The sequence below is a fragment of the Tessaracoccus massiliensis genome (assembly GCF_000826065.2).
Classification (GTDB): Bacteria; Actinomycetota; Actinomycetes; order Propionibacteriales; family Propionibacteriaceae; genus Arachnia; species Arachnia massiliensis_A.
Map to the genome: position 1 here is coordinate 343,800 of NZ_LN623543.1, position 113,672 is coordinate 457,471.

General features: G+C 67.6%; 106 protein-coding genes, 4 tRNA genes and 2 pseudogenes (2 of these 112 cut by a window edge). 47 read left to right on the top strand and 65 right to left on the bottom strand.

From position 1 onward, the window contains the following. Together BN1186_RS12075 and BN1186_RS12080 are read right to left on the bottom strand one after the other, a co-directional pair. Positions 1-323 carry the 5' portion of a formate--tetrahydrofolate ligase gene (locus BN1186_RS12075; RefSeq protein ID WP_082031376.1) on the bottom strand. Its footprint begins 40 nt before the window's first position, so 323 of the gene's 363 nt are visible here — the first part of the coding sequence; its start codon is at positions 321-323; its stop codon lies off the left edge, out of view. A 123-nt stretch (positions 324-446) separates the two neighbouring features. Beyond that, the gene (locus BN1186_RS12080) at positions 447-3,968 is read right to left on the bottom strand and encodes a family 20 glycosylhydrolase (protein ID WP_052460116.1); all 3,522 of its coding nucleotides are present in this window, start codon (positions 3,966-3,968) and stop codon (positions 447-449) included. Between the two features lie 183 nt (positions 3,969-4,151). On the opposite strand from BN1186_RS12080, the gene BN1186_RS12085 reads away from it, so the two are divergent. Next, positions 4,152-5,432, top strand: a complete 1,281-nt coding sequence (locus BN1186_RS12085; RefSeq protein WP_040284303.1) for an O-acetylhomoserine aminocarboxypropyltransferase/cysteine synthase family protein — start codon at positions 4,152-4,154, stop codon at positions 5,430-5,432. Between the two features lie 10 nt (positions 5,433-5,442). Here the strand turns inward: BN1186_RS12085 and BN1186_RS12090 are convergent, their stop codons facing one another. Beyond that, entirely contained in the window at positions 5,443-5,646 is a 204-nt protein-coding gene (locus tag BN1186_RS12090) for a hypothetical protein (protein WP_040284304.1), read from the bottom strand. Positions 5,647-5,711: 65 nt separating this feature from the next. On the opposite strand from BN1186_RS12090, the gene metX reads away from it, so the two are divergent. After that, the gene (gene metX / locus BN1186_RS12095; RefSeq protein ID WP_040284305.1) at positions 5,712-6,842 is read left to right on the top strand and encodes a homoserine O-acetyltransferase MetX; all 1,131 of its coding nucleotides are present in this window, start codon (positions 5,712-5,714) and stop codon (positions 6,840-6,842) included. After that, entirely contained in the window at positions 6,839-7,444 is a 606-nt protein-coding gene (gene metW, locus BN1186_RS12100; protein WP_040284306.1) for a methionine biosynthesis protein MetW, read from the top strand. Before metX ends, metW begins: the two co-directional genes overlap by 4 nt. An 8-nt stretch (positions 7,445-7,452) precedes the next feature. On the opposite strand, the gene BN1186_RS12105 is transcribed toward metW, so the two are convergent. Then, positions 7,453-8,343 (bottom strand): 5'-3' exonuclease, encoded by an 891-nt coding sequence (locus BN1186_RS12105; protein WP_246043310.1) that lies wholly within the window; start codon positions 8,341-8,343, stop codon positions 7,453-7,455. Between the two features lie 52 nt (positions 8,344-8,395). Here BN1186_RS12105 and lnt point away from each other — a divergent pair, with 52 nt between their 5' ends. From lnt to BN1186_RS12120, 3 genes are read left to right on the top strand one after another with little or no spacing between them, the layout of a single operon-like run. Continuing rightward, on the top strand, positions 8,396-9,949 hold the full coding sequence (gene lnt, locus BN1186_RS12110; protein WP_139651091.1) for an apolipoprotein N-acyltransferase: 1,554 nt from the start codon (positions 8,396-8,398) through the stop codon (positions 9,947-9,949). Further along, positions 9,946-10,731: a glycosyltransferase gene (locus tag BN1186_RS12115; protein WP_040284308.1), complete on the top strand. Its 786-nt coding sequence runs from the start codon at positions 9,946-9,948 to the stop codon at positions 10,729-10,731. The genes lnt and BN1186_RS12115 overlap by 4 nt, the downstream gene beginning before the upstream one ends. Continuing rightward, positions 10,731-11,267, top strand: coding sequence for an FxsA family protein (locus tag BN1186_RS12120; protein ID WP_052460118.1), 537 nt, complete (start codon positions 10,731-10,733; stop codon positions 11,265-11,267). The genes BN1186_RS12115 and BN1186_RS12120 overlap by 1 nt, the downstream gene beginning before the upstream one ends. Positions 11,268-11,275: 8 nt before the next feature. On the opposite strand, the gene BN1186_RS12125 is transcribed toward BN1186_RS12120, so the two are convergent. Next, complete coding sequence (locus BN1186_RS12125; protein ID WP_040284309.1) at positions 11,276-11,617, bottom strand: RNA polymerase-binding protein RbpA; 342 nt, start codon at positions 11,615-11,617, stop codon at positions 11,276-11,278. A gap of 52 nt (positions 11,618-11,669) precedes the next feature. Next, positions 11,670-12,440, bottom strand: a complete 771-nt coding sequence (locus BN1186_RS12130) for a glycerophosphodiester phosphodiesterase family protein (protein WP_040284310.1) — start codon at positions 12,438-12,440, stop codon at positions 11,670-11,672. Between the two features lie 67 nt (positions 12,441-12,507). On the opposite strand from BN1186_RS12130, the gene pdxY reads away from it, so the two are divergent. Further along, entirely contained in the window at positions 12,508-13,359 is an 852-nt protein-coding gene (gene pdxY, locus BN1186_RS12135; RefSeq protein WP_040284311.1) for a pyridoxal kinase PdxY, read from the top strand. Between the two features lie 19 nt (positions 13,360-13,378). On the opposite strand, the pseudogene BN1186_RS12140 reads toward pdxY, so the two are convergent. Continuing rightward, a pseudogene (locus BN1186_RS12140) lies at positions 13,379-13,732 on the bottom strand (UDP-N-acetylglucosamine 1-carboxyvinyltransferase); the annotation flags it as partial. Between the two features lie 333 nt (positions 13,733-14,065). Beyond that, on the bottom strand, positions 14,066-16,675 hold the full coding sequence (locus BN1186_RS12150; RefSeq protein WP_040284313.1) for a discoidin domain-containing protein: 2,610 nt from the start codon (positions 16,673-16,675) through the stop codon (positions 14,066-14,068). A gap of 395 nt (positions 16,676-17,070) precedes the next feature. Between BN1186_RS12150 and BN1186_RS12155 the strand changes: the two genes are divergently transcribed. After that, positions 17,071-17,469, top strand: a complete 399-nt coding sequence (locus tag BN1186_RS12155) for a carbohydrate kinase family protein (RefSeq protein WP_052460119.1) — start codon at positions 17,071-17,073, stop codon at positions 17,467-17,469. Between the two features lie 19 nt (positions 17,470-17,488). Here the strand turns inward: BN1186_RS12155 and BN1186_RS12160 are convergent, their stop codons facing one another. Beyond that, positions 17,489-19,030: a helix-turn-helix domain-containing protein gene (locus BN1186_RS12160; RefSeq protein ID WP_040284314.1), complete on the bottom strand. Its 1,542-nt coding sequence runs from the start codon at positions 19,028-19,030 to the stop codon at positions 17,489-17,491. A gap of 92 nt (positions 19,031-19,122) precedes the next feature. Here BN1186_RS12160 and lpdA point away from each other — a divergent pair, with 92 nt between their 5' ends. Then, positions 19,123-20,523, top strand: a complete 1,401-nt coding sequence (gene lpdA, locus BN1186_RS12165) for a dihydrolipoyl dehydrogenase (RefSeq protein ID WP_040284315.1) — start codon at positions 19,123-19,125, stop codon at positions 20,521-20,523. A 70-nt stretch (positions 20,524-20,593) separates the two neighbouring features. Here the strand turns inward: lpdA and BN1186_RS12170 are convergent, their stop codons facing one another. From BN1186_RS12170 to BN1186_RS12185, 4 genes and pseudogenes are all read right to left on the bottom strand, one after another. Continuing rightward, positions 20,594-21,043, bottom strand: coding sequence for a PTS sugar transporter subunit IIA (locus tag BN1186_RS12170; RefSeq protein ID WP_040284316.1), 450 nt, complete (start codon positions 21,041-21,043; stop codon positions 20,594-20,596). A 335-nt stretch (positions 21,044-21,378) separates the two neighbouring features. After that, a pseudogene (locus BN1186_RS12175) lies at positions 21,379-21,537 on the bottom strand (IS256 family transposase); the annotation flags it as partial. Positions 21,538-21,688: 151 nt separating this feature from the next. Continuing rightward, on the bottom strand, positions 21,689-22,468 hold the full coding sequence (locus tag BN1186_RS12180) for a hypothetical protein (protein ID WP_040284317.1): 780 nt from the start codon (positions 22,466-22,468) through the stop codon (positions 21,689-21,691). Next, on the bottom strand, positions 22,465-23,130 hold the full coding sequence (locus tag BN1186_RS12185) for a helix-turn-helix domain-containing protein (RefSeq protein ID WP_040284318.1): 666 nt from the start codon (positions 23,128-23,130) through the stop codon (positions 22,465-22,467). The genes BN1186_RS12180 and BN1186_RS12185 overlap by 4 nt, the downstream gene beginning before the upstream one ends. A gap of 1,076 nt (positions 23,131-24,206) precedes the next feature. Here BN1186_RS12185 and BN1186_RS12190 point away from each other — a divergent pair. Continuing rightward, positions 24,207-24,542: a TraR/DksA family transcriptional regulator gene (locus tag BN1186_RS12190; protein ID WP_040284319.1), complete on the top strand. Its 336-nt coding sequence runs from the start codon at positions 24,207-24,209 to the stop codon at positions 24,540-24,542. 93 nt (positions 24,543-24,635) lie between these two features. Here the strand turns inward: BN1186_RS12190 and BN1186_RS12195 are convergent, their stop codons facing one another. Genes BN1186_RS12195 through BN1186_RS12205 form a run of 3 tightly spaced genes read right to left on the bottom strand, consistent with a single transcriptional unit; the run spans position 24,636 to position 27,693 of the window. Then, positions 24,636-25,307, bottom strand: coding sequence for a DUF6320 domain-containing protein (locus tag BN1186_RS12195; protein WP_139651095.1), 672 nt, complete (start codon positions 25,305-25,307; stop codon positions 24,636-24,638). Beyond that, complete coding sequence (locus BN1186_RS12200; RefSeq protein ID WP_246043311.1) at positions 25,304-26,659, bottom strand: alcohol acetyltransferase; 1,356 nt, start codon at positions 26,657-26,659, stop codon at positions 25,304-25,306. Before BN1186_RS12200 ends, BN1186_RS12195 begins: the two co-directional genes overlap by 4 nt. Before the next feature lie 29 nt (positions 26,660-26,688). Continuing rightward, positions 26,689-27,693 carry an alpha/beta hydrolase gene (locus BN1186_RS12205; RefSeq protein WP_040284322.1) on the bottom strand — a complete coding sequence of 335 codons (1,005 nt, stop codon included), beginning with the start codon at positions 27,691-27,693 and terminating at the stop codon, positions 26,689-26,691. Positions 27,694-27,877: 184 nt separating this feature from the next. On the opposite strand from BN1186_RS12205, the gene BN1186_RS12210 reads away from it, so the two are divergent. The 7 genes from BN1186_RS12210 to BN1186_RS12235 all read left to right on the top strand — a co-directional run bounded on the left by BN1186_RS12210 (position 27,878) and on the right by BN1186_RS12235 (position 36,266). Then, a complete protein-coding gene (locus BN1186_RS12210; RefSeq protein ID WP_040284323.1) occupies positions 27,878-29,158 on the top strand; it encodes an ABC transporter substrate-binding protein in 1,281 nt (426 codons plus the stop codon). Further along, positions 29,158-30,072 carry a carbohydrate ABC transporter permease gene (locus BN1186_RS12215; RefSeq protein ID WP_052460120.1) on the top strand — a complete coding sequence of 305 codons (915 nt, stop codon included), beginning with the start codon at positions 29,158-29,160 and terminating at the stop codon, positions 30,070-30,072. The genes BN1186_RS12210 and BN1186_RS12215 overlap by 1 nt, the downstream gene beginning before the upstream one ends. Continuing rightward, positions 30,065-30,910 carry a carbohydrate ABC transporter permease gene (locus BN1186_RS12220; protein ID WP_040284324.1) on the top strand — a complete coding sequence of 282 codons (846 nt, stop codon included), beginning with the start codon at positions 30,065-30,067 and terminating at the stop codon, positions 30,908-30,910. Before BN1186_RS12215 ends, BN1186_RS12220 begins: the two co-directional genes overlap by 8 nt. Before the next feature lie 90 nt (positions 30,911-31,000). Further along, complete coding sequence (locus BN1186_RS12225; RefSeq protein WP_052460121.1) at positions 31,001-31,798, top strand: DUF937 domain-containing protein; 798 nt, start codon at positions 31,001-31,003, stop codon at positions 31,796-31,798. A gap of 34 nt (positions 31,799-31,832) precedes the next feature. Further along, complete coding sequence (locus tag BN1186_RS16290) at positions 31,833-34,721, top strand: putative mucin/carbohydrate-binding domain-containing protein (protein ID WP_040284325.1); 2,889 nt, start codon at positions 31,833-31,835, stop codon at positions 34,719-34,721. Positions 34,722-34,770: 49 nt separating this feature from the next. Beyond that, complete coding sequence (locus tag BN1186_RS15605; protein ID WP_180349077.1) at positions 34,771-34,929, top strand: hypothetical protein; 159 nt, start codon at positions 34,771-34,773, stop codon at positions 34,927-34,929. Between the two features lie 218 nt (positions 34,930-35,147). Then, positions 35,148-36,266, top strand: a complete 1,119-nt coding sequence (locus BN1186_RS12235) for a hypothetical protein (protein WP_147625369.1) — start codon at positions 35,148-35,150, stop codon at positions 36,264-36,266. A 4-nt stretch (positions 36,267-36,270) separates the two neighbouring features. On the opposite strand, the gene BN1186_RS12240 is transcribed toward BN1186_RS12235, so the two are convergent. From BN1186_RS12240 to BN1186_RS12250, 3 genes are read right to left on the bottom strand one after another with little or no spacing between them, the layout of a single operon-like run. Next, positions 36,271-36,894, bottom strand: coding sequence for an L-threonylcarbamoyladenylate synthase (locus tag BN1186_RS12240; RefSeq protein ID WP_040284327.1), 624 nt, complete (start codon positions 36,892-36,894; stop codon positions 36,271-36,273). Positions 36,895-36,903: 9 nt separating this feature from the next. Next, the gene (locus tag BN1186_RS12245; protein WP_040284328.1) at positions 36,904-37,335 is read right to left on the bottom strand and encodes a TadE/TadG family type IV pilus assembly protein; all 432 of its coding nucleotides are present in this window, start codon (positions 37,333-37,335) and stop codon (positions 36,904-36,906) included. Then, the gene (locus BN1186_RS12250) at positions 37,332-37,703 is read right to left on the bottom strand and encodes a TadE/TadG family type IV pilus assembly protein (protein ID WP_040284329.1); all 372 of its coding nucleotides are present in this window, start codon (positions 37,701-37,703) and stop codon (positions 37,332-37,334) included. The genes BN1186_RS12245 and BN1186_RS12250 overlap by 4 nt, the downstream gene beginning before the upstream one ends. Before the next feature lie 119 nt (positions 37,704-37,822). Here BN1186_RS12250 and BN1186_RS12255 point away from each other — a divergent pair, with 119 nt between their 5' ends. Then, a complete protein-coding gene (locus BN1186_RS12255) occupies positions 37,823-39,043 on the top strand; it encodes a pyrophosphate--fructose-6-phosphate 1-phosphotransferase (RefSeq protein WP_040284330.1) in 1,221 nt (406 codons plus the stop codon). Between the two features lie 66 nt (positions 39,044-39,109). Here the strand turns inward: BN1186_RS12255 and BN1186_RS12260 are convergent, their stop codons facing one another. From BN1186_RS12260 to BN1186_RS12340, 17 genes are all read right to left on the bottom strand, one after another. Further along, entirely contained in the window at positions 39,110-40,270 is a 1,161-nt protein-coding gene (locus BN1186_RS12260; RefSeq protein WP_040284331.1) for a YhjD/YihY/BrkB family envelope integrity protein, read from the bottom strand. A 40-nt stretch (positions 40,271-40,310) separates the two neighbouring features. Further along, the gene (locus BN1186_RS12265; protein WP_040284332.1) at positions 40,311-40,862 is read right to left on the bottom strand and encodes a MerR family transcriptional regulator; all 552 of its coding nucleotides are present in this window, start codon (positions 40,860-40,862) and stop codon (positions 40,311-40,313) included. A gap of 151 nt (positions 40,863-41,013) precedes the next feature. Continuing rightward, positions 41,014-41,487: a bifunctional nuclease family protein gene (locus BN1186_RS12270; protein WP_040284840.1), complete on the bottom strand. Its 474-nt coding sequence runs from the start codon at positions 41,485-41,487 to the stop codon at positions 41,014-41,016. A gap of 31 nt (positions 41,488-41,518) precedes the next feature. Continuing rightward, entirely contained in the window at positions 41,519-42,193 is a 675-nt protein-coding gene (gene ftsR, locus BN1186_RS12275) for a transcriptional regulator FtsR (protein WP_040284333.1), read from the bottom strand. Further along, the gene (locus BN1186_RS16380; RefSeq protein ID WP_040284334.1) at positions 42,193-42,684 is read right to left on the bottom strand and encodes an FHA domain-containing protein; all 492 of its coding nucleotides are present in this window, start codon (positions 42,682-42,684) and stop codon (positions 42,193-42,195) included. The genes ftsR and BN1186_RS16380 overlap by 1 nt, the downstream gene beginning before the upstream one ends. A 97-nt stretch (positions 42,685-42,781) precedes the next feature. Then, positions 42,782-43,567, bottom strand: a complete 786-nt coding sequence (locus BN1186_RS12285) for a DUF881 domain-containing protein (protein WP_052460122.1) — start codon at positions 43,565-43,567, stop codon at positions 42,782-42,784. Then, complete coding sequence (locus tag BN1186_RS12290) at positions 43,560-43,892, bottom strand: small basic family protein (protein ID WP_040284335.1); 333 nt, start codon at positions 43,890-43,892, stop codon at positions 43,560-43,562. Before BN1186_RS12290 ends, BN1186_RS12285 begins: the two co-directional genes overlap by 8 nt. A gap of 9 nt (positions 43,893-43,901) precedes the next feature. Beyond that, on the bottom strand, positions 43,902-44,648 hold the full coding sequence (locus BN1186_RS12295) for a DUF881 domain-containing protein (RefSeq protein ID WP_052460123.1): 747 nt from the start codon (positions 44,646-44,648) through the stop codon (positions 43,902-43,904). 23 nt (positions 44,649-44,671) lie between these two features. Then, positions 44,672-45,262: a CDP-alcohol phosphatidyltransferase family protein gene (locus tag BN1186_RS12300; protein WP_139651097.1), complete on the bottom strand. Its 591-nt coding sequence runs from the start codon at positions 45,260-45,262 to the stop codon at positions 44,672-44,674. Between the two features lie 9 nt (positions 45,263-45,271). After that, positions 45,272-46,297, bottom strand: coding sequence for a glycosyltransferase family 4 protein (locus tag BN1186_RS12305; RefSeq protein ID WP_052460124.1), 1,026 nt, complete (start codon positions 46,295-46,297; stop codon positions 45,272-45,274). Beyond that, positions 46,294-47,118, bottom strand: a complete 825-nt coding sequence (locus BN1186_RS12310; RefSeq protein ID WP_052460125.1) for an LpxL/LpxP family acyltransferase — start codon at positions 47,116-47,118, stop codon at positions 46,294-46,296. The genes BN1186_RS12305 and BN1186_RS12310 overlap by 4 nt, the downstream gene beginning before the upstream one ends. Position 47,119: 1 nt before the next feature. Next, a complete protein-coding gene (locus tag BN1186_RS12315) occupies positions 47,120-47,662 on the bottom strand; it encodes an HIT family protein (RefSeq protein ID WP_040284845.1) in 543 nt (180 codons plus the stop codon). A gap of 2 nt (positions 47,663-47,664) precedes the next feature. Then, positions 47,665-49,695, bottom strand: coding sequence for a threonine--tRNA ligase (thrS, locus tag BN1186_RS12320; protein ID WP_082031388.1), 2,031 nt, complete (start codon positions 49,693-49,695; stop codon positions 47,665-47,667). Positions 49,696-49,712: 17 nt separating this feature from the next. Next, positions 49,713-50,066 carry a GNAT family N-acetyltransferase gene (locus tag BN1186_RS12325; protein WP_052460126.1) on the bottom strand — a complete coding sequence of 118 codons (354 nt, stop codon included), beginning with the start codon at positions 50,064-50,066 and terminating at the stop codon, positions 49,713-49,715. A 9-nt stretch (positions 50,067-50,075) separates the two neighbouring features. After that, positions 50,076-50,900 carry an EamA family transporter gene (locus BN1186_RS12330; RefSeq protein ID WP_052460127.1) on the bottom strand — a complete coding sequence of 275 codons (825 nt, stop codon included), beginning with the start codon at positions 50,898-50,900 and terminating at the stop codon, positions 50,076-50,078. Positions 50,901-50,926: 26 nt separating this feature from the next. Then, positions 50,927-52,489 carry a pyruvate kinase gene (locus BN1186_RS12335; RefSeq protein ID WP_281278482.1) on the bottom strand — a complete coding sequence of 521 codons (1,563 nt, stop codon included), beginning with the start codon at positions 52,487-52,489 and terminating at the stop codon, positions 50,927-50,929. 92 nt (positions 52,490-52,581) lie between these two features. After that, on the bottom strand, positions 52,582-53,277 hold the full coding sequence (locus tag BN1186_RS12340) for an FMN-binding negative transcriptional regulator (RefSeq protein ID WP_052460129.1): 696 nt from the start codon (positions 53,275-53,277) through the stop codon (positions 52,582-52,584). A gap of 85 nt (positions 53,278-53,362) precedes the next feature. Here BN1186_RS12340 and BN1186_RS12345 point away from each other — a divergent pair, with 85 nt between their 5' ends. The 3 genes from BN1186_RS12345 to BN1186_RS12355 all read left to right on the top strand — a co-directional run bounded on the left by BN1186_RS12345 (position 53,363) and on the right by BN1186_RS12355 (position 55,418). Beyond that, on the top strand, positions 53,363-54,061 hold the full coding sequence (locus BN1186_RS12345; protein ID WP_246043313.1) for a trimeric intracellular cation channel family protein: 699 nt from the start codon (positions 53,363-53,365) through the stop codon (positions 54,059-54,061). Between the two features lie 60 nt (positions 54,062-54,121). Next, complete coding sequence (locus BN1186_RS12350; RefSeq protein ID WP_040284337.1) at positions 54,122-55,012, top strand: NAD(P)-dependent oxidoreductase; 891 nt, start codon at positions 54,122-54,124, stop codon at positions 55,010-55,012. A 67-nt stretch (positions 55,013-55,079) separates the two neighbouring features. Next, positions 55,080-55,418: a HipA domain-containing protein gene (locus tag BN1186_RS12355; protein ID WP_139651099.1), complete on the top strand. Its 339-nt coding sequence runs from the start codon at positions 55,080-55,082 to the stop codon at positions 55,416-55,418. A 180-nt stretch (positions 55,419-55,598) separates the two neighbouring features. Here the strand turns inward: BN1186_RS12355 and BN1186_RS12360 are convergent. From BN1186_RS12360 to BN1186_RS12370, 3 genes are all read right to left on the bottom strand, one after another. After that, positions 55,599-55,673 (bottom strand) — tRNA-Val (locus tag BN1186_RS12360). Position 55,674: 1 nt separating this feature from the next. Continuing rightward, positions 55,675-55,745 (bottom strand) — tRNA-Cys (locus BN1186_RS12365). A gap of 48 nt (positions 55,746-55,793) precedes the next feature. Beyond that, positions 55,794-55,866 (bottom strand) — tRNA-Gly (locus BN1186_RS12370). Positions 55,867-56,148: 282 nt separating this feature from the next. Here BN1186_RS12370 and BN1186_RS12375 point away from each other — a divergent pair. The 5 genes from BN1186_RS12375 (at position 56,149) to BN1186_RS12395 (ending at position 59,354) form a co-directional block, all read left to right on the top strand. Then, a tRNA-Val gene (locus tag BN1186_RS12375) sits at positions 56,149-56,220 on the top strand. A gap of 58 nt (positions 56,221-56,278) precedes the next feature. Beyond that, positions 56,279-57,052 carry a sirohydrochlorin chelatase gene (locus tag BN1186_RS12380; protein WP_074437034.1) on the top strand — a complete coding sequence of 258 codons (774 nt, stop codon included), beginning with the start codon at positions 56,279-56,281 and terminating at the stop codon, positions 57,050-57,052. A gap of 32 nt (positions 57,053-57,084) precedes the next feature. Further along, positions 57,085-57,501 carry a peptide-methionine (R)-S-oxide reductase MsrB gene (gene msrB / locus BN1186_RS12385; protein WP_040284338.1) on the top strand — a complete coding sequence of 139 codons (417 nt, stop codon included), beginning with the start codon at positions 57,085-57,087 and terminating at the stop codon, positions 57,499-57,501. A 60-nt stretch (positions 57,502-57,561) separates the two neighbouring features. Next, positions 57,562-58,146 (top strand): DUF3000 domain-containing protein, encoded by a 585-nt coding sequence (locus tag BN1186_RS12390; RefSeq protein ID WP_040284339.1) that lies wholly within the window; start codon positions 57,562-57,564, stop codon positions 58,144-58,146. Then, complete coding sequence (locus tag BN1186_RS12395; protein ID WP_052460131.1) at positions 58,143-59,354, top strand: HRDC domain-containing protein; 1,212 nt, start codon at positions 58,143-58,145, stop codon at positions 59,352-59,354. Before BN1186_RS12390 ends, BN1186_RS12395 begins: the two co-directional genes overlap by 4 nt. Here the strand turns inward: BN1186_RS12395 and dxs are convergent. Both dxs and BN1186_RS12405 read right to left on the bottom strand, forming a co-directional pair. Next, positions 59,345-61,267: a 1-deoxy-D-xylulose-5-phosphate synthase gene (gene dxs / locus BN1186_RS12400; protein ID WP_040284340.1), complete on the bottom strand. Its 1,923-nt coding sequence runs from the start codon at positions 61,265-61,267 to the stop codon at positions 59,345-59,347. The genes BN1186_RS12395 and dxs overlap by 10 nt on opposite strands. A gap of 55 nt (positions 61,268-61,322) precedes the next feature. Further along, positions 61,323-61,712 carry a hypothetical protein gene (locus tag BN1186_RS12405; RefSeq protein WP_040284341.1) on the bottom strand — a complete coding sequence of 130 codons (390 nt, stop codon included), beginning with the start codon at positions 61,710-61,712 and terminating at the stop codon, positions 61,323-61,325. Positions 61,713-61,968: 256 nt separating this feature from the next. Between BN1186_RS12405 and BN1186_RS12410 the strand changes: the two genes are divergently transcribed. After that, entirely contained in the window at positions 61,969-62,424 is a 456-nt protein-coding gene (locus BN1186_RS12410) for an acetyl-CoA hydrolase/transferase C-terminal domain-containing protein (RefSeq protein WP_218975476.1), read from the top strand. A gap of 59 nt (positions 62,425-62,483) precedes the next feature. On the opposite strand, the gene BN1186_RS12415 is transcribed toward BN1186_RS12410, so the two are convergent. The 4 genes from BN1186_RS12415 to BN1186_RS12430 all read right to left on the bottom strand — a co-directional run bounded on the left by BN1186_RS12415 (position 62,484) and on the right by BN1186_RS12430 (position 71,158). After that, positions 62,484-64,949: a LamG-like jellyroll fold domain-containing protein gene (locus tag BN1186_RS12415; RefSeq protein WP_052460132.1), complete on the bottom strand. Its 2,466-nt coding sequence runs from the start codon at positions 64,947-64,949 to the stop codon at positions 62,484-62,486. Positions 64,950-65,109: 160 nt separating this feature from the next. Next, positions 65,110-67,923 carry an aconitate hydratase gene (gene acnA, locus BN1186_RS12420; protein ID WP_040284343.1) on the bottom strand — a complete coding sequence of 938 codons (2,814 nt, stop codon included), beginning with the start codon at positions 67,921-67,923 and terminating at the stop codon, positions 65,110-65,112. A gap of 113 nt (positions 67,924-68,036) precedes the next feature. Next, positions 68,037-69,167: a class I SAM-dependent RNA methyltransferase gene (locus BN1186_RS12425; protein WP_040284344.1), complete on the bottom strand. Its 1,131-nt coding sequence runs from the start codon at positions 69,165-69,167 to the stop codon at positions 68,037-68,039. Continuing rightward, positions 69,164-71,158: an APC family permease gene (locus tag BN1186_RS12430; RefSeq protein WP_040284345.1), complete on the bottom strand. Its 1,995-nt coding sequence runs from the start codon at positions 71,156-71,158 to the stop codon at positions 69,164-69,166. The genes BN1186_RS12425 and BN1186_RS12430 overlap by 4 nt, the downstream gene beginning before the upstream one ends. A 106-nt stretch (positions 71,159-71,264) precedes the next feature. Here BN1186_RS12430 and BN1186_RS12435 point away from each other — a divergent pair, with 106 nt between their 5' ends. Beyond that, a complete protein-coding gene (locus tag BN1186_RS12435; protein ID WP_052460133.1) occupies positions 71,265-71,912 on the top strand; it encodes a potassium channel family protein in 648 nt (215 codons plus the stop codon). Between the two features lie 11 nt (positions 71,913-71,923). Further along, a complete protein-coding gene (locus BN1186_RS12440) occupies positions 71,924-72,640 on the top strand; it encodes a potassium channel family protein (RefSeq protein WP_052460134.1) in 717 nt (238 codons plus the stop codon). On the opposite strand, the gene BN1186_RS12445 is transcribed toward BN1186_RS12440, so the two are convergent. Genes BN1186_RS12445 through BN1186_RS12460 form a run of 4 tightly spaced genes read right to left on the bottom strand, consistent with a single transcriptional unit; the run spans position 72,630 to position 74,619 of the window. Next, positions 72,630-72,986, bottom strand: a complete 357-nt coding sequence (locus tag BN1186_RS12445; RefSeq protein ID WP_040284347.1) for an OB-fold nucleic acid binding domain-containing protein — start codon at positions 72,984-72,986, stop codon at positions 72,630-72,632. The genes BN1186_RS12440 and BN1186_RS12445 overlap by 11 nt on opposite strands. 3 nt (positions 72,987-72,989) lie before the next feature. Next, the gene (locus BN1186_RS12450; RefSeq protein WP_052460136.1) at positions 72,990-73,724 is read right to left on the bottom strand and encodes a DUF3710 domain-containing protein; all 735 of its coding nucleotides are present in this window, start codon (positions 73,722-73,724) and stop codon (positions 72,990-72,992) included. Positions 73,725-73,741: 17 nt separating this feature from the next. Further along, positions 73,742-74,179: a dUTP diphosphatase gene (gene dut, locus BN1186_RS12455; RefSeq protein ID WP_040284348.1), complete on the bottom strand. Its 438-nt coding sequence runs from the start codon at positions 74,177-74,179 to the stop codon at positions 73,742-73,744. Then, a complete protein-coding gene (locus BN1186_RS12460) occupies positions 74,176-74,619 on the bottom strand; it encodes a DUF3093 domain-containing protein (RefSeq protein WP_040284349.1) in 444 nt (147 codons plus the stop codon). Before BN1186_RS12460 ends, dut begins: the two co-directional genes overlap by 4 nt. 62 nt (positions 74,620-74,681) lie before the next feature. Between BN1186_RS12460 and BN1186_RS12465 the strand changes: the two genes are divergently transcribed. After that, a complete protein-coding gene (locus BN1186_RS12465; protein ID WP_040284350.1) occupies positions 74,682-74,972 on the top strand; it encodes a DUF4235 domain-containing protein in 291 nt (96 codons plus the stop codon). Between the two features lie 3 nt (positions 74,973-74,975). Here the strand turns inward: BN1186_RS12465 and BN1186_RS12470 are convergent, their stop codons facing one another. Next, complete coding sequence (locus BN1186_RS12470) at positions 74,976-75,272, bottom strand: DUF4193 domain-containing protein (protein ID WP_040284351.1); 297 nt, start codon at positions 75,270-75,272, stop codon at positions 74,976-74,978. A 182-nt stretch (positions 75,273-75,454) separates the two neighbouring features. Here BN1186_RS12470 and sepH point away from each other — a divergent pair, with 182 nt between their 5' ends. After that, complete coding sequence (gene sepH, locus BN1186_RS12475; RefSeq protein WP_040284352.1) at positions 75,455-76,435, top strand: septation protein SepH; 981 nt, start codon at positions 75,455-75,457, stop codon at positions 76,433-76,435. Positions 76,436-76,967: 532 nt separating this feature from the next. On the opposite strand, the gene BN1186_RS12480 is transcribed toward sepH, so the two are convergent. The 5 genes from BN1186_RS12480 to BN1186_RS12500 all read right to left on the bottom strand — a co-directional run bounded on the left by BN1186_RS12480 (position 76,968) and on the right by BN1186_RS12500 (position 84,932). Then, on the bottom strand, positions 76,968-81,206 hold the full coding sequence (locus tag BN1186_RS12480) for a family 20 glycosylhydrolase (protein ID WP_052460138.1): 4,239 nt from the start codon (positions 81,204-81,206) through the stop codon (positions 76,968-76,970). Between the two features lie 163 nt (positions 81,207-81,369). Further along, positions 81,370-82,029: a thymidine kinase gene (locus BN1186_RS12485; protein ID WP_040284353.1), complete on the bottom strand. Its 660-nt coding sequence runs from the start codon at positions 82,027-82,029 to the stop codon at positions 81,370-81,372. Then, positions 82,022-83,263 (bottom strand): glycosyltransferase, encoded by a 1,242-nt coding sequence (locus BN1186_RS12490; RefSeq protein ID WP_040284354.1) that lies wholly within the window; start codon positions 83,261-83,263, stop codon positions 82,022-82,024. The genes BN1186_RS12485 and BN1186_RS12490 overlap by 8 nt, the downstream gene beginning before the upstream one ends. After that, complete coding sequence (locus BN1186_RS12495) at positions 83,260-84,378, bottom strand: alkaline phosphatase family protein (protein WP_040284355.1); 1,119 nt, start codon at positions 84,376-84,378, stop codon at positions 83,260-83,262. Before BN1186_RS12495 ends, BN1186_RS12490 begins: the two co-directional genes overlap by 4 nt. After that, entirely contained in the window at positions 84,378-84,932 is a 555-nt protein-coding gene (locus BN1186_RS12500) for a DUF5998 family protein (protein WP_052460139.1), read from the bottom strand. Before BN1186_RS12500 ends, BN1186_RS12495 begins: the two co-directional genes overlap by 1 nt. A 37-nt stretch (positions 84,933-84,969) precedes the next feature. Between BN1186_RS12500 and BN1186_RS12505 the strand changes: the two genes are divergently transcribed. From BN1186_RS12505 to BN1186_RS12515, 3 genes are read left to right on the top strand one after another with little or no spacing between them, the layout of a single operon-like run. After that, positions 84,970-85,998 carry an App1 family protein phosphatidate phosphatase gene (locus tag BN1186_RS12505; RefSeq protein WP_040284356.1) on the top strand — a complete coding sequence of 343 codons (1,029 nt, stop codon included), beginning with the start codon at positions 84,970-84,972 and terminating at the stop codon, positions 85,996-85,998. Positions 85,999-86,027: 29 nt separating this feature from the next. Beyond that, on the top strand, positions 86,028-88,508 hold the full coding sequence (locus BN1186_RS12510) for a DNA gyrase/topoisomerase IV subunit A (RefSeq protein WP_052460140.1): 2,481 nt from the start codon (positions 86,028-86,030) through the stop codon (positions 88,506-88,508). Positions 88,509-88,535: 27 nt separating this feature from the next. Continuing rightward, positions 88,536-89,030: a beta-class carbonic anhydrase gene (locus BN1186_RS12515; protein WP_040284357.1), complete on the top strand. Its 495-nt coding sequence runs from the start codon at positions 88,536-88,538 to the stop codon at positions 89,028-89,030. Between the two features lie 19 nt (positions 89,031-89,049). Here BN1186_RS12515 and BN1186_RS12520 read toward each other — a convergent pair whose 3' ends face one another. Continuing rightward, the gene (locus tag BN1186_RS12520) at positions 89,050-89,721 is read right to left on the bottom strand and encodes a FadR/GntR family transcriptional regulator (protein ID WP_052460141.1); all 672 of its coding nucleotides are present in this window, start codon (positions 89,719-89,721) and stop codon (positions 89,050-89,052) included. A 117-nt stretch (positions 89,722-89,838) separates the two neighbouring features. On the opposite strand from BN1186_RS12520, the gene BN1186_RS12525 reads away from it, so the two are divergent. The 4 genes from BN1186_RS12525 to BN1186_RS12540 are packed head-to-tail and all read left to right on the top strand — an operon-like array spanning position 89,839 to position 94,432. Next, entirely contained in the window at positions 89,839-91,530 is a 1,692-nt protein-coding gene (locus BN1186_RS12525; RefSeq protein WP_040284358.1) for an L-lactate permease, read from the top strand. Positions 91,531-91,548: 18 nt separating this feature from the next. Further along, complete coding sequence (locus tag BN1186_RS12530) at positions 91,549-92,298, top strand: (Fe-S)-binding protein (RefSeq protein ID WP_052460142.1); 750 nt, start codon at positions 91,549-91,551, stop codon at positions 92,296-92,298. After that, on the top strand, positions 92,295-93,770 hold the full coding sequence (locus BN1186_RS12535; RefSeq protein WP_040284359.1) for a LutB/LldF family L-lactate oxidation iron-sulfur protein: 1,476 nt from the start codon (positions 92,295-92,297) through the stop codon (positions 93,768-93,770). The genes BN1186_RS12530 and BN1186_RS12535 overlap by 4 nt, the downstream gene beginning before the upstream one ends. Further along, positions 93,767-94,432: a LutC/YkgG family protein gene (locus BN1186_RS12540; RefSeq protein ID WP_040284360.1), complete on the top strand. Its 666-nt coding sequence runs from the start codon at positions 93,767-93,769 to the stop codon at positions 94,430-94,432. The genes BN1186_RS12535 and BN1186_RS12540 overlap by 4 nt, the downstream gene beginning before the upstream one ends. An 89-nt stretch (positions 94,433-94,521) precedes the next feature. Here BN1186_RS12540 and BN1186_RS12545 read toward each other — a convergent pair whose 3' ends face one another. Beyond that, positions 94,522-96,570: a DNA gyrase/topoisomerase IV subunit B gene (locus BN1186_RS12545; protein WP_040284361.1), complete on the bottom strand. Its 2,049-nt coding sequence runs from the start codon at positions 96,568-96,570 to the stop codon at positions 94,522-94,524. Between the two features lie 142 nt (positions 96,571-96,712). Between BN1186_RS12545 and BN1186_RS12550 the strand changes: the two genes are divergently transcribed. After that, positions 96,713-96,916 carry a DUF7455 domain-containing protein gene (locus BN1186_RS12550; protein WP_040284362.1) on the top strand — a complete coding sequence of 68 codons (204 nt, stop codon included), beginning with the start codon at positions 96,713-96,715 and terminating at the stop codon, positions 96,914-96,916. Here BN1186_RS12550 and nudC read toward each other — a convergent pair. The 3 genes from nudC to BN1186_RS12565 are packed head-to-tail and all read right to left on the bottom strand — an operon-like array spanning position 96,903 to position 103,992. Further along, positions 96,903-97,733, bottom strand: coding sequence for an NAD(+) diphosphatase (gene nudC / locus BN1186_RS12555; protein WP_052460143.1), 831 nt, complete (start codon positions 97,731-97,733; stop codon positions 96,903-96,905). The genes BN1186_RS12550 and nudC overlap by 14 nt on opposite strands. Continuing rightward, positions 97,733-100,897: an ATP-dependent DNA helicase gene (locus tag BN1186_RS12560; protein WP_180349079.1), complete on the bottom strand. Its 3,165-nt coding sequence runs from the start codon at positions 100,895-100,897 to the stop codon at positions 97,733-97,735. Before BN1186_RS12560 ends, nudC begins: the two co-directional genes overlap by 1 nt. Continuing rightward, positions 100,894-103,992: an ATP-dependent helicase gene (locus BN1186_RS12565; protein ID WP_180349080.1), complete on the bottom strand. Its 3,099-nt coding sequence runs from the start codon at positions 103,990-103,992 to the stop codon at positions 100,894-100,896. Before BN1186_RS12565 ends, BN1186_RS12560 begins: the two co-directional genes overlap by 4 nt. 72 nt (positions 103,993-104,064) lie before the next feature. On the opposite strand from BN1186_RS12565, the gene ligD reads away from it, so the two are divergent. The 4 genes from ligD (at position 104,065) to BN1186_RS12585 (ending at position 107,632) form a co-directional block, all read left to right on the top strand. After that, positions 104,065-105,000: a non-homologous end-joining DNA ligase gene (gene ligD / locus BN1186_RS12570; protein WP_040284363.1), complete on the top strand. Its 936-nt coding sequence runs from the start codon at positions 104,065-104,067 to the stop codon at positions 104,998-105,000. 13 nt (positions 105,001-105,013) lie between these two features. Beyond that, entirely contained in the window at positions 105,014-105,817 is an 804-nt protein-coding gene (locus BN1186_RS12575) for a PP2C family protein-serine/threonine phosphatase (protein ID WP_052460145.1), read from the top strand. A 36-nt stretch (positions 105,818-105,853) separates the two neighbouring features. Continuing rightward, positions 105,854-106,078 carry a DUF3107 domain-containing protein gene (locus BN1186_RS12580; RefSeq protein ID WP_040284364.1) on the top strand — a complete coding sequence of 75 codons (225 nt, stop codon included), beginning with the start codon at positions 105,854-105,856 and terminating at the stop codon, positions 106,076-106,078. Between the two features lie 69 nt (positions 106,079-106,147). Further along, on the top strand, positions 106,148-107,632 hold the full coding sequence (locus BN1186_RS12585) for a DEAD/DEAH box helicase (RefSeq protein WP_082031402.1): 1,485 nt from the start codon (positions 106,148-106,150) through the stop codon (positions 107,630-107,632). On the opposite strand, the gene trpS is transcribed toward BN1186_RS12585, so the two are convergent. After that, positions 107,633-108,727, bottom strand: a complete 1,095-nt coding sequence (gene trpS / locus BN1186_RS12590; RefSeq protein WP_040284365.1) for a tryptophan--tRNA ligase — start codon at positions 108,725-108,727, stop codon at positions 107,633-107,635. A 61-nt stretch (positions 108,728-108,788) separates the two neighbouring features. Beyond that, the gene (locus BN1186_RS12595; protein WP_040284366.1) at positions 108,789-109,643 is read right to left on the bottom strand and encodes a PHP domain-containing protein; all 855 of its coding nucleotides are present in this window, start codon (positions 109,641-109,643) and stop codon (positions 108,789-108,791) included. 73 nt (positions 109,644-109,716) lie between these two features. On the opposite strand from BN1186_RS12595, the gene BN1186_RS12600 reads away from it, so the two are divergent. Next, positions 109,717-110,190: a DUF2505 domain-containing protein gene (locus tag BN1186_RS12600; RefSeq protein ID WP_052460146.1), complete on the top strand. Its 474-nt coding sequence runs from the start codon at positions 109,717-109,719 to the stop codon at positions 110,188-110,190. Here BN1186_RS12600 and ku read toward each other — a convergent pair whose 3' ends face one another. Next, positions 110,191-111,000 carry a non-homologous end joining protein Ku gene (gene ku / locus BN1186_RS12605; RefSeq protein ID WP_040284367.1) on the bottom strand — a complete coding sequence of 270 codons (810 nt, stop codon included), beginning with the start codon at positions 110,998-111,000 and terminating at the stop codon, positions 110,191-110,193. A gap of 1 nt (position 111,001) precedes the next feature. Next, complete coding sequence (locus BN1186_RS12610) at positions 111,002-111,472, bottom strand: DUF6912 family protein (protein WP_040284368.1); 471 nt, start codon at positions 111,470-111,472, stop codon at positions 111,002-111,004. Positions 111,473-111,521: 49 nt separating this feature from the next. Between BN1186_RS12610 and BN1186_RS12615 the strand changes: the two genes are divergently transcribed. The 3 genes from BN1186_RS12615 to BN1186_RS12625 all read left to right on the top strand — a co-directional run bounded on the left by BN1186_RS12615 (position 111,522) and on the right by BN1186_RS12625 (position 113,632). Continuing rightward, positions 111,522-111,863 carry a cupredoxin domain-containing protein gene (locus BN1186_RS12615; RefSeq protein ID WP_040284369.1) on the top strand — a complete coding sequence of 114 codons (342 nt, stop codon included), beginning with the start codon at positions 111,522-111,524 and terminating at the stop codon, positions 111,861-111,863. Further along, positions 111,860-113,122 carry a hypothetical protein gene (locus BN1186_RS12620; RefSeq protein WP_040284370.1) on the top strand — a complete coding sequence of 421 codons (1,263 nt, stop codon included), beginning with the start codon at positions 111,860-111,862 and terminating at the stop codon, positions 113,120-113,122. The genes BN1186_RS12615 and BN1186_RS12620 overlap by 4 nt, the downstream gene beginning before the upstream one ends. A 135-nt stretch (positions 113,123-113,257) precedes the next feature. Then, positions 113,258-113,632: an Rv3235 family protein gene (locus BN1186_RS12625; protein WP_040284371.1), complete on the top strand. Its 375-nt coding sequence runs from the start codon at positions 113,258-113,260 to the stop codon at positions 113,630-113,632. Between the two features lie 4 nt (positions 113,633-113,636). Here BN1186_RS12625 and secA read toward each other — a convergent pair whose 3' ends face one another. Continuing rightward, a protein-coding gene (gene secA / locus BN1186_RS12630) for a preprotein translocase subunit SecA (protein WP_484421940.1) crosses the window boundary here: on the bottom strand, positions 113,637-113,672 show its end. Its footprint extends 2,796 nt past the window's final position; only the last 36 of its 2,832 coding nucleotides appear in the window; its start codon lies beyond the right edge, outside the window; it ends in the stop codon at positions 113,637-113,639.

The window sequence follows — 113,672 nt, forward strand, 5'->3', positions numbered from 1 at the left end:
TTCTCGGCCGCGGGGCGACGGGGGAGACCCGGCCTCGTCATTGTCTGGCCGCAGAGCGCCACGACGAAACCCGCTCCGGCTGACAGGCGCACCTCTCGGATGGGGATCTCATGCCCGGTGGGCACACGGACCAGCTCGGCGTCCGCATTGAACGAGTACTGGGTTGTGGCCAGGCATACCGGCAGGTGGGTGAGGGTGAGAGTCACGCTACGGGCGCCCTTCGACGTCGCCTGGCTCCGCAAGCTCGCAGGGCGACTCTCAGGGCCCAGGGCCCCGCAGCCGATCCGACACCTCAACCACAAGAAACGTCCCCAGCACCTCATTCAGGTGCTGGGGACGCCCCAGGGGTTTAGACACGACTGCGCTCCTCGTTGACTTCCACCATTCGTTCGTTCCTCACGAATGGCTCAGCACGTCGCCTCGGAAGCAGCCAGCTCAACCAGCGGTTATCGCAGTTCGGGGCCCCCGAACATCACGATGTTGTTGAACACCCACTCGTTGTTCTGCGAGAACACGTAACCACCCTCCGGCTTCGCAGTGGCCCGGTAGACCGTCACGAAGGCGTAGGAACGGCAACCATTGCGACCCGTGCGCTCCGTGTCACACTCGGTCGTCCACTTGCGCTGATCCGTGGTCGCGGTCCACTCGCCCTTGTTGGCCAGCGGGTTGGCACCCCAGGCTTCACGCGTCATGAACGGCAGGTAGGTGAGGTTGTTGAACGTCCAGCCATCCTTGCGGACGAACTGGCCGTCCTCGATCACGACGATCGTCGCCCAGATGTCGGTGCGGCAACGCTCGGTCTGCGAGTACGGCTCACACTTGGTGTTCCAGTCGCGACCGTTGAGGCCCTTGTGGAGGCCCGGCAGCGTGTACGGCGCGGTACGCACATATTTCTTCGCCGGAGGCGTCGTCGGATCGTCCGTGGGCTCCTGAGTAGGCTCCTGCGTCGGTTCGGGCTGAGGCTCGACCACCGTGACGGTGAACTCCACGGTGGTGCTCAGGCCACCGACATCGGTGACAGTCACGGTGACCTGGTACTCACCCGGAGCAGCGGTAGCGGTGCCCGAGATCAGGCCCGAAGCGCTCATCGTGAGGCCGGCAGGAAGACCCGTAGCCTCGAACGTCACGGCAGAGGCGTCCGCCGCCTGCACCTGGGCGGAGACAGACTCGCCCTGCACAGCGGTGAGGTCCTCGGCCACCACGACGGGCGTGGTGGTGTCTTCGGCGACGAGGTCGACGGAGAACTCACCCAGCGTGGTCCAGGGGTGATCGGGGTTCTGGGCGGACTTGGCCACCAGCAGCAGGTACTGCGCGGAGACCACCTCGTTGAGCGGGATCCACTGGGCACTCTGGCCGGTGGGCAGGGTGCCCTCAGCCACCAGGGTCCAGCCCTCCGGCACCGAACCGGGGGTGCCGGTGGTGTCGGCGGCCACGTCGGCGTCCGAGGTCGCGTAGATCTCGTAGTCCTTGATCTGGCCGTTGACCGCGCCCGAGGATGCGCCCTGCCGCGGGGTGAGCGTCACTGCGCACACCTCCGCCTCGGCTTCCAACCCCACGACGACCTGGTGCGGGTGGCTCGGCTCGACGGCGTTCCACTGGGTGTGCCAGAACGTGTTCGGGTTGCCGTCGATGATGTTGACGGCGGGGGCGCGCTCGGCGGTGTCGTCCTGTTCGCTGGAGACCCGCACCACCTCGGAGGGACTGGTGACGCCTGCCGCGCAGGACATGGCAACCGGCACGGAGACGGAGCGTTCCCGCTGCGTGTCACCCTCGGTCCAGGTGGTCAGGAAGTCGAGCACCATTTCGCCGGCGGGGCCTGCGTTCGGGGTCAGCTCGAACGTCACCTGCTGGCTGGCGAAGCCAGCTATGTCGCCCACTTCGCGGGAAGCGGGCTGGAGGATCCAGCCCTCCGGAGCCGCGGGGGTGACAACGACGTCCTTGGCCAATTCAGAGCCGAGGTTACGCACGTCGACGGTGATCGTCGTGGTCTCTCCGGCGAGCAGCCTGCCGAGGCTACCCACCGAGGTTGCCACGCCGTCGCCCTTGATCAGGAAGACAGTGGCCTCGTTGTGGTTGGGATCCTGCTGGGCGACCTCAGCACCGTCGACGACCAACGGCATGTTCGAGATCGCGTGCGAGATCGTGAACCCACCTTCAACCTGGCGGACCCACCACTTCTGCAGGTTGCCGGCCTCGCGGTCCGTGGTGCACGTGGTCATGATGGGCGTCTGACCGAAGTCGTTGGGCGAGCTCAGGTTGAGGTCGTCGCCGCGCGCCATGGCCAGGCACTGATCGCCCTGGGCGATCTTGTAGTAGCCGTCCGCGGTGGGGGTGAAGTTCCACACCCCATCGGTCTCGGACATCGTGGCGGGATTGCCGGCGGTCAGGAACGTGCCGTCCGATTCAATCCCGTACTGGCCGGCCATCAGCGGCGCGCGGTCAATCACCACGCTGCGCGGCCCGGCACCGAGGGTGTCACCGAGCGCCTTGAACTGGGCGTAGGTCTCCGTGGGGCGGACCGTGGACCAGGTGGCCTGCGCGAGGTAGCGCAGCGTGTCCGGGATCTCCGAGAACATCTGGTTCTCGGTCTTACCCGGGCCGTTGTCGGGCCACAGCACCATCTTGCCGCCCAGGATGTCTCCATCGGTGTCGGCGTCGCTGATGTCGCGGCTGATGTAGCGGGTGGGGGTCCAGCCCTCGTTCCAGCGCGCCTCGGCTGTGCCCCAGTTGTTGTTGCGGGTGAAGTAGAGGCGCTGGTCGGTGTTGACCACGTCATTGCCTGCCGCGAGCGTGTCTTCGAGCGAGCGGCCGGTGTTGTCCCAGAACTCGACGATGATGTCCTTGTCCAGGGTGTTCACGTTGCCCTGCCCGATGCCGTCGTTCCAGATGTGCAGCGTGGTGCCGCGTTCCTTCACGAAGTCGTTGACCTGGTTGATGAAGTCGATGAACAGGTCATACTCGTTGGCGTTGCTGCCGAACTTCCTGACCGCCTCCGCCTTGAGCTGCGGGAAGTCGCGCCACTGGCCGGAGCCGAGCAGGTACTCGTCGGCGCCCATGTGGTAGTGGCCGCTGTCGAACTTCTCGATGTACTCGGCCGCGAGCGTGGTGACCACCTCGAGGGCCTTGGGCTTCGAGATGTCCAGTGCCTTCGGAGCGCGGGTGCCGTCGGGCTTCTGCAGCTGCAGCTCAGGCAGGTTCTGGAGCCAGGGGCCCATGTGGCCGGGGGAGTTGACCTCCGGCACCAGGGTGATGTGGTGCTCGGCCGCCATCTGCTTGAGGTGGTCGACCTGCTCGTTGGTGTAGTAGGACCAGAACGTGGCCTGCGGGTACGCCTCGGATTCCACCTTCATCTCGAGCCAGAGCTCGTTGACCTTGTAGTAGGCCATCTCCTCGATGACCTGCTCGAAGCGTTCCATGGAGATGTTGACGATGCAGGCGCAGATGCCCAGCGAGCGCACCGGGTACGCCGGCACGTCGGTGCTGCTGCCTGCGGGGATCGTCGACGCGGTGCCGGCGAGCGTCGCCCACTGCGTTGCCGTCTGGCCGCCGTAGAACAGGCCGGCCTCGTTGGCGGCGGTGACCGCGATGGTCTCGCCCACCTCGATGCGGTAGCCCTCGGTGCCGAGATCGGTGGCAGCCGCGTCCAGCGTCAGGACAACGTCTCCTGCAGCTGGCGAACCGGCGGCCATTGCCACATCGGTGCCGAGTGCGGCGGTGAGATCGGTGGCCAGCGTCGCGGCCTCCGCCTCAGCACCGGCGCCGGCGATGACCCTGGTGCCCGTCGAGTACTGGAAACTGCCGGTCCCGGCGGTCCAGTTCGACAGGCCAGGGATGCTGGCGGGCGCACCGTTGGGTGCGAGTTGGATGGGATCGGCTGCGGCCGCGGGTGGGGCCACTGCGCTGACCGCCATGCCCATCACGAGGGCCATGGCGGCGAAGATCCCGAGGAATGGTCTGCGTTTCGTCATCGAACGTCGTCCTCTGGTGGGGGGAAAGTTACCAGCCGGAGGCTAGCAGATAGGCCCCTCGCCACCGGCGGCGGTCCGGTATACGACGACATCGGCGTCCGCTGACCGCGAAACGGGACGGGCGTGTGAACACGACAATGGGCACTAGGTTCACGGTGAGACACCATCATCGGAGGATTGACCATGACCTACCGCCCCGAAACCCTGGCCGTCCACGCGGGCCAGGAGACGCCGGATCCCGCCACCAACTCGCGCGCCGTCCCGATTTACCAGACCACCAGCTACGTGTTCGACGACACCGAGCACGCCGCAGACCTGTTCGCGCTGCGCAAGCCCGGCAACATTTACGCCCGCCTGATGAACCCCACCAGCAGCGTCCTGGAAGAACGCCTCACCGCGCTCGAGGGCGGGGCAGGCGCGCTGGTGACCGCCTCCGGCGCCTCGGCCATCACGTATGCGGTGCTGAACCTGACCTACTCGGGTGACAACATCGTCGCCCTCTCCACGCTGTACGGCGGCACTTACGCGCTGTTCGCGCACACGCTGGCCCAGTTCGGCATCGAGGCGCGCTTCGTCGACCCGGGCAAGCCCGAAGAGCTCGCGCAACACGTCGATGAGAAGACCAAGCTGGTCTTCGGAGAGACCGTGGGCAACCCGGCCCTCAACGTGATCGACCTCGACGCCTGGTCCGCGGCCGCGCACGAGCTCGGCCTGCCCTTCATCGTGGACAGCACCGTCCCCACCCCGCATCTGACCCGCGCGTTCGACCACGGCGTCGACGTGGTGGTGCATTCGCTGACCAAGTACCTGGGCGGCCACGGCAACTCGCTGGGTGGGGCCATCATCGATTCGGGCAACTTCGACTGGGCCGCCCATGCGGAGCGCTTCCCCGGGCTCACCGGCCCTGATCCCGCCTACCACGGCGTGGTCTGGACGGAGGCGGTGGGAAACCTCGCCTACATCATCCGCGCCCGCACCGTGCTGATCCGCAACACGGGAGCCACCATCTCGCCGTTCAACTCGTTCCTGATCCTCCAAGGCATCGAGACGCTGCACCTGCGGATGGAGCGCCACAGCGAGAATGCGCTGGCCGTGGCGGAGTTCCTGGAGGGCCACCCGAAGGTGGAGTGGGTCAACTATCCGGGTCTGCCGTCCAGCCCGACGCACGAGATCGCGCAGCGCATCCTGAAGGGCGGCTTCGGCGGATTGGTGTCGTTCGGCGTCGCCGGCGGCCGCGACGCAGGACAGAAATTCGTGGAGGCGCTGGAACTCTTCAGCCACCTGGCCAACATCGGCGATGCCAAGTCCCTGGTCATCCACAACGCCTCGACGACGCACTCCCAGCTAAGCGAGGAGGAACTCGTCTCAGCCGGGGTGCCCGCCGAAATGGTGCGCCTGTCCGTGGGGATCGAGCACATCGACGACATAGTCGCCGACCTCACGCAGGCACTGGATCAGCTGTAGAACGGAGCCGTCAGCCCCGCTCGACGCGCTCGTCGCCGGGCTCCTCGTGCGGGGAGGTCTCCTGGTGCACGCGGCTCGCTTCCACACGATCCGCGGGGATCGCGTCGTCGGTGGCGTGCGCGTGCTCCTCGGAGGTCTCCTCAACCTCGCCGGGGTGCGAATCCGCCTCGGGCATGGCCTCGGACTCGGGGCCTGGCACGGAATCTTGAGACATGGGTCCTCCTCAACTCTGATGGTCACGCCAGGCTACCGGGCGCGGGAAGCTGCAACAATGGCTGGGTGACAACACCTGGCAGTGTCGGAGTGGTCGAGACGATCACGGCAAGGATCTTCGACGACGGTTTCACCACCCGCAGCGGCACCACGCTGCCGGTGGTCGATGTCGCCTACGAGACCTACGGCAGCCTCAACGCCCAGCGCAGCAACGCGATCTACATCTGTCACGCCCTCACCGGAGACGCCCACGCCGCCGGCATGCACCCCGGCGACGACCGCCCGGGATGGTGGGACAACATCATCGGCCCGGGCAAGGCCATCGACACCAACCGCTGGTTCGTGGTGTGCTCGAACATCCTGGGCGGCTGCCAGGGCACCACGGGCCCGGCGTCGATCAATCCGGGCACGGGGGAGCCCTACGGAGTCGACTTCCCCCTGCTCGACATGACGGACTTCGTCGCCGTCCACCGCGGCTTGGCGGCTCATCTGGGGATCGAACGGTTCGCGGCAGTCATCGGCGGATCGCTCGGCGGCATGCAGGTGCTGCAGTGGGCCCTGGACCACCCGGAGGACATGGGCCGGGCGATGATCTTCGCCGCCTCGTCGCGCCTCACGGCACAGAACATCGCCTTCTCAGCCGTGGGTAGGCAGGCCATCATGCGTGACTCCGGCTTCAACGATGGCAAGTTCCTCTCCCGGGGGACCGCCCCCCGGAAAGGCCTGTCGGTGGCGCGCATGCTGGCGCACATCACCTACCTCTCCGAGGAGGCGTTCCAGGAGAAGTTCGGCCGCAGCGCCCAGCGCGGCGAGCTGACCCCCAACTTCGGCATCGACTTCGCGGTCGAGAGCTACCTCGAGTACCAGGGTGAGCGTTTCCTCAGCCGCTTCGACGCGTTGAGCTACCTGTACCTCACCCGCGTCATGGACTACTTCGATCCGTTCGAGGATCCAGCCTCACTCAACCGGCTCATCGCTGAGCCTGTCCGGTTCCTGCTCGTGAGCTTCACCAGCGACTGGCGGTTCTCCACCGAGCACACCCGACGGATCGTCCGCCACCTCGAGGGCGCGGGGCTGCCCACCTCCTTCCGGGAGATCAGATCCACCTGGGGACACGACTCCTTCCTCCTCGAACTGCCGGACTACCACGCGACGGTCCGCGCCTACCTCGAACGCGCCGCGGAGGAGATCGCATGACCGCCCACCTCGCCAGGCCGGACCTGGCCATCATCTCCTCCCTGATCCCCGAGGGCAGCCGGGTGCTGGACCTGGGCTGCGGCAACGGCGACCTGCTCGAGATGCTGAAGGCCAAGCGGTGCACCGGAACCGGCGTCGACGTCGATCCGCCGCAGGTATTGGCCTGCCTGCGGCGCGGGGTCGACGTGATCGAGCTAGATCTGGACTCCCAACTCGGCGAGTTCGCGGACGACTCCTACGATTTCGTCGTCCTCTCCCGTACGCTGCAGACCGTGCGGAGGCCCCGAGCGGTGCTCACCGAGATGAGCCGGATCGCTGTCCATTCGGTGGTGTCCATGCCCAACTTCGCGCACTGGCGCAACCGGCTCCGGCTGCTGCGCGGCAGGATGCCGATGTCGAAGGACCTGCCCTACCGCTGGTACGACACGCCCAACCTCCACCACACCTCGCTGCCCGACCTCGAGCCGTTGTTCAGCGAACTCGACATGGTCATCGACAAGCGGATCCCGCTGGACGCCGAGGGATACCGGCACCGCCTGGGAAACGTCGCGCCCAACCTGGTGGCCAGTTCCTCGCTGTACCTCCTCCACGCCCGCCGCTGAGGGGCGCGTCAGCCCAGTGCCTCGATGATCCGGGGCACGGACCCGCCCAGCCCCAGTTCCTCGCCGAGCGCGGTCAGGCGTTCGACTTCGACGGGGCCGCGGGCGATCGGTGGCAGGTCGAGCGAGTCGACGGCGGTGACGACCTCGCGGGCCCGTGCCAGGTAGTCGACGTCGGCCAGCAGCTGCGAACGCATCGACGGCGACATGGCCGACGACGCATCCACCGCGGCCGCCACCATCGCCTCGATGGTGGGGTAGGTGTTGACCAGCGAGGCGGCGCTCTTGTCCCCGATGCCCTTCACGCCGGGCAGCCCGTCGGACGGGTCCCCGCGCAGCACCGCAAAGTCCACATAACGATCCGGTGTCAGCCCGTACTTCTCCGCGAGCACAGCGGGCGTGACCAACTCGTGCTTCGCGACGCCGCGTGCCACGTACACCACGGAGGTGTCGTCGTCGGCCAACTGGAACAGGTCCCGGTCACCGGTCACCACGAGGCTGGTCCCAGCATGGCGGCGGGCGAGGCTGGCGAGCACGTCATCGGCCTCATGCTCCGCCGCGCCGACGATCGGGATGCCGGTGGCCTCGAGTACCTCACGGATGAGCGGGACCTGCACGGTGAGGTCGTCGTCGACCTGCTCGATCTGTTCCCCGTCGACCACCACCACGCGGTGCGCCTTGTAGGACTCGATGAGGTCGACGCGCCATCCGGGGCGCCAGTCGTCGTCCCAGGCGCAGGCCACCTCGTCGGGGGAGTACTGACTCACCAGGCGCGAGATGAAATCCAACGTGCCACGTACAGCGTTGACCGGGCGACCGTCGGGGGAGCGGAACGACGAGGGGACGCCGAAGAACGCACGGAAGTAGAGATACGACGTGTCGAAGATCATCAGCGTGCTCACCCGGCAATGGTGGCACACCGGGACGATGACGGGGTGGGGGTAGGCTTCCCCCGTGATTTACCGTCCCCAGCTCCCAGTGGTTGTTTCTCTGCTGGTGGCCTTCGGCATCGGCCTGCTCATCGGCACCGGGCAGGCCCCGATGGGCGTGTGGCCGGCCACGATGCTGGGGGTGGGGCTGTTCACCTGGTTCATGGCGCACCGCCGCCCGGGGCCGGCCTTCGGCTACGGCTACCTCACCGGCCTGGCCATGAACACCCTGACCGTCTCCTGGGTCTCGGTGCTGGGCGTCTGGGTGGGGGTGGCGCTGGTCGCGTTCCTGGCACTGTGGTGGGGACTCCTCGCCGTGGTGGTTTCCCGCCTGACGAGGCTGCGCTTCTGGCCGTTGCTGATCCCCGCCGCCTGGGTGGCGATGGAGTTCGCCTCCGGCAAGATCCCCTTCGGCGGCTTCTCCTGGACCCGCCTGGGCTACACCGCCATCGACCAACCCATGTCGGGATGGTTCGCCTACGTCGGTGTCACGGGCGTGAGCTACCTCGTGGCACTGGTGGCGAACGCGGGAGTGTTCGTCGTGACGGACCAGCGACGCCGCCTGCGGGTGCTTGCAGGGGCGCTCGCCATCTTCGTCCTCGGCGGCCTGCTCAACCTCACCCCCCACGCAGACCCCGAGACACGCGTGAGCATCGCCGTCGTTCAGCCCAATGTGAACCGCCACGAGCACGGCACGGCGTCCTATGCCCGCTCGGTGACCAACAACGCGCTCAGCGAGACGATCTTCGCGCTGGCCGAGGCCCGCACGGGGGAGCACCCACAGCTCGACTTCGTGCTCTGGCCCGAGAACGCCACGGATGTCGACCCCATCGAAGACCCTGAGACCCGCCGACTGGTGGAGGTCTCCGCACATCTGGCGCAGGTGCCCATCTTCGTCGGCGCCGTGATGAACGGTCCCGAACCTGACACGAGGCAGACCTCGAGCCTCTGGTGGCATCCGCTGGAGGGTCCGGGCGACATGTACCACAAGCGCGATCTGGTGCCCTTCGGCGAATGGATTCCCTTCCGCGAGGTACTGCTGCCGCGGCTGCCGATCCTGCGGCAGATCGGGCGCCAGTCGATCCCGGGGGAGGGGCCCGGCGTCGTCCACGCGCCCATCCAGGGCAACCCGCACCTGCAGGTGGGCACGATCATCTGCTTCGAGTTGGCCTACGACGACACGAGCTACGACGCGGTGCGGGGCGGTGGGGAGATCATCGTGTCGCAGTCCAACACCAACACCTACGGCGGCACCTTCCAGCCTCCTCAGCAGCTGGTGATCAACCGCGTGCGCGCCATGGAAACCGGCCGGGAGGTGGTGGTCTCCACCCTCAACTCCCTCACGGGCATCGTCGACACCAGAGGCCGGGTCGACGAGTTGACCGACGAGTTTGAAGCCGCCAGCCGTATCGTGACGGTGCCGCTGCGCTACAACACCAACCTCGCGGTCCACCTGGGGGCCTGGCCCGCCTGGGCTTCGCTGCTGACCACCCTGCTGGCTTTCGCCTACTCCTATCGGCGCGCCCCTCAGAGGGCGGGTAGCATTGAGCGGAACAATCGAACCCAAGGACAGCCATGACAAGCAATGACGCGCTCGACAAGGTGCTCGTGATCATCCCGACGTACAACGAGTCGCAGAACATTGAGAGCATCACCAACCGGCTGCGCAAGGCAGTGCCGCATGCGCACATCCTCATCGCGGATGACAACTCGCCGGACGGCACGGGGGACATCGCCGACCGGCTTGCGGAGGGTGATGACCACATCCACGTCATGCACCGCACCGGCAAGCAGGGCCTTGGCGCCGCCTACCTGGCGGGCTTCGAGTGGGGGATGGATCACGGCTACGGCGTGCTTGTCTCCCACGACGCGGACGGCTCGCACCAGCCCGAGGAACTGCCCCGGCTGCTGCAGGCCATCAACGAGGGCGCCGACATGGTCAAGGGCTCGCGCTGGGTCAAGGGTGGCTCCATCGTCAACTGGCCCGCCTCTCGCGTGGTGATCTCCAAGGCGGGCTCCCTGTGGACACGGATCTGGCTGGGCATCCCGGTCAAGGACGCCACCGGGGGGTTCAACGCCTACCGCGCCACCACGCTGCGCGGCATGAACCTCAACGAGGTCGCCTCGGCCGGCTACTGCTTCCAGATCGATCTGGTGTGGCGCGCCATCAAGCACGGCTTCAAGGTGGTCGAAGTGCCGATCGAGTTCGTGGAGCGCGAGTTCGGCGATTCCAAGATGAGCCGCAACATCGTCGTCGAGGCGCTGCTGCGCACGACGCTGTGGGGGATCGAGCACCGCTTCAACCAGCTCAAGAACGGCGTGCGCAAGGCCATCGGCCGCGGCCGCCGTCAGGACGCCTAGTGTCGCCTCGTCGCGGCACTGTGGCGCTCGGCCTCACCGTCGGAGCCCTGCTCCTGCTGCTGATCGCGGAGATCGCCGCCATCATCTGGGTCTCCGGCAAGATCGGGTGGTGGACGCTCGCCCTGCTGATGGCCACCTCCGTGCTGGGCCTGTTCCTGATGCAGCGGGAGTGGCGCAAGGCGTGGGCGGCGCTTTCCGACGCGTTGCGCTCGGGCCAACTGCCCACCGGCAGGATGGCCGACGCCAGCCTCGTGTTGGTGGGCGGCATCCTGTTGGCCGTACCGGGTCTGTTGACGGACATGGCCGGTCTCCTGCTGCTGCTGCCCTTCACGCGCCCGTTCGTCCGGTCCGCGGTCACGTGGTGGGCGTCGCGGGTCATCACGCCCAATGACGGGCAGACGGGTCCCACCATCATCAAGGGGGAGGCCACCACGGATCCGGGCCACGGCACGCTCATTCCCGGCCTCGGGCATGAAGAAGGCGAGGCCACCGGCGGAACTGTGATCCGCGGCGACCTCGCCGATGACGAGCGCTGAGCGCCCCGTCAGTAAAGCCTGTCAGACTCCCGCAGCTTCGTGAGCTGCTCCTCCAGGATGTCCTCCAACTCGGGGATGGAGCGACGCTCGCGCAGCATGTCCCAGTGGGTGCGCACAGGCTTCTCGGCCTTCTCTTCACCCACGACGCCGTCGGAACGGACCGCGGTGAGGCCGCACTGTTTGCACTCCCACTCCGTGGGGAGTTCCGCCTCTGCGGCGAAGGTCACCTCGAAGTGGTGCCCCTTGGGACAGTCGAACGCGAGGTTCTGTCGATCAGCGAACTCGATGCCCTGCTCGTCCTCGAAAGTCTTCGAGCCGAGCCCTACGCCGCGCAGTGCACGATCAGCCATTCTTCCCTCCTTCGTCTGCCAATTCCAACGAACCGGGAACCTCAAAGGTTCCCTACTGAGTAGACCACATCCCCCGAGCAGAGAGGACCTGTTTGAGGGAATCCGGCCTGTCGGTGACGATCCCGTCGACGCCCCAGTCGATCAGTCGGTGCATGGTGGTGGGGTCATCCACCGTCCAGACGTGGATCTTCTTGCCCGCCTGGTGGATGCGCTCGATGTTCTTCGGCGTGACGATGTCGACAGTCACGGGACCGACGGGGTGCTGCAGCGGAACCTGATACACCTGGCCGCCGGGGGAGATGCCACCCATGGTGAGCGCCGCGACGCCGGTGGGGGAGACCGCGGTGGGGACCCGGGGGAGTAGGCTGCGGAACCTGCGGATGCGGGTGCGGGTGAAAGAAGCGACACAGACGCGGCGCTCGGCGCCGTGCCGCTTGATGCAGTCTACCAGCCCCTGCACGGCGGTGGCGGATTTGATGTCGATGTTGAAGTTGACGTCTGGGAACGTCTCGAACAGCTCATCCATGGTGGGGATGGCCTCGCGGTCCCCGACGAGGCACTCGCCGATCTCTTCGAGCGTGTGGTCGCGTAGCGAGCCCTCCACGTCGGTGAGCCGGTCCAGGGTGTCATCGTGGAAGGCCACGAGGTGGCCGTCGCGGGTGGTATGGACGTCAGTCTCGAGGTAACGGAAACCCAGCTCGACGGCGTTGGCGAAGGCCCTGGTGGTGTTCTCGATGCCTAAATTGGCGGTCATGAATGACCCGCCTCGGTGAGCCATCGCCACGAATTCGGGAGAGAGATAGTCCGGGTAGACCTCCGCCATAATGATTTCATCCTAGTGGGAATGGGACAAGATTCCGCCACCGGTGCGGGAGTGCAAAGATGGGCCAATGACCACCGTGTTGTCCATCCAGTCGGCCGTCGCCTACGGCCACGCCGGAAACTCCGCCGCTGTGTTCCCGCTGCAACGCCTCGGCGTCGACGTGTGGCCGGTCTACACCGTCAACTTCTCCAACAACACCGACTACGGATCCTGGCGTGGACCGCTCATCCCGGCCGACGACGTCTGGGAGGTCGTCCAGGGCGTCAACGACCGCGGCGTATTGGGCTCCGTCGACGCGCTGCTGTGCGGATACCTCGGGACGCCGGAGGTGGGAAAGGTGATCCTCGACTCCTACCGGCTCGTCAGGCAGCACAACCCCGAGGCCATCTTCTGTGCAGACCCGGTGATGGGCGACATCGACCGCGGCTTCTACGCCCGCCCCGGCATCCCCGAGTTCTGGCGCGATCACGTCGTGGCCGAGGCCGACATCATGACTCCCAACCTCTTCGAATTGCAGTTCCTGACCGGACGCGTCACCCGGTCACTTGCCGAGGTGGTGGAGGCCGCACAGGAACTGCGCGCCCGCGGGCCGCGCGTCGTGGTGGTCACCTCCGTGGTGGGGGAGGACCTCACCGACAACGTGATGCGCATCGTCGGGGTCGACGACGCTGGAGCCTGGGTGGTCACCACGCCCGTGCTGGACCGCAAGTTCACCGGCTCCGGGGATCTCACCACCGCCATGTTCCTCGCACGGTGGCTCGAGAAGGGTGACCTGGGCGACGCACTGGGCCGCACCGCATCGATCGTCTACTCGGTGCTGGAGGCCACCGCTAGCGCCGACCACAAAGAACTACGCCTCGTGGATGCGCAGCTCGATCTCGTCGAGCCGCGCTTCCAGTTCGAGGCTAGCCGGCTGTAGCGAGCGGCTCCCCTCGCCGTCAGTTCTCGTCTGCGGGCTCGCCCCAGAACGTGTTGATGGAGGCGCCCAGTTTGTTGAGGCGCTGCGGGAGGTCCTCGTAGCCGCGGTTGATGACGTAGACGTCCATCAGCGTGGTGGTGCCCCTCGCGGCGAGGGCGGCCAGCAGCAGGCACACCGCCGGACGCAGCGCCGGCGGGGATTCGATGCGGCGTCCGCGCCACCTCGTCGGCCCGATGATCAGGAGGCGGTGCGCGTCCATGAGCTGGATGTTGGCGCCCAGCTCCGAGAGCTTCTTCAGGTGGATGGCGCGGTTGTCGTAGACCCAGTCGTAGATGACGCTCTGCCCGGTGGCGGTGGCGCAGATGACCGCGAAGAGCAGTCCGAGTCGGCCCTGCGCCACGTTGCGACGAGCCCCCCGTACGACTACGCAGGACCGGGGGAGGAGAGCCTCCGCGGTTCCACCGAACTGGTGACGCGGGAACTCGCGGACGAGGTCGCGGCGCGGATCGCCATCGCGGGGCTCGAGGTCGTCGAGACCCGCATCTCCTCACTCGCGTACGCACCCGAGATCGCGGACATCATCCTCATCCCCGGGTTGGCTGAGCGTAGGACCGAGAGCCCCCGGCCGCGAATCGCGACCGGGGGCTCTGGCTGTGCTGCCCTTCGATACACCCGCTCGTTCCTCGCGGGCGCTCAGGGCGCGGGGTTATCGCTGTGCGGGGGACCCGAACATCACGATGTTGTTGAACACCCACTGGTTGCTCTGCGAGAAGGCGTACCCACCTTCAGGCTTCGCAGTCGCGGCGTACACCGTCGTCATGGTGTACGAGCGGCAGGCGCCCCGACCGGTGGCAGCCGTGTCGCACTCAGTGCGCCACTGACGACCGGCCGACGTGAACTGACCGTTGTTCGTGGACCCGAGGTCGCCCAGCGGGTTGCCCTTCCACGATTCGCGGGTCATGTACGGCAGGTAGGTCAGGTTGTTGAACGCCCAACCGCTCTCACGGACGAACTGACCGTTCTCCACCTTCACCACGGTGGCCCAGATGTCGGTGCGGCACCGCTCGGTCTGCGAGTAGTCCTCGCACGTCGTCATCCACTGCCGACCGTTCAGCACATGGTTGCCCGGCAGCGTGTAGGGCGCCGAGCGGACGAACTTACCGGGGCCTGGCTGGGCCGGCGGAGTGGCCGGCGGAGGCGTCGGCGGAGTGGTCGGCGGCGTGGCCGGCGGCGTGGTGGGCGGCGTCGGCGTCGGCGTAGCCTTCGGCGTCACCGTGATCGTCACCTCCACCGTCGTGCTCAGACCGCCGGCGTCGGTCACCGTGACCAGGACACGGTGCGCCCCGGTGACCGTCGTCGTACCCGAGATGAGGCCGTCGTCGCTGATCGACAGCCCGGTGGGCAGCCCGGTCGCCGCGAAGGTGACCGCGGAGGCGTCGGCGGCGCGCACCTGCAGCGACAGCGCCGTGCCGGCCACGACGGAGGCGTTCTCTCCTCGGACGACCGGAGGAGTGGTGTCCTGGCCGGTGAGGTCGACGGAGAACTCACCCAGCGTGGTCCACGGGTGGGCCGGGTTCTGCGCCGACTTCGACACCAACAGCAGATACTGCGCCTCAACCGGCTGCGTGAACGGGATCCACTGCGGCGACTGCCCACCGGGCAGTTCACCCTCGGCGACCTTCGTCCAACCGGCAGGCACAGCACCCGGGGTGCCGGTGGTGTTCGTCGCGACGGCACGGTCGTTAGTCGCGTAGAGCTCGAAACCCTTGATCTGGCCGTTGACCGCACCAGACGACACACCCTGACGCGGCGTCAGCGTCACCGCGCAGATCTCAGCCGACTCGGCCAGACCCACCACGAGCTGATGAGGATGCGGCGGCTCGGCACCGTTCCAGCGTGTGTGCCAGAACGTTGTCGGGTTCCCGTCGATCACGTTGATCGCAGGCGCACGCTCGGCAGTGTCGTTCTGCTCGCTCGAGACCCGCACGACCTCACTGGGCGAGGTGACGTTGGCGGTGCACGAGAAGTTCAACGGCACGCTGGTGGTGCGCTCACGCGCCTCACCTGCCCCGTCGGTCCACGACGTCACGAACTCGAGCACCTCCGCACCGGCCGGGCCCGCGCTCGGGATGCGGAAGTTCAGATTCTCCTGGGCCTGGCCGGCGAGGTTTCCGACGTCAGCGGCGTCGACGTCGACCAGCCAGCCGTCAGGCAGGACAGGGGTGACGAGGACGCTGCTCACCGCAGCGTCCTCGAGGTTGCGGACGATGACGGGCACGCGAACCGTGACGCCGGCGATCACGCGCCCGAGGGAACCGGTCGTGGCGGCGACGCCGTCGCCGACCATGGCGAAAACCGTCCCGGCCTCTTCGATCGGGTCCTGCTGCGCCACATTGGCGCCGTCGACCACGAGGGGCATGTTCGAGATGGCGTTGGAAATGGTGTAGCCACCATCGACCTGTCGGATCCACCACTTCTGCAGGTTGCCCGCCTCACGCGGGGTCGACGTGCAGGTGGTCACGATCGGCTCCTGGCCGAACGTATTGGGTGCCCGCAGGTTGAGAGAGTCGCCCTCCGCCATGGCGAGGCACGGGAAGCGCAGCGTCTCGTGGATCTCGGAGAAGAGCTGGTTCTCAGTCTTCCCCGGGCCGTAGTCGGGCCACAGCACCATCTTGCCGCCGAGGATCTTGCCCGGCGTGGCGGAATCGTCGATGGGGCGGCCGTAGTGGGAGTGCGGCGTCCAGTTCTCGTTCCAGCGATCCTGCGCGGCGCCCCAGTTGTTGTTACGCGTGAAGTAGGGACGGTTGTCGGTGTTGACCACGTCGCTGCCGTCGCTCAGCGTCTTCTCCATGGTGCGACCCTGGCGGTACCAGTACTCGACCATGATGTCGTTGTCACGCTTGACGGTGTTGTCCTGGGCCGGGATGCCGTCGTTCCAGATGCGGAGGTTGGCGCCCTCAGACTTCACATGCTCGTTGATCTCGTTGATGAACCAGACCAACAGGTCGTGCTCCGTCGCGTCCGGACCGAACTTTTCACGGGCGGCCGCGATGATCTGCGGGTAGTTCTGGAAGGAACCGGAACCGAGCAGATACTCGTCGGTCCACAGCTCGTTCATCTTGTAGTAGGCCATCTCCTTGATGACCTGCTCGAACTTCTCCATCGAGATGTTCACGATGCACGCACAGATGCCGCCGGCACGGATCGTGTAGTCACGCTCGATCATCGGGGCGTAGTCGGTCGACAGCGTGTTGGGGCCGTTGCCGAGTCGCTGACCGGGTCGGGTGAAGACTGCGTAGGCCTCGGCGGGACGCACCGTGCTCCACGTCGCCTGGGCCAGCTAGCGCAGGGTCTCGTGGATTTCCGAGAAGAGCTGGTCAGTCTTCCCCGGGCCGTTGTCGGGCCACAGGCCATCCTGCCGCCGAGGATCGTGCCCTCGGCGGCGGCGTCAGAGATGTCGTCTCCCAGATAGCGGTGGGGCGTCCAGTTCTCGTTCCTACGATCAACCGGGTTGCCCCAGTTGTTGTTCCGGGTAAAGTAGAACGTGTTGTCGAGGTTGAGGACGTCGTGCCCGGCCGCGAGCGTGTCCTGGAAAGTGCGTCCGTGGTCGTTCCACACCTAGACGACAATGTCCCTGTCCAGCTGCACCTGGGTGGGGGCGGCGGGGATGCCGTCCTGGAAGATGCGCAGCCTCGCGCCCTGCGTCTTGACGTGGGCGTTGACCTCAGCGACGATCTCGACGTGGTGCCGCGCGACGCACAGGAACTGCGCGCCCGCGGGCCGCGCGTCGTGGTGGTCACCTCCGTGGTGGGGGAGGACCTCACCGACAACGTGATGCGCATCGTCGGGGTCGACGACGCTGGAGCCTGGGTGGTCACCACGCCCGTGCTGGACCGCAAGTTCACCGGCTCCGGGGATCTCACCACCGCCATGTTCCTCGCACGGTGGCTCGAGAAGGGTGACCTGGGCGACGCACTGGGCCGCACCGCATCGATCGTCTACTCGGTGCTGGAGGCCACCGCTAGCGCCGACCACAAAGAACTACGGCTCGTGGATGCGCAGCTCGATCTCGTCGAGCCGCGCTTCCAGTTCGAGGCCAGCCGGCTGTAGCGAGCGGCTCCCCTCGCCGTCAGTTCTCGTCTGCGGGCTCGCCCCAGAACGTGTTGATGGAGGCGCCCAGTTTGTTGAGGCGCTGCGGGAGGTCCTCGTAGCCGCGGTTGATGACGTAGACGTCCATCAGCGTGGTGGTGCCCCTCGCAGCGAGGGCGGCCAGCAGCAGGCACACCGCCGGACGCAGCGCCGGCGGGGATTCGATGCGGCGTCCGCGCCAACTCGTCGGCCCGATGATCAGGAGGCGGTGCGCGTCCATGAGCTGGATGTTGGCGCCCAGCTCCGAGAGCTTCTTCAGGTGGATGGCGCGGTTGTCGTAGACCCAGTCGTAGATGACGCTCTGCCCGGTGGCGGTGGCGCAGATGACCGCGAAGAACGGCAGATTGTCGATGTTCAGGCCGGGGAACGGCATGGGGTGGATCTTGTCGAGAGGCGCCTTGAGTTCCGAGGGGATCACCGTCACGTCCACGAGGCGGGTCTTGCCGTTGCGGCTGGCGTACTCCTCAGAGAACTTCAACTGCTGGCCCATCTCGTCGAGCACCGCGAACTCGACGTCGAGGAATTCGATGGGGCAGCGGCGCACCATGATCTCCGAGCGCGTGACGATGCCGGCGGTCAGGAGGCTCATCGCCTCGATGGGGTCCTCCGAGATGCTGTACTCGACGTCCTGCTCGATGTGTTCGACACCGGTGACTGTCAGGGTGGTCGTGCCCACGCCGTCGATCTGGACGCCCAGCAGCTGCAGGTAGAAGCAGAGGTCCTGCACCATGTAGTTGCCCGATGCGTTGCGCAGCGTGGTGACCCCGGGGGTGCGGGCGGCCGCCATGAGCGCGTTCTCCGTGACCGTGTCGCCGCGCTCGATCAGGGTGATGGAGCGATGCTCCTCGGAGCGTTCGCCGACGGCGGCGTGGTAGTTGCCGTCGGTGGCCTCGACGGTCAACCCCATGCGGCTCAGCGCCGACATGTGGGGGTGGACGGTGCGGGCGCCGAGGTCGCAGCCTCCGGAGAAGGGGAGACGGAAGTTGCAGAACTCATGCATGAGGGGGCCCAGCAGCATGAGGATCGAGCGGGTGCGCTTCGCGGCGCGCGCGTCGATGGTCTCGGGGGTGAGCTGCGCCGGGCGCCTGATCTCGAGATCGTTGTCCCCGATCCAGGTGAGGGTCACGCCGATGGAGGTGAGCACCTCCGAGATGCGGTCCACCTCCTCGATGCGGGCGATCCCACGCAGGACGGTGCGGCCGTGATTGAGGAGACTGGCACACAGGATGGCCATGGCCGCGTTCTTGGAGGTGCGCACGTCGATCTCGCCGGACAGGGTTCGCCCGCCCTCGATCTCGAAGTTGACCGTGCCCTCGGTGGCCGTCTGGATCAGCGGCATCTCCAGGGCTTCGGCGAGGCGCCCGATCATGGACAGGGAGAGGTTCTGCTGGCCGTTCTCGATCCTGTGCACTGCGCTCTGCACGGTGCCCAGTTCGGTGGCCAGTTTCTGCTGCGACCAGCCGCGGGCGGCGCGGGCGTCGCGGATCATCTGACCGATCGACTCACTCGTTGCACTCATCATCACATCAGGTTATCTCATGGATGAGATAACCGCTGCATCAAGCTGATGACGGAGTGTCCCGGCACGCCCGCATAGACACTAGAGTGGGGTCCATGAGCTCTGAATTTGACGTCGTTGTCCTCGGCGCCGGCCCCGGCGGTTACGTCGCCGCGATCCGCGCCGCCCAGCTCGGCCTGAAGGTCGGGATCATCGAGAAGCGCTACTGGGGTGGCGTGTGCCTCAACGTGGGGTGCATCCCCACCAAGTCGCTGCTGCGCAACGCGGAGTTGGCCCACATCTTCACCCACGAGGCCGACACCTACGGCATCGAGGGCGAGGTCACGTTCAACTACGGCAAGGCGTTCAAGCGCAGCCGCGCGGTGTCCGAGCGGATGACCAAGGGCATCCACTTCCTGATGAAGAAGAACAAGATCACCGAGATCGACGGCTGGGGCACCTTCAAGGACGCCACCACGATCGAGGTGGAGAAGGACGGAGGGGAGAAGGAGACCGTCACCTTCAAGAACTGCATCATCGCTGCCGGTGCCGTCACCCGCATGCTGCCGGGCACCGAACGCTCCGCCAACGTGGTGACCTACGAGGAGCAGATCCTGGCCGAGGAGCTGCCCGGCTCGATCATCATCGGCGGGTCCGGAGCCATCGGCACCGAGTTCGCCTACGTGCTGAGCCAGTTCGGCGTGGACGTGACCATCGTGGAGTATCTTGACCGAATGGTGCCCACGGAGGACGCCGAGATCTCCGCCGAGCTCGCCAAGGCGTACAAGAAGCTCGGCATCAAGGTGCTCACCTCCACGAAGGTGGAGGGCATCGAGGACACCGGCTCCGGCGTGAAGGTGACCGTCAGCCCCGCCAAGGGTGGGGACCAGGAGGTGCTCGAGGCGGACAAGTTCCTCTCCGCGATCGGTTTCGCGGCCCGCACCGAGGGCTACGGGCTGGAGAACACCGGTGTTGAACTCACCGAGCGCGGCGCCATCGCCATCGACGAGTACATGGCCACCAACGTCGACAACATCTACGCCATCGGTGACTGCACGGCCAAGATGATGCTGGCCCACGCGGCCGAGGCGATGGGGATCGTCGCAGCGGAGAAGATCGCGGGGGAGGAGACCCACCCGATCAACTTCGACATGATCCCGCGCGCCACCTACTGCCAGCCGCAGATCGCGTCGTTCGGCTACTCGGAGGCGCAGGCCAAGGAGAAGGGCTTCGACGTGAAGGTGGCGAAGTTCCCGTTCGCCGCCAACGGCAAGGCCTGGGGCCTCGGCGACGCCACCGGCTTCGTCAAGATCGTGGCAGACGCCACCTACGGCGAGATCCTCGGCGCCCACATGATCGGCCCCGACGTCACCGAACTGCTGCCGGAACTCACCCTGGCGCAGGCCTACGATCTGACGGCCGAGGAGGTGGCGCACAACATCCACGCGCACCCCACGCTGTCCGAAGCGTTGAAGGAAGCCGCCCACGGCATCGCAGGCAAGATGATCAACTTCTGATCCACAACCATCGAGAGCCCCAGGTCGCGCGCGCGACGTGGGGCTCTCGCCGTTCATCGGAGCGGGTGGCTCACGCCTCGATGCGGAACAGTGCGTCACCGGCCGCCACGTCGGCGCCGATCACAGCGCTGTCGATGGAATCCGGGGCGTGGTCCATGACGGCCACGATGACCGTCGTGGAGATTGACTCACCGGAGATGCCGTCTGGATTCCAGGCCACGACGGGTGTCCCAGCGGCCACGGTGCTGCCTTGCGAGGCCAGCACCTCGAAGCCCTCGCCGCCCAGTTGCACGGTGTTGATGCCGATGTGGACGAGGATGCCCACGGAGCCGTCGACCAGCAGAATGAACGCGTGCGGGTTGACCTTCAGCAGCACGCCGTCCGCAGGAGCGACGACCTGGCTGCGCCCGCCGGTGGGCTCGATGCCCACTCCGGGCCCGACGACCTGCTCGCTGAACACGGGGTCGCTGACGTCGCGCATGGCGATGACGTGGCCTCCACAGGGAGCCTGAATCTCCATCGGATATCTCCTTAGGTATCGGGCCCCATCATGTCACTTGTGCCAGTTGAACCCGCCGCCGCCCCACACTCGAACCGCAGTCCGATAAGCAACATTATGACATCCAGAGTGTCTTGGTTGGCATCAAGCGCGGATGCGGCGGTGTCCCCTCCCAGTGATTCTTTCCTCTTTCGCACTAGACATGACCCTCTACGGAACTTATGCTCAGTCTGACTTTATGTTTCCAAGTGAGGTGCGAACTTGGCTGTCAGGCAGCAGGCACTCCCCGCGAACGTCACAGACGCCACGCTGGCTCCACCGACAAGCCCCCAGGCGCAGCAAGGATCCATTTCGCTGGAGGGCTGTCCCCATTCGGCGCCGCAGACGGCGTCGGCGTCGGCTGAGAGGAGGGCGTTGATCATGTTCTGCAGGAGCTGGCGCATTATGTCTGGTGATGCTTCGGTCAGCAGGTTGCCCAGCACGCGGGCGGGGTCGACAATGTGAGGAGCGGTCATCGTGGTTGATTCCTTTTGAGAGAGCTTTGGTAGGTGAACTCGAAGGATCCCGCGGTGACCGCGCTGACGTCGTCGACGGCCACGGCCACTGTGGGGGCTACACCACTATGAGGGACTTGACTAAACCAACTGTCACTTCACACTTCCTGTGTCACTTCCCTCTTGTTGTTTGGAATGTCACTGCCGATGACCCAATTGACGCCACCGGTGGGCAACTTCTGCTGCCCACCGGTGACGCCACGTGATTGACCGTCGAAGTGAATCGGCGCGGGTTCTGGCCGTCCTCGAGTGCTCGCGCCACCAGTGGTGAGACGTCGGCCAACGGGTTGCGCCAGTCAGCACGTGACGGATGGGTCACGGTGACGACCTTCAGCCCCCCTGAGGACAGATGGGTGGTGCTCCGCCATCCGCGGTTGTTCCGCTCCACGAAATGGTCGATCTCGTGGTGGGCGCCGTACTGCCGGCGGACGAACTCACCGGTGCTCTTGCCGAAGCAGACGACGACCTGCACACCCAAGGTGCGGATGACCGCCTCGTGGAACGGCCAGCAGAGTCTGGCCAATCTCCCGAATTCCTTGGCGATGTCCGATTCGGCATGCGTCCGGGAAAATACCAGGCAGCTCGCCGGCACCTCGGTCGGCTTGAGGGACAGTTTGCGCAGCAGGTGGAGAACGTTGTGGTCGATGCGGGCGGCTGGCTTCCATGTGTGCGTGACGTAGGCGGAGTAGGCGCGGCGGGCGGCCTTGAGGTTCTGGAACTGTTGGCGAACGGTCTCGCTGCCGTCGCCGCCGGGGTTCAGGCCCAGCAGGTAGAGGGGCCGGTTGCCGGTGAACCCCTCTTCGCCTGTGTAGAAGGCGTGTCCTGGAACGTCCAGCATGGTCTCGGGGATCAGGGCAGCGAAGCGCTCCAGCCCTGTCAGGGTGTTGCTCACTTCTGCTCCTCCACTTCGTCGAGGTAGACGACTCTGAAGCGTGAAGCTGATAGCCCCTCTTCGCCGTGCTCTGTCTGAAGAATGTGCCGTACCGAATCCACAACGGCGCGGTACCACGACGCGGGGAAACCGAGATGGGTTCCGGAGCGTGGAATCATCATCACACCATCAGGTGTGGCGAGCAGCTGCTCAGCGATGGGCGCTGCGGCCAGGTGTCCTATCGCCGTGGAGATAGTGTCCATCTCGGCTTCGATCCCGTCCGGGATGGGTCGGTGTCCGTTCTCCCAGCGCTGGACTGTCTTGAGAGCCACACCGAGTCGCTCGGCAAGCCAGTCCGCACTCAGGCCGAATTGCTCGCGCCGCCTCTTGAACTCGGCAGCCGTCAGCGAATAGGGCGAGTCGCTGTGCACTGGGTGGCTTGCCGGCAACGCGCTGCGGGTAGTCGTCAGGGATGCACCGAAGTTGGACGGAAGCGCTTCGAGAGCCTCAATGATCGGCCCTTCAAACCGGACGTTCGCCAGTCCGAGTTCCTCAACGTGTTCCCGATACCTCGGATCGGAGTCAGGGAGTGACCACCCGCAGGCACGGCACACCACCGCGTAGCTGTACGTGACCAGGGCGTCGTTCGCGCATTGCGGGCACGACACGAATTGCTTGTTCATTTGAAAATCCCCTCTGGGAGTTGGTCGTGGCCTTGTGCCGTGACCTCTAGCAAACCATAGCGGTCCCACGTTGGGACCGTCAAGCGTCTGGCTGCACCACCCGCAACTGTGCGCCGGCGTTTACAGCGGCTCGTCCTGTCACTCCGCAGTCACGTACGCGCGGGTCCGAGAAAATGTCACGGATGCTGTCAAGGACGAACCCTCCCTGCCCCGGCTCTACGAAGATCGCGTGGCATCGGTTGCCATTTGATCTGTCACTTCACAGCGGCGGCGACGGCTCTCCCGCGTTCAACTCGACGCGCTCCAACGTCCTGGGCCGGGTGCACCGAGTACGTGATCGGCACTACCACCCGCTACGGCAGACGGGTGACGATGGTCCTCAATCAGTCGGCATGGTCTTCTACGCGCTGCTTCACAAGACCCCCATGCAAGTAAGAGGAGATTATCCCCACTGGAGCCATCCACAGTGCGCAACAGAGGGTTGCAGGAAACACTGCTAGCAATGCATAGACACTCAACTCCGCCACTAAGCTTGCCCCCACTGCAACTGCCTGGGTCACCACAACTTGGACCCCGAATAGGCGTATTGAAGGGGTTCGGATCATATAAACAACCGCCCAGAAAAGGCAGTTGCATAGCAAGATCCAAGGATCAGCGAACAGTACGAGAGTGATCAGGTGTGAAATACAGCCCCAGGCGCCAATCAGTAGACCAACAAGGACTCGGGTCACGATACCGACTTTCGAATGGAATAACTCCCACAGTTGACGTTTAGACAGATCATGGCTTTCCGATAGTACTGTCCGATTGTCACGACACCGGCGTTCCTTCTCATTCCGTACATCTCGTGGCGGGGCACCTGAACACCGGACCCAGCAACGGACAAGGTTCCCGACTTGAACATGTCGACAACTTCGTTGTACTGGATGGGGCCAGCGACGCCGCATGACGGATTCACGACCGAATGTGTGATCTGCACTTCACAGATTCCGGCCGGACCGCAGCCATCCACTGCCCCCGGGGGAAGATTTCGGCCTTGCCTTGTAGGCAGGGCCGTTCTGGGCGACACTGTCCGGATGACGGATTTCGATCAGGATGCGGTGCTTGCCGAGTTGGACGAGAAGGCCATGGAGTTGCGTGCCAAGCTCGCCGAGCTCACGGCACCCGTGGACGCCGAGACCGTCATCGGGTTCGGCAAGCGCATCGGCGACGGCACCACCCAGGCGATCCAACAGATGGGCGACGCCTCCATCGCGCAGAGCCTCGCCGGCACCCTCGACCAGGTCGAGCGCGCCCGAGAGAAGGCCTTGGACGGCACATGGGGGCGGTGCGACGTCTGCCAGGAGCCGATTCCGGAGGGCAGGCTCTCGTTCAGGCCCTGGTCCACAACGTGCGTGGACTACGCAGACTGAAGCGACCTCCGTCCGGCCCGCCCTAGTCACGTTCAGCGCCCTTCGACCAGCCGCGCGCGGCTGGCTCAGGGACCGGCGATAAGCAGCGCTTCCCTAGAGATGCAGCCGCCGTCGCAGCGCTGAACCGAGCTGGCGCGGCCGGATGATCAGGATCAGTGACACCACCAGCAGGCTGAAGCCCACGCAGATCAATGCCGGCAGCGGGGTTGCCACCCAACCGAAGACGACGAACAACCCCGGCACCAGGCCGATCAGTCCGACGAGCAGCGCCTTCGCCAGATGCTCCTGCGGGTCGAGCCGGATGATCCAGACGATGGCGCCGAGGGCGAGGTTGGCGGCGGTACAGATGGCTGGGATGACCCACGTCGTGGCCCAGAAGGCGGGCCCGTCGTACTGGTTCCAGACGACGGCAGCCGCGGACAGCAACACGACGAGCCAGCCCACCAGGCTGCCCACGTTGCGGCGGCGCTGGACGGCTGCGATCACCACGAGCCACACAACCGCGACTGACAACCACACGGTGCGCACCGGCGGGGTGAGGCCGGGAACGATCGCCGGTGCAGTGAACGAGAAGATGAGGACCAGCACGGACAGCGCCACCACAGCCGCCCAGACCTGTCGTCGATCAAAGCGAAGCGGCGGGGCCGGGAAGACCTCCGCGCCATCCGACGCCGCCGTGTCGACAGGGTCCAGCTCAACCCGGCACAGCGGGCAGTCGGCCCACTGGCCCAGCACCTCTCCCCCACAGGACGAACACCGCCTCATGCGTCCGCCTCGGCCAGCTCGTCTGCTGTGACCCGGCTGGCATTGATCTCGACAGGGATTCCCGCATCGGTCAGGTGCCGGACGAACGCGGCGTGGTAGTCGGTCTCGACGAACGGCGACGTGAACGAAACGGTGAGCTGGTCGCCGTGGCTGACCGCACCGAACTGCGGCCGGACGGCCGCCACATGGAGGTAGAGACGGCCCGTGTGCCGCGCCACCGGCTCCGGGAGCACCACCCTGCCCAGGTTCGAAATGGCCAGCGTGATGCCGCGGTTGGACAAGGCGTTGACCGAGGCGAGGATCACATCCTTGAGCGGCCGCGGGATGATCCGCAGCGCAGGGTTTCGCTCGAACCGCACGAGGCGGCGGATCTTGCGGGCGAGCCCCTCCTTGGTGAGGACCTGCCGGAACTGCCGGTCGAGGTCTGCGCACACACGCGAGATGGAATCCTCGTCGCCGTCGCCGGTGTACGTGTGCGCGAGCATGGTGGTGGCGAAGAAGTTGCGTCCGGACGCCGTCGGGAAGAACTGCCGCAGGTTCACCGGCACCGAGCACGTCAACGTCCGGGGCAGCGACTGGGCCTGCACCCGTGTTCGCCGCACCGAGTCGAAGAACACTGCCAGGAGGTAGATCGTCAACGACACACCCTCGGCTTTGGCCAGTCGCAGGACGGGACCCACCGGCATGGACAGCTCGATCACCCGTGTGCGCAGGTCCGGGGAATGTGTCCCCCGCATGCGCAGCACGTCGCGCCGCCGGCGGCGGCGGGTCGTCGCGGGCGGGCCGTTCTCAGCCTCAGCAGGCAGTTCGGTGGACGGGGACTCGACGGCGGCGGTGGCATCGTCTTCGAATGTCACCGGTGCCGAGGTTGGGCGGAACCAGTGCGTGAACGCGTCCACGGTGAAATCCTGCTTCATCTCGGTTGCGCCCAGCACCTCGCGAAACTCCTCCACGTGCCGCAGACCCACGTACTCGGTCAGAAGATCCTCGAAGAACCACAAGGCGCCGGTGCCGTCGGTCAGTGCGTGGAAGATCTCCACCGAGATGCGTCGTCCGCGATAGACCACCCGGAACAACAGGTCATGGCGCTGATGATGGTAGAGGTGTTGCACCGGCGGCCCGGTCTCCTCCGAGACTGTCGGCCGCAGGTCCGACTGTTGGAGGTAGTACCAGAACACGCCCTGCCGCAGCACCGCGCTGAAGAGCGGGTACTGCGCAAACACCCGGTCCAGAGCCTCCTGCAACACCTCCGGGACGATCGGCTCGTCGAGTTCTGCCGCCAGGCGGAACACCTTGCTGTCGACATCGCTGCGGGCAGCGAGGAAGATGTTGGCGGCGTTGTCGAGTCTCACCCATGGCCGGCGCTGAGGCGCTACCCGTTTCACCCGCGCCTCCCGGCCGAAGGCGACGGCAGAGGTCTGCTGTCGGAGAGGGTGCCGTCGAGGAAGTCCGTGACGAATTCGTAGGCCTTCGCGACATGCCGCGAGAGCCGCGGCAGCCCGATGAAGCCGTGCAGGGCGCCGTCGATACGCTCAAGGCGGGCGGGTGTGCCAGCGGCGCGGAGGGCATGGCCGTACGCCTCCCCCTCGTCGCGGAGCAGGTCGTACTCGGCGGTGACGACCAGCGCCCGCGGTAGCCCCGACAGATCCTCGGCGAGGAGCGGAGACATCAGCGGCGACTGCCGAAGCTCGGGATCCGGTTGGTACATGGCGACGTAGTCCTGCACCTCCGCAGCCGTCAGTCGCAGCCCGGTGCCGTAGTCGGCCACCGACTGATACGGCGAAGTGGCCGGGTCATGGTCCCATTGGGTGACCGGGTAGAACAGGATCTGCGCCCCCGGCAGCGGGCTGCCCCTGCCACGTAGGGCGAGCGTCACTGCGGCAACGAGATTGCCGCCAGCAGAGTCGCCGACCAACGTGACGTCCTCTGGCGCGGCGGCTCCGGCGAGGGCAGGGTCGCTCAGCAGCGTCTCCGCAACGTCGAGACAATCCTCGAGCCCGGCCGGATAGGGGTGCTCAGGTGCCAGCCGATAACCGACGGAGCACACCACCCGGCCTGTGAGCTCGGCCATGGTGCGGCAGGTGGCGGAGTACGTGTCGATGTCGCCGATTGTCCAGCCACCGCCGTGGAAGAACAACAGCACACCCTCCCCCATGCGGGCCTTGGGGAGGAAGATGCGCAGCGGAATCTGGTGCCCGGCCTGCGCGGTCACTGACCGATCGAGGATCCGGCCGGGATCCCTCGGCACCCATGACAGTGCCCGTTGAGCACGGCGGACCTTCTCATAATCCTCGCGCATGTTGATCCGGGGCGCGGCGAACAGGCCGAGGATGGCCCGCATCAGCGGATTGACCGGCGGATTGGCATCCTGCGCTGCTGCACCCATGCGGCAATCTTACGGCGTGACGCCCCCGCCCTCAGACCCAGTGCACCTGTTCACAGCGAGGTGGTCCATCAGGTGGGGATTTCACGGCTCGCGGGCTAGTCACGTGCGGAAACCGGTTCTGTGCAGCACACTTGGTGATGCGCTCTCCGTCGACGGCGGACGGCATCGGACAAAGGAGATCTCCATGCGACGACGCACACTTCTCACGGGCATCGGCGGGCTGGCGCTCGCCGGGGGCCTCGCTGCCTGTAGTTCCGGCGGCACGCAGAGCACTGACCAACCCGATGAGATCAATGAGGACACCGAGGCGACCCTCGAGCTCGCCTACTGGGACCGCAACCAGTCCAAGACCGTTGACGCGCTGATTGCCAGCTTCACAGAGCAGTACCCGCGCATCACCGTCACCCCGGCGCTGACCGGCCCCAGCGAATACTGGACCCGCCTGCGCACCCAGGCTGAGGGCGACAATCTGCCCGACGTCTTCTGGATGAGCGGCCTCCACGTGCAGCTCTACGCCGTCGAGGGCCTCCTGGCCCCGGTGGGCGACGACGTCGATTTCGACGTGTTCCCCCAGGCCATGACGGATCTCTACACTGTCGACGGCACCCGCTACGGCATCCCGAAGGACTTCGACACCATCGCCTGCTGGGTCAACCAGCGTCTGCTGGAGGAAGCCGGCGTCCAACTCCCCGACACTGAGACCTGGACGTGGGACGAGTTCGGTGAGACCGCCCGGGCGATTGCTGCAGGCCTCGGCGACCGTGGCCACGCCGTCGTGACCGACCTCAACATCGGCGGGCAGCAGAACTGGTACAACACGGTGGCCCAAGCCGGCGGCCACATCATCGCCGACGGCCGCTCGGGCTACGCCGATCCCGCAACCATCCGGGGGCTCGAGTTCTGGTCGAAGCTGGTGGCCGACGGCGCGGTCCCCCATCCGCGCGTGATCGCCGACAACCCGCCGCAGACGGTGTTCACCTCCGGCAGGGCCGCGATCCATCACACGGGGTCCTGGGAGACCGCCGCCATGCTCGCCGACTATCCGGACCCGGGTGAGCTGGTGGTCGTGCCGCTCCCCCGCGACAAGGAACGTGCCTCGACGATCCACGGGCTCGCCTACGTCGTCGCGGCCAACTCCCCCCATCTCGCAGCCGCCTCCGCGCTGCAGCGCCACCTCACCTCCGAGGAGGCCGGCCGGACCGACGCCGCCAACGGCACCGCGATTCCCGCGTGGCAGGGCACGGCCGACAAGTGGCACGAGGTCAAGCCGGAATGGAACCTGAAGGTCTTCACCGACGCGGCGGAGAACTATGCGGTCCCCTACCCCGTCTCCCGCAACACCGCCGCCTGGAACCAATTGGAGGCCGACATCCTCACCCCCGCCTTCGGCGGCGACGTGCCCATGGCGCAGGCCGCGGAGCAGTTGGCACAGCAGATGGATGAACTCCTGGCGGCCGAGCGCTGATGGCGGCGCCCGCGAAGGGGGTACGGCGCAGGCACCCCACCAGCGTGGGTTGGTGGCCCGTCGTGTTCGTCGGCCCCCTTCTCGCCGGGGTCGCCGTGTTCTACTACTACCCCATCGTCGCCAACGCCTGGACGTCGCTGACACGCTCCAGCGCATTCGGCCGCAACTCGAGGTTCGTCGGCATTGAGAACTACGAGGCCCTCCTCTCGGGCGGCGAGTTGGGTTCCGCGCTCGGCAACACGGTGCTCTACACCCTCATCGTGCTGCTCGGCATCCCCATCGCGGTGCTCATCTCGTCGTTGATCGCGCTGCCCGGGCTGCGCTTCGCCAACCTGTATCGCGCGTTGTTCTTCATGCCATATCTGGCGATGCCGATGGCCATCGCCCAGGTCTTCCGGCTCGTCTTCAACGGGGACTTCGGGCTGGTCAACCAGGGCCTGCGTGCGCTGGGCGTCCAGCAGACGCCCTACTGGCTCACGACGCCGGGCTTCGCGCTGTTCACGGTGGCCATCTTCGGGCTGTGGGCGTCGATCGGATTCAACGTGATCATCCTGTCCGCAGGGCTCAAGGGCATCCCCGGCGAGTTGTACGAGGCGGCCGCCCTGGACGGGGCCGGCTCCATCCGTCAGTTCTTCAGCATCACCGTGCCCATGCTCACGCCATCGATCTTCTTCCTCACCATCATCCAGACCATCAACGGGTTCCAACTCTTCGATGCCCTCTTCGCCATGATGGGGTGGACCAACCCCGCACTCCCCCAGACCCGCTCGTTGGTCTACCTCTTCTACCACCAGGGCTTCATCCTCAACGACAAGGGCACCGCGGCGGCTGTGGCGATGGTGATCCTGGTGCTCGTCGCCGCCGTCACCCTGGTGCAGTTCCTCGGGCAGCGCAGGTGGGTGCACTATGGCTGAGCGCGATGCCCGACGGCGGGGTCACCGCGCGCGGTACCCCTGGGCCCACGTCGTGTTGCTGCTCGGCGGTGTGCTGATGACCTTCCCGTTCCTGTGGCAGATCCTGATGTCGTTGTCCACCAACGCGGAGATCCAGTCGATGCCGCCCAAACCCATCCCTGACCGGCTCCACTTCGAGAACTACACCGCCGTCTTCGACCGGCTGCCGTTCCTGAACCAGTTCGGTGTCTCGGTGCTCATCACCGTGGCCCGCACCCTCGGGCAGGTGGTGCTGTGTTCGCTGGCCGGCTACGCCTTCGCGCGGATGCGATTCCGCTTCCGCAACACCCTGTTCATTCTGCTGCTGCTGATCCTCATGATCCCCTCGCAGGCCTACATCATCCCGCAGTACGGCATCATCCAGGCATGGAACCTGCTGGAGACGCCGTGGGCGATCATCCTTCCGGGACTGTTCTCCGCCTTCGGCACCTTCCTGATGCGCCAGCAGTTCATGAGCCTGCCGTCCGAACTTGAGGAGGCCGCCCGCCTCGACGGCGCCAACCCCTTCCAGGTGTTCTCCCGGGTGATGCTGCCCCTGGCGACCCCAGGGCTGTTCGCTGTGGCGATCACCACCGTGCTCTACTCCTGGAACGACCTCCTCTGGCCGCTGATCGTCACCACCCGCGAGGAGTCCATGCCGCTGAGCGTCGGCATCGCGACGCTGCAGGGCCAGCACACCACCGACTACGCGGTGCTGATGGCGGCATCCGTGATGGCGATGGCGCCGATCTTCATCCTTTTCATGCTCATGCAGCGGCGGGTGATCGAGGGCCTCGCCACCTCCGGCCTGCAGGGTTAACACCAAAGCCCACCCTTAGCTGCACTGAGGCCGGTAGTTTTGTGGTGTGCGCCGTATGGCGCACGGTGAACTGTGCAGAAGGAGTCGTGCATGTTGGACTACCAGGAGATCCTCAACAAGCTCCCCATGGAGCAGATCGCCCAGCAGGTGGGCGAGCCGCAGGCCGAAGTGGAAAACGCCGTCCGCAACGCGCTGCCGGCGCTGCTGATGGGCCTCGGCGCCAACGCCCAGGATCCGGCCGGTGAGGCCTCCATCGCCAGCGCGCTGAAGGACCACGATCCGTCGCTGCTCGAGGGTGGCGTCGACGTGTCGAAGATCGACACCTCTGACGGTGCCAAGATCAGCCACCACATCTTCGGTCAGAACGAGGGCCAGGTCATCAATCAGCTCGGCGGGCTGGGCGGCGGTGACGGCCTCATCCAGAAGCTGATGCCCATCCTCGCCCCCATCGTGATGGCGTGGCTGGCGGGCAAGTTCATGGGACGCGACGAGCGCCAGGGTCAGCCGCAGCAGGCGCCGCAGGGACGCTCCGGAGGAGGCATCCTGGGCGACATCCTCGGCCAGGTGCTGGGCGGCGGCAGCAGCAGCCGGCAGGCGCCCCCTCCGCCCCAGCCGCCGCGCTCGGTGCCACCATCCCGTTCCCTGATGAGAACCCGCAGCCGCAGACGCAGCAGACCAACCAGCCCAGCGGCGGCGGGCTCGGCGGCGGCGTGCTCGGCCAGATTCTGGGCGACCTGCTCGGCGGCGGTCGCCGCTGATCCCCAGTCCCCACCGTGCACCGACGGTGCTCCTCCTCCCGAGGGGCGCCGTCGGCCCCGTTCGGCGACCCATCCTGGCGGTGAACCACCGCAACGCGCTCGCGCAGGTTGCGCGCTCCTCCACCGATGACGGGAACAGGCACAGACCGCTCTAGACTCGCCCCGTGCTCTCCCCCGCCTTTCCGCGGTCCATCCGCGTGTTCATCGTCGCCCTCGTCGTCATCGCGATCGCCGGCCTCCCGCTCGGCGCTCAAGCGCTGGGTGAGACCTCCTCGCGGACCCTGGAGGTGCTGGAGGCGGGCAACCCCGTCATCGCGCAGACAGGGGTGGGACGCGGCGACGGGATGGCCCGCGAGTCGACGGGGCTGGCGCTGGCTGCCGGCGCCGTCGTCGAGGCCAGGGTCACCAACGGGGTCCACGGGGTTCAGCTGTCACTGATGACCGACAGCAACCGGACCGACCGCTCGGCCGATCTGCCGCCGAACGGCGCCTGGGTCCCCGTGACGGCCGCAGCCGATTCCGGCGTGTTCTTCCTCCTGCGCGACGACCGGTCCTGGCCTGTCGCGCCGCAGGTGGAGTGGCGCGTCGTCAGCGGGACCGCCTACGCCATGCCGGAGTATCGCCTGGGCGACTCACCCACCCAGTTCCTCGCCGCCTGGGACGCCTCCGATGCGCCCTTCGCCGTGCTCGTGGATCCGAGCTTCTCCATGCTGGTGCCCATCCTCGACCGGGATCTGCTCCGCAGTTGGGAATGGTCTCAGTTCGACAGCCTCGACGACGCCATCGAGGGCTACCGCCACATCATGAGCACCTACAACCAATGGCTGGGCCTCGATGACGCCGATCCCAGGACCGAGCACCACAACGACGAGCAGCGCTACTTCCTCAGGCCCGACCGCAACGGCTGGGGCTACGCGTACTACCAGTCTGGCAACTACGTCGGCACCAGCGAACCCAGCATCAAGCCCTACCTGCTGGGTCCCCACGCCTGGGTGATCCTGCACGAGACCGCCCACGGCTACGACGGGCTCATGACCCGGCCCGCGGACGGCACCGACATCCAGCTCGGCGAGGTGTGGAACAACATCTACGGCTACCACTATCAGAAGCTCGTCCACGACGTCGACGAGTGGCTCTACTGGGGCCGCAAGGCCCCGGAGCAGGGGGCCATCGACGACAAGCGCATCGCGAACGGAGGCGTCCTCCCCTATGCCGAGCTGGGCTTCCGAGAGCGGCTCGACTTCATGGTGCGCATCGCCGAACTCACCGGAGACGTCGAGGGCCTGCGCGCCTTCAACCGAACGCTGCGCACGCTCGAAGCTGACGGCGCCAGGCCCGCCGCCCAGCGGCGCAGCGACCTGATCGCGGAACACTGGGGCCTGGTCAGTGGCGTCAACCTCGTGTCCTGGTTCGAGTCCTACGCCCTGCCCCTCAGCCCCGCGCTACGCACCCAACTCCTCGACGTGACGCCCGCCACCATGGCTACGCCGCTGCGCGACCTGTATCCCTCCTACGAGGCGACGGCCGCCGCTGCAGCGAATCTGGGGCTGGAGAGTGCCGGCAGCCTCGTGCCCACCGCCACCACCCGTACCATGGGCGTGACCACCACCGCGCGCGTCACGATGACGGGCGACGTCTCCGGAGTCGAGGGCCGCTACGTGACGCTCTGGGACGGAGCGGAGAAGGTTGCCACCGCACCCTTCGTGGCGGGTACCGCGACTTTCGCCGATCTGCCGATCGGCACTTACACCGTCCGCTACCCGGAGCACCGGGGCACCGGGCACGTGCCGGCATCTGGCTGGCTGCTGGCACCCGTCAACACACCAGATTCGGGCAACGCCGCGGTCACCTACCCCGCGGAGGCCACCCCGTCGTCCGTCGGCGGCGCCCGGCTCAACTTCCTGGGCTTGAGCGACGTGTCGTTCGCGTCGCTGACCCACGATCCGGTGCTCGGCACCCTGACGTTGGAGGACCGGATGGTGGAGCCCCACTCCTACTTCTCCAACGACTACACCTCGGTACTCGTCACGTCTCCGACGGGCGCGACGCTGCTCGAGCGCAGCTTCGTCGGCAACACGATCTCCAAGGGACCCGCCAGCCAGGCGGTCTCCGCGCCAGTGGGCACGCTCGTCGAGGTGATGCACCTTGAGCCTCAGGCTCGGCTGCGCCCTGTGGATGTCACCACCGGTGAGTCGCGCGTCGATCTCGCGACCGATCAGCAGACGACCACCTACCTCGTGACCGAGTACGGCCTCGTCAAGCAGGAGTCCCCAGAGGCCGCGCTGCCCACCTACCTCGCTGCCCTCGAAACCCGCCTGGTGCACCTTGAGGCTGCCGCCGAGGGCGAAGGGTGGTTCGCACCCCAGGCAGCGGCGCTGCGCGCCTCCATCCTCGCCCTCCCCGCAGCACAACGCGACGCCCTGGCCGGCAAGTACGGAGAGCTCCTCGACGCGCTGGTGCAGCCAGCCACCGAGCCCCGCCCCGCACCAGAGCCCACGGTCACCCCGGAACCCACCGTCACCCCGAAACCGACGGCCGCACCCACCCGCACCGATCCACCGCCGTCGCCCGCGCCCACGTCGAAGCTCTCAACCCCGACACCGGCGAAGAAGTACGTGCCGACGGCCCCGTACACCAAGGCCGGCCTCCACACCATCAACGGCCGCCGCTGGAACACCACCTGTGAGCCCTACTCCCACACCGTGCGCTGCCGCACCGACATCTGGGCCACCGTCATCACCCACACCAACGGCACCTACCAACGCAACGACGGCTGGGCCTTCAACAACCTCACCTACCTGCCCTACATGACCGAAACCGCCTGGAAAGGCAACCCCCTCGCCATGCACAACATGGACGGCTTCACCTCCGGCGGCCGCCAGTGGCGCACCGAATGCCACACCCCCCAAACCGGCCGAGGCGCCTGCCGCAGCTACACCATGACCACCGTCTACGCAGCAACCCCCAAGACCGCAGGCGGCTACACCTTCTCCCAGAACAACCAGTGGGTCTTCAACAACATCGTCCTCTTCGGCGACCCATCCTGGCGATGACACCACCGCGACGGGCTACGCTGAGGGCGTCTAGTTCAAGGAGGCAGCTGTGAGCCAGGACCCTTGCACTCCCCCGCCGCCACCTTCCGGCGGCTACACGCACCTCAAGACCGTGCTCAAGTTCGCCATCACGCGCATGATCGGCAGCGCGGCGTACCGCCAGGGCCGCGTCTACAACTATCCCGGCGCCATCAGGTTCCTGCACTAGTGGCGGGCCGACCTCTACTCCAGCGCCAGGAGCACTGGCTGCGCACCAACGGCTTGCCGCTGGTGGTCGCGCATGATCGGCAGCGCGGCGTCCCGCCAGGGCCGCGTCTACAACTATCCCGGCGCCATCAGGTTCCTGCACTAGTGGCGGGCCGACCTCTACTCCAGCGCCAGGAGCACTGGCTGCGCACCAACGGCTTGCCGCTGGTGGTCCCGCCGATGCGGCGTCTTCGAGGCATCGTCTCGCGCACTGTGCCGCTGTTGATCGCGTTGATGTTCCTTGCCACTGGCCTGACCATCTTCGATGCCGCCATCTCGGGCGAAACCCTGGACCTCGTCGAGTTGATCCAGTACCCCGACATCCTCACGCGTGTGATCATCGCGAGCATCGTGGCGGTGGCCGGGCTGCCGGCCTCCATCGGCTATGCCAGGGCCCAGACGAAGCTGAGCCCCCGCGTCCAGTTGGCCATCGGTCTGCTGATCATCGTGTTCTGGTTGTTCGGCCTGAGCCTCGTGGCCAGCCTCACGCAGGCCACCAAGGGACTCCACATGAGCATCGAGCTCCGGCTCCTCCTGCTACTCGTCGCGGCGCTCTTCGGCTACTACGGTGCGGGCTCCATCCTGGGGTGGGCGGGCCGTCGTGGCGCGAGAGAGATGGCCACCACGTTCCCCGCCATCGCGCGCATCCTCCCGCTGTTGCTGCTGACGGTGCTGCTGGTGTTCTTCACCGAGGAGCTGTGGACGCTCTCCGCTGTGATGAGCAAACCCCGGATGTGGATGTTGAGTGGCTTCCTGATCCTCATGATCATGCTGATCGTGCTGCCCACATCGTTCGATCTGCTGCGCGATGTGCGCGACGACGACGAGTGCGAACCGCTCCTGGAGAACACGCCCTTCGTGGGGCTCGAGCCGCACACCTCCAGGTTGTCGCTGGGTGAGCGATTCAATCTCATCGCCGTCTCTGCCGCCATCCAGTTCATCCAGGTGGCGGTGTTCAGCGCGGTCACCTTCCTGGTCTTCGCATCGTTCGGATCCTTGACGCTCACCGACGCCCTGATCGCCAAGTGGACGGGCGTGCCGGCCTCTCAGCTCGTGATCCTCGGCGTGGGCATGCCCATCGAGGCGCACATGTTCCGGGTGTGCCTCATCCTGGCGCTGTTCAGCGGGATCTCGTTCGCGGCCTCGATGCTGCAGGATTCCATGTACCGCAGCCTGTTCCTGGACCGGGTCAGCGACGAGGTACGCCTCAACCTGGCGGCGCGCAACCGCTACCGCGCAGTGCTGCTCAGGGAAGACAAGGGGCCGGCCAAGCTCAGCAGCCTGGTCGACATCGACTAGGGCTCTACTCCTCGAACGGCGAAGGGTCGCCGGCCCCGACACGCACCACCTCGGGGACGTCGCCGGTCATGTCCACCACCGTCGATGGCTCCAGCCCGCAGTCGCCCGAATCGATGACCGCGTCCACATCGTGGTCGAGCAGTTCCTTGATGGCCCACCCGTCGGTCTGGGCGTCCTCGTGGCCGGGCAGAAGCAGCGTCGACGACAGCATCGGTGCGCCGTAGGCCTTCAGCAGTTCCAAGGTGGTGCGGTGCTGCGGGATCCGCACGCCGACGGTGCGCTTCTTCGGGTGCATCATCATCTTCGGCACCTCACGGGTGGCCTCGAGAATAAAGGTGTACGGGCCCGGCGTGGCGGCCTTCACAGCCCGGAAGTCCCGGTTGTTCATATGGACGTACTCCCCCAGCTTGGCGAACTCGTCGACCACCAGGGTGAAATGGTGCTTGTCATCAAGATCACGGATGCGCTTGATCCGCGCGATGCCCTCAGCGTTGCCCAAAGCGCAGCCGAGCGCGAAACATGAATCGGTGGGGTACACGATCAACCCGCCGTCGGCGAGGATCCGCGCAGCCTGGGCCAGCGCGCGCGGCTGCGGGTTGTCTGGGTGCACATCGAAGTACTGAGCCATGACCAGAGCCTAGCGACCCCGCAGCGGATCCACCGGAGAAGAGCGCTGAGCCGTCACCTCCACTGTGCCGGGGATGAACGGCAGCGAGACATCCGCCAATTCGACGGCGCAGGTGACGCTCACCGTCACCGTGGCCTGGGCTCCCAACGGGCGGGCCACCCCCGCCGCGTCCGCGTCCACCGCCGTGCTCCGGCACGCCACGTTGCGCTGGGCCAGAGCGGAGCCGACGGCGACTTCCGCCTCCCGGTGCGCCACGGCGACGCTGCGCTCCAGCGACGCGGCGCGGGCCCCCGCCGCAGCCGCAGACCCCACGTGCTGCTCGGCCAGCACGATCCGCGCCAGCGTCAACAGCAGGCCGATGAACAGCACGATCACCGGCAGCACGACGGCGGCCTCCACCGAGATGGACAGCCCGCGCTCGTCGCGCGACCGCGACGTCATGGCTCGGTCACCCGCTCAGTGGTCGCCACCATCGTCTTGGACACCTCGAACGGCCACAGCACCACCACGGCACGGCCGGTCACCGTCGCCGTGGTGTGGCGCCCGCCGTCCCGCACTGTTGCCGTCGCCCCACTCAGCGAGCCGTTCCCGGCCACCTCCAACGCGGCCGCCTCGCCGGCACCCTCGGAGGAACCCTCCGCCGCGGCGACGGCGGCGCCCTGCTGGGCCGCGGCCAAGGCCGTCGACTCAGCCCAGGCAACAAGGGCCCACTGCACCAACCCCAGGAGGAGGCCGATCGCCAACGGCAGCAAGAGGGCGGCCTGCACCGAGGAACTCATCCCCCGCTCGTCGCGCGGCCCGGTCTGCATGGCCCCATCCTCGCAAATCAACAGGTCAGAAACCCAGCACCCGGGTCAACCTGTGGATAAACGTGCAATAGGCTGGGCGTCGACGCGTACAGCGTCGCACCACACACGAAAGGACACTCATGGTCAAGAAGGTAGCCATCCTCACGGCCGGCGGCTTCGCTCCCTGCCTTTCCTCGGCGATCGGCGGACTCATCGAGCGCTACACCGAGATTGCGCCTGAGGTTGAGATCATTGCCTACCGTCACGGGTACCAGGGCCTCCTCCAGGGCGACTTCCTCGTCGTCGACGACACCGTCCGCAAGAACGCGGCTCTGCTGCACAAGTTCGGCGGCTCCCCCGTCGGCAACTCGCGCGTCAAGCTCACCAACGCCAAGGACCTCGTCAAGCGCGGCCTGGTTCAGGAGGGCGTCAACCCGCTCGAGTTCGCTGCGAACCGCCTCGTCGAAGACGGCGTCGACGTGCTTCACACCATCGGCGGCGACGACACCAACACCACCGCTGCGGATCTGGCCAAGTACCTGCACGACAACGACTACGAGCTGACCGTCGTGGGCCTGCCCAAGACGATCGACAACGACGTCATCCCGATCAAGCAGTCGCTGGGCGCCTGGACCGCCGCAGAGCAGGGCTCGATCTTCGCGCAGAACGTGGTGGCGGAGCACAACTCCGGCTCCCGCATGCTGATCGTGCACGAGGTCATGGGCCGCCACTGCGGCTGGCTGACCGCCGCCACCGCGCAGAAGTACCGCGAATGGCTGGACGAGCAGGAGTGGCTGCCGGAGATCGGCCTGTCCAAGGAGGCCTGGGACGTGCACGGTGTCTACGTGCCGGAGGGCGAGATCAACATCGCCGCCGAGTCTGAGCGCCTCAACAAGATCATGGATGAGGTCGGCAACGTGACGATCTTCCTGTCTGAGGGAGCCGGTCTCGATTCGATCGTCGCCGAGATGGAGGCCCAGGGCGAAGAGGTCCCCCGCGACCCGTTCGGCCACGTCCGCCTCAACGAGGTCAACCCCGGCGCCTGGTTCGGCGACCAGTTCGCCAAGAAGCTCAACGCCGAGAAGGTGCTCATCCAGAAGTCCGGCTACTTCAGCCGCTCTGCTGCCGCCAACGACGCTGATCTCGCGCTGATCAAGGAGTGCACGGATCTGGCCGTCGACAAGGCCCTGGCCAGCGAGCCCGGCGTCATCGGCCACGATGAGGAGAACGGCGACGTGCTCAGCGCCATCGCGTTCGACCGCATCAAGGGCGGCAAGGCCTTCGACATCAACCAGGACTGGTACAAGAAGATGCTGGCCGACATCGGCCAGGAGTTCCCGAAGCCCGCACAGGCCCACTGAGCCTGCGTCCCTCGAGGGACCAACCGCGCCGGCCGCCCCCAGGGGCGGCCGGCGTCGTCTTTCCGGTCAGCGGCGGAAGATGGCCCGCAGCAGGCCGACGATGAGTGCCCCCAGGCCCAGCCCCGTTGCTGCGCCCATGCCGTAGCCGATGCCGAGATTGGCTCTCATGCCGCGCGCCGCCACATCCTGACGCACGTACTCCTCCCGGCTGGGTTCCGGTAGTGCGGGAAGGGCGCCGGCCAGGTCATCGATCTCGACAGGTTGCGGGGAGGACAGAGTCTCCTCCACCTGGTCCGCCGCCGCAGGCGCGGCCGGGGTCGCTGAACGCTCGCGGGCGGCCCGCTGCGCCAGCTTGGCCCGCCACACGTCCTCGGTACCCACCCAGGCTGCGGTGAGCAGGATCATCGTGGCCAGCACGTTGAACAGCAGCATCATCACGATGACCGGGCCGAAGAAGTTGGCCCCGCTCGTGCGGCCCATCAGCCCGGTCACCAGGCCGCCAACAGATTGCAGCACCGCCACCAGCACGGCTCCCACGAGCGTGCCGGTCAGCCAGGCGCGTGGGCTGACGACCTTGCGCGGCAGCACCGCGAACAGGAACGCCATCAGGATCCAACTGGCCACAAACGTCAGGACGAAGGTGACCAGGCGCCAGAAGAAGCCGATCCCGGGGAAGCTCCCCCAGCCCAGCCAGTCGATCGCCTGCTGGCTGAGCCCGTGCCCGATCTGGGCCACGGCCACCCCGAAGCCGAGGGTGAGCAGCACTCCCAGGAAGATCGCGAAGTTGGTCACCAGGTCGAGGAGGAAATGCTTACGCTCAGTCGCGTCGGAGAACCTGTCAGCCCACATGACACGCACGGCGCGCTTCAGGTTGCCCACCCAGTTGGGGCCGGAGTACACGGCGGTGATCAGCGCCACGGTGAAGACGCTGCGCCAATCGCTGAGCGCCTGTTCGATGGCTTTGCCGATGCTCTCACCGATCCCCTCGTCCCCGAGGAAGTCGATGATGAAGCTGGTGATCTGGTCCATCAGATCGGGCCGCAGCACGGTGAGGGTCAGCCCCAGCGAGCCGAACGCGAACATGAGGATCGGCACCATGGACAGCACCGTGAAGTAGGTGATAGCAGCGGCGAACTGCGGGCCGAGCCGCGTGTTGTACCGGTCGATGGCGGCCAGAGCGTGTGCCACGAAGGGTCGTTCGATGACCCTGGCGATCCAGTCCTTCACCGGCCCGAGTTTACCGCCAGCAGGGCGGTCTTCGGGGAGGTCAGACGGCGCGGGAACGGCGGCGGGCGGCCAACTCGTCGGAGGGGTCCTCCACGAGCGGGGCATCGGCTGCGGTGCGCTCGCCCGGCAGTTCGGAGAGGGTGCCCTCCAACTCCCGCCAGACGCTGCTGACGGAGATCATGAACATGCCCTGACCGCCGCGCGAGAGGTCGAACAGTTCGTTGGCGGAGGTCACCTCGTAGACGCTGAACCCATCTGAGACCAGCGTGAGTTCAGTCAGGTCGTCGACGCCGCGCTCACGCAGGTGTTCGATGGCCAGGCGGATCTGCTGCAGCGAGATGCCGACGTCCAGGAACCGTTTGACGACGCGGAGGAGGAGGATGTCGCGGAACGAGTACAGGCGCTGGGTGCCGGAGCCTTCGGCGTTACGGATCGACGGGACGACCAGACCGGTGCGGGCCCAGTAGTCCAACTGGCGGTAGGTGATGCCCGCCACGCGGTGGGCGATGGGGCCGCGATAGCCGGTGTCGCTGGGCACAGGGGCAAAGTCGCCGTCAAAGAGCACTTCTTGCAGCGCTGCCTTCTTGGTCACGGTTCCTCACTTCACTCACCCGGCACCAGTGGGTCTCACCGGCGACGCTTCTGACGCTAACCCCCCTCGTGCCCGCCGGTCAACGACACGCCCAACACCGGCGAGATTTACACGGGTGTGGTTCGACCTGAGGTTGAGGGTTGTCTCAACTTCATGACGTCTCGTCGTCCTCGAAATCCTCCGGGGTGACCCTGTCGAGGAAGGCGCGGAAGGCCTCCACCTCGTCGCTGGGGGCGGGATCCACCTCGACGCCGGCATGCTCCATCAGGGCCCGCGTGCACTGGATGGGCCACCCCAGGCGCACCGCAACCGCGACGAGATCACTCGGCCGGGCGTCCACCTCATGGCCGCCCGCATGCAGGGTGGCCCGGTACACGCCATCGTCAATCGACTCGAGCACGACGGTGCCCTCGCCCGGTTCGAGAAGCGCCAGGACGCTCGCCAGCAGATCGTGGGTCATGGGTCGCTCGGCCGTCTGCCCCTCCATGGCCACCGCGATCGCCGCGGCCTCTGGGGCGCCGATCCACACGGGCAGGCAGCGCGTGCCGCCGGCTTCCTGCAGGAGCAGCACCGGCGGATCCTCGGGCGAGATGATGCGGATGCCGAGTACTTCGAGGCCGATCATGGTGCAACAGTAGCCCAGCTCGGCGCAGGGCTCAGTGGATCTGGCCGTGGAGAAGGGCGGCATGGGCTTGGAGCACCGCCTGATAGAGATCCCGCACCACCTCCGGAGGGGGGCCGGGACGGCGCCTGTGCTGATCCAGCACCTGTTCCACGAGTGCGGCCTCCATCGCCGCGGCCTGCTGCAGGACCCGCAGCTGGCGTAGATCCACCCCGTAATCGGCCAGCTTCCGGGCGGACCTGGCCAGCGCGAGTGCCTCGGGCCCGTAGAGCTGCGATCCGCGGCGCGGTTGGATGATGCGCAGCCGTTCCAACTGGATGAGCGAGGCCTCCCCCAGCCCTGAATCTGCCAGCACCTGGCGGCGCGTCATGAGCCCAGGCCCCGTGCTGCGCCGGACCCGCTTCTTGGGCTCCGGAGGCTCATCCACGGGCGCGGCCGCCTCGGTGGGAGGTTCCTCCCCCCTGTCGATGGCTTCCAACTCCTCGCGGATGACCTTCAGCGGCAGGTAGCGGTCCCTCTGCGCGCGCAGAACGTAGACGAGCCGGTCGATGTCCGCCTGGCTGAAGCGGCGGTAGCCGGAAGGCTGTTGACGATCCGGCGAGATCAGTCCTTCCGCTTCGAGATACCTCAGCTTGGACACGGAGATGTCCGGGAACTCGGGACGGATCATCTCCAGGACGACGCCGATGGTGCGCGCCGCGCCGGACATCAGTTCAGTCCGGGCTCACTCAGCGAGATCGTGGCGCGGTACTTCCCGATCTGGATCTCGTCCCCCTCGCGCAGGACGGTCCGCCCGTCCAGCAGAGTGCGGTTCACGTAGGTGCCATTGAGGCTACCCAGATCCTCCAGGTAGAGCTTCCCGCCGCTGCGCACGAACTTGGCGTGGTGGCGCGAGACGGTGATGTCGTCGAGGAAGATGTCGGACTCGGGGTGGCGGCCGACGTTGGTGATGTCTGAATCGATGAGAAACCGGTTGGAATCACCCGGGCCGCGGTTGACGATCAGCAGCGCGTTGCCCGCAGCCAACGTCTTCGCTGCGGCACGCTCCTGGTCCGTCAGTTCGACGGAGCGGGGGCCGTCCTCAGCGGCAACCGGGATCATGGTGGTGGTGTCACCGGTGAGATCGGCGAGGGAGGCACCGCAATTGCTGCAGAACCTTGCCTCGGGCGGGCTGTCAGATCCACAAGTGCGGCACTTCATTAGAGTCACATCCTCGTCTCAGCGGGGGCTGGCTCATCCCCGGTCTCAGGCCCTTAACAGGCTACCTGAGAAAACTTATCATCCTGCGTCAACCACGCTAGCGCGGGCGCGCGAACTCGGGCTGCTCAATCTCCACCACGGAGGAGATGTCCAGGGCCTGGACCTGCTCGATGGACACCTTCCCGCCCACCCGTTCGCCCTCGACCTCGCTGACCAGCCCGCCCCGGAAGCGGGCGCCGGCCTCGAGGGTGGCGGGATCCCCGATAGCGTCGACGACGTACGGCGCGGCCAGCACCACGCCGTCTGCGGTCACGGCGCCGTTGGCGTCCGTGGCGAAGTGGGAGTTCATCACCAGACGCACCGAGTCGTTGAGTTCGATCACCTCGGCGCCGGCATCGCGGAGTTCCTCCACTGCGTTGAGCAGCAGTTCCGCGGAGACGTTGCCGGCCGGGTCATCGATCTGGATCCGCACCCCCGGGCCCACCACCGGGACCGTGCCGGCGATGATGCGCGCCTGCTCCAACCTGCGGGAGGCCTCCTCCCGCGCTGCCTGGTCACGATCCGCGCCGCTGAGCAGTTCGGTGCGGGAGCGTTCGAGTTCGCGTACCTGGTCCTCCAACCGGCGCGTCTCGCCGGTGACGTTGTCGAGCAGCTGAATGAGATCCGCCTGCCGCACGTTGGCGAACTCCGGCTGCGTGGCCTGCGAACGCAGGGTCAGCACGACGATCAGCGCCGTCAGAAACAGCGCCACCCCCACCACGAACTGCCCGCGGCTCGGCCGGAAGAAGTCCCGCAGCAGTGAACGCTCGGGCTGCGGTTCGGCAGCCCGGCGCGGGGTCTCGTGCTCGACGGAGGACTTGGCCTCGGCTGTGGGCTCAGGCATGCAGGACCGCCCTACGGATGGCGGCCGCATTGGTGAAGATCCGGATGCCCAGGACGACGACAACGCCCGTCGACAACTGCGAGCCCACACCGATCTGGTCTCCGACGAAGACGATCAGCCCGGCGATGATGACGTTGGAGAGGAACGAGACGAGGAACACCCTGTCGGAGAAGATGCCCTCGAGGTAGGCGCGCGTCGCGCCGAGGATGGCGTCGAACGCCGCCACGATGGCGATCGGCAGGTACGGGGCCAGGCCGGGCGGCAGGGTGGGTTGCAGCACCACGCCGACGACGATGCCGGCGATCAGTCCGAGGATGGCGAACACGTTGTCCTCCTACTTCTGCTTCGCGTGGCGCACCGACATCCCCGGGTCTGCGGAGAGCGTCAGGTCGCCGTCGGCCTGTTCGATGGTCATGGACAGGCCGTAGTTCTGCACGATGAGGTGCCACCAGGCGGCTGCCGTGGTCTCGTTGAATCTGGCCTGGAGCGTATCAGGGTCGCCGATGGCCTCGACGCGGTAGGGCGGGCTGAGCGATACGTAGTCAACCGTGATCGCCGCCCCCGCGCTGCGGATGGGAGTCAGTGCGCTGAGGCGTCGGCCGTTGATGCTGACAGCTTCGGCGCCCGCCTGCCGGAGGCCGTTGACCAGCCGGGTGAGGTCACCGTCGAGGACGAGGCCCTCATTCGAGGTGGCATCATCGGCGTCGTCGACGGTCACGATGATGCCCGGGCCGGTCACGGGCAACCCGCCGGCGGCCAGTTCCAGTTGCGTCAGCTCCTCCCTCGCGGCGGGGTCGCCGAGCGCCTCCACGCCCAGCCGGCCCACCTCCGCGTCCAGCTGGGAGGCCTGCTCACCGAGCTCGGCCTGCCTCTCCCGCGCGTCTGCCACCCGCTCGAGCAGTTCCCGGCGCTGTTGGGCCGCGGTGTCCGTGCCGCTGGTGGTCTGGAGGACGGCGAGGGTGATCAGCACCGCCAGCAAGCAGACCCCGACCAGCAACCTGAGCGGGCGGCGGCGGGGTGCCGTGGTGGTGCGGTACTCCGGCTCCAGAGCCTGCTCCTGCAGATCCGTGAGCAGGCTCATGCTCGCATCGGGGCGACGGCTCCTCACCGCGACGCACGCCCCAGCCGCACCGTCTCGCGCAGGTAGAGGAAGCCGGCGGCCCAGTACGCGGCGGCACCGGACCAGCCGAGAGCCCACCCGGCCCAGTGCGCCCACCGCCAGTCGAGCGAGGTGGGTGCGCCGAGCAGGATGAGCGGAAAGGCCATCAGGAGCAGCATGGTGCCTGCCTTGCCCACCCAGTTGACGGGCAACGCCACCACACCGTGCTTCCTCAGCGCCGGCACCAGGAGGGCCAGCATCACGTCGCGGGCCACGAGCAGGACCAGGAAGTAGACCGGCACGATGCCGCGCACGAGCAGCGCGATGAGCGCGGCGAGGATGTAGAGACGGTCCGCGACAGGATCGAGCTTGGCGCCCAGCGGGCTGCGCTGCTTGAGGCGGCGCGCCAGGTAGCCGTCGATCCAGTCCGTCGCGCCGAAGACCATCAGCAGCACGACCGCCGCCACGTCATGGCCCGCGATGATCAGCCACGCGAAGACCGGCACGGTCAGGAGGCGCACGAAACTGACCGCGTTGGGCAGGGTGACAACGGCGTCAGTGTCGAACTCCTGCGCGGGAACCAGCGATGAACTCACGGGCTCAGCCTATGTCATCAGAGCGGCGGCATAGACCGCCTCGACACGTGGGCCGACGGCGTCCCAGGAGAACTGTCTGGCCGCCCGCCACGCGACGGTCGGGTCCGCGGGGGCAGCCAGCCGGGCCCGTACCGCTGCGGCCGCTGCTTCGGCATCGTCGACGGGGAAGAACGTCGACACCTCAGGGTCTGTCACCACGTCACGGAAGGCGGGCAGGTCGCTGGCGACGACGGCGCAGCCCTGCGACAGAGCCTCGATCAGCACCATCCCGAAAGACTCCCCGAAGCGGTTCGGGGCCACCAGCACGCTGGCCCGACGCAGCCATCCATCGCGCTCGTCGTCCGGCACTGCGCCCAACGCCTCAACCGGCCCGGCGAGCCCGTCCCCCGGCCCGATCGCGACGAAGCGGGCCTCCGGGACGGCGTGCGCCACCTCGACGAACGTTCCGTAGCCCTTGCGCGGCTCGTCGAGCCGGCCCAGGAAGGCCACGATCGGCGGGTCCACCTCCCGCTGGTTCTCCGGCCCGGGACCGACAGGAACGGCGTTCGGGATGACGGTGCACTCCGCCCCGGCCACGGTTCTTGCCGTGGCCGCGGCGGCCGAGGACACGGCGATGCTCTGTCGCCCCGGCAGAAGGGCTGAGCGCAGCCGAAGTGGCAGCGCCAGCAGGCCCGGGCGGTAGTGGGCGTGGTGGGTCACCACGAGACGCTCCCGCGCGGCCCGCGCCGCCGCGTAGGCGATGCCCGGGGTCAGGGGTTCGTGGACATGCACGATGTCCGCCCCGTCCAGGGCAGCCCGGGCCCGCATGGCCTGGTCGGGCACCACCCCCAGGTGAGCGACGGAGCCGTTGAAGGGCAGGCTCATCGCGCGGCCCAGCAGGTGGACCTCCTCGGTGGACTGGCCGGTGCCGGGGGCGATCACCAACGCGGTATGACCGCGACCGCGCAGCCACTGCGCCAGGCCGAGCACGTGAGTGGCCACTCCCCCGGGCTGATCGAGCGAGTAGGGGCACACCAGTGCGACGCGCAGACTCATCTGAACACCCGGCGCAGCATCAGCCAGTTCTCTGGATGGCGCCGCACCGCGTCCGCGAACAAGGCCACGGCCCCGGCCATCAGCTCCTGCACCGTGCCGCCTTCGATGCGGTCTGAGACCTCGAGCCTGAGGTGGCCGCCGTCGAAGTGGGTCGTGGCCACCCGGAGGTCGGCGCCGGTCCGGCGGGCCAGCAGAGCAGGGCCCGCGGGCACGCCCACCACCCCGTCGGTCACCGGCCAGGGCACGTTGATGCCTCGCGACGAGAGATCCCGGTCGGCCAGCAGGCACACCATGCGACGCTCAGCCACGTCGTCGGCGAGGCGCTGCATCAGGCCCGGCTGGTCCACGGGGTAGATCGTCATCCCCATCCCGGCGCGGGCCGCCGCGAACCGTTCATACACACCACCGGGGAGCCGTTCGGCCACGCTGACCACCTTGATCCCGACCCGCGCGCACCATGCGCCCGCGAAGTCCCAGGAGCCCATGTGCGGCAGGGCCAGCACCAGGCCAGGCCCGGACAGCGACTCTCTGAGCTTGTTGAGATCCGACGGCGCGATGGCGGCCACCTTGAGCACCTCGTCGTCCCGCCACTCGGCCAGGCTCAATGACCAGAGGTTGTTGCGCAGCCAGTTCTCCAACAGGAGGCGTCGCTGTCGGCGGGTGGGCGGCGCCCCCGTGGCCCTCTCGATCGTGTCGGTCCAGGCGTCGACGGCGGGCAGCCGCTTCAGCGCGACCAGCGGAGCCAAAGCCCGGGCCAGAACGTCGGCCGTGCGCCGCGGCACCCGCCGTCCCAGACGCCAGGCGAGACCCGTGAGGTCCACGTCAGCCGCGCCAGGCCTCGGCCAGGATCCTGCGCGCGTCCCCGAGGAGCTGCGGCACCGCGCGGGTCTGGCCGATGACAGGCATGAAGTTCATGTCGCCCTTCCACCGCGGCACCACGTGCTGGTGCAGGTGCGCCGCGATGCCCGCGCCCGCCACGTCACCCTGGTTCATCCCCAGGTTGAAGCCGTGCGGCTTGGAGACGCCGCGCACCACCCGCATGGCCTGCTGCGTGAGCTCGGCCACCTCGCGCGTCTCGTCAACGGTGAGGTCCGTGTAGTCGGAGACATGCCGGTAAGGGCACACGAGCAGGTGCCCCGGCGAGTACGGGAAGAGGTTCATCACCACGAAGGCGTGTTCGCCGCGAGCCACGATCAGGCCATCCTCATCGGAGCGCTGCGGGGAGGTGCAGAACGGGCAGTCGTGGTCCCCCGTCGGCTTCCCCTCCCCTTCGATGTAGACCATCCGGTGCGGCGTCCACAGGCGCTGGAAGGCATCCGGGACCCCGGGCAGCGAGCCGCTGGCCTCGATCTCGAAATCATCCATGGTCACGCCGTGGGCGACTCGTTGGACCGCGACGCGATGAACTCGGTGATCAGCTGCACGGCCTCGTCGATACCCACCGCGTTGCGCTGGGAGCCGTCGCGGAAGCGGAACGACACCGTGGCGCCGTCGCGGTCGTCGCCGCCGGCGATGAGGATGAACGGGGCCTTGCCCTGCGTCGCGTTGCGGATCTTCTTGCCGAAGCGGTCGTCGGAGGTGTCGAAGTCCACGCGGACACCCCGAGCCCGGAGCTGCTCGACGACGCCGCCCAGGTACTCGTCGAACTCTGCGGCCACGGGGATGGCGGTGACCTGGACGGGCGACAGCCACGCGGGGAACGCACCGGCGTAGTGCTCGATGAGCACGCCCATGAACCGCTCGATGGAGCCGAACTTCGCGGAGTGGATCATGACTGGCTGCTGGTGCGAGCCGTCGGAGGCCGTGTAGTGCAGGTTGAACCGTTCGGGCTGGTTGAAGTCGTACTGGATGGTCGACATCTGCCAGGTGCGGCCGATGGCGTCCTTGGCCTGGATCGAGATCTTGGGGCCGTAGTACGCCGCGCCACCCGGATCCGCCACCACGGGCAGGCCGGACTCGTGCGCGATTTCCTCGAGGATGGCGGTGGCCTCATCCCACTGCTCATCCGAGCCGATGAACTTGTCCTTCTTCTTGCCGTCCTCATCGCGGGTGGAGACCTCGAGCGCGACGTCGGTCAGCCCGAAGTCGTTGAGCAGGCTCAACACGAAGCGCAGCAGGTGCCGGACCTCTTCCGGAGCCTGCTCCTTGGTGCAGTAGCTGTGCGAGTCGTCCTGCGTGATGGAGCGCACGCGGGTCAGGCCCTGCACCACGCCGGAGGCCTCGTCGCGGTAGACGGTGCCGAACTCGAAGAAGCGCAGCGGCAGGTCGCGGTAGGAGCGCCCACGCGAGGAGAAGATCAGGTTGTGCATGGGGCAGTTCATGGCCTTGAGCCGGTAGGCCTGGCCACCCTTGACCACGTTGCCCTGCTCGTCGCGCTCCGCGTCCTCCAGCAGCGGCGGGAACATGCCGTCGGCGTAGTACGGGAGATGCCCGGAGGTATAGAAGAGTTCCTCCTTGGCGATGTGAGGGGTGCCGACGTAGTCGAAGCCCTCCTCGATGTGGCGGGCGCGCACGTAATCTTCCATTTCGCGCTTGAGGACGCCGCCGCGGGGGTGGAACAGCGGCAGGCCGGAACCCACCACCTCGTGGAAGCTGAACAGGTCGAGTTCCGCGCCGAGGCGGCGGTGGTCGCGCTTGGCGGCCTCCTCGAGGCGTGTCTTGTACGCCTGCAGTTCGTCCTTCGACGGCCACGCGGTGCCGTAGACGCGCTGCAGCCCGGCGTTGCGCTGGTCTCCGCGCCAGTACGCGGCCGACGTGCGAGTCAGCGCCCAGCCGTTGCCGAGGTAGCCGGTGTGCGGGATGTGGGGACCACGGCACAGGTCCTTCCACGCCACGGAGCCGTCGCGGTTGACGTTGTCGTAGATGGTCAGTTCGCCGGCACCCACCTCGACGGAGGAGCCGTCGTCGTCGGAGGCGCTGCCCTTGTCGGAGATCAGTTCGAGCTTGAAGGGCTCATTCGCGAGCTCCTCACGGGCCTCTTCATCGGAGACGACGCGGCGCACGAAGCGCTGGCGGGCCTTGACGATCTGGCCCATCTTCTTCTCGAGCGCCTTGAGGTCCTCCGGAGTCAGCGGTTCGGTCTGGAAGTCGTAGTAGAAGCCGTCGACGATCGGCGGGCCAACACCCAGCTTCGCGTCGGCGTGCAGTTCCTGCAGGGCCTGCGCGGTGACGTGGCCGCAGGAATGGCGCAGGATCGACAGGCCCTCTGCGCTGTCGATGGCAATGGGCTCCACCTCGTCCCCGTCAGCCAGTTCGCGGCTCAGGTCGAGGGCCTCACCACCGACGCGCATGGCGACGATGGTGCGGTCCTCGCCGAACAGGTCCAGCCCCGTCGTCGTGGTCGTCAGTTCCACCTGTTCCGCCTGATTGTCGCGGTGGACGGTGATGACTCCACTCATGGGGCACTCCTGTTGTGTTAGCTGGGTCGGTCTGACGTCCCCATTGTGCCGCCTACACCGAATCCGCGGAAGTCGGGCCCGTCCTCGACATGCTTGAGCTCCTCGAAGTCAGGATTCTTGTCGATGAAGCGGGAGATGAAGGGGCAGGTGGGGATCACCTGGCGGCCGTGCTCGCGGGCGTCGCTGAGCGCGAACTCCGCGAGGCGTTCACCCAGGCCCTGACCCCCGTGCTCGGGCTTGACCTCGGTGTGGTGCATGTCCTGCACATCACCGTCGAGCGTGTAGTCGATGTGGCCGATGAGCTCCTCCCCGATGTGCAGCTCGTAGCGCTTCTCGGAGGTGTTGTGGGAGAGTTTCACGTTGTCATCCATGACACGATGCTACCGGCGCGCGGAACGGATGGCGCCGATTGAGGCGATGATCACCGCCGCCATGGCCGCCCATTCGGGCCAGTCGAGCCACTCCCCCAGCACGAACCAGGCGAACAGGGCTGCAGCGGCGGGCTCCACACTCATCAGGATGGAGAAGGTGGCGGCCCTGAGTGATCGGCGCGCCTGCAACTCCAGGGCGTAGGGGATCACGGTGCTCAGCAGCGCCACGCCCGCCATGACTCCCAGCACCCGCAGATCGGTGAACGCGCCGTCGGCGACAGTGACCGCGGGGACGGCCAGCGCGAGGGCGCCGATCACCGACCCGACGGTGAGCCCGCTCATCCCCTCCCACCTGTGCCCAACGGGACCGGCCAGAGCGATGTAGCAGGCCCACAACGCACCCGCCCCGAGCGCCAGCACCATGCCCAGGGGATCGACCACAGTGGGGCCGGCCCCCAGGAGCGCCACCCCGGCTGCGGCCAGCGAGACCCACAGCAGATCGAGCAGGCGCCTGGAGCCCAGCACCGCCAGCGCGAGCGGCCCCACGAACTCCAGGGTGACTGCGAGACCGATGGGGATGCGTTGGAAGCTCAGGTAGATGAGCATGTTCATGCCGGAGAGGCACAGCCCGTAGGCCACGACGAGCAGCCAGTCGCGCCCCGACCGGCCAGCCATCTTCGGCCTGGCGAAGGCCAGGAAGATCAGCGCTGCGATCAGGGCGCGCAGGAAGGCGAGTGTGACGGGGTGTGCCACGTCGAAGATGGACTTGGCGATGGCCGCGCCGAACTGCACCGAGGCGATGGCAATCAGCACGAGCACGACGGGGCGGGGCACGGCCTGACTCTACGCGCCGCAGTGCGCTACCGCTGTTCGTGCCACGCCTGGAGATCCCATGAGCGCAGCTTCCTCAGCAGGGTCTGCTTCTTCGAGACATGTTCCTGCATGCGTTGCAGGACGTCGTGGAGGAATCCGATCGCCTCGACGATGAAGGGGCCCTTGTTCAGCATCACACATTCGGCGCGCATACTCATCGCCGCGTCGGTGACCTCGGCGCGGGTGGCCAGCCCCTCCTTGGCGAGGGACTCCAACACCTGCGTGGCCCAGATCACCGGAACGTGCGCTGCCTCACACAGCCACAGGATCTCCTCCTGCACCTCCGCCAGGCGCTCGAAACCGGCCTCGACCGCCAGATCGCCCCGCGCGATCATGACGCCGACCTCCCGCCAGCGCATGGCTTCCAGCAGGATCTGCGGGAGGTTCCTGAAGGCTTCGACCGTCTCGATCTTGAGCACGACGGCGAGATCGTCTCGCCCCAGTGCCTCGACGGTGTCCAACAGGTCGGCCACATCGTGCTGATCCCGCACGAAGGAATAGTTGACGATGTCAGCATGCTCCACCACGAAGCGCAGCGCCTCGCGGTCCTCCTCGGTGAGGGACGGCATGTCCAGGTGGGTGTCGGGCAGGTTGATGCCCTTCTCGGGCCGTAGCTTCACCCCGTCCACGCCCGCGCTGACGACGTCGATCGTCAACTGCCCGGCGGCCACCGCCGTGATGACGCCGGAGATCTTCCCGTCGTCGAAGAGGATCCGCTGGCCCGGCAACGCGTCGTCGAAGACCTGGCTCAGGGAGCACCCGATACGGTGCGGCCCGCCCGGCACAGGCTCCCAGGCGGTCAGTTCCCGGGTAAGGATGATCTGTTCGCCCTCCCTGACGAGATGGTGGCTGCGCCGCGCCGGAAGGTGTGCGACCACCCCGGCGCTGCCGCCGGTCTCCGGCTCGAGGCGAATGCCCGGGACGAAATAGGCGGTCTTGACCAGTTCCGTCACGACACCCGCGGGCCCGTCCTCCTCGGCGAGGACATCAGTGACCAGTAGCGTGCGCCGTGACCCGCGCCCATCAGTGAAACGGAGCCTCTGACCAACTTCCAGGTCAGCCAGCCAGGACGCATCCGTGACGGGAACACGGGTGCCCGGAGCCTGCGCATCCGTGCCGGGAGCCGTCAACACCACGATGGCGGGATCCACCACCCGCCCCGTCTCGTCACGGTGCGGGCGCGCCTTGAGGACCTCCGGCCCGGGGGCCAGGGGCCCGGTGCGGAGCTTGGGGCCAGCGAGGTCCATCGCGACGAGCGCATCCGCGCCAGCCGCGTCGTCCAGGTGGGCGATCATGGCGGCCCACTCCTCAGGCCCGTCGTGGGCACAGTTGATCCGGGCGATGTCCATGCCGGCGTCGACCATCTTCCGCACAAGGGCGGGGTCCGTGGCCGCTTCCGGGGGGAACGTCACCATGATCCGCGACGCCCGGTCCTCGGCCTGTTCCCCGAGCAGTTCGGTGGCGTTGTGTTGCAGTAGCGCCGGCCCCAGCGGCATCTCGCGCGCCCAGGCATCCTCCGCGTCGGTGTCTGCCCCGGGGGTGCCGGTCAGCCCCGTCGATCAACTGTTGGACGCGTTGTCGCAGCATCGTGGCCTGCTGAGCCACTGAGCCTCGAGAATCAGTCCACTGATCCTCCCTCCACCTAGCTACCGCTGGCCCCCATTGTCCCATGGAGGTTGACCCCACGCCGTCCGGCACGCAACGCCTCCAGGGTGCCGAAGCGCCCCTCGGCGTGGGGCAGGCTGACGTTGCGCAGGTACTCGGCCACCTCGGTGGGGCCGGCCTCCTCGAAGTGGTCGATGAGGCTGCGGATGTCGTCGGGGTGGCGGTTCTGGCTCATCTTCGCCTTGGCCTCGATCCGGTCGATCTCAAGCTCCACACCCACGATGGCGCGGGACATGAGGCCGAGCTTGTCCTCGCCCACGGCGTCGAGCACCTCCGGGGGCTCCATGCGTGCGGTGAGTGCCCGGGCGGCGCGCAGCGCGCCTTCCGCGCTGAGATCGAACCGCGCGGTGCCCCATGCATGAATGGTGATGTAGTCCCAGGTGGGGACGTTGGGCAGCGCGTCATTGGTGGCGTACCAGGCCGGGGCGATGTAGGCGTCGGTGATGTTGATGATCGCCATGGACCGCCCGACGGTGGGCGTACGCACCTGCGGATTGTTGCGCACCAGGTGCGTGACCACTACCCGCTCGTCGCCGCGCCGTTCGATGTGCATCGGCACGAACGTCGCCAGCAGCCCGTCCTCGTGCACGGTGACGAGGTTGCCCGGATGTACCTCGCTGAGGAGCTGGTCCAGCCTGTCCTCGGGAAGTTTGAAGTGTTGCGGCACGTGCACAGCGCCACTCTAGCCAGCCCGCCTGGGCCCCTGATGCGGCCGCATCCCCCGTTCCGGCATGATGACATCCACAGAAGGGAGATTCGTGCTCACAGTTCTCTGGGCCATCGGGATCACCGCTGAGGCCGTGACCGGCGCGCTGGCCGCCGGCCGCGAGCGGATGGACCTGTTCGGCGTCATCATGGTGGCCTTCGTCACCGCACTGGGTGGCGGTTCGATCCGCGACCTGCTGCTCGGCCACCACCCCCTCACCTGGGTGAAGGACCCCGAGTACGTACTCCTCGTTGTCCTCGCCGCCATCGTGACCGTGTCCGTGGCCGGCATCATGAAGTACTTCCGACAACTGTTTCTGGTGCTCGACGGGCTGGGGCTCGTGGTCTTCTCCATTCTCGGCGCCCAGTTGGCGCTGCAGATGGAACTGGGGGTGATCATCGCCGTCGTGGCGGCGGTGGTGACGGGTGTCGCCGGCGGGATCATGCGCGACCTGCTCTGCGACCGGATCCCCCTGGTGTTCCGGGAGGAGCTCTACGCCTCGATTTCGGTACTGACGGCCCTCCTCTTCGTCGGACTGTTGGAGCTCGGCGTCTCCAGCAACCTGACCGTGACGATCACACTGGTGGCGGGCTTCGTGCTGCGCATGCTGGCGATCAGGTTCCGGTGGAGCCTGCCGCTGTTCGAGTACGAGGATTCCTACTTCGACAGCCGCAAGGCCCTCAAGAAGGCGCAGCGGCTGATGCTGCGCAGGTTCCGTCTCCAGGGTCGCCGACCAGCCGTCGACGAGTAGCACGCAGACGGGCACCGGCCAGCCTCGGAGGCGAAACCCCAGCCTCAGAGGAGCAATCTCGTGACCACCGTCGGATTCGTAGGAGCCACCGGCCTGATGGGCCACGGCATGGCCAAGAACATCGCCCGAGCCGGGATGAGTCTCAGCTACACGTTGCGTTCAGAGTCGCAGCGCGTCGAGGACCTGGACGAACTCGGCGCCCGGCAAGCCCCCGGCATCGCGGCGCTGGGCCGGGACTGCGATGTCGTGGTCATCTGCGTGACGTCGTCGGCAGACGTCGAGGAGGTGGTGGACTCACTGCTCGAGGAACCGCGCGAGGGGTTGGTCATCGTCGATTCGTCCACCTCCGAGCCCACGTCGACGATGAAGCTGTCGGAGCGAGCACGGGCACAGGGCGTCGGCTACGTGGACGCGCCGCTGACGAAGGGGCCGGCCGCGGCGGAGGCTGGCGACCTCAACGTGATGGTCGGCGGCGCGGAGGCTGATGTGGCCCGGGTCCTCCCCGTGCTCGAGGCATTCGCCGGATCCGTGCTGCGCACCGGCGACGTCGGGACGGCGCACACGCTGAAGCTGGTCAACAACACGGTCATCCAGGCGTTCTGCAACGCGCTGGCCGAGGGTTTCACCGTCGCGGGTAAGGCGGGGCTGGATCCGCGCCTCGTCCACGAGATCCTCGGTAGGGGCGGCATGAACGCGCCGTTCCTCCACGCGATCGCAGGGGCTCTCGACGGCGACCATTCCGGCATGGAGTTCCACATCGACAACGCCCGCAAGGACGTGCGCTACTACAGCCGGCTGGCAGGCGACCTGGGCGTCGTGGCCCCCATGGGCTCAGCCGCTCACCAGTCGCTGGCGACGGCGTCGGCCCTGGGTTTCGGGCAGGAGTTCGTGCCTGCGTTGGTGCAGGCCCAGGCCAAGCTCAACAACGTTGAGCCGCCACGCACGTCCTGATCGACCCCGAGCAGGCCAGTCGCCGCTGCACGACGGACCGCAACCACAACGAGCCACCGTCGCCTGGATGCAGGGGCTACTGCTGGCCTCTACCGACGTGCGTCGCCGTATTGCCAGTCGCTTCGGAGCCCTCGGACTCGACCTACCCGGCGCAGTCCAGGTCGCCCGCAGCAAAGAGGAGATCCGCCAGCACGCCGGACACTACGAACCGCTCAACCACGAAGGTTTCGCGCGCCGTGTCCGCAATCTGCGCCGCGACGAACCAGGGTGGATGATTGCCGACGAGGCATGGTCGCTTGGTGGTGCGCAGGGAAAATTCACGGTGTATCGCGGTTCACACGGCAGGTTCCATTCCCCCAAAGGATCTGTGACAGCCGCATCCTGCCGTCAGCCAGCATCCATCTGAGAATCCCGTCGTCACTCTGACAGTAACGTCGAGCAACAGCCCCCTACTTGCAGGGGTTGAAAGACCGTGGTGGGCACGACCCATGCCAGGCAGCGTTTTCGCGGCAGGTGCAGGGCTGAAGGGACGAAGGCACACAACGAAAACAGCCCCACTAGGGGGCTGTTTGGCGTGTTCTGTTGTTGGTGGGCGATGCCAGGTTTGAACTGGCGACCTCTTCCGTGTCAAGGAAGCGCGCTACCACTGCGCCAACCGCCCGAGGTGGAGACGGGATTTGAACCCGTGTACACGGATTTGCAGTCCGTTGCCTCGCCTCTCGGCCACTCCACCGGGTGGAGGTTTACCTCCCCATATGGGATGGGAGAGACCATATCTCCGAGCGGACGACGAGATTCGAACTCGCGACCCTCACCTTGGCAAGGTGATGCTCTACCAACTGAGCCACGTCCGCCTTGCGTCTCCTGCCGCTTCCCTCTCGGGCTGCTGCGTTCGGCGCGTTGAGAACATTAGACCATGGATCCCGCAAAGATCAAATCGGGGGCGCCGAGACCCCAAAACCCCAGCAACCGCGGGCCCAGATCCCCGTGAGCAATTGGATGGGGTCACGGCGCGACACGCCGGCGAAAGTGGCCCCTAGGGCCCGTGACCCCATCCAATTGCTCACGGACGCAACCATGGCCGACGACCCCGGTTCGCATTCCCGAATCCGATCCGCTAGAGTTTCTCCTCGCTAGGGCGATTGGCGCAGTGGTAGCGCGCTTCGTTCACACCGAAGAGGTCGGCGGTTCGAAACCGCCATCGCCCACTCTAGTGGGGCTTGCCGAGGTCGACGCCCCTCGAGGGCCCCCGACAGGAATGAGGCGATGACAGCTCCAGCTATCGTTCTCGTGGCCGATGGCCCCGACGACGACACTGTGAACGCCTCCCTCGAAGCCATCGCTGCGGATCTGCGCGGGGCACGCCCGGATCTGCGCATCAGCCTCGGACGGGTCGGTGGTGCCGAACCCAAGCTCGAGGACGTGATCGCGACGCTGGTCGACGATGCCGTCGCCGAAGCCGTGCTCGTGCCACTCGACCTGGTCTCGGCCGCCGAGCACCACGCACTGATCGACAGCTTCCATCGCTCCCCCGACATCCACCTGGCCGTCAGCCGCCCCGTCGGCCCCGCCAGCGAACTGCTCAACATCCTCGACGAACGCGTCCGCGAGGCGCTGCACCGTGGCGGGGCACTGGAGATCGACGGGCTGATCCTCACCGCCCCCGCTGGCGGCGACCTCCGTGGCTCCTCGCTCCTCGCGCGCAGGGCACGCCAGTGGTCCGCGCACCACCGCATCCCCGTTCAGCTGGCCGTCGAGGAGGGCAGCGGGCGCGCCACCGCTTCGGCCGTGGCCTCGCTGCGGTCCCAGGGCCGCCGCCACATCGCCGTCGGCAGCATCTACCTCACCGCCACACCGGAGTACCACAACCACGCCCACGCCGCGCTACGCGCCGGGGCCATCGCCGTGACCTCCCCCATCGGCCAGACACCCCACCTGCGCCAGCTCATCCTGGCGCGCTACGCGTTCGGCGCCATGGAACTTCTCGACGGCACCCCCACCCAGCTCTCGGATCACGTCCTGGAGGGCGAAGAATCCTGACCTGCTTGTCGGGGCCGATTATCATCGAGCCCATGACAGACAGTTTCGTCCCCAAGCTCATCAAGCCAGATGACGAGTGGCGCCAGCAACTCAGCCAGATGGAGTACCACGTGCTGCGCCAGGCCGGCACCGAGATGCCCTTCACCGGCGAGTACACCGACACCGAGGACGAAGGCGTCTACGAGTGCAAGGGTTGCGGCACAGAACTGTTCCGCAGCACCCAGAAGTTCCACTCGAACTGCGGGTGGCCCAGCTTCTTCGCCCCGCTGGCTGAGGATCGCGTCCGCTACCTCAAGGACACCTCCATCCCGGGCCGTCCCCGCACCGAAGTGCGCTGCGCCCACTGCGACGGCCATCTGGGCCACGTGTTCGAGGGCGAGGGCTACGAGACCCCCACGGACCTGCGCTACTGCATCAACTCGGTCTCACTGAACCTGCGACGCGGCTGAGCTGGAGCTCGCACGGCGCGCCACCGCCACATCGCGCGGTGGCGCGCTTAGAGTGTCTGCGTGCCAGCCAAAGTCACCAGTCTCACACCAGAGCCGTTCGCGCGAGCCCTGCAGGAACTGGCGGACATGCGCTGGCGCAACGGCATCGTCGCCGACGAGATCGGCTCTCCGCAGCGCATCGCCCCCTATTCGGTGGCGCTGGCCGCGGAGTTGATGGCCGACGACGAGCCGCTGGCCACCGGCAGGCTCATCCTGCTCCACGACCCGGCCGGCAACGACGCCTGGGGCGGCACGTTCCGGCTGGTGACCTACGTGCGGGCGGAGGTGGACCTGGAGATGGTCACGGATCCGCTGCTCCCCGACGTCGCCTGGTCCTGGTTCACCGAGGCGCTCGAGAGCCACGGCTGCGACGCCACCGCCCTCGCCGGCACGGTCACCGCCTCCTACGGCCGGGGCTTCGGTGAGATGGTCCAGGACCCGGACCGCGCCGACGTCGAGTTGCGCTCGTCCTGGACACCCCGCCTCGATGCCGCCAACCCCCTCACCCCGCATCTCGCCGCCTGGCAGGACCTCCTGGGCCAGGTCGCGGGCGAACCGCCGCTCCCACCCGGCGTCTCCAGCCTCCCGGTGGGCCGCCGCCCATGACCTACGTGACCACCAGCCGGGAGCCACTGCGCCCGGTCGTCGACACCCCTGAACTACTCGACGAATGCCTCGCCTCCCTGCGCGCCGCCCGGGGACCCGTGGCGTTCGACACCGAGCGCGCCCACGGGCATCGCTACTGGGCGAAGGCCTACCTCCTGCAGATCAGGCGCGAGGGCGCAGGCACCTGGCTGATCGATCCCGTCGCCTTCGAGAACGGCCGTGAGCGGGCGGACCTCAGTGCCCTGGTCGACGCCTGCGGCAGCGCCACCTGGATCGTGCACGCTGCCACGCAGGACCTGCCGTGCATGCAGGAGATCAACATCGTCCCCCCGCGCATCTTCGACACCGAACTGGCCGCACGGCTTCTGGCCAAGCCTGGAGCCTCCCTCGGCGCCCTCCTCGAGGCCGAGTTGGGCATCAAGTTGAGGAAGGCACACTCCGCGGACAACTGGTCGCGCCGGCCGCTGCCCGAACCCTGGCTGATCTACGCCGCACTGGATGTCGACTATCTGCTCGAGCTGTCCACCGTGCTCGCCACCCACCTGGTGCTCGCAGGCCGCGAGGAGTGGTCAGCGCAGGAGAACGACGACATGCTCGCCCGCTACAGCGTGCCGCAGCAGCCGAAGGATGATCCGTGGCGTCGGCTCAGTGGGCTCACCGGGCTGCGCACCCCGCTGCAGTACGCCGTGGCACGCGAGCTGTGGCTGGCCCGCGACGACGTGGCGCAGCGCCGCGACCGGCCACCCAGCTGGATTCTGCACGATTCGGCCATCCTCGCCGTGGCTCAAGTGGCGCGCGACGCGGTGCCCACCGAGGATGACGTGCGCGGCCTGCCAGGGTTCGCCAGCCAGCCAGGCCAGCGCTACGTGGGCAAGTGGTTGGCGGCGCTGGAGCGGGTCCGGAAGATGTCGCCGAAGCAGTATCCGCCCAAGCGGGTCCGCTCCGACGGCGTTCCCCACCCCCGCTCGTGGGACAAGGCGAACCCCGAGGCGGCCGCACGGTGGGCCGCGGTGCGGCCCGTGATCGACGAGTTGGCCTGCGACCTCGGTGGCCTACAGGCGAGCCTCATCGCACCTCCAGCGGTGCTGCACGAGGCGCTGTTCCACCACGCCGAGGTCTCCCATGAGCTCCTGGTGGAGCTGGGCGCGCGGCCGTGGCAGGCGGATTTCCTGGCCCCGGCCATCGCCGAGGCGCTGGGTCAGGCCTGAACCGAACCCCGTGTCGTGGGCGCGTCCACATCCTGCGTGAGGAGCTTGCCGAGCACGTCCATCGCTGCCGCGGCCGCGGTCAGGCCGATCCGGTCCAGCACCTGGTCGCGGGAGCCGTGGGTGAGGAACTGCTTCGGGATGCCGAAGTTGCGCACCCTCGCAGGCACGCCCGCGTCCGCCATCGTCGACGCCAGCCGCTGCCCCGCGCCGCCGTCGACGAGGTTGTCCTCCATCGTGACCACCAGGTCGTAGCCGCGGGTCAACTCGACGAGGTCAGGGCTGACCGGCAGCGCCCAGAGCGGATCGACCACTGCGGCCGCGACGCCCTGATCCTCGAGCCGCTCCGCAAGGTCCAACGCGGCACCCACGAACTGTCCGTAGCCCACGACGAGCACCTTGGCGTCCTCCGGGCGGCGCAGCACGTCCACCCTGGAGAGCCCCTTGCCGACGTGGGCGATCTCGGGCATCTCGTCCGGGATGCGTTCCTTGGAGTACCGCACGACGGTGACCGCATCCTCCACGTCGACCGCGCGCTCCAGCGCCGCCACGAGGCGCGCCTGGTCCCGGGGGGCGGCGAGTTGCAGGCCGGGCACGATCCCCAGCAGTGTCATGTCCCACATGCCGTTGTGGCTGGGGCCATCTGTGCCCGTGACCCCGGCGCGATCCAGGACGATCGTGATGCCCGCATCGTGGAGCGCCGCATCCATCAACACCTGGTCGAAGGCGCGGTTGAGGAACGTGGCGTACAACGCCACCACGGGCCGCATGCCCGCACGCGCCATGCCTGCCGCCGACACGATGGCGTGCTGCTCGGCGATGCCGACGTCGAAGATCCGCTCCGGGAAGGCCGCTGCGAACCGGCCCAGGCCCACAGGGTTGAGCATCGCGGCCGTGACGGCCACCAGATCCGGACGGCGCTGCCCCAGTTGCACGATCTCCTCGGCGAACGCATCGGTCCAGGTGGCCTGCACCGCGGCGGAGAGCGGCTCACCGGTGAACTCGTTGATCTTGCCGACGGCGTGGAAGCGATCCTCCTCGTTCTCCTCCGCCGCCTGGAAACCGCGCCCCTTTCTGGTGACGCAGTGCACGATAACGGGGCCGCCGAACTGACGCGCCTGCTCCAAGTGGTTGGTGAGCGCGGCGATGTCGTGGCCGTCGATGGGGCCGGTGTACTTGATGCCGATGTCGGAGAACATCGTCTGAGGCGCGATGACATCCTTGACGCCGGTCTTGAAGCCGTGCATGAGGTCGTAGGCGGGACGGCCGAGGAACGGGATCCGCATGACGGTGCGCTTGATGAGGCTGAGCGTCTTCTCATAACGGTGGTCGACGCGCAGGCCCGCGAGATGGTTGGCCAGGCCTCCCACCGTGGGCGTGTAGGACCGCCCGTTGTCGTTGACAATGATCACCAGGCGCAGGTCTCCTGCGTCGGCGATGTTGTTCAGTGCCTCCCACGCCATGCCGCCGGTGAGGGCGCCGTCACCCACCACTGCGACGACGGTGCGCTCCTCGCCCTTGAGCCGGAAGCCCTTGGCCAGCCCCTCTGCCCAGGAGAGCGCCGAGGAGGCGTGCGAGTTGCGCACCCAATCGTGGGGGGACTCGTCTGGCTCCGGGTATCCGGAGATGCCCTCCTGCTGGCGCAGCGTGTCGAAACGGTCTGCTCTGCCGGTGAGGATCTTGTGCACGTAACTCTGGTGCCCCGTGTCGAAGATGATGGGATCCGATGGCGAATCGAAGACCTTGTGGATCGCCATGGTCAACTCCACCACACCCAGGTTGGGGCCCAGGTGGCCGCCGGTGCGGCTGACATTGGTGATCAGGAACCGGCGGATCTCCTCGGCCAACTGCAGCAACTGCTTCCTCGACATCGCACGGAGGTCTTGGGGGCTGCGCACAGAATCCAGCATGGGCATGCGCTCAATAGTATGCCCTCCACACCATGCCGCCGGGCAAACCCGCAGTCACGCCTCATAGCCGGGGCGTGAAACGCACGTCGCGCAGCGCCTGCTCCACCAACTCCACTCCCCTCGCCACCCGCACCAGACGGGCCTCCTCCTGCTGCAGCACGACCGCCGCCTGATCCACCGTGCCCGCGTCCACCACTCCGGACAGCGACGTGCGCACCCCTGCCAGGCCGCTGCGCGTGGCCACCAGTTGCGAGGCGACGAACTCGCGCGCCATCCGCGCCAGCACCACCGGATGCCGACGCAGCACCTGGTAACCGCGATACTCCGACGGGCAACAATCCAGCAGGAACGATTCGGCGGTCTTCTCCCACCCGTTCGAACCCGGCGGCCGGACGGCGCCCGGCCACCCCGGCGGCACATACACCCTGATCACTTCATCTTCATCGAACATACGAACCATTGAAGCTCAATGCTCCGACAAAATCGAGAGCGTGGCGCACATACCGCCGGTCACCCGGCCCTGGTGGTGGCAAACCGGGCCCGGTACCCCTCGTGACCGAACGCCCCTCCAGAATCCGCCGACAGGCCCCTGACTGCGACGGCGTCCTGGCCGCCGCCGAGGCCATCAGGTTCCGCATGCCCTATCAATCCGATCCGGCCATGCGCAACACGATCAACGCCGGGGCCATGCGCTACCGGACTCCCACTTGTCGCACTCCTCGAAGCAGGTGACCGAGGGCTTCTACGGCACCTTGGACTTCGCCGTCATGGCGGCCGCCCGCATCACGGAAGAGGGGCACTTGGTGCTGTCGTCAGGCGTCGGCAACAACGTGGAGCACCTGGACCATGCGAGCCATATCATCGTCGAGGTCAACAACTGGCAGTCGCCTGACCTCGAGGGCATAGCTGACGTTGGAGTCGAAGTTCACCACGACGCGATGGTGGTCATCACGGAGTGCGGCTACGCGGATCTGCGCGGGCTCGCGCCCAGGCACAGGGCGCAGAAGATGCGCGCGATCGCGCACCCGGACTACCGCCCGCTGCTCGAGGAGTACGTGGCGCGGGCCAGTGCGGAGGGCGGTGCGATGCACGTCCCCCACGACGTCGCGACGGCCTTCGAGTTCCACACGAACCTGGCTGAGACGGGCCAGATGCGAGGCTGACACGCAGCAGGACGAGAGGAAGCCCGGGGCGCATGCCCCGGGCTTCCTCAATCACCCGGTCACCGGAACATGACGATGTTGTTGAACACGAACTGGTTGCGCTGCGAGAACTCGTAGCCGCCGGCCGTCTTCGGGCTGGCCTGGTAGACGGTCACCTCCGCGTAGGTGCGGCACCCGTTGCCGCCGGTGGCGGGGGTGTCGCACTCGGTGCGCCAGTTGCGGCCGTCGGTCTCGGCCTTCCATTCGCCCGTGATGGCGAGGGGATTCTGGCCCCAGGCTGCGCGGGTCATGTACGGCAGGTAGGTGAGGTTGTTGAACGCCCAGCCGGTCTCGCGGACGAACCGGCCGTCAACGATCTTGACCACGGTGGCCCAGATGTCGGTGCGGCACCGCTCGGTCTGCGAGTACTTCTCGCAGGTGGTGTTCCAGTCGCGGCCGTTGAGGTTCTTGTGCAGGCCCGCCAAGGTGTACGGCGCGGACGGCACGAACCGCGTGGCCGCCTGGGTGGGCTCATCGGTCGGCTCATCCGTCGGGGCGGCAGTCGGCTCGTCCGTAGGCTCGTCCGTGGGCTGCGTGGGCTCCTCCGTGGGATCCGGCAGCACCCGCGAGATCAGCCACTCGGACTGGTCGAGCGCATGATCGACGAGGCGGGTCTCGCCCAGGCAGCCGAGGAAGCCGCTCTGGCGCTGCCCGGCATAGGAGCCGGCGCCCAGCACCCAGGGCAGGCCCCCATCATTGCCCACGCCCAACGCGTCCTTCACGTTGCGCAGCACCGGGACGCCGTTGACGTACATGGTCAGGGACCTGTCCGAGGGGTCGTTGACCGCGGCGATGTGCATCCAGTCAGCCAGGTTGACGATCTCCCCCGACCAGGCGGAGAAGTCACGTAGTTGATCGCCCTGGGATTCCATGAAGGAGAACTGCACCTCCCGCAACGTCGAAAACGCCCACGCGAACGGGGGCTCCTCCCCCTCGGATGAGACGTAGCCGTCGACGTTGCCCCGCTGGCCGTCACGGCTGAGCCAGGCCATCCAGGCGTTGAGACTGTTGTCGTAGGCGGGATCCACCTTGACGAAGGTCTCGAACGTGAAGCCGTTGTCGAACTCCTCCATGTTGACCGGCGCGCCGTCGGCCGTCGTGAAGTAGGAGGCCACGTTGCCGTCGCGGGAGGCGTTGTCGAAGCACACGGAGCCGAAGTTGGACGAGCCGGGGGCATGGTCCGGAGAGAAGGTCACGTCGCTCTCTCGGGCTCCTGTGACCGGGCCCTCATTGAGCGGGGCGCGGGTCATGTCGTTGCCGGCGGCGATGTCCTCGATGACGGTCCCGGACGGCGCCACCGTCGAGGCCTCGACGACGGGGATGCGCCAGTGGGCGACAGTCCCCTCGACGACCGGGTAGTCGTCGTCAGCGGTGGCGTTGCGGTACTCGACCGGCTCTGGCGCTGCGAAGCCGTCGAACGTGGCACGGAGCTTGGCGATGTAGGAGGGCTTGTCTGCGGCTCCCACCTGAAGGCCTGGGAAGCGCTCGGCGAAGTTGAAGTCGATCGAGAAGCTGCGGGCGCCGCCCTCGAGGATGGGCTGGTCGAACTCATTGAGTTCCGCCTCCGGCTTCTCGGTGACCCAGTTGGAGAAGGTGAGCTGGGAGATCACGTTGTGGGTCAGGTCGAACTCCACCAGACCCATGTAGCCGTTGCCGCCCATGTAGGCCATCTGGTGATCCATGAGGATCTGATGGACGGGATTGCCGAAGCTGTTGGTGCGCTCGAGGTGGGCGGCGCCGTGGTGGTGGCCGTTGAAGGTCAGGAACACGTTGTCGTGCCTGGTGATGAGGTTGTCAAAGACCCAGTCCCCGAAGCCGGTGCTGACGGCGGTCTCACCGTCGGGGGCAACGTTGATCAGCTGGTGCGAAGTGAGGATCGTCGGCACGCCCGCATGCGCCGTCAGCAGGGCATCGGCCCACGCCAGCGCATCGGCCTGCGCGCCCCAGCTCAGGGCGAGGACGGCGAACGTCTGGCCATCGACGGTGAACTGGTGGTACTCGTGCGCGCCGTACGTGGCGTCGCGCTCGACGAGCGTCTCATTGAGCGCCGCCCGCTCAGGACCGAACGCGGCCAGGTACCGCTCATAGGGCATGTCGTGGTTGCCGCCGATGACCGAGTAGTTGATGCCCGCGTCCTCCAGGATCCGCATGGAGGCGTCCGCGACCTCCCATTCCTGGTCCTGCCCCGCGCGGTCCACCACATCGCCGAGATGCAGCACCATCTGGGTGTTGTAGTCCTCGGCGTGGTCCGCCCAGAACTGCGTCTGGGAGGCGAAGGGGTTGGAGCCATAGCGCTCCATGAACAGGTCGCCCTGCCCCTGCGTCGCGTACCGGGAGTAGAACTGCGTGTCCGGCAGAATGCCCAGGGTGAACCGGGCCCCAGCCTCTGCGGGCTCGGCGTGCGCTGCGGGCGATCCCCCGGCCAGTCCGGCGATCAGGGAGATCGCCAGCACGGCCATGACGAGGCGTTTGAGTGGTGACAGCATGGTGCTCCTACTTATTCAGATGTTTGGCCACCATCTCACTCCTGCCATGTGACCATCTCCCCAAGGACACGTGAACCGTGGGTGTCGGGCAGATGAAAAGGGCCGGGCCCCGTCGCGAAGACGGGGCCCGGCCCTTCGTGGCTGTCGGCCGAGGCGCAGATCAGGCCTTGGCCAGGTTGCGCAGCACGTACTGCAGGATGCCGCCGTGCTGGAAGTAGCCGCGCTCGCCGGGGGTGTCGATGCGCACGATCGCGTCGAAGACGGTCTCCTTGCCATCGGGGGCCACTGCGGTGACCTTGACGGTCTTCGGGGTCACGTTGTCGTTGAGCTGCGTGATGCCCTCGAAGGAGAAGGTCTCCTCGCCGGTGAGCCCCAGCGAATCGGCGCTCTCACCCTCGGGGAACTGCAGGGGCAGCACACCCATGCCGATGAGGTTGGAGCGGTGGATCCGCTCGTAGCTCTCGGCGATGACCACCTTGACGCCCAGGAGGGCGGTGCCCTTGGCGGCCCAGTCACGCGAGGAGCCGGAGCCATACTCCTTGCCCGTCAGAACGACGAGCGGGGTGCCCTGTTCGGCGTAGTTGACGGCCGCGTCGTAGACGGTGGTGACCGGGGCGTCGGCCTGGGTGAAGTCGCGCGTGAAGCCGCCCTCGGTGCCGGGGGCGATCTGGTTGCGCAGGCGGATGTTGGCGAACGTGCCGCGGATCATGACCTCGTGGTTGCCACGGCGCGAGCCGTAGGAGTTGAAGTCGCGACGCTCCACGCCGTTCTCCGACAGGTACTTGCCCGCGGGCGAGTCAGCCTTGATGGAGCCGGCCGGGGAGATGTGGTCCGTGGTGACCGAGTCGCCCAGCTTCAGCAGCACCCGGGCGCCGGAGACGTCCTCCACCGGTGCGGGTTCGGTGGGCATGCCCTCGAAGTACGGGGGCTTGCGCACGTAGGTGGAGTCGTCGGCCCATTCGAAGGTGTCGCCCTCCGGCGTGGGCAGCGAGCGCCACCGCTCGTCGCCGCTGAACACATCCGCGTAGCGCGACGAGAACATCTCCGCGGAGATCGACGAGCCGACGACCTCCTCGATCTCAGCCTGCGTGGGCCAGATGTCTGCCATGAACACGTCATTGCCGTCCTGGTCCTGACCGATGGGGTCGTTGAACAGGTCGATGTCCATGGTGCCGGCCAGCGCGTAGACGATGACCAGCATGGGGCTGGCGAGGTAGTTCATCTTCACGTCGGGGCTGATGCGACCCTCGAAGTTGCGGTTGCCCGAGAGGACTGCCGTCACGGCGAGGTCGTTGTCGTTGACGGCCTGCGAGATCTCCGGGATGAGCGGGCCGGAGTTGCCGATGCAGGTCACGCAGCCGTAACCGACGAGGTTGAAACCGACCGCGTCGAGGTACTGCGTCAGACCGGCCTTGTCGTAGTAGTCGGTCACGACCTGGGAGCCGGGGGCCAGCGAGGTCTTGACCCACGGCTTGCGCGTCAGACCCTTCTCCACAGCCTTCTTGGCCACCAGCGCCGCGCCGATCATGACGCTGGGGTTCGAGGTGTTGGTGCACGACGTGATGGAGGCGATGGCGACGGAGCCGTGGTCGACCTCGAACTCCTGGCCGTCTGCCAGCTTGATCGGCACCTTCTTCTCGACGCGGGCCGGCGCGGATCCGCCACCCTGGTGACGCGGTGCCGGGGAATCATCGATGTCGCCGGGGGTCGTCTTGATGGGGTCGGAAGCATCCATCGTCTGCTTCACGTCCTTGTCGTAGCCCTCGTACTGCTTGTCGGGCTCGCCTGCGTAGCTGACCAACGCCTGACGGAAGGCCGTCTTGGACTCGTCGAGGCGGATCCGGTCCTGCGGACGGCGCGGGCCGGCGATCGACGGTACGACGGTGGACAGGTCCAGTTCGATGTACTCCGAGTAGACGGGCTCGGCCTCGGTGTTGTGCCAGAGGCCCTGCTCCCTGGCATAGGCCTCGACCAGGGCGAGTTGCTCCTCGCTGCGGCCGGTCAGGCGCATGTACTCCGTGGTCTTCTCATCGATGGGGAACACGGCGATGGTGGAGCCGTACTCGGGGCTCATGTTGCCGATGGTGGCGCGGTTGGCCAGCGGCACCTCGGAGACGCCCTCGCCGTAGAACTCGACGAACTTGCCGACCACCTTGTGCTCGCGCAGCATCTCGGTGATGGTGAGCACGAGATCCGTCGCGGTGGTGCCCTCGTTGAGCTTGCCGGTGAGCTTGAAGCCCACCACCCGCGGGATGAGCATGGAGACCGGCTGGCCCAGCATGGCCGCCTCAGCCTCGATGCCGCCGACGCCCCAGCCCACGACCCCCAGGCCGTTGACCATGGTGGTGTGCGAGTCGGTGCCGACGCAGGTGTCGGGGTAGGCCTGCAGCACACCGTCGACCTCGCGCGGGAAGATCACACGTGCGAGGTGCTCGATGTTGACCTGGTGGACGATGCCGGTGCCCGGGGGCACGACGCTGAAGTTGTCGAAGGCCGTCTGGCCCCAGCGCAGGAACTGGTAGCGCTCACGGTTGCGCTTGTACTCGATGTCGGTGTTCTGCTGGAACGCCTCGGGAGTGCCGAACACGTCTGCGATGACGGAGTGGTCGATGACCAGCTCGGCGGGCGAGAGCGGGTTGACCTTGGACGGATCCCCGCCCAGGTCGACGACGGCCTGGCGCATCGTGGCCAGGTCGACCACGCAGGGCACGCCGGTGAAGTCCTGCATGATCACGCGCGCGGGCGTGAACTGGATCTCGTGATCGGGCTCAGCCGTGGGGTCCCAGTTGCCCAGGAACTCGATGTCCTCCTTGGTGATGTTGGCACCGTCCTCGGTGCGCAGCAGGTTCTCCAGGAGCACCTTGAGGCTGAAGGGCAACTTCTCGGAGCCCGGCACGGAGTCGAGCCGGAAGATCTCGTACGAGGTGCCGTTGACGTCGAGGCTCGCCTTGGCCCCGAAACTGTTGACGCTCATCCTTCTCCTTAACTTGGCTGACGCCAGTTTATCTTGATGTCAAGATACCGCACAATTCAGGTCCGCGCGGCGACGTCGCCGTCCAAGGCCCATCCTAGGGGGTTCGCCCGGCCTCAACCGGCCCGGTGGAGGATCGCCACGCACTCGATGTGCTGCGTCATCGGAAACAAGTCGAAGCCCCTGATGGAGGTGGGGACATAGCCGACCTCGGCGAAGGTGGCCAGATCGCGTGCCAGGGCCGCCGGGTCGCAGGCCACGTACGCGATCGCGCGCGGTTCGCGGGCGGCGATGCTGCGCACCACCGCAGCCCCCGCGCCCTTCCTCGGAGGGTCCAGCACCACGAGATCGGCCCATCCGGGCATGTCCCGATCTGACCGCTCAACGGGCCGCGCCAGGAACTCGGCCTCGGGCACGTTGCGTCGAGCCAGGTCCACCGCGCCACGGCCGGATTCCACCCCCAGCACCAGGCACCCTGCGTCGGCGAGCGCCCCGGCGAACAGCCCGACGCCGCAGTACAGGTCAAGAGCGCGCTCCTCGGGCTGCGGATCGAGCCCGTCCAACACCGCGCGGCTCAGCGTCTCGGCGGCCGCCGGGTGGACCTGCCAGAACCCGGTGGCGGCGACGGTATAGGTACGGTCCAGCACCTTCTGCTGCACCGGATCCGGGCCCACGACCCGGCGGCCGCTGGTGAGCGTGACGCTGCGGTCGGCCACCGTGACCTCCAGGTCGACGCCAGGCTCCGCGGCCGCCTCCAACTCCGCGACCGAGGGTCCGGGCGCCGCGATGAGGCAGCCCTGCTCGGGTAGCGGCACGATCTCGTGCGAACGGCGGGCCCGGAAGCCCACGGTGCCGTCGTCGTCGACGGCGTAGCGCACCCTGGTGCGCCAGTCGAGGAGCCCACCGGGCACCTCCTCGACGGTGCCCTCCCATCGGATGCCAGCGAGACGCTCGAGTTGTTCGGCGACCACCGCCGTCTTCAGATCCAGCTGGGTCGCTGCGTCGGCGTGCTGCCAGTCGCAGCCCCCGCAGCGTCCGGCGATGGGGCACGGCGGCGGCACGCGGCCGGCGGCGGCGTCCAGCACCTCCGTCACACGCCCGCGGTCGAAGCGCTTGCCCCGTTCGGTGATCTCCACCAGCACCCGCTCCCCCGGCAGGCCACCGGTGGTGAAAACCACCTTCCCATGGAGCCGGCCCACCACAATTCCGCCGTGCGCCACGCGCTCCAACACCATCTCCGAAATCATCGGCGCACCCTCGTTTCCGACACCTTCCGTGCCAGGTCCTTGCGCCGCCCGGAGCTGCGCAGCTGATACGGCACAGAGGTGACCATCACGCCCTGCATGAAGTGCAGGCGGGTACGGATCAACAGGGCCGTCTGGTTGTGGAGCAGTTGCTCCCACCAGTGCCCCACAACGTACTCGGGGATGTAGACGCTGACGACATCCCGGGGATTCTCGGTGCGTAGTTGGCCGACGTAGCGGATGAACGGGTTGGTGATCTCGCGGTAAGGGGAGGCGATCACCTTCAGCGGGATGCCGAAGTCCTCGGCCTCCCACTCCCCGAGGATCTGTTCCACCTCGTCGTCGTCGACCGCCACCGTCACCGCCGTCAACGTCGTGGGCCGGGTGGCGCGGGCGAACGCGATCGCCTTGGCGGTGGGCAGGTTCACCTGCTGCACGAGCACGACGCCGCGCACCCGGCTGGGCAGCGCGCGATCCGACTCCGGACTGAGTTCCAACTCGCGGGCCACCGAATGGTAGTGCTTCGAGATGGCCAACATGACCACGAAGATCAGCCCCATCACCACCAGGGCGAGGTAGGCGCCGTGGGTGAATTTCGAGACCAGCACCACGATCAGCACGACGCCGCAGAGCGCCGAGCCGATGACGTTGATCACGCGGCTGCGACGCATCTGGCGCCGCTCCACCGGGTCCGTCTCAGTAGCCAGCCTGGTGGTCCAGTGCCGCACCATGCCCAGCTGCCCCAGGGTGAACGAGATGAACACGCCCACCACGTACAGCTGGATCAGTGCCGTGACAGAGGCGTTGAACGCCAGTACCAGCCCGATCGCGCCCAGGGAGAGCGCCACGATGCCGTTGGAGTAGGCCAACCGGTCGCCGCGGGTGTGCAGCTGGCGGGGCAGGTAGCCATCCTTGGCCAGGATGGACGCCAGCGACGGGAAGCCGTTGAAGGCGGTGTTGGCGGCGAGGAACAGGATCAGCATGGTCGCGGTGATCAGGATGTAGAACCCCGGCGGGAACCAGTCCATGAACACCACCCGCCCCAATTGGCCCACCACCGTGGTGGCCGCGGTGTGGATGGTGTTGCCGTCGCCGTCGACGTAGTGGGTGCCGGTGAGCTCGTCGATGAGGTGCACGTTGGTGAGGTTGGCCAACGCGATGATGCCCAGCAGGGACGCGATGGCGATGCCCCCCAGCAGCCCCAGCACCTTGGCGGCGTTGCGGCTCTTCGGCGGCTGGAACGACGGCACGCCGTTGCTGATGGCCTCGACACCGGTCAGGGCGGCACAGCCGGAGGAGAAGGCCCTGGCCAGGATCGCGATGAGCGCCCACCCTGCGAGCTCCTCGGCCCCGTCGGGCCGCACGACGATGAGGTCGGCGGTCTCAGACCTGAGCTCCTGCCCCAACCCGAGAATGCGGATGAGGCCCACGCCGACCATCGACAGCATCGAGAGCATGAACACGTAGGTGGGGATCGCGAACGCCGCGCCGGATTCCCGGGTGCCGCGCAGGTTCACCAGGGTGAGCAGGATGATCACGCCCACCGCCGTCCACGCCTCGTAGCCGTGCAGGAACGGCGCCATGGCCTTGGCGTTGATGACGCCGGCGGAGACGGACACCGCCACGGTCAGCACGTAGTCGACCATGAGCGCCGACGCGACGGTCAGCCCGGCGTGGCGGCCCAGGTTCTCCCGTGCGACCTCGTAGTCGCCGCCCCCGCTGGGGTAGGCGTGCACCGTCTGGCGGTACGACATCACCACGACGGCGACCACCACAGCCACTGCGACGCCGATCTTCCAGGAGAACAGGAAGCCGGCCATGCCCGCTAGCGACAGGGTGATGAGGATCTCGTCCGGGGCGTAGGCCACGGAGCTCAGCGCGTCCGAGGCGAACACCGGCAACGCGATGCGTTTGGGGAGCAGCGTCTCGCCCATCTGGGTGTTGGACAGCCGCCTGCCCACCACCATGCGCTTGAGAGCCGAAAGCACGTTCACACGCTCAAGGTAGACCTGTTGGGCCCCAATGTCACAGGTGCGCTGGTGCTATCTTCGTCACACGGATCTTTTGAGCCCCGGAGGAGTCAGGGTGCACCTAGTCATCATGGGCTGTGGCCGTGTCGGAGCGATGCTCGCCACGAGCCTGGAGAAGCGAGGCCACAGCGTGGCCGTCATCGACCAGGATCCGGATGCCTTCCGTCGTCTGGGCACCGATTTCAAGGGCATCACCGTGGAGGGCGTCGGCTTCGACCGCGAGGTGCTGGAGGCCGCCGGCATCCGGCGTGCAGACGCGTTCGCGGCGGTCAGCTCGGGCGACAACTCCAACATCCTCTCCGCACGCGTGGTGCGCGAGATCTACCACGTCGAGAACGTGGTGGCCCGCATCTACGACCAGGGGCGCGCGGAGGTGTTCGAACGGCTCGGCATCCCCACGGTGGCCACCGTCAAGTGGACGGTCACGCAGATGCTGCGTCGGCTGCTCCCCTCCGGCAGCCAGCCGATCTGGTCGGACCCCACCGGCGATGCGCGCCTCATGCAGATCCATGTGCACAACGGGTGGGTGGGGAGCCGGATCACTGAACTGTCCGCCGTCGCCGATGCACCCATCCCATTCGTGCTCCGTGTCGGCCGCGGACTCGTCCCGAACCGGGAGACCATCTACCAGGACGGGGACCTGATCTACGTGGCCTGCTACACCGATCGCATCGACGATCTCGAAACCCTCTTCGCCGCTCCCCCGGCCAGGAACTGACAGGAGCCCCGATGCGCGTATCCATCGCCGGAGCCGGGAACGTCGGACGTTCCATCGCCCGCGAACTGACCGCCAACGGCCATCAGGTGCTGCTCATCGAGAAGGACCGCTCGGCCATCAACCACGACGCCGTGCCCGGCGCGTCCTGGCTGGAGGCCGATGCCTGCGAGCTGAGTTCCCTGGAGGAGGCCGAACTGGATCGCTTCGACGTGGCCATCGCCGCCACGGGCGACGACAAGGCCAACCTGGTTCACTCCCTCCTGGCGAAGACGGAGTTCGGCGTCCCCCGCACCGTCGGCCGAGTCAACCACCCGGGCAATGAATGGATGTTCGACGACCAGTGGGGCGTCGACGTGGCCGTGTCCACCCCGCGTCTCATGTCTGCACTGGTGGAGGAGGCCGTCTCCACTGGGGACCTGGTGCGGCTGTTGACCTTCAACAAGTCCACCACGCACCTGGCCGAGGTGCGCCTGCCTGCGGGTTCACGGTTCATCGGGCGCCGGATCCGGGACACGGGCCTGCCGGGCGACGTGGTGATCGTGGCGATCGTCCGCGACGGCGCGCCGCTGTCTCCGGAACGCGACCGTGCCTTCGAGGCCGGCGACGAACTGCTGTTCCTCGTGACCCAGGACTCGGAGCCCGACCTGGCTGAACTCTTCGACCCGGAAGCCGGTGCGAACCCAGAGGGCGAGGGCGACCCCTACCAGGGGGACCTGCCTAAGGGATGACCTCGAAATCGGGGTTGTAGATCACCGGGCTGCTGTCCTCTTCCGCCAGGCGGCCCGCCACGCGGATGTGGCGCCCCGGCATCAGGCACTCGAGGCGGCTGCGGCCCATCCAGATGAGCCGGACGGTGCCTGAACCGTCGTTGACCTCCGCCTCGAGCCAGCCGTTCTTGGCGTCGGAGGTGATCGAGACGATCTCGCCGCGCAGGATCACGCGGCTGCGGGGTTCGCAGGAGGCCAGGGGATGCGCACCGACATCTGCGGCGCGCTGCCGCAACTCGGTGGCCTCCAACTCTTCGACGGGGGTCATGAGTCGTCGAAGCCGCTCAAGGAGCGACGGGCGGACCATGGCTCAGCCTTCCGCCTGGGCCTGCTGCTGCGCCTGCTCGGGCACCGTCATGGCAAGCAGGCTGCCCGGCGCGGCCGGGGCTGTGCCGCGGCGCACGACGAGGTTGCTGAAGAACTCCTCCAGAGCCACCTGCGCCTCGGAGTTCTGCGGCTCGAAACTGGCCTTGCCGAGCAGGACGCCACGCAGCACCCAGCCGGGGCCGGCGACGAGCCAGGTGCGCGAGACGTGCATGGCGGGGTTGCCGTTAGGGTCCGTCACGGGCATGGCGCGGCGCACCTCGGTGCCGAAGGGGCCCTTCACCAACTGGATGCGGCCCTTCTGCTGCTGCGTCGCGCGGATGATCTCGGAGCGGATCTCGCCCACCATGGAGGACTTGGCGGGGCCGGCGAACACGCCCACCTCCAGCGCGGACTGGCCGTCGCCCACCAACAGCGACTGCACCTTGTTGGTGTCCTTGTTGACCTGAAGCTGCAGCGTCATGCCCTCGAAGGGGGTCAGCACCAGAGTGCCGAGATCGAGTCGCTGTACCTCATCCGCGTCAGCCTCGAGGTCGACCTCCTCGATGTCGAAGGGGCCCCAGTCGCGGTTGAACTCCGCGTCCCACAGCGCGGCCTGCTCCTCGATGGAGGAGGGCTCGGGCGTCTCCTCGGCGGCTTCGTCGTTCGCCTCGAGGCTCTCGGCGGAGACTTGTGCCCCCTCGTCCTCGACGGCGGCGCGCTTCTTACGTCCGAAAATCACAGAATCTTCCTTCTGGTCTAGGTGCGGGTGAACCCACCAGTGGAACCATACCCACCGGCCCCGCGTGAAGTCTCATCAAGTCCGTCCACCGCGACGAATGTGGCGCGTACCACCGGCATGATCAGCAGTTGCGCGATGCGGTCGCCCGCCGACAACCGGATGGGTTCGTGGGGGTCGAGGTTGATGAGGCACACCTTGATCTCGCCGCGGTATCCGGCATCGATCACGCCGGGCGAGTTGACGACGCTCAGCCCTGCCCGCGCGGCGAGGCCCGAGCGGGGCGTGACCAGCCCGACGTGGCCATCCGGGATGGCGACCGCGACACCCGTGCCCACCAGCACACGCTCCCCCGGCTCCAGCACGACGTCGTGCGACGCCCGCAGATCGGCTCCGGCGTCGCCAGTGTGCGCATAGGCGGGCAACTGTCCGGTTTCCGCAACGGTCTCGATCCTCATCGCGCATCTCCGGTGAGCGCTGCGGTCAGTTCCTGCGGCCTTCGGGTGCTGACGAGCCAGGCGGAGTGCGGGTCAGCGGCGTCGTCGAGTTCGATGCGGACCAGCCCCGAGATGAACGGCCTGGTGAAAAGGAACTCAGTGCGGTCAGCGCCGGGACCCTGCGCCGCACGGGCGTCGTCACCCTCGAAGGGCGTCACGGCGCCGATGTAGCGGCGCTCGAGGCGGTACCTGCCGGCTGTGAATGTCTCCCCGTCCACGGTGAGCCGCGTAGCGCTGTACGCCACCAGCCCGAGAGCCACCCCCACGAACGTCAGCGCGATGATGGTCACTGCCATCCACAACTCGAGGTAGGCGATCACCGCCACGCCGACGCTGGCAACGAACAGCAGGCCGATCACGGCCCACCACAAGGGGATCTGCAGACGTTCCGAGTAGGTCACCGTGACACCTTAACCGGTGGGCATAATGGGGATGGAACTGGTCGACAATGAAAGGAAACCCCATGGCTATGACCGAGAAGATCATGTGGAAGATCTACGCGGGAGCGATCGGTGCCGTCACCACGATCGTGGCTCAGAAGTTGGTCACCAAGCTCTGGGAGGCCTCCACGGGCGACGCTCCCCCGGATCCGAACGATCCGGAGGTGCCGCTGACGCACGCGCTCATCTGGGCGGGCGCCAGCGGCCTGGGTGTGGGCATGACGCAGTTGGTCATGAACCGGTTCGTGCAGCAGCGCTGGATGGCCAATTACAACCACACCGGCCCCGGGAACCTGCGTTCCAAGCTGACCTGAGGCTCAGACACAGTCCACGCAGTAGAACTGTCCGTTCTTCTCCTCAGCCAACTGGGGGCGTGCCTTCACCAGGAAGCACGACGCGCAGGTGAACTCGTTCGACTGCCGGGGCAGCACGCGCACCGTCAACTCCTCATGGGAGAGGTCCGCGCCCGGCAGCTCGAACGATTCGGCCGCCTCCACCTCGTCTTCATCCACCTTGCCGGAGTTCTTATCCGCCCGGCGCGACTTCAACTCTTCGAGCGAATCCTCGCTCATCTCCTCGTCGGTCTTACGGGGAGCGTCGTAATCCGTTGCCATCCGTTGGTGTCCTTTCGTTGCCACGATCGCGCTATGTGTATCACATCTCGCAGCGCCGCGGTATACCGGGTCACGCACCGCGCCGGGCCGGGCCACGCGCTGACCAGCGCAGCCTCCCGCTGACGGCACGCCGACGCTGGTAAGTTGTGATGGAAACACCAGCCAGACTCACGAGGAGCCACATGGACAACTCTCTGACCCCACGGGAGATCCAGACCCGCATCCGCGCGGGCGCCTCCATCGAGGATCTGGTGTCCGAGACAGGAATGTCTGCCGACCGCCTCGAGGCCTTCGCCGGCCCCGTGCTGGCCGAACGCGAGCACGTGGCGCTGTCGGCGCAGAAGGCCACCATCCGTCGCCGCGGGGAGGCCGGCACGCATCGCCGCCTGGGCGAACTCATCGCCGCGCGGCTCCGGTCGAGGAGCATCGACGCAGACGATGTGCAGTGGGACGCCTGGCGCCAACCGGATCTGAAGTGGCGCGTCATCGCCCGGCTGGCCTCGGACGTTGAGGCCGAGGCCCGCGAGGCCGAGTTCGTCTTCGACGCGAAGGGCCGATTCTCCGTGGCCGACAATGCAGATGCCCGCTGGATGATCGGCGAAGAGCCGCGCGACGCTGCCCCGGAGGATGAGAACACCGTCGACTTCCACGACGAGCTCGCCCTGGTGCGGGCCACGCAGCAGCCCGAGGAGTCGCATCCCGGCGACGAGGTGCCCGCCTCAGAGTTGATGCACGAGAGCAACGAGGACACCTCGGAGCTCGACAGCCTCTACGACATGCTCAGTGGCATCAGTGAGGATTCCGTGCGGATCTACACCGGCATCCTCGATGAAGCTGAGGATGACGAGCAGGCCCCTGCTAGTGCCGAACCCGAGGGCTTCGAGGAGATCGAGGTTGTCGAAGAGCTCGAGATCGTCGAGGTCGAGATGACCGACGAGACACCCGAGGCGCAAGCGGCGCCGGAGAAGGACGCGGCCGACGAGGAGGACACCACCGTCCTTGAGGATCGTGCAGAGCCGGAACCGGAGCCGGTTGAGGCCGAGGAGCCTGTACAGGAACCGCTCGTGGAAGCCGCCGAAGAGCCGGTGAAGCCCCCGCGGAAGCGTCGCCGCGCGAAGGTCCCCAGCTGGGACGAGATCATGTTCGGCGGCCCCACGAAGTAGCAGCCTCCGTTCCTGTCCCTGAGCGTGCCCCGCGACGAAGGAGCCGAGCACGACGCTTGTGCTGAGCCTGTTCCATCGCGAAGCGCCGGACAGGTCGAAGCAAAGGGCCCTGCAGCCGATCCGACACCCCACCACTACGGGTCTGCTCCGCCGAAGCCGGAGGAAGAAGGACGCGAGTGTTACCCGTGCGCATGCATCGCGACCTTCAGTTGTGACATCCCGGCGTGGCCTCGAAACGCGCGTCCTTCATCCCCCACCCTCGGCTTCAACGCTCCTGCTCTTGGGGCTCGATGCCGAAACCATTGGGGTCCTTGTTGCCGGAGTGTCCGGTGTCGGGGTGCGTTGCTGTCAGGTGGCGTTGTCGGGCAACCAGGGACCTGGGTGGGGTCCGGTGCCGGAGAAGCACTGCCGAGCTGTCACCTCCATCACAAGGAACGCCCCCAGCACCTTCATTCAGGTGCTGGGGACGCTTCAGGGGTTTCGACACGGTCGCGGTCCTCGCAAGCTCGGACGCGACCGGCTCAACCAACCGCTATCGCAGCTCGGGGCCTCCGAACATCACGATGTTGTTGAACACCCACTCGTTGTTCTGCGAGAACACGTAGCCACCCTCAGGCTTCGCAGTGGCCTTGTACACCGTCACGAACGTGTAGGAACGGCAGCCGTTGCGGCCGGTGCTCGCGGTGTCGCACTCGGTCATCCACTTGCGCTGATCCGTGGTCGCGGTCCACTCGCCCTTGTTGGCCAGCGGGTTGGCACCCCAGGCCTCACGGGTCATGAACGGCAGGTAGGTGAGGTTGTTGAACGTCCACCCGTCCTTGCGGACGAACTGGCCGTCCTCGATCACCACGACCGTCGCCCAGATGTCCGTGCGGCACCGCTCGGTCTGCGAATACGGCTCACACTCAGTGTGCCAATCCCGGCCATTGAGGCTCCGATGCAGACCAGGCATCGTGTACGGCGCGGTACGCACATACTTCTTCACCGGCGGCGTCGTGGGTGTCTCCGTCGGCGGGGTGGTCGGATCGTCCGTCGGATCGACCGGTGGGGTCGCCGTCGGCTTCACCGTGGGCTCCTCCGTCGGATCATCCGTGGGGTCGACCGTCGGGGCAACCGCCACGGTCATGGTGAACGAGGCATCAGCGGAGTTGCCGGCCTCGTCGGTCACGGTCACCGTCACCGGGTACGTGCCGGCCTCGGTGGGCGTGCCGGAGATCAGGCCGGTGGCCGGATCGATGGTCACGCCCGCGGGGAGACCCGTGGCCGAGTAGGTGAGATCGGACGAGCGATCGTCGGTGGCCTCCACCTGGAGCGACACTGCGGAACCGACCTGGGCGGCCTGATCAGCGATGGCGTTGATCTCCGGAACGGTGGTGTCCGCGCCACAGGTGGCCGGCGGTGCCCACACCTGGACAACCGGGTCCACCTCGACGGGCTCTTCGTCGGACGTGGCGCGGAACTCAAGCTCGCCGATGGTGGCGAACTGGTTGTCGTCCGCATGGTTCTCCGTGATGACGATCTTCACGTAGCGTGCCGTGTCGGTCAGCTCGAGGTTGGTGGGCGCGGTACCGGCGGGGAGGGTCTTCTCCACCGGCTCCGTCCACGTCTCGCCATCGGTGCTGAACGAGATGGTGAAGTCCGACACCTGCCCGTTGACGTTGTTCTGACGCGGCACCCAGGTGAGCCACTCGAGCTCGTGCTCGGCCCCCAGGTCCACCGTCACGGTGTGCGGCAGCGGCGAGACCGGCGACCAGGCGGAGTGCCAGAACGTGGCGCGGTCGCCGTCGATGATGGCGGCGGCACGGCCGTTCGGGGCAGGCTCGTTGGTGGCCTCCGAGTCAGCGCTGGCGCTGGTGGCCTCGATGGCGACACCGGTGAGAGGCTTGACCGGCGAGTCGACCTCGACGATCTGCTCGATGAAGCGGCCGTCCACGTCGGTGACGCGGAACAGGTACTTGCCTCCGATGGTGCGGTACTTCACCGGCATCGTCAGATGGGCCGTGCCGTCTTCGCTGATCCAGTAGCGTCCCTGGATGGCGGGATCGTCATCCTTGGTGGCGCCTTCCGCGGCGACCTCGATGGGATCCTGGCTGAACTGGATCGTGGCCAGGCTGTTCGGCGTGAAGCCGGACAGATCCGCGACGATGCGCGAGTTGTCCTGGACCGTGGCGTCGGCGTTGAGCACGTTCGCGCCGGGGGCGACGCAGGCGTCGGGAGCCCAAGCGACGGGGGCGGTGTAGCCGGCCTCGACGGCGACCTTGCCGGTCACGACGCGGCCGTCCGAGAACGTCACGGTGGCCTCATAGGTGCCCGCCGCCGCGAAGTTGTGCTCGGCGCCCACTGTGTAGCGGGAACCGGCGTGGAGGTTGGTGCGCTCCTGGCCGGGCGTGAAGGTGGCAGGCACCGGCTCCGATCCGTCACCGAAGTCGACGGTGGCGCTCAGCGGGGCGGTCAGCTCGGAGTTGCTGGTGCCGTCTTCGTCGTTGACGTTGTCCACGGTGATCGAGCGGCCGTCCTCGGAGACGATGGTGCCGGGGGCGACGACGACGGCGGGCTCGACCAGCATCGGCTGGCCGGGGGCCGACTTGGCGTCGGTGCCAGCGGCATCGGTGTCCCACTGGACCTTCGGGGTGTCGTAGAAGTTGCTGCCCTTGGCGAGCAGGCGGGCGCCCATGGGCTCCATGCGCTGGGCGAAGGAGGCATAGTCGCGCTGCGCCTGGGGGGTCCAGCCGATCTCGGCGTGTGACATGGCGCGCGGGAACATCATGAACTCGTTCTGCGTGCCGCGACGGATGGTTTCGGACCACATGGGGCCCTCCATGCCGATGATGTCGGACTCTTCAACCAGCGGCATGTCCGCCGAGGGGGGACGGACCACGGTGAGCGGGTTCCAGTTGTAGTAGTGGTCGATGTCGCCCTGGCCGGCCCAGGTGAGGCCGATCGGGGTGAGCCCGTTGCCGTACTTCATGTCGAGGTACGCGCGGTTGGACATCGAGGTGACCACCTTGGCGCCATCCTGGATGGCCTGGTAGGTGCGCTGCGTGCCGCCCACCCAGTACTGCACGATGTCGCCCTCGGAGAGGCCGGCGTCGGCGAATTCGTTCCAGCCGATGGCCTGCTTGTTCAGGTCGCGGACGATCGGGATGACCTTGCGGACGAACTCCTGGAAATCGGCGTGCGGGGTGGAGTGCGTCTCGTCGCCGCCCACGTGGAGATACGGGCCAGGCGTGATCTCAGCCAACTGGCCGAAGATGTGCTTCAGCGCCACCCAGGTGTGCGGGTTACGCACATCGAGGGTGGACTCGCCCACGTTGCCGTTGTTCTGCTCGACGGTGTTGTCGTAGATCGTCTTGTACGGGCGGGTGGCGTCGGTGTTCAGCTCAGGGAGGGCGTGCAGCATGGCGCCGGTGTGGCCGGGCACGTCGATCTCGGGAACGATCGTGATGTGGCGGTCCGCGGCGTACTGGACGATGTCCCGGTACTGCTCCTGCGTGTAGTAGCCGTTGCGGCCGATCTCCTGCTTGAAGCCGAAGTGCTTGCCGGGCTCGGTCTCGGCCATCGACAGGTTGCCGCCGATGCGGTGCAGGCGGGTGTAGTCGATCTCGTCACCCTGGGCGCGGCCTTCGTTGGTGATCTCGATGCGCCAGCCCTGGTCGTCTGCCAGGTGCAGGTGGATGCGGGAGATCTTCACGGTGGACAGGGTGTCGATGATCTGCTTGAGCTCGTCGATCTCGATGAAGGAGCGGGCCACGTCGATCTGGGTGCCGCGGTGCGCGTAACGCGGGGCGTCCTTGACGGTGACGGCGGGCGCCGCCCACTCGGTGTAGACCGTGTCGGTGCTGTAGATCATCGGCGGGAACAGCTGGCGCAGCGTCTGTGAGGCGTTCCACAGCCCGTGCTCGCCGCTGGCCGTCAGCTCCGCCGATTCGGCGGTGGTGACCAGGTCGTAGGCCTCGGGGTAGCTCTCACCGGGGTTGGCCTCGGCCCATGCGGCGGGCTCGAAGATCGAGTCGTAGCTGGGGTCGAGGTTGAACTTGATGACGTTGGTGTCGCCGGATTCCTGCACGGGCAGGGCGAAGCCGGTGGAGGCGCGCAGCTGGGTGGCCAGCAAGTTGGCCACGTCGAGCGCGTCACCGGTGGCGACGATCGCGGTGTCGGCGTCGAGCACGAACGGCTCGCCGCCGTCCTCCGTGAGCTGGATGGGCAGCGGCACGAGGCTGGTGACGGGCGGCGCCGGCGGCGCGGGCTCCTCACCGTTCCAGACCTCGAACTCGAAGAGGCTCACGCCCCACTTGGCGCCGCTGATCGGGGTGCGGTCGAGCGCCTGCATCCGCACGAAGCTCCAAGCCTCCCCGGCCGTGGCGTCGTTGAACTCCTGCTTGTCCACGGAGAAGCCGGAGGTGGGGCAGGTGGGGGTGATCTCGGCGGTCGCGTCGGTCCAGTTGTCGGCCGCTTCCTTCTTGACCTGGATCTTGTACTTGGCCGCGCAAGCGGCCTCCCACAGGATGTTCACGTGGCTGACGACGGTGGGCTCGTCGAGCTCCACCTGGAGCCAGGCATCGTCTGCGTGGTTGGAGGACCAGCGGGAGCTGGTGTCGCCGTCGGTGGCCATCTCGTAGGTCCAGCGGCCGTCGTCCACCTCGTTGCCGGAGGCGGTCACGGTGGCGCCGGCGCTGGCCAGGGCCACGTTCTCGCCCTCGGCCGCGTGCGTCACCGTGGGCGACCACGTGGCGACCGCGCCAGTCATGGCGAGCGCGAACGCTGACGCCATGGCAGCTAGTCGTCGTGTCTTAGTTCTCAAGCGCATCTTCGCACCTCAAGGATCGGGGCACCACAACCTGCTGTGGCACGGGTCCCACCATCCTCACCGATCAGGCCGGGCAATGCACGACACGGGCGCACAATGACCACGCCCGGTGCGCGAAATTTGTCGCTCAGCCCTGCTCGGTGTCGAACGGCAACGGATCCGGCGACAGCGTGGCCTTTGCCCTTGTCGCGGTCATTCGGCGACGGTGGTGCAGGCGGCACAGCACCTCGTAGCGCACCTCTCCCCCGGCGCCGCCGGCCGCGGTGTCGCCGACGACGACCTGCGAGCCCTCGGTGACCATCAGCCCGTCGACGGTGCGGGCGTTGTGCGTGCCCCGTTCCCCGCACCAGCACAGCGGCCCGAGCGGGAGCATCTCCAGCCGGTCGGCCAACTCGATCAGGCGCTTGGAGCCGGGGAACAGCTGGGTGCGGAAATCGGCCATGATGCCGAAGGCGTAGACGTCGAGCTGGAGCTCGTCGACGATCCGCGCCAGCTGATCCACCTGCTCCGCGGTGTAAAACTGCGCCTCGTCGCACACCAGGTAGTCCACGATCTTGCCGCTGGTCAGCTCGCCGATGATGTAGCGCCAGAAGTCGAACTCCGGCGGCACCTCGATAGCGCGGGCGCTGAGGCCGAGCCTGGAGGTGATGACGCCCTCCCCCGCCCTGTCCTGTGAGCTGAACACCCGCCCGCGGCGGCCGTGTGACGTGTGCACGTAGTCGAGTTGCAGGGCCATGGTGGACTTGCCGCAGTCCATGGGCCCGCTGTGGAAGACAAGTTCAGCCATGTCGCCTCGGCATCCTGATCGCTTCTTCGTAGACCTCGACGTAGGCGCGGGCCATGTCCGCCGGCCGAAGGCGCACATCAACACGTCCATAGCCCGCCCGCAGTGCGTCCAGCCGCCGCGGCTCGGCCAACTCCTGCATCCCCTTGGCCAAAGCCTGCATGTTGGGGGCCACCAGATGGCTGGTCTCTGCGCTCAAGCCGGCGGTCAGTCGGTCGTCGCAGTACAGCACCGGCAACTGGGCAGCACCCGCCTCGAGGATCACCATCGGCTGCACGTCGAAGCGGTAGGAGCCGAGCACCAGCGCGTCCGCCTCCCGGAACTGCTCGGCCACGGCGTCCCTGTCCCGCAGCGCGCCGAGGAAGCTCACCTCTGGCCCCGCCAAAGCCTCGAGCCGGGTCCGCTGGTCCCCGTCGCCCACGATGATCAGCTCGGCGCCGGGGATGGCGGCGCGGTTGAAGGCGCGCACCACGACGTCGAGCCGCTTCTCCTTCGCCAACCGACCGATGCTCAGGAACCGGATCGCGGCGCGCGGGTGGCGGCGTTCCGCCGCCCCTGCGACGAGCGTGTCCATCGAAGCGTTGGGAATCACCCTTCCGAGGATGGGTTGGGCGACGGCAGCCTCGATGTTGTCGAGCATGTACTGCGCGGGGCTGGTCACCGCGTCGACATGGGCCGCGATCCAGCCCAGCGAGCGCCAGTCCATCCGGGAGAAGAAGTTGTTGTTGTCCGGCTCGGAGGTCTTCGGCGGGAAGGTCGAGGAGAACCGCGGCTGACGCTTCGAGGCCATCCCCAGCGCCCGCGTGACGAGCAGTTCGTAGCCCAGCGAGCCGAACGCGGCCTGGAACGGCAGCGTGCTGTGCGTGCCTGCGATGTTGGCGTGGAACGTGTGCACGTGCGGGATCCCCTGCAGCCGTGCCAGGCGCGAGGCCAGCACCAGCGCACCGCGCTCCGTCTGGGAGTGCACGACGTCGAACTCGGCGATCCTGGAAATCAGCTTCGCCCTGCGCTCCGTGGGATACAGGACGCTCAGGTGCGCCGGCAGCCCCTCCTTGTAGATGGTGGGGCAGGCGATGGTACGCACTCCTGCCGGGCGCTGGAGGTGCCGGTCGGGCGCGATCAGCGTGACGTCGTGGCCCATGGCCGAGAGTTCCTCCAGCTGGGTCTGCACGGAGCGCCCGATCCCGCCGGAGGCGGGGAAGAAGTCGTCGATGAGGATGGCGACCCTCAGGCTCATGCGCCACCACCGTGCACCAGCAGCGGCACCTCCATCTCAGCTGCGGTCAGCGACCCGTGCATGCCTACCAGGGTGAACTCGCCGGGGGTCGCGTAGCTCATGGCGGCCCAGGTTCCGGTCATGGCAGCCACCACGTCGCCGATGCGCGCGGCGCTCAGGTTGGACACGTTGGGCCCGAACCACCCTGCCTCGATGGCCTCCGCGCGGCGCAGCACGTGGGCGCGCTCGCCGAGGACGGATTCCCAGGCCCAGGCCAGCGCACGGGCATCCTCGCCGTACACGTGCCGGAAGCGGGGCTCCCCACCCAGGTGCGAGTAGCCCGCCAGCCGAGGTTCGTCCTCGACGATGAGCCGGTCCTCGGCGGGGATGTTGAGCATGCCGTGGTCCCCGGTGATGAGCAGGCAGACCGACGGCGGCAGGGCGCCGATGAGGTGGGCGACGTAGTCGTCGATGGAGGCCAGCCTGTCGAGCCACTGCCAGCTTCCGGCGCCGTAGGCGTGGCCGTCGGCATCCAGCATCCGCTCGTAGAGGTAGACGACCTCGGCGTGCTGGAGCGCGTCGGTGACCAGTCCGGTGACCTCCTCGAGGTCCCCTTCGTTGACGACGGGGTAGAGGTGCGTGCCGGCGAAGGCGACCCTGGTGAGCGCGCTGCCGGCGAACCGCCCGAGCGTCACCGCGGCGCTGGAGCGCCCCTGCGAGGCCAGCCGCTGGAACACGGTGGGCTTCTGGGCGAAGCTCTCCACATCCTCGGGGCCGCCCTCCCAGGACAGCGCGTTGACCACCCGCCCGACGGTGGGCTCGTAGAAGGAGTACCCCATCACCCCATGCTCCCCCGGCGTGGCCCCGCAGCCCAGCGAGGTCAGCGAAGTCGCGGTGGTCGACGGCACCGAGCAGGTCAGCCGCTGCGCGCGCCCCAGCATGGCGCCCATGGTTTCGGCGTGCGAGGCGTGCTCGGTGAGTTGATGCCAGCCGAGCCCGTCGACCAGCAGCACCACGTACTGCCGGGCCTCGGGCAGGTCGACGACGGGGACGCCGCCGTCGAGGCGCGCCACCACGCTGGGCAGCAGGTTGGCCAGCGCGTGGTCCTCGTAGCGGGGATCGACGAAACCCAGCATCAGCCGATCACCTGCTGGAGGCTGGCGCCGAACTCGACGAGCCGGCGCGCGTTGTCGCCGTCGGCGGTGGGGCTCATCCGCACCGTGATGTCATCGGGGGCCAGCACGCCCGTGTAGCCGTGATCCGCCTCGCAGTTGGGGTCTTCGCAGCTCGCGGGGCCCAGGTCGAGCCGGCGGGCGGCGCCCCACACGATCGTCAGCCAGGCCTCGTGCAGGCCGGAGCGCTTCTCCGGATCCGCCATCGCGCGGGTCACCACCACAGAGTCGATCGCGCGCAGCGCCACCACCTCCGAGGTGGCCAGCGCCTCGGCGCGTTCTCCCTCGCCCTCGTCGATGTGGCAGATCTGCAACTGCGACTCGGTGAGCACCAGCACGGTCATGTGCCGGTGCAGCTCGCGGCCGGCGAACGTCGCCTCGTGCTGCACCAGGTAGTCGACCACGGGGCGGCCACCCAGCCCCATCAGCACGGTCTCGGCCACGAGGCTGGGATAGAACCCGCACTCAGCGATCTCGTCGATGAGCTCGGTGGGAAGAGTCTGGTTGTCGGCGGTCACCAGGCCATTCTGGCACGCGGCCGGATAGGTTTGCCCCATGGCCTCCCGACCTTTCATCGCAGCCCGCATCGAGGACCGCTTCAACTCGCTGCTCAACCGCGGCCTCATCCGCCGAGGTTGGCAGGAGTCGATCATCTCCTACACGGGCTACGGCACCAGCGAACAGTTGCGCATCCTCGCCCGAGTCGTACTGCGGCCGCCGGACCAGCTCGGCATCGTCCAGGCGGCGTCCGCGTTGATCTACCGCCGCGGCTGGCGCAACTTCATCAACGCCTCCAAAGGCAACGCCGGAGTCACCGTCGTGATCGGCGACGTGCGGATCCCGGTCCACGCCGACCGCAGCGGCTACGTCGACGTGCGCGTGCGCAACCCCGGGCTGGAGCCCGGGTGGCACTCCGTGACGCTGGAGGGCGACGGCGGGGCTTCGGCGCTGGCCAGCGTGCAGGTCATCGGTGACGACGTGGAATTCGGCATCGTCAGCGACATCGACGACACGATCCTGAGCACCTCGCTGCCCCGCCCGCTCCTGGCGGCATGGAACTCCTTCGTGCTGACCGAACAGGCCCGGCAGGCGGTGGCGGGCATGGCGCGGCTCTACCAGCAACTCCTGGCGAAGTATCCGGGCGCGCCCATCATCTTCATCTCCACCGGCGCTTGGAACACCTTCCCGATGATCCAGCGCTTCACCGCCCGGCACGGCATCCCGCAGGGAGCCATGCTGCTGACCGATTGGGGCCCCACCAACACCGGCTGGTTCCGAAGCGGCCCGGATCACAAGCGACGCTGCCTCCGAGAGCTCGCCCGGGACCTGCCCAACATCAAGTGGCTCCTGGTGGGCGACGACGGCCAGCACGATCCGGACCTGTACGCCGAGTTCGCCAGCCTTCAGCCCGAACACGTGCGCGCCAGGGCCATCCGGCAGCTCACTCCAGGCGAGCACACGCTGGCCCACGGCCTGCCCATGGAGGTCCCAGCCAGCGACGTGCGGTGGGAGCCCGACACGGCGCCGGAGGTGCGTGCACCGGATGGAGACGGTTTGGGCGATAAGCTCTCCAGGTTGCTGTAGAGACACCACGGATACGAGGAGAGCGCCCCATGGCCAAGCGGACGATCGACGACGAACTCAATGAGGAAGAACACATCCTCGACGTCGACGTCACCCAGGAGATGGAGACCAGCTTCCTGGAGTACGCGTACTCGGTCATCTATTCCCGGGCACTGCCCGATGCGCGTGACGGGTTGAAGCCGGTCCAGCGCCGCATCCTCTACTCGATGGACCGCATGGGCGTGCGCCCCAACGTCGGCCACGTCAAGTGCGCCCGCGTGGTGGGCCAGGTGATGGGTCTGCTGCACCCGCACGGCGACACCGCCATCTACGACGCGTTGGTGCGGATGGGCCAGCCGTGGGCCGTGCGCCTGCCGCTGATCGACGGGCACGGCAACTTCGGCTCCCTCGACGCCGGGCCGGCCGCCATGCGCTACACCGAGTGCCGGATGGCCGAGCCCGCCCAGGCCATGACCCGCGGGATCGACGAGGACACCGTCGACTTCAAACCCAACTACGACGGCAAGGAGACCGAGCCGGTCGTCCTGCCAGCCGCCTTCCCGAACCTGCTGGTCAACGGGGCCGCAGGCATCGCGGTGGGCATGGCCACCAACATCGCGCCCCACAACCTCGTAGAGGTCGTCGCCGCCCTCCAGCAACTGCTGAAGAACCCCGACATCGAACTCGATGAGTTGATGCGCCACATCCCGGGCCCGGATTTCCCCACCGGCGGCAAGATCGTGGGCCTCGATGGCATCCGCGACGCCTACGCCACCGGCCGCGGCTCGATGAAGATCCGCGCCACCACCCGCATCGAGAAGGTCACCCCGCGCCGCATGGGCATCGTCGTGACCGAGCTGCCCTACATGGTGGGCCCCGAACGGGTGATCGAACAGATCAAGAAGGGCGTCCAGGACAAGAAGCTCACCGGCATCGCCGATGTGAAGGACCTCACAGACCTGGCCCACGGCACCCGCCTGGTCATCGAGGTCAAGAACGGCATCAACCCCGAGGCGTTGCTGGAGCAGCTGTTCAAGGCCACCAAGCTGGAAGACACCTTCGCGATCAACACCGTCGCGCTGGTCGAGGGCCAGCCCCGCACCCTGACCCTCAAGGAGATGCTCGAGGTCTACCTCGACCATCGCCTCGATGTCACCCTGCGCCGCACCAACCACCGCCTCGCCAAGGCCGAGGAGCGCCTCCACCTGGTGCGCGGCCTGATCATCGCGATCGCCGACATCGACGACGTGATCGCCATCATCCGCTCCTCCGACGACGCGGCCCAGGCCCGCGAACGCCTGATGGGCGCCTTCGACCTGGACGAGACCCAGGCCACCTACATCCTCGACATGCAGCTGCGGCGCCTGACGAAGTTCTCCACCATCGAACTGGAGAAGGAGGCCGACGAACTGGCCTCCACCATCGCCGGGCTGCGCGAGATCATCGACGACCCGGCAGTGCTCCGCAAGCTCGTCGGCACCGAGCTCGCCGCCGTCGCCAAGGAGTTCGGCACCCCCCGCCGCACCGTGCTGCTGGCCTCCTCCGGAGCGCCCGCCCGCGCGACCGCCGCACCCCTCGAGGTCCCCGACGACCCGTGCTGGGTGCTGCTCAGCGGCTCCGGCCTCGTGGCCCGCACCGATGTGCTGGCCCCGCTGCCGACGGAGGGCCGGGCCGCCCACGACGTGGTCGTCGCCAAGGTCAGGGCCACCGCGCAGGGCGAATTCGGCGTGCTCACCAACCATGGCCGCGTCCTGCGCTGTCGCGCCATCGAGCTGCCCACCGTCTCGCTCACCGCGACCGCGGCCAGCCTCCAGGGAGGCAGCCTGGCCCACGAGCTGTGGCCGCTGGAGGCCGGCGAACGCCCGCTGGGGCTGACCACGCTCGATCCCGAGTCCCTCGGCCTGGTGATCGGCACCCGGCAGGGCGTCGTCAAGCGCGTGAAGCCAGATCTACTGGCGCGCGACAGCTGGGAGGTCATCGCGCTCAAGGACGGCGACGAGGTGGTGGGCGCCGTCGAGTTGTCCGACGATTCGAAGCACCTGGCCTTCCTCACCTCGGACGCGCAACTGCTGCACTTCCCCGCCGCCAACGTCCGCCCGCAGGGCCGCACGGGCGGCGGGATGGCCGGCATCAAGCTCGCTTCAGGCGCCTCGGTGGTCTGGTTCGGCGCGGTGGACCCGGCCACGGACGACGTGGTGACCATCTCCGGGGCCTCCTCGTCGCTGCCCGGCACTGAGACCGGTAGTGCCAAGGTGACGCCGTTGTCCGAGTACCCGTCGAAGGGCAGGGCCACCGGCGGCGTCCGCGCCCACCGGTTCCTGAAGGGCGAGGACACGCTCCTGATGGCTGCCGTCGGCCCCCGCCCCGTGGTGGCCGCCGCCGCCAGTGGTTCTCCGGTGGAACTCCCCCAGACCAACGGCCGGCGTGACGGTTCCGGCACGCCCCTGACACAGCCGGTGACCATGCTGGCCGGCAGGGAGCCCGGCGAGGCTCCCCGGACAGCAGAGGCCGAGACCCTCTTCGAGGAGTAGCATTCCGCGCGACGGTAAGGAACCCGCATGAATGATTTCGACGACCTGCTCGCGGCCAACAAGGCCTACGCAGCGGACTTCTCCGACGGCTACTTCGACGGCATCGCCCAGGCGGGCGTGTGCATCGTGACCTGCATGGATTCCCGCATCGAGCCGCTCGGGATGGTGGGCCTGCGCCTGGGAGACGCCAAGATCCTACGCTCACCCGGCGGGCGCGTCACCACGTCGGTCCTCAACGGCTGCGTCCTCAGCGCCCAACTGCTCCAGGTCAACCGGATCATGGTGATCCCCCACACCCGCTGCGCCATGGCCTCGGGCACCGACGAGGATCTCCGCCGCGTCATCTCCGCCAAGACCGGCACGGACACCTCGTGGATCTCGTTCGGCGCCAGCCCCGATCAGGCAAGCCGCCTGCGCGCAGATGTGGACATGATCAGCAACCATCCCCTCATCAAGGGCCACGCCGAGGTGGGCGGCTTCATCTACGACGTCGACACGGGCCTCCTGGAGCAGATCCTCTGACCCAGGGCGGGTAGCCGGCCTACCCCAGGGCCCGGTGGGCGCCCCGGATGTGCGCCTCGCAGCGGTCTGCTGCCACCTCGCCCTCGCCGGCCCGGAGCGCTGCCACGATGCCGGAGTGTTCCTGCACCAACCCCTCCCGCAGCGCGTCCCATCCCGGGATCTGACGCTCGGCCTGCAGGATCTGATCCGCCACCGCCTCGCGGATCGCGATCGTCATGTCGCGGATCAGGCGGTTGTTGCCCATCGCGGCGATCGCCACATGGAAGGCGGTGTCCAGCGCGTTGAACTCGGCCGGGGCCTGGACCTCCGCCATCTGGTCGGCCAACTGCTGTACCTCGTCGAGCCCGTCGCCGCCCACTGCGGCCAACGCGGCGGCCCGTTCCAGCACGACGCGCGTCTCGGTCAACTCTGCGAAGGAGACTGCCTCGAGGGCGACGTGCAGTTTGAGCATGCGCCCGAACGCCACGCCTTGGCCCGTGCCGACGGTGGTCCCGCCCGTGCGCCCGGTTGCGGAGGTCACCACGCCCTGAGCCTGCAGCACCTTGATGGCCTCGCGCACCGCGCTGCGGCTGGCGCCCAACCGGCTGGCGAGCTCGCGTTCGTTGGGCAGCCGCTCGCCAGCGGAGATCCTGCCGGCGAGGATCTCGCCGGTGAGGAAATCGAGCGCGGTCTCGAAGCCACCTGTGGTCATAGCTCCCCATTGTGGCGCATCGTGATTGTGGCGCATCCTGTTGACATCCTCCCCAGGCGGGATTTATGGTCGAACCGTTAACCAATGGTCTGACCATATGAACGACGGAGTTCACAGATGCTCTTGGAGATCTTCCAACCGGACACCAACCCGCTGGGCGCGCAGTGGCTCTCGGCACTGGTGGCCGCCATCCCTGTGGCCGCCATGCTGATCACGCTCGGCGCGCTGCGCTGGAAGGCCCACCTCGCCGGTCCGTTCTCCTGGCTGCTCGCGGTGGTGGTGGCGATCACCGCCTTCGGGATGCCGGTACTCACCGCTCTGGCCACCAGCGCCCACGGCTTCGTCTACGGCCTGTTCCCCATCATCTGGATCCTCCTGACAGCCATCTGGATGTACGAGGTCACGGTCGCCTCGGGCCGGTTCGACGACCTGCGCCGCACCTTCTTTCTCATCTCCGGCGATCCGCGGGTGCTGGGCCTGCTCATCGCCTTCTGCTTCGGCGGCCTCCTCGAGGCTCTCGCCGGCTTCGGCGCCCCCGTCGCCATCACCGCCGCGATGCTGATCGCCATCGGCTTCGCCCCTCTGCGTTCCGCGCTGATCGCGCTGCTGGCCAACACCGTGCCGGTGGCCTTCGGCGCCGTCGGCCTCCCAGTCCTCATGGCAGCCAAGACGGGCGGCTTCGACGACGTGCTGGCGATCTCCCCCATCACCGGACGCATGACGGCCCTGATGTGCCTCGTGGTGCCGTTCCTGCTGCTGGCCGTCATGGACGGCAGGCGCGGTCTCAGGGAGTGCTGGCCCTTCGGCCTGGTCGTGGGCGTCACGTTCGGCGTGGTCAAGTGGATCGTCTCCGCTACCCCGCTGTACAACCTCACCGAGGTCTTCGCCGCCGTGATCAGCGTCGCCGTGGCGATCGGCTTCCTGAAGCTCTGGCATCCTTCGGGCGGCGCCGAGGCCGTGGGTCGCATCGGGGCCAGGATCGACCCCGTCCTGGAGGGCGAACGCCCGGCACCGGCACCGATCACCACGGAAGCCGAGCTGACCGGGCGTCGCATCGGCATGGCCCTGGTGCCCTACCTGCTCGTCATCGCAGTGTTCGGCATCGCCGCGCTGCCCCCCGTCAAGGCGGCCCTGGCCTCCACCGACGTCAGCTTCGGCTGGCCGGGCCTGGGGGAACTCCTCGACGCGGCCGGCAACCCGTCCTCCCATCAGGTCTACACCTTCGCGTGGGCCTCCACGCCCGGCATCCTGCTGGCCCTGGTGGCGATCGCGACCGGGCTGATCTACCGGATGAGTCTGGCCGCGATCTTCCAGGTGTTGTGGATCAACGCCAAGAAGCTACGGTTCGCGATGATCACCATCGGCTCGGTGGTGGCGTTGGCCTACGTGATGGGCGATTCCGGCCAGACCCTGGCGCTCGGGCTGTTCTTCGCCGGCGCGGGCGCTCTGTATCCCTACCTCGCCCCCATCCTCGGCTGGATCGGCACCTACGTGACCGGCTCCGACACGTCGGCCAACATCCTGTTCTCCAGCCTCCAGTCGGGCGTCGGTGCCGAGATCGGCCCCGGCAGCCACCTGGGCACCGAATCCATGCGGGCGCTGCTCGTCGGCTCGAATGCCGCAGGCGGCGTCGTGGGCAAGATGATCTCGCCCCAGTCCCTGACCATCGCCGCCACCGCCATCGGGATCGCCGGCTCCGAATCTGTGATCCTGCGTCGCATCATCGGCTGGAGTTTCGTGCTGCTGGCGCTGCTGTGCCTCCTGTCCGGCCTCATGTCCACCCCCGTCCTCTCCTGGCTGCTCCCTTGAGCTGAAAGGCACCATGCCATGACCACCATCCACGTGGCGCTGTTCGCCACCTGCATCACCGACACCATGAAGCCGTCGGTACCGATCGCCACCGTCAAGCTGCTCGAGCGGCTGGGCTGTCGCGTCTCGTTCCCAGAGCGGCAGACCTGCTGCGGGCAGATCATGACCAACACCGGGTACTGGGACGAGGCGGTGCCCACGGTGCGCAACTACGTGAGTTCCTTCGAGACCTTCGACTACATCGTCGCCCCCTCCGGATCCTGCGTCGGCTCTGTCCGGGAGCAGCACCCCCTGCTTGCCCGCCACGCCGGCGACTCCGGTCTCGAGAAGGAGGCCACCGCCACGGCCGCGAGGACCTATGAACTCAGCGAGTTCCTCGTGGACGTGCTCGGCGTCACGGATGTGGGCGCCTACTTCCCGCATCGCGTCACCTACCATCCCACCTGTCACTCCATGCGCATCGCCAAGGTGGGCGACCGCCCGCTGCAACTGCTGCGGGGGGTTCGGGGCATCGACCTCATCGACCTGCCCAAGGCCGAAGAGTGCTGCGGCTTCGGCGGCACCTTTTCCCTGAAGAACCCGGACGTCTCCATCGCCATGGCCACCGACAAGGCCCGCCATGTGCGCACCACCGGGGCCGAGTACCTCGTGGCCGGGGACCACGCCTGCCTGATGAACATCGGTGGGGTTCTCCACCGTGGCCGTGCCGGCGTCAAGACCATCCACCTGGCCGAGATCCTGGCCAGCACCGAGGAGGATCAGCGATGACCACCACCCGACGCACCCCCGAGCCCGGCACCTGGTTGGGGATCCCCGCCTTCCCCCAGGCGGCCAAGGCGAGCCTGCAGAATGCAGAACAGCGAAAGAACCTGGCACACGCCACTTCCACGATCCGGGCAAAGCGCGTCGTGCGCGCCTCCGAGGTACCCGACTGGGAAGAGTTGCGCACCGCCGCGGCCCAGATCAAGGACCGCGTCGCCCGCCACCTGGACCACTACCTCCAGCAGGCGGAGGCAGCCATGACCGCTGCCGGCGTCACAGTGCACTGGGCCCGCGACGCGGCGGACGCCAACCGCATCGTCGCAGACATCGCCAAGGCCAAGGGCGTCGACGAGGTGGTCAAGATCAAATCCATGGTCACTCAGGAGATCGACCTAAACGAGCACCTCGAGGCTGAGGGCATCGCCGCCTGGGAGACCGACCTGGCCGAGCTGATCGTGCAGCTCGGGCACGACCTGCCCAGCCACATCCTGGTGCCGGCCATCCACCGCAACCGCTCCGAGGTGCGCGAGATCTTCGCCGGGGAGATGGGCCGCTACGGCCGTCCTGCCCCCGAGCCCATCTCCGACGATCCGCCTGAGCTCGCCGAGGCCGCCCGCCTCCACCTGCGGGAGAAGTTCCTGCGCGCGAAGATGGCGGTCTCCGGCGGCAACTTCATCGTCGCCGACACCGGCACCCTGGTGATCGTCGAATCCGAAGGCAACGGTCGGATGTGCCTGACCCTCCCGGAGACGCTCGTCTCGGTGGTGGGCATCGAGAAGGTGCTGCCCACCCTGGAGGACCTGGAGGTCTTCCTGAAGCTGCTGCCCCGCTCTTCCACCGGCGAGCGCATGAACCCCTACACCTCCCTGTGGACCGGCGTCACGCCGGGCGACGGCCCCCAGGACCTGCACGTCATCCTGCTCGACAACGGCCGCACCAACGTGCTGGCCGACCCCGACGGGCGTGCCGCCCTGCGCTGCATCAGGTGCTCCGCCTGTCTGAACATCTGCCCCGTCTACGAGCGGGTCGGCGGCCATGCCTACGGCTCCCCCTACCCCGGCCCCATCGGGGCGATCCTCGGCCCCCAGCTACGCGGCATGGACGAGCCGAACGACCGCGCCCTGCCGTTCGCCTCCAGCCTCTGCGGCGCCTGCAACGAGGTGTGCCCGGTGAAGATCCCCTTCACCGACATCCTGGTGCATCTCCGGCACAAGGCCGTCGAACACAAGACCGCCAAACACCCCACCGGCGAGCAGGCCCTGATGAAGACAGCAGGCTGGGTGATGTCTGAAGGCACACACCTATCGACCGTGCAGAAGGGCAGCACCCTCGCCGGCAAGGCGCTACGCGGCAAGTGGCTCGGCCCGCTGCCCATCCCTCTGGCCTCCCGCTGGCTCCAGGCCCGCGACGTCGAGGCCCCACCCGCCCAGACCTTCCGCCAGTGGTGGAAGAAGAACCACGAAGGAGACGGCAAGTGAGCGCACGCGAAGAGGTGCTGGCCCGCATCCGCCGGGCCACGCAGGATGTCACCGAGACAGATCCGGAGCTCGACGTGCCCGTCGACTGGGTCTACGGCCGCCCGCTGGGCACCGCCGACGTGATCGCGGATTTCGTGGAGAAGGTGGAGGACTACCGCGCCGCCGTCCGCCGCTGCCCGGAGCCCGAGGCCGCGGCCACGATCATCGAGGCGCTCCATGCACTCGACGCCGCCAGCGTCGTGGTCCCCGACGGCCTGCCGGACACATGGGTGGCAGCCCTGGCCGATGCCGGCTTCACCCTCCACCGCGACGACCCCCAACTCACGCATGCCGAACTCAACGCCATCGACGCGGTGGTCACCACCAGCGCGGTCGGCATGGCGGATTCGGGCACCATCGCGCTTGACCACGGCGCAGGCCAGGGCCGCAGGGCCCTCACCCTGCTGCCGGACCGCCACATCTGCGTGGTCCGCGAGGACCAGGTTGTCAGCGACGTGCCGGAGGGCATCGCGCGGCTGGCGCCGGCCCTCCGGGAGCGCCGCCCCGTCACCTGGCTGAGTGGAGGCTCGGCCACCAGCGACATCGAACTGAGCCGCGTCGAGGGCGTCCACGGCCCCCGCCACCTGTCCGTGGTCCTCGTAGGGCCGGTCACCTCAGCATGAAGGCGTGGCCGGGGTCGAGGTATGCAAGTAGGCGCCCCGACCCCGGCCCATGCCCAAGTTGTTGTTGCCAGACGTGGCCATGACCGAGGCTAGGCGTCGATCTGGGCGGCCTCCACCGCGTAGGCGCCCTCGATGATGAACTCCTTACGCGGGGCGACCTCGTTGCCCATCAGCATCTCGAAGACGCGCTCGGCGGCCTCGGCGTCGTCGACGGTGAGGCGCCGCAGCATCCGGTGCTGGGGGCTCATGGTCGTCTCCGCCAGTTGGTCGGCGTCCATCTCGCCCAGGCCCTTGTAGCGCTGGGGCTCCTTGAACTTCTGGCCCCGCTTGGTCAGCTCCAGGTGCTTGCGCTGGTACTCGGCATCTGAGTAGGTGTAGATGTACTTGTCATAGCCGCGCTTGGGATTGATCAACTCGAAGCGGTGCAGCGGGGGCACCGCGGAGTAGACACGGCCTGCCTCGACGAGGGGACGCATGTAGCGGAAGAACAGCGTGGCCAGCAGGCAGCGGATGTGCGCGCCATCGGAATCCGCATCCGCCATGAAGATCACCTTGCCGTAGCGGGCCGAGTCGACGTCGAACGTGCGCCCGGAACCGGCTCCGACCACCTGGATGATCGAGGCGCACTCCGCGTTCTTCAGCATGTCGCCGACGGAGGCCTTCTGCACGTTGAGGATCTTGCCCCGGATGGGCAGGAGCGCCTGGTATTCCGAGTTGCGCGCCACGTTAGCGGTGCCCAGGGCGGAGTCGCCCTCCACGATGAACAGCTCGGTGGCGTCCACGCTGGTGGAGCGGCAGTCCTTCAGCTTCGGGGGCAGCGTGGAGGATTCGAGCGCGTTCTTGCGGCGCTGGGTCTCCCGGTGGGCGCGAGCCTGCACGCGGGTGCGTGCCGCCGCCACCACCTTCTCCTGCAGCGTGCGCGCCATCTGGCGCGTCTTCGAGGCGGTGAGGAACTTACCCATCTCCGCCTCGACGATGCGGGCCACCAGTCGGTTGACCGCCGGCGTGCCGAGGACCTCCTTGGTCTGCCCCTCGAACTGCGGCTCGGCCAGCCGGACCGTAACCACCGCGGTGAGGCCCTCGAGGCAGTCGTCCTTGACGACCTCCTCGCCTGCCTTCAACAGGCCGCGGGTGCCCTCGTACGACTTGACCAGGGCCCGGGTGAGGCCGCGTTCGAAACCCTGCACGTGGGTGCCGCCCTTGGGCGTGGCGATGATGTTGACGAAGGACTTGAGCACCGTGTCGTAGCCGGTGCCCCAGCGCACGGCGATGTCGACGTCGAGGTCACGCTCCACATCCGTGGGGGTCATGGCGCCGGAGCCATCCAGCATCGGCACGGTCTCCACGAACGAATCGCGCCCCTGCAGCCGGATGACCTCGGTCAGCGGCGCATCGGGGGCCAGGAAATCTGCGAACTCCGCGATACCGCCGACGTGCAGGAAGGTCTCCTCGGCACGCTCCGGGCCACGTTCGTCCACCACCTCGATCTTCAGGCCGGGGACCAGGAACGACGTCTGGCGGGCCCGGTCGTGCAGATGCCTGATGGAGAGTTCGGCATCAGCGAGGAAGATCTGCCGATCGGGCCAGTACCGAACCCTGGTGCCGGTGGTGCCCTTCGCGACCCTCTTCCCCTTGCGCAGACCGCTCTGCGGTGTGAACGGCGCGTCCGGGCCGTCACCGTCGAACACACCTGGCACGCCGCGCCGGAAGCTCATCTCCCAGGTGGCACCGTTGCGGTCCACCTGCACGTCGAGCCGCGAGGCCAGTGCGTTGACGACCGAGGCGCCCACGCCGTGGAGACCGCCGGTGGCGTTGTAGGAGGAGTTGCCGAACTTGCCACCTGCGTGCAGCTTGGTGAAGACCACCTCGACGCCGCTCAGCCCGGTGCGAGGCTCCTTGTCGACGGGGATGCCTCGAGCGTGGTCGTGTACCACCACTGATCCGTCAGCACCCAGCTTCACCTCGATGTGGTCACCATGGCCCGCCAGTGCTTCGTCGACGGCGTTGTCGATGATCTCCCAGAGGCAGTGCATGAGGCCGCGGGTGTCCGTGGAACCGATGTACATCGCGGGGCGCTTGCGCACCGCTTCGAGGCCTTCGAGGACCAGAAGGTTCTTCGCCTCGTAGTCGCGGGACATCTGTGGATTCTTCGGGGTCTGCACCTGCACAGGTTACCCGTGGGGCCGCGGGTACGCCGCGAGCGAAACGCTGCGCCGGGTGCCAGGGAACAAAACCGGCCTCCGGTACGTTGAAGATGGTAAGAATAAAGGACAGGAGGCCATGATGACCGAACTCGTGACGGATCCCACACTGACCGCGGTCGATCGTTGTGATCGCTGCGGTGCCCAGGCCTACCTGCGCGTATTCCTCCAATCCGGCGGTGAGCTGCTGTTCTGCGCCCACCATGCCAACGCCCACCGCGAGAAGCTCGTCGAGGTGGCCAGCCGGATCCAGGACGAAACCAGCAGGCTCAGCCAGAACTGAGCCACCGCTCAATGAGGGCTCGAGCGATCGACGCCCCCGCGGGGAGGATCACCTCACCCGAAGCAACGGCGGCGGCGAGATCTGAGCGGGTGTAATAGGCACCCTCGACGATCTCGTCGCCGTCGACCTGTATCTCCGTGCCCACCGCCCGGGCTTCGAACCCGAGCATCAGGGAACGCGGCATGGGCCACGGCTGTGAGGCGACGTAGCTCAGGGACGTCAATCGCACCCCCACTTCTTCCAGCACCTCCCGGTGCACGGCCTGCTCAGCCGACTCACCCGCCTCGATGAACCCGGCGATGATCGATACGCGCCGGGGCGCCCACTGCCCCTGTCGTGCCAACAGCAGCCGATCGGACGGATCGGTGATCGCCACGATGACGCACGGATCTGTGCGTGGGAACTGGAGCGCACCGCAGCCCATGCACACACGCCTGGCGCCCGCCAGTTCCGGCACCGTGGCAGAGCCACACACCTCGCACGGCGGCTGACCCGCATGCCAGCGGGCCAACGCCACCCCCATGGCCAGCGGGTCGAGCTCATCTGGATCAGCGTCGCGCCAGCACATGGCCTCACCTGAGACCTCGTCCACCGTGCGCGCGAACCATGGCACGCCGTCCACGGTGCCCAGGAGGAGATCGCCTTCGTGCCGCTCCCCCGGCGCCTCGACCGGGCGTGGCCTGCCCTGCGAGGAACCAATGGAGCCGTGGGCATCGATCTCCACCACGACGGCGGTTCCCCAGAGCTCCCTCAGTTTCTTCTCCGTTCGGTGGAGCGGGAGCCGATCGAGCCTCGAGGGCTCATCCCAGAGCGTCACTACTGCACCTCCAGTGCCTGATCGATCAGTTCGACGGGCGCCTCCACGAAGCGCAGGTGATCGGTCAGCACATGGTAGAACGCGGCTCCCACCACGGACGGATCCACGCCTCGCGCCTCGGCCCATGCCTGCCGGTAGACGGCCAGCTGCAACGGATCTGCGGCCTTGGTGGAGGTCTTCCAGTCGACCACCAGATACTGCAGAGCGTCCTGCGGCCACGCGTAGACCGCGTCGATGCGCCCACGTAACACGTGCGGGCCCCGTCGCATCAGGAACGGCACCTCCACGCCGAGCGGCGTGCGCTGCGCGAACCGCCCGGCCTCGAATGCCTCGATCAGGCGGGTGAGCTCGTCGGTGGGGGCTGCGGGTTCAGGCTCGATCTCTTCGAGTGAGGCAGGCAGCAGGAAGCGTTCCTGCAACCATTCGTGGAAACGCGAGCCCACACGGGCCGCTGGCGAAGGTGGCCGGGGCATGCGCCGCAGCAGCCCTGCGGCGAACGAACTCTGATCCGCCTGCAACGCCATCAGCGCGGTGGCCGACAGCCCGTCCGGCAACGCCACGTCCCTGTCCGCCCGGCGGCGGGCCAACTCCGCGAGGTGCTCGATGGTTTCATCCCACTCGGCCAGTCGCCGTTGGTCCTCGTCCCCCAGGACGCCGGATTCCCACGCCCACGCGTCGCGCTCCTCCCGGGTCCGCCCGGACAGGTCACCGGCCTGTGTGATGAGTTCGGCCGCAGACACACGGCGGGCCAGCGCCGCCTCATCCAGTTCCACCGGCCAGGCGGCCCTCGCCGGTTCCGCCGGGATGGGATTGGTCTGGGTGGTGCGGGTGGCGTTGTCGAGGTAGGTGCCCGCCGCCTCGCAGCTCTCTCTGATCACGGTGAAATACGGCGATTCAGCCCGAGGGCGGACGTTGCCGGGGGTCCAGATGTGCGCGGAGGCGACCAGCAGGCTCCGAGCCCTGGTGGCTGCCACATAGGCCAGCCTGTCCTCTGAGAGGCAGTGATCCGCCTTGAGCGCGTCCCGATAGGCATCGATCCCCTTCTTCGTGTATTCGCCCAGTTGGGGAATCGAACCTGCGTCTCCCCGCAATGGTGCGGGCAGCACGTCTGCACGCTGTGGCCACACGCCCGAGCGGGACTCAGAGGGGAAGACCTTGTCCACCAGGCTCGGCAGGAAAACCGTCTCCCACTCCAGCCCCTTGGCGCGGTGCACCGTCATGAGCTTGACCGAATCCGCCTCGCTGGGCACGGCCTGCATGAGGCCCTCCCCGTGCTCCCATTCGGCGTCCAGGTACGCGATGAGGCCGGTGAGACTGCCGTCTCCGTCGACGTCGACATAGCTGGCCACTTCGGCAACGAAGCGGGCCACCTGGCTGGTGTCGCCGCCCGTGGCGATCAGTTCCGCCTCCAATCCGAGCGTGGCTATCACGCGGGTGACCAGATCTGCCACCGGTTCTGAGGCGTAGCGACGAAGCGCGGTGATCTCGCCGTGGAACGTGGCCAGCCTGCGGCGCCCCTCAGCGCTGACGGGGGCGTCGCCCGGATCTGCCACGGCGTCCAGCAGGCAGACCACCTCTCCTGGATCCGCCTGCGTGACCGCCCGGATGAGGTCGTCCTCCTCCGGGACCGACGCGGACTCGGCAGCCAACTGGCGGGCCCTTGCGCCCAGCGCCTCCATGTCGGCCAGCCCGATGTTCCAGCGGGGGCTGGTGAGCAGCGTGGCCACCGACGGGTTGGCGGTGACATCCTCCAACACCCGTAGCGTCGCGACGATGGGTGCGACCTCCGGCAGCGCCAGCAGCCCGCCGAGCCCGACGATCTCCACCGGCACGTCCCTGTCGCGCAAAGCCTCGAAGATGGGGGCGAGCGCGGCATTTCGCCGCACCAGCACCGCCTGCTCCTTCCAGGAGGTGCCGAGTTCGTGCTGGGACAAGACGGTCTCGGCCACCCAGTCCACCTCGTCGCGGAAGGTGTCGAAGAGGGCCGCCGCCACCGCCCCGGGGCCGGCCTCCTTGGGCGCGATCAGCGCAACGCCGTCCTCGCCCGGCGCCGCGCGCAATCCTGCGGCCAAGGCATTGCCGACCTCGAGGATGCGGTGCCCGCTGCGCCGGTTGATACTCAGGCTCTGCCGCTGTGCCGGCGTGCCGTCGGAGCGCCTGAACTGGTGGGGGAACTCGAGGATGTTGCCGGATGCGGCACCCCGCCACCCGTAGATCGCCTGGTAGGGGTCCCCCACCGCTGTCACGGGAAATCCCATCGCCTCCGAGTCCACCGGCCCGGTAAACAGGCGGCGCAGCAGTTCCGCCTGCGCCGAGGACGTGTCCTGGTACTCGTCGAGGAGCACCACGCGAAACCGACGCCGCAACTGACCACCCACTTCGGGCACGTGCGTGACGAGCCGGACAGCCTCACGCAACTTATCTGCGAATTCCACGACGCCGAGCCGCTGCTTGAGGTCCTGGTAGCGGCTCACGAGCGAGACCAACTCACGGCGCTCCGCGGTGGCGTCCAACGCCTTGGCGACATCGCGCATGGTCTTGCCGCGGAACAGTGGCGCCTGCCGGAATCGGGTCTCGGCAGCTGTGCACTCCTCCAGGACAGCCTGAGCGGTGACCAGGTGGGAGGCCATCTCCGCATCCAGTGAAAGCACCCGTTCGGGGATGGAATGGTGGCTCAATCTGCTGATGCTGCCGAAGGGACCGGGGGCATCCGCGACCACCCGCGTGGCGAGGCGGAATCTGCTGGCGCCCGTCACCATCACCGGATCCCGGTCGATGCCGATGCGTAGCCCGAACTCGCTGACCAGGCGGGCGGCGAACGAATCGTAGGTCATGACCAGTTCGGCGCCCTCGCCGTCGAGGCCTGTGAGCACGCCGGCCTTGTTGAGCGCGTCCGCCACCCGCAGCGCCAGCTCGGCGGCCGCCTTGCGGGTGAAGGTGAGGCCCAGCACCTCCTCGGGCCGCACCTGCCCCGTGCCGACGAGCCAGACGACCCGCGCAGCCATCACCGTGGTCTTGCCGCTGCCGGCACCCGCGATGATCACCGCCGGTTCGAGGGGCGCCGTGATGCACTCGAGTTGTTCATCCGAGAACGGGATGCCCAGGGCATCACACAACTGCTGCGGATCTGTGAAGACATGGCTCCGGATGGGGTGGATCGTCACCGGATCGCCCCCTTTCCGGTGCCGGCCAGGGCCGGGCAGGAATCTGTGAACGGGCAGTACCTGCAGGCGGAGCACTCGACGGCTTCGAAGCGCCCCCCGCGAAGGATGTCCACCGCGGTGGCCAGCCTGTCATGGACCCACGTGGGGCCCACCGCCAACTCTTCGCCGGCCAGGGCCGGCGCGTCGTCGATCGACGGCTGCTCGACCACCTCCGGGAACACCTCGCCGCCGCGCAGGAACATCAGCGCGGGCGGCGCGACGGCCGTAGCTCCGCCCGCCACCGCGGAGAATGCGCCGAGGCTCGCCGCCAACTGATAGACGCCCAACTGAGGGTTGTCCACCACCTCCGAGGCGCGTTGCACACGTCTGGCTGTCTTGAGATCCACCACCCTGAGCCGGCCATCCGGGGTGCGTTCCAACCTGTCCACGGAGCCGCGGAGGACCACCGGCTGGCCCGCCACCTCCAGCTCCAGCTCGAACGGCTGCTCGACCGCAACAAGCTCATGTTCGTTGGTGCTCTGGTACTGGGCGAACCGATCGACAGCCGCGAAGATCTCCGAGCGTTCAGTGGCTGAGAGCCATTCGGTCTCAAAGGGGATCCTGCTCCAGACCGAGTCGAGACGGGCGCGCATGTCCTCTGCGGTGAGCCCCTCCAGCGCCCCCTGTTTGGCCACCAGGTGGACGACATCTCCCACAGAGGCCCGGGACTGACGGGCGGGCTCGGCCTGTGCGCGGCGCGAGAGGAACCACAGGCGGGGACACTTGAGCAGTTGCTCGAGCGATGAGCCGTTGAGGTGCACCGGGCCCCGCTGCTCGCGGTCCGCTCCGCTGGCCTCCCGCATGCCCCACCAGGTTCCCGGTGACGCTCCGGGGAACGCGGGGGCACCATCAGGGTTCTGCACTGCGGCCATGTCTGCCAGGCGCAGCGCCGCCGCCCGGCGCAGGCCCGGGGGAACCGATTCGTCCACCATGGCGCGGCGCAGGTCACCCACCAGCGCGGCGGCGGACAGCAGCCGCCCCGGCCTGCCGTTGACGCGCTGCACCTCCACGCCGAGTTCGGCAAGGAACCTTGAAGGCCTGCCGCCCTCGCCGTCGACGCCCTGCACGGCGGAGACATGAAGTCCTGAGCGGGCGCGGCTGCACGCCACGTGGAACAGGCGCCGCTCCGGGAGCAGGTTGGACTCCTGGCCGGGGACCGCAAGCCCATCCGGCCCCAGCCTGTCCGCGTCGATCAGGAGCCCGGCCCTGGTCAGACGGGGCCATAATCCCTCTTGCACCCCGATGACCCAGACCCTCTCCCATTCCAACCCGCGTGTGCGGTGCGCCGTCACGACCCGCACGCCCCGGCCGCTGACGTCCAGCTCACGGCCCGTGTCCGCCGGGATCTCCTGGCCCGACAGCTCGCCCAGGAAGGTTCTGGCCCCGGCCGCACCCCGGAGATCATCTGCCCGCGCGGCCTGCTCGAACAGCTCCACCATCGCGTCGAGATCCGCATCCGCGCGCCTGGCCCCCCGCAACGCGCGTTCCCGCAGGTCCTCAGGCCACCCCGTGGCCGCCCACACGTGCCACAGCACCTCCTGAACCTCCGCCCCACGCGTGAGCAGGGCTGCACCCTCCGCCAGGAGCGTGCCGAGGGCTGCCGCCTGCTCGGCTTCCGGCAGGTTGATCCCCTCCAGGAGCGCGGGTTCCGCCAGGCAGCGACTCAACAACACCCCCGAGGTGCCCTCCGCGCGGTGCCGGGCGAGCAACGCACGAGCCAGGCGTCGCTGCCCCACGCCGTCGAGGCCGCACAGCGGCGAGGACATCAGGAGGCGGGCCTGATCCGCCTCCGGCGCTCCCCCGTCGGCGCACACGCTCAGGGCGAGCAGGAGCACCGCCACCGCGGGCTGCTCCGCCAACGCGATCTCGTCGCCGGAGACGTCCACGGGCACCCCCAGCCGGATGAGCTCCTTCGCCACCGCGCTCAGCTGAGCCCTGCCGGCGCGGGTCACGACCGCCAGATCCGCCCAGGCGAGCCCACCCTGCGTCACGGCCTCCCGCAGCTGTGTGGCGACGTGCGCAAGCTCCGCAGACTCATCGTCATAGACCGTGGCAGTGACGCTGCCTCCGGTGTGCTCCGGCGCCAACGGACCTGAGGCGTTGCGCTGATCCAGCCGCAGCCTCAGGGCGTCCAGTGCCTCCGCCACCGCGGCCCTGCTACGGAAGCCCCTGCCGAGGTGCGCCAGGCGAGCCCCGGGCAGTGCAGCGAGATCAGCCATGGCGGTGGCGCTTGCGCCCCGGTAGCCACCGATCCGGGAGTGCGGATCTCCCGTCGCCAGGACCGGCAGCCCGAGCCGGGCGAGGTCCCCCACCAGCCCCACCTGGGCGTGATCCGATTCGTGCGCATCGTCGAGCAGGACGGCGTCGAAGCTGCCCAGCACGCCGTTGGCCACCGGCTGCTCCGTCAGCAGCAGGCGGGTGCGGTAGACCAGCTCCGCGTAATCCAGCGTGCCGTCGAAATCCGCGACGGTGAGGTACTCCTCGATGAACCCTGCTGCGGCCAGGAACAGCTCATCACCCGCATCCGTTGCCATGGCCGCGATGGATTCCGGATCCAGGGACAGTTGTCGAGCCCGGGCCAGCACCTCGCGGAGTTGCCGGGCGAAGGCCCGCGTGCCGACGGCGGCGCGGAACTCCTCCGGCCACGCTCCCGGGCCACGCCCCTCCAGCAACTCCCGGATGCGCGCCTCCTGCTCCGGCGCCCGCAGCAGGCGCCAGGGGCTGTCCTCGTGTGGGCGGTAGCGCCGCAGCAGACCCAGCGACAAGCCGTGGATGGTGGTCACGTGCGCCTCGGTCTGTGCCCGCTGCAGGCGCCGGGTGATGTCCCGGCGCAGAGCTTGGGCCGCCGACCTTGAATGTGCCAGGACGATCAGCCGGTCCAGCGAGGATCCCGCCGCGACGCGGGCCGCTGCAGCCTCCGCGATGAGGGTGGTCTTGCCCGAGCCCGGCCCGCCGAGTACCACCGAGACGGCCGGGGCAGGCGCCGCCAGCGCCGCCTGCTCCTGGGTGAGGGGCGGCATGGCGACAGGGGCGGGCGGCACCACGCGGAAACTCATGGCCACCATGCAACCACCTGGGGCTGACATTTTCACACCGCGGCTGCCATGCTGGGGCGCAGGAGGTCACCGATGAGCGAGCGCATCACCACCGAGATCGACGGGCTCACCCTGAGCTTGAGCAATCTCGACAGGCCGTTGTTTCCGACCGGCTTCACCAAGGGAGAGCTCATCAGCTACTACGTGGAGATCTCGGAGATCCTGCTCCCACACCTGCGGGACCGCCCGCTGACGCGGGTGCGGTTCCCCAGCGGCACAGGAGGCGAATCGTTCTACGAGAAGAACGCGCCGGGCGGGACGCCGGAGTTCGTGCGCACAGTTGACGTGGCCACCAGCGCGGGGACGGTCAGCTATGTCACCGCCACGCAGCGCGCGGACCTGGCGTGGCTGGCCAACCTGGCCGCCATCGAGTTGCACACCCCACAGTGGCGCACCACGGAGGCCACCGTCGGGGATGCAGGCATCGTCCTGGAGGGCCAGGATGAGCCGCGGGCCACGAGCCTGGTGGTGGACCTCGACCCGGGGCCAGGTGTCAGCACGGCACAGTCAGCCACGGGGGCGATCCTGGCCGCGACAGCCCTGGCCGAAGTGGGCTTGGAGGCCCACCCGAAGAGTTCTGGCAACAAGGGGCTCCAGCTCACGGTGCCGATCCTGCCCACCCCGGCGTCGCAGGTCTACGACTTCGCGGTGTCGTTGGCCCGGCACCTGACTCGCCGGCACCCGAAAATCTTCGTGGCCACCATGGCCAAGCAGGCCCGCGCCGGCCTGATCTTCGTCGATTTCGCCCAGAACCTCGCGGCCCGCAACACCATCCACGCCTACTCGGTGCGCGGGCTGGACGTGCCTTCGGTGGCGACCCCACTGACCTGGGACGAGGTGGCTGCGTTGGAGGCCCCGGTGCGCACCAGCCCTTCTGCCATGCTTGACCGGATACAACGTATGGGCGATCTGTGGGCGGCAACCCTGCCCTCCACGGCGAGCCAGTCGCTACCCGACCCCCTCGACTGACAGGATGGAGCCCATGACGGACGAGTCGATCACCCCGCAGCCCCGCTCCGAGCGCGCGCACTACGTCCGCGAGCCGGCCTTCTGGGTGGCGGGCTGCAGCGACATGGGCCGGCGGCACCGCACGAACCAGGACGCCATGTGCCTGGCGGTGCGCTCCGAGCCGCGCAACGAGGCGATGCTCGCCATCGCTGACGGCGTGACCACCGCCGAGGGCTCGGAACTGGCCTCACTCGTGGCTGCGGAGACGGTCGTGCAGCAACTGATCGAGCGGGTCGGCGAGGGAACGGCACCCAACCTCGCCTTCGTGCAGGCGTTCTCCGCCGCCAACGAGGAGGTCCTCGGCGCGGCGGACGAGCCGTCGGCCTGCACCCTGCTCGCGGCGATGGTCCAACCCGGCCTGATCGCGGTGGGCAACGTCGGCGACTCCCGCGCGTACTGGCTCAGCGACGACGGATCCACGGAACTGCTGTCGACCGATGACTCCATGGCCCAGGCACGGATCATGTTGGGTATGTCCCGCGACGAGGCCGAGCAGTCCAGCCAGGCGCACGCAATCACCAAGTGGCTCGGCAGGCAGGCGACGAACGTGACGCCGTCGGTGATCACCGCCCAACCCCAGACCAACGGCTGGCTGCTGCTGTGCACCGACGGCCTGTGGAACTACGCGAGTTCGCCGGAGGACATGTCCGCGCTCTTCAGCGAGCATCTCGGCAGGACATCAGGCCCGGCGGCGCTGGCCGAGTCGTTGGTGAATTGGGCCAACGAGCAGGGCGGCAAGGACAACATCACCGTCGTGCTCGCCCGCGTCGAGCACTGACGCGGGCCGCTTGGATCCGCGGCTAGAGTTGTCCGCATGGAAGTCAAGATCGGCATCACAGACGTCGCCCGCGAAGTCACCATCGACACCACCGCCTCAGCCGATGAGGTCGTTGACCAGCTGCGTAAGGCCGTGGCTGACTCCGGCCTCTTCGAACTCGTCGACGAGAAGGGTCGCCGCGTGATCGTGCCCGCGTCCCGCGTGGGATACCTCGACATCGGCAGCGCCAGCACACGCGTCGTAGGCTTCGGCGCGGTCTGACCGACCCGCCTGGGGTAGAGTGGGCCCTCGCGGGCGCACTCTGCCCGCCTCCGGCCGCGCACCCGCGCCGTGAGCTCACTCGAAAAGGTCAGTATCCTGAGCGACAACGAGATTGCAGTCAGCGACACGTTCGCTGACCTCGGCATCCACGAATCCATCACATCGGCACTGGCAGAGGTGGGCATCGTCCACCCCTTCGCCATCCAGACCCTCGCCATCCCGCTCGCCCTCCAAGGCAGCGACGTGATCGGCCAGGCCCGCACCGGCACCGGCAAGACCCTCGCCTTCGGCGTGAGCCTGCTGCACCGCATGGTGACCCTCTCCGACGGCGAGAAGCCGGCCCACGGCAAGCCCCGCGCGTTGGTGGTGTGCCCCACCCGCGAGCTCGCGCTTCAGGTGGGACGCGACATGGACGTCGCCGGTAAGCACCTCAAGATGCGTGTCCTCACCATCTACGGCGGCACAGGCTACGACGACCAGCTCGACGCACTGGAGGCCGGCATCGACATCGCCGTCGGCACCCCCGGCCGCCTCCTCGACCTGGCCAACCGGGGGGCGCTCGACCTGAGCCACATCCAGGTCCTCGTCCTCGATGAGGCCGACGAGATGCTGGACCTCGGCTTCCTGCCTGACATCGAGCGTCTGTTGAACAAGACGCCGAAGAACCGGCAGACCCTGCTGTTCTCCGCCACGATGCCGGCGCCCATCCTGGCTCTGGCGCGCGCCACCCTGAACAAGCCCATCAACATCCGCGCCGAGGGCGACGACGCCCAGATGACGGTGCCGGACATCGAGCAGTTCGTCTACCAGGCGCACGATCTCGACAAGCCGGAGATCGTCGCCCGCCTCTTGCAGGGCAGGCAGACCGGCAAGGTGATGGTCTTCTGCCGCACCAAGCGGGCCGCCCAGCGTCTCACCGATGACCTGGTCGACAGGGGCTTCGCAGCCGCCTCCATCCACGGCGACCTCAACCAGCAGTCCCGCGAACGCTCCCTGAAGAAGTTCCGTGCGGGCACCATCCAGGTGCTCGTCGCCACGGACGTGGCGGCGCGCGGCATCGACATCGCCGACGTGAGCCACGTCATCAACTACGAGTGCCCGGACACGGACGCAACCTATGTGCACCGCATCGGCCGCACCGGCCGGGCCGGCAACACGGGCGTGGCCGTCACGTTCGTGGACTGGTCTGACCTGCACCGGTGGAAGCTGATCGATCAGGCCCTGAACCTCGACATCCCCACCCCGGACGAGACGTATTCGTCCTCACCGCACCTCTACACGGACCTGGACATCCCGGAAGGCACCCGCGGACGTGCGCCCGGCGCCCCTGCCGCCAAGGAACGCGCCGAGTCGAACCGTCGTGGCACCGGCGAGCGCAGGGGTGGCGGGCGTCGCAGCCAGCGGGGCGGAGCCGACGGCGGCGCACCGCGTCGACGCACCCGCCGCAGCACCGAGTCTGAGGGCGATCAGCCGGCGTCGGCCGAGCGCAAGCCCCGTCGCCGCCGCAGGCGTATCCGCGGCGGCGTCGAGGTCAAGCCTGACGACAAGGGCTGATCAGTACATCATCTTCATCGCCGACCGGACCTCTGCGAGGGTCTGGTCGGCGATGTCGTTGGCGCGGGCGTTGCCCCGGGCCAGCACATCGCGCAGGTGTCCCGGATCTGCCACCAGTTCGGCGCGGCGCTCGCGGATGGGGGCGAACTTCTCGTTGACGGCCTCAGTCACGAGCTTCTTGAGCCCGCCACCGCCGCCGTCGCCGATCTCCTCGGCGATCTCCACCGGCTCCCTGTCGAGGCACAGCGCGGCGAGGTTGACCAGGTTGGAGACCTCGGGGCGGTTCGTCGGGTCGTAGGTGATGTGGCGGTCAGAATCCGTGACGGCGCGCTTGAGCAGCTTGGCCGTCTGCTCCGCGGTCATACCGATCTCGATGGTGTTGTTCTTTGACTTGCTCATCTTGGTGCCGTCCAGGCCCAACACTGTGCCGGACTTGCTGAGCAGCGCTTCGGGGCTGGGGAACACCGGCCGGGACTCGTCGGCCCGGCCGTACCGCTCGTCGAAGCGACGGGCGATCACGCGAGCCAACTCGAGATGCGGCAGCTGGTCCTTACCCACCGGAACCAGGTTGGCCTTGCAGAACAGGATGTCGGCCGCCTGGTGCACCGGGTAGGTCAGCATGAGGCCGGACATCGGCCGGTCGCCGGTGTCGTCGGTCTCCGCCTTGACGGTGGGGTTGCGGCGCAGTTCAGCATCGGTGACCACGGAGAGGAACGGCAGCATCAGCTGGTTGAGTGCCGGCACCGAGGAGTGCGTGAAGAACGTCACGTGCTCTTCGTCGAGGCCGGCGGCGAGGTAATCCGCGAGCAGCGAGTAGACGCGTTCGCGGATGGGGCCCATGCCGTCGCGGTCCGTGATGACCTGGTAATCGGCGATCAGCACCATCGTCTCGACACCCAGCGAGGCCAGCCGCACCCGGTTCTCCAGCGAACCGAAGTAGTGCCCGATGTGGAGGTTGCCCGTGGGCCGGTCACCCGTCAAAATGCGGAACCGGCTGGGGTCCTTCGCCAACTGCCTCTCGATCTCCAGGCTGCGCGCTGTGGAGCGCGCCAGCGACGCATCGATGTCGGAAGAGATCTCGTCGGTCACGGACATGAGGGAACCTGCCTGGGTGAGTAGTGGATGTGCGGCACCCAGCCTATCGCTCTGCCCGTCGTCAGACGATCTGGCCGCCCCTGGACTTGACCCGGCCCATCAGGTCACGGAAGGCGGACTTGCGGGTGAGGTGGGCACCCAGCGGGTTGTTCTTCTTGCCGAGCCCGTGGTAGTCGCTGGATCCGGTGCGCACCAGCCCGAGCCGGGCCCCCATCTCGAACAGCAGCGAGCGCGCCTCGTCGTCGTGGTCCGGGTGGTCGACCTCGATGCCCTCGAGTCCGTAATCGCGTACGAGTTGCTCCAGGTACGGTGCGTCGATCACCTCCCGGCCGCGGCGCGCCCACGGGTGTGCGATCACCGCGACGCCTTTGGCACCGTGGATGAGCTCGATCCCGCGCTCCAGGGACGCTGCGTAGCGCTTCACGTAGCCGGGCCGGTCCTCCCCCAGCCACTCAGCGAACGCGGCGTCGCGGTCCGCCACATAGCCCTTGGAGACCATCGCATCGGCGACGTGGGGGCGCCCGACGGCGGGGGCCCCCATGGAAACCTGGTTGACATCATCCATGGTCAGTTCGAGCCCGGCCTCGTTGAGCCTTTCGACCATCAGCGGCAACCGGTGGCTCCGGCCGTGGCGGATCCGGGCCAGCTCCTCGCCGAGGTTGCGTTCGTAGGGGTCGCAGCCGTAGCCGAGCAGGTGGACGGGACGTCCCTCCACCTCCGTCGACATCTCGATCCCGCACAGCACCTTGACGCCGATGCGCTTGCCCGCCTCCTGCGCCTCGAGCACGCCGCCGAACGTGTCATGGTCGGTCAGGGCGATGACGTCCAGATCCGCCTGGAGGGCCTTCATGACGAGGCTGGTCGGCGAGTCGGTGCCGTCCGAGACGCGCGAGTGCGTGTGCAGGTCGATTCTCATGGCCTCATCCTAGGCACTCCGGCACCCCTGTTGGGCTACCTGAAGGAGGTCTCACGCCAGGTAGCCTTGAGGCATGGATCTCGATTACACCCACACGTACGCAGCAGAGCCCGAGCGCGTCGTCGCCCTCCTCCGCAACAAGGATTTCATCGCCGACGTAGCCCGCCACGCCGGCGCCACGGAACACGACGTCGACATCAACGATCAGGCCACGATCCTGACGATGTCGCTGCCGGTGCCCGAGTCGATCGCCAAGTTCGTGGGCCGCACGATGAAGCTGAAGCAGACCTTCCGTTTCCAGGCGCCGCAGGCCGATGGCAGCATCCATGGCACCGTGGACGTCGACGTGCCGGGCATGCCTGTCGACGTCACCGCCAACGCGGCGATGCTGCCCCAGGGTGACGGCACGACCCAAGGCCGCTACACCGGTGACCTGAAGGTCAAGATCCCGCTGGTGGGCAAGAAGGTGGAGGCCCAGGTGGAGCCTTACATCCGCCAGGCTTTCGCCGGCCTTGAGCGCCGGGCAGCGGACTGGCTCAGCCGCTGATCAGCCGGCCTTGCTGGCCGAGGCCTCCTCGCGCCGCTTCTTCGCCGCCTCCACCGACGCCTTGAGCGCAGACATCAGGTCGACCACGTCGCCGGTGGGGGCGGAGCGGTCGTCGTGCTCAGGCATGTCGACGCCGGCGAGCTTCGCCTCGACCACCTCGAGGAGCGCCTCGCGGTAGGAATCCGTGTAGGCCTCCGGATCAAAGGTGCCTTCGAGTTGGTCGATGAGCAGCTTGGCCATCTCGATCTCCGCATCGGAGATCTTGATCTCGTCCGACGGCGCGGCGAACTCCCCGTCGCGCAGTTCATCGGGCCAGTACATGGTGTGCATCAACAGCAGGTCGTCCTTGGCGCGGATGAGCGCCAACGACTCCCGGCTGCGCAACGCCACCTTTACCACGGCGACCTTCTTCTCCTTGGCCAGCGCCTCCCGCAGCAGCACGTACGGCTTCTGCCCCGCAGCCTCCGCCTCCAGGAAGTAGGTGCGCTGGAAGAAGGTGGGGTCGACCTCATGTTCGTCGACGAACTGCACTACATCAACGCTCTTGAGCGTGGTCAGTGGCAGGTTGGAGAAATCCTCGTCCGTGAGGATGGCCATGCGTCCGTCGCTGGCCTCGTAGCCCTTGGCGATGTCGGCGAACTGCACCACCTCCCCGCACTTCTCGCATACTCTCTGGTAGCGGATCCGGCCACCGTCGCTGGAGTGCACCTGCCGGAAGCTCACGTCCCGGTCCTCGGTAGCTCCGTACAGCTTGACGGGGATGGAGACCAGGCCGAAGGAGACCGCCCCCTTCCAGATGGAGCGCGGCATCTCAGCTGCCCTCCTTGTACTCGACCTTGTCGTTCCAGAGCAGGTCGTGGTTCTCCAGGAGAGCCTGCACCTGCGGCTGGGCCCAAGCCTGATCGATCGTCAGCCCCTTGGCGATCGCCGCGGCGTCGGCCACATCGGCTCCGGGTTCCTCGGCGAACCAGGCGGTCATCGCCGAGGGCGGGCACAGCGAGAGCACCACCTGGCCGTTGGCGGGATCTGCCCCGGGCTTGACCTGAGCCTCATCCACCTCTGCCACGACGACCAGCCTCTCACCGTGCACGGTGAGGCCGGCGACCGATGCCAGCACCATCGCGGCGTGCTCGGCGTCCTCCATCTCATCCTGGCCGTACTCCAGTTCGGCCAGCAGCTCGGGCGTGACCGTGTAGGCCACCCTGTCGACGACGGCGGGGCGGCCGGCCAGCATGGACAGCTCAGAGTACGAGATGGGGATGAACACCAGTTGACGCTTCACCCCTCCAGAGTAGTCGCGCCGGGCATCACAGGGTAGGTTCGTAGGCGCCATGAAGAACCTCGCCCGCCTCGTCGTGTCCCTGTTCGCCGCCGTCGCCCTCGTCGCGTGCGGCTCCCCCGCCTCCGCCCCTGCGCTGACGGTGGAGCTGGAGCTGGATATCACGGATCCGCCGGGCCCCACGCAACGCATCGAGCTGCCGCTGGGCGCCGAGATCACGATGCGGATCACCACGGCGATCGAGGATCACGCCCACCTGCACGGCTACGAGCTGGAGGAGTTCACGAAACCGGGCGAGCCCATCGAGTGGGTGTTCACGGCGAACATGGCCGGCACCTATGAGCTGGAGTCGCATACAACCGATGCCATCTGGGCCGAGGTGGTCGTGTCATGATCCCGCTGCACGGCATCGCGTCGCGCTCAGACCTGCCGCTCCCCTTCGAGCTTGTGGTGGCCGGCGGCGCAATCGTCCTGATCATCACGTTCTGGGTGGCGCTGTTCGCCTGGAAACAGCCCAGGTACCGCGAGCAGAAGGGGCGGGAGCTTCCGCGGTTGACCAGGCTCATCGACTCCCCTACATTCTCCCGCACGCTTCGCATCGTCGTGGCGCTCGTCTGGTTACTGATGGCCGCGGCGCTGTTCTTCGGCGTCGACAGGATCGACAATCCGGTGCTGGGGTTCGTCTACGTGCTCCTCTGGGTGGGCCTGGTGCCCCTCGCCCTCCTGTTCGGCGACGTCTACCGCCGCACCAACCCGCTGCGCCTCCTGCTGCGGTTCCGCGGCGCCACTGCACCCGCCCCGCACCCCTCGACCGCGTCCGTCCTGCCGGCGGCCCTTGCGCTGACCGTGTTCCTGTACCTGGAGCTGGTGCAACCTGGCGGCGCCACGGTGCCGGTGGTGCGCTGGTTCGCGATCGGCTGGGTGGTCTGGGTCGTAGCGGGCGCACTGCTGCGCGGCCAGCGCTGGATCCAGCAGGCCGATCCATTCGAGGCATACTCCACCACCGTCGCCCGGCTGTCGCCGTGGACCCGCTCCCAACGCGGGATGCTGATGTGGATCAACCCGCTGCGCAACCTCGCCTCCTGGCGGGCGCCGCGCCACCTGGCGTTACTGACCTGCGTGCTCCTGGGCGGCACCCTGTTCGATGCGCTGTCCAACACAGCCTGGTGGGTGCGCGCCACGCAGGAACTCGACAGCTGGCTCTGGCCACTCAGCACGCTGGCGCTCCTGGCCTCCATCGGCATCATCTACGGGCTGTTCGCACTGGGCACCCGTCCCTACCGCGGCCTCTCCATGGATGCGCTGGCACCGGGGCTCGTCCCGCTCGTGGTCGGGTACGCCCTGTCCCACTACGGCACCATGCTCTACCTGGAGGGCCAGCGGACCGTCATCCGGAGCAGTGACCCCCTGGGCAGGGGCTGGAACCTGTTCGGCATGATCGAGGCGGCACCGGACACGACGCTGTTCCTGTACCCCACCTTCATCGCGGTACTCCAAGTGGTGTTGATTGTGGGCGGACACGCCCTCGGCGTCCTCGTGACCCACGACATCGCGCTGCGCACGGCCCCCAGCGGGGCACGGGTGCACCTGCCGCTGCTGGCCATGATGGTGGTGTTCACGACGGGCGGGCTGCTGTTGATGTTCGGCGGCTAGCCCGCCCACAGGGTGTTGTCCGAACCCCTGCAGGTGTTGTCCGGGCAGGCCCGGGTGTTGTCCGTTACCCATGCGGTGTTGTCCGTTGCCTCCTGACGCGTGACCGGGGGTCAGTCAGGCGCTTAGCGTCAGGGCATGAGTTTCCCCAGCATCACCAGGATCCATCCGGACAGCCACCCGCACGGGGCGCCGCCGCAGGCACTGCGCCTGATCCACGTCCTCCTCGAAGCCGTCGCCGGGCGCAGGGCACTCCATCAGGTGCGGCCCCTCCTGGCCGCCGCGCCCTTCACCCGCTTGGCAGACTACGCCGATGCCGGCACCTTCCGGCGCATGGCCATCGGCCCGGTGCGCGCCCAGATGCCCACCAGCCGGGCTGTCGAAGCGACGGTTTCGCTGCTGTGCGGCGGCCGGATCGTCAGTTGCGCGATCCGGCTCGACGTGCATCACGGCAGGTGGCGCTGCACCGAGTTGACGGTGCTGCAACCGGCAGCACTACTGGCTGCGGCCTGACGCGTCAGGCGGCGCCGCCGGGGCGGCCGTGGCACACCTT

Coding starts and splice junctions, on each gene's coding strand:
- BN1186_RS12080 (WP_052460116.1), bottom strand. CDS start 3,968: ATGACGAAACGCAGACCATTCCTCGGGATCTTCGCCGCCATGGCCCTC.
- BN1186_RS12085 (WP_040284303.1), top strand. CDS start 4,152: ATGACCTACCGCCCCGAAACCCTGGCCGTCCACGCGGGCCAGGAGACG.
- BN1186_RS12090 (WP_040284304.1), bottom strand. CDS start 5,646: ATGTCTCAAGATTCCGTGCCAGGCCCCGAGTCCGAGGCCATGCCCGAG.
- metW (WP_040284306.1), top strand. CDS start 6,839: ATGACCGCCCACCTCGCCAGGCCGGACCTGGCCATCATCTCCTCCCTG.
- BN1186_RS12115 (WP_040284308.1), top strand. CDS start 9,946: ATGACAAGCAATGACGCGCTCGACAAGGTGCTCGTGATCATCCCGACG.
- BN1186_RS12125 (WP_040284309.1), bottom strand. CDS start 11,617: ATGGCTGATCGTGCACTGCGCGGCGTAGGGCTCGGCTCGAAGACTTTC.
- BN1186_RS12130 (WP_040284310.1), bottom strand. CDS start 12,440: ATGGCGGAGGTCTACCCGGACTATCTCTCTCCCGAATTCGTGGCGATG.
- pdxY (WP_040284311.1), top strand. CDS start 12,508: ATGACCACCGTGTTGTCCATCCAGTCGGCCGTCGCCTACGGCCACGCC.
- BN1186_RS12160 (WP_040284314.1), bottom strand. CDS start 19,030: ATGATGAGTGCAACGAGTGAGTCGATCGGTCAGATGATCCGCGACGCC.
- lpdA (WP_040284315.1), top strand. CDS start 19,123: ATGAGCTCTGAATTTGACGTCGTTGTCCTCGGCGCCGGCCCCGGCGGT.
- BN1186_RS12170 (WP_040284316.1), bottom strand. CDS start 21,043: ATGGAGATTCAGGCTCCCTGTGGAGGCCACGTCATCGCCATGCGCGAC.
- BN1186_RS12185 (WP_040284318.1), bottom strand. CDS start 23,130: ATGAACAAGCAATTCGTGTCGTGCCCGCAATGCGCGAACGACGCCCTG.
- BN1186_RS12190 (WP_040284319.1), top strand. CDS start 24,207: ATGACGGATTTCGATCAGGATGCGGTGCTTGCCGAGTTGGACGAGAAG.
- BN1186_RS12195 (WP_139651095.1), bottom strand. CDS start 25,307: ATGAGGCGGTGTTCGTCCTGTGGGGGAGAGGTGCTGGGCCAGTGGGCC.
- BN1186_RS12205 (WP_040284322.1), bottom strand. CDS start 27,693: ATGGGTGCAGCAGCGCAGGATGCCAATCCGCCGGTCAATCCGCTGATG.
- BN1186_RS12210 (WP_040284323.1), top strand. CDS start 27,878: ATGCGACGACGCACACTTCTCACGGGCATCGGCGGGCTGGCGCTCGCC.
- BN1186_RS12215 (WP_052460120.1), top strand. CDS start 29,158: ATGGCGGCGCCCGCGAAGGGGGTACGGCGCAGGCACCCCACCAGCGTG.
- BN1186_RS12220 (WP_040284324.1), top strand. CDS start 30,065: ATGGCTGAGCGCGATGCCCGACGGCGGGGTCACCGCGCGCGGTACCCC.
- BN1186_RS12225 (WP_052460121.1), top strand. CDS start 31,001: ATGTTGGACTACCAGGAGATCCTCAACAAGCTCCCCATGGAGCAGATC.
- BN1186_RS12235 (WP_147625369.1), top strand. CDS start 35,148: ATGCGGCGTCTTCGAGGCATCGTCTCGCGCACTGTGCCGCTGTTGATC.
- BN1186_RS12240 (WP_040284327.1), bottom strand. CDS start 36,894: ATGGCTCAGTACTTCGATGTGCACCCAGACAACCCGCAGCCGCGCGCG.
- BN1186_RS12245 (WP_040284328.1), bottom strand. CDS start 37,335: ATGACGTCGCGGTCGCGCGACGAGCGCGGGCTGTCCATCTCGGTGGAG.
- BN1186_RS12250 (WP_040284329.1), bottom strand. CDS start 37,703: ATGCAGACCGGGCCGCGCGACGAGCGGGGGATGAGTTCCTCGGTGCAG.
- BN1186_RS12255 (WP_040284330.1), top strand. CDS start 37,823: ATGGTCAAGAAGGTAGCCATCCTCACGGCCGGCGGCTTCGCTCCCTGC.
- BN1186_RS12270 (WP_040284840.1), bottom strand. CDS start 41,487: ATGATCGGCCTCGAAGTACTCGGCATCCGCATCATCTCGCCCGAGGAT.
- ftsR (WP_040284333.1), bottom strand. CDS start 42,193: ATGTCCGGCGCGGCGCGCACCATCGGCGTCGTCCTGGAGATGATCCGT.
- BN1186_RS16380 (WP_040284334.1), bottom strand. CDS start 42,684: ATGAAGTGCCGCACTTGTGGATCTGACAGCCCGCCCGAGGCAAGGTTC.
- BN1186_RS12285 (WP_052460122.1), bottom strand. CDS start 43,567: ATGCCTGAGCCCACAGCCGAGGCCAAGTCCTCCGTCGAGCACGAGACC.
- BN1186_RS12295 (WP_052460123.1), bottom strand. CDS start 44,648: ATGAGCCTGCTCACGGATCTGCAGGAGCAGGCTCTGGAGCCGGAGTAC.
- BN1186_RS12305 (WP_052460124.1), bottom strand. CDS start 46,297: ATGAGTCTGCGCGTCGCACTGGTGTGCCCCTACTCGCTCGATCAGCCC.
- BN1186_RS12315 (WP_040284845.1), bottom strand. CDS start 47,662: ATGGATGATTTCGAGATCGAGGCCAGCGGCTCGCTGCCCGGGGTCCCG.
- thrS (WP_082031388.1), bottom strand. CDS start 49,695: ATGAGTGGAGTCATCACCGTCCACCGCGACAATCAGGCGGAACAGGTG.
- BN1186_RS12325 (WP_052460126.1), bottom strand. CDS start 50,066: ATGGATGACAACGTGAAACTCTCCCACAACACCTCCGAGAAGCGCTAC.
- BN1186_RS12355 (WP_139651099.1), top strand. CDS start 55,080: ATGCAGGGGCTACTGCTGGCCTCTACCGACGTGCGTCGCCGTATTGCC.
- BN1186_RS12380 (WP_074437034.1), top strand. CDS start 56,279: ATGACAGCTCCAGCTATCGTTCTCGTGGCCGATGGCCCCGACGACGAC.
- msrB (WP_040284338.1), top strand. CDS start 57,085: ATGACAGACAGTTTCGTCCCCAAGCTCATCAAGCCAGATGACGAGTGG.
- BN1186_RS12395 (WP_052460131.1), top strand. CDS start 58,143: ATGACCTACGTGACCACCAGCCGGGAGCCACTGCGCCCGGTCGTCGAC.
- dxs (WP_040284340.1), bottom strand. CDS start 61,267: ATGCCCATGCTGGATTCTGTGCGCAGCCCCCAAGACCTCCGTGCGATG.
- BN1186_RS12405 (WP_040284341.1), bottom strand. CDS start 61,712: ATGTTCGATGAAGATGAAGTGATCAGGGTGTATGTGCCGCCGGGGTGG.
- BN1186_RS12415 (WP_052460132.1), bottom strand. CDS start 64,949: ATGCTGTCACCACTCAAACGCCTCGTCATGGCCGTGCTGGCGATCTCC.
- acnA (WP_040284343.1), bottom strand. CDS start 67,923: ATGAGCGTCAACAGTTTCGGGGCCAAGGCGAGCCTCGACGTCAACGGC.
- BN1186_RS12425 (WP_040284344.1), bottom strand. CDS start 69,167: ATGATTTCGGAGATGGTGTTGGAGCGCGTGGCGCACGGCGGAATTGTG.
- BN1186_RS12435 (WP_052460133.1), top strand. CDS start 71,265: ATGGGCTGTGGCCGTGTCGGAGCGATGCTCGCCACGAGCCTGGAGAAG.
- BN1186_RS12440 (WP_052460134.1), top strand. CDS start 71,924: ATGCGCGTATCCATCGCCGGAGCCGGGAACGTCGGACGTTCCATCGCC.
- BN1186_RS12445 (WP_040284347.1), bottom strand. CDS start 72,986: ATGGTCCGCCCGTCGCTCCTTGAGCGGCTTCGACGACTCATGACCCCC.
- dut (WP_040284348.1), bottom strand. CDS start 74,179: ATGAGGATCGAGACCGTTGCGGAAACCGGACAGTTGCCCGCCTATGCG.
- BN1186_RS12465 (WP_040284350.1), top strand. CDS start 74,682: ATGGCTATGACCGAGAAGATCATGTGGAAGATCTACGCGGGAGCGATC.
- BN1186_RS12470 (WP_040284351.1), bottom strand. CDS start 75,272: ATGGCAACGGATTACGACGCTCCCCGTAAGACCGACGAGGAGATGAGC.
- sepH (WP_040284352.1), top strand. CDS start 75,455: ATGGACAACTCTCTGACCCCACGGGAGATCCAGACCCGCATCCGCGCG.
- BN1186_RS12480 (WP_052460138.1), bottom strand. CDS start 81,206: ATGGCGTCAGCGTTCGCGCTCGCCATGACTGGCGCGGTCGCCACGTGG.
- BN1186_RS12485 (WP_040284353.1), bottom strand. CDS start 82,029: ATGGCTGAACTTGTCTTCCACAGCGGGCCCATGGACTGCGGCAAGTCC.
- BN1186_RS12490 (WP_040284354.1), bottom strand. CDS start 83,263: ATGAGCCTGAGGGTCGCCATCCTCATCGACGACTTCTTCCCCGCCTCC.
- BN1186_RS12495 (WP_040284355.1), bottom strand. CDS start 84,378: ATGCTGGGTTTCGTCGATCCCCGCTACGAGGACCACGCGCTGGCCAAC.
- BN1186_RS12505 (WP_040284356.1), top strand. CDS start 84,970: ATGGCCTCCCGACCTTTCATCGCAGCCCGCATCGAGGACCGCTTCAAC.
- BN1186_RS12510 (WP_052460140.1), top strand. CDS start 86,028: ATGGCCAAGCGGACGATCGACGACGAACTCAATGAGGAAGAACACATC.
- BN1186_RS12515 (WP_040284357.1), top strand. CDS start 88,536: ATGAATGATTTCGACGACCTGCTCGCGGCCAACAAGGCCTACGCAGCG.
- BN1186_RS12520 (WP_052460141.1), bottom strand. CDS start 89,721: ATGACCACAGGTGGCTTCGAGACCGCGCTCGATTTCCTCACCGGCGAG.
- BN1186_RS12525 (WP_040284358.1), top strand. CDS start 89,839: ATGCTCTTGGAGATCTTCCAACCGGACACCAACCCGCTGGGCGCGCAG.
- BN1186_RS12530 (WP_052460142.1), top strand. CDS start 91,549: ATGACCACCATCCACGTGGCGCTGTTCGCCACCTGCATCACCGACACC.
- BN1186_RS12535 (WP_040284359.1), top strand. CDS start 92,295: ATGACCACCACCCGACGCACCCCCGAGCCCGGCACCTGGTTGGGGATC.
- BN1186_RS12545 (WP_040284361.1), bottom strand. CDS start 96,570: ATGTCCCGCGACTACGAGGCGAAGAACCTTCTGGTCCTCGAAGGCCTC.
- BN1186_RS12550 (WP_040284362.1), top strand. CDS start 96,713: ATGATGACCGAACTCGTGACGGATCCCACACTGACCGCGGTCGATCGT.
- BN1186_RS12565 (WP_180349080.1), bottom strand. CDS start 103,992: ATGAGTTTCCGCGTGGTGCCGCCCGCCCCTGTCGCCATGCCGCCCCTC.
- ligD (WP_040284363.1), top strand. CDS start 104,065: ATGAGCGAGCGCATCACCACCGAGATCGACGGGCTCACCCTGAGCTTG.
- BN1186_RS12575 (WP_052460145.1), top strand. CDS start 105,014: ATGACGGACGAGTCGATCACCCCGCAGCCCCGCTCCGAGCGCGCGCAC.
- BN1186_RS12580 (WP_040284364.1), top strand. CDS start 105,854: ATGGAAGTCAAGATCGGCATCACAGACGTCGCCCGCGAAGTCACCATC.
- trpS (WP_040284365.1), bottom strand. CDS start 108,727: ATGTCCGTGACCGACGAGATCTCTTCCGACATCGATGCGTCGCTGGCG.
- BN1186_RS12595 (WP_040284366.1), bottom strand. CDS start 109,643: ATGAGAATCGACCTGCACACGCACTCGCGCGTCTCGGACGGCACCGAC.
- BN1186_RS12600 (WP_052460146.1), top strand. CDS start 109,717: ATGGATCTCGATTACACCCACACGTACGCAGCAGAGCCCGAGCGCGTC.
- ku (WP_040284367.1), bottom strand. CDS start 111,000: ATGCCGCGCTCCATCTGGAAGGGGGCGGTCTCCTTCGGCCTGGTCTCC.
- BN1186_RS12615 (WP_040284369.1), top strand. CDS start 111,522: ATGAAGAACCTCGCCCGCCTCGTCGTGTCCCTGTTCGCCGCCGTCGCC.
- BN1186_RS12620 (WP_040284370.1), top strand. CDS start 111,860: ATGATCCCGCTGCACGGCATCGCGTCGCGCTCAGACCTGCCGCTCCCC.
- BN1186_RS12625 (WP_040284371.1), top strand. CDS start 113,258: ATGAGTTTCCCCAGCATCACCAGGATCCATCCGGACAGCCACCCGCAC.